We start from the raw sequence: 114114 nt of genomic DNA on the forward strand, positions 1-114114 counted from the left end.
CGCGAAGGCCGGCGGCTTCGCGTACCCCGCTTTCAACGTCTCCAGCTCCCAGACGATCAACTCGGTCCTGCAGGGCCTCACCGAAGCCGGCTCCGACGGCATCATCCAGGTCACCACCGGCGGCGCCGACTACTTCGCCGGCCACACCGTCAAGGCCCGCGCCACGGGCGCCCTCGCCTTCGCGCGCTACGCGACCGAGGTCGCGAAGAACTACCCGATCACCGTGGCGCTGCACACCGACCACTGCCCGAAGGACGCCCTCGCCGGATTCGTCGAGCCGCTGATCGCCGCTTCGGAAGAAGAGGTCAAGGCCGGTCGCAACCCGATCTTCCAGTCGCACATGTGGGACGGCTCCGCCGTGCCGCTCGCGGAGAACATCGAGATCGCCAAGGATCTCCTCCCCCGCATGAAGGCCATCAACGCCATCCTCGAGGTCGAGATCGGCGTCGTCGGCGGCGAAGAGGACGGCGTGGCACACGAGGGCTCGAACGAGGCGCTCTACACCACGTTCGCCGACGTCGACCAGGCTGTTCAGGCTCTGGGTCTCGGTGAGCAGGGCCGGTACATCGCCGCCCTCACCTTCGGCAACGTGCACGGCGTCTACAAGCCCGGTGGCGTGAAGCTGCGTCCGGAGCTCCTCGGTGAGATCCAGGAGCAGGTCGCCGCGAAGTACAATACGGGCGCGAAGCCGCTCGACCTCGTCTTCCACGGCGGATCGGGTTCGACCGACGAGGAGATCGCCCTCGCGGTCGCCAACGGCGTCATCAAGATGAACATCGACACCGACACCCAGTACGCCTACACGCGTGCGATCGCGGACTACATGTTCAAGAACTACGACGGCGTCCTCAAGGTCGACGGCGAGGTCGGGAACAAGAAGCTGTACGACCCCCGCGCGTGGGGCAAGGTCGCCGAGACGGCCATGGCCGCTCGCGTGGTCGAGTCGACCCGTCAGCTGGGCTCGCACGGCAAGTCGCAGAGCTGACGCACCGAACACCTACGACAGATGCCCCGGCCGGATGGTCGGGGCATCTGTCGTCTGCGGTGAACGCCGGGGAGCGGGCGACTAGCCGCGACGACCCCGGCGGATGCGCGTGACCCAGATCGCTACGTCGATCAGCGCGTCGATCACGAGGAGCGCTCCCAGACCTTTGACCACCCCGCGCGATCGGGATATGGCCCACACTCCCGCCCCGAGCTCGCTCAGCGTCAGCGCGAGCGCCCACACCGGGCGGCGGCGCATGCCCTCGGCGAGACGGGCGAGCGGTCGGCTGCGGCGGGTCAGCGAGACGACCTCTCCCATCCCGGCGATCGCCGTCTCTCGCAGCGCGGTCCCCCAACCCACCGGAACGAAACGTCGCCCCACAGGGGCCGCGGAGTCGTCGAAGGCGGCATCGATCAGGTCTGACGGCACGCCGAAGGCCGCGATGAAGGCCTGCTGTCGTTCTCGCTCCCCGACCACGCCTCCCAGCGACTCGGGCATCAGCGCACGGTGCGCGGCGTCGACGTCCAGCGCGACCCGCGCCGCGATCTCCGCGAGCTCGTCCCTGCTGCCGTCGCCCTCTGTGAGCAATCGGCGGTAGATCTCCGCGGTCTCGGGGACGGTGATGGCGTCGATGTCGAGCACCGCGCGGGTGTCTCGTTCCGCGTCGGTCCAGAACGGCACGGCGCCTCCCCCGGCATCGGTGGTGACGATGAACCAGCTGGCGGACTCGGCGCGGTTCAACTCGACGAGCGGCAGGTCACCGCGGGAGGTCACCCAGTACCCGGTCGGCTCCGACGCCTCCAGCTGCTGCAGGGACCAGTCGCCGGATTCGCGGTGGTCGACGGGCACCCCGAACGCCGTCGCAAGGATCCGCGCGACGGCGGGTCCTCGGTGCGAGAACGTCGACACCCGCACGGCCGGCGCTTCGAACGCCGCGGCATCGAGCAGTGCCTCCGACTCGACCTCCGCCGGCAGAGCCGCCTCGTCGGTCACCTGCACATCGTCATCCCTGTCGGCGTCTTCGTCGGACAGCGTCGCGAGATCGCCGTCCACGTCGAGCCAGAGCGTGAGGTGCTGCTCCTGGAACGCGGCCCGCAGCGCACCGGCCGTCAACGACTGCTCGACACGGTCATCCGCACTGAGGGTCAGCACACGACCATCGTCGGTCACCGGAATCGCGAGAACAGCCTCCTGCTGGTCGCCCCACTCACCGGTCGCGTCGCGCAGGCCGGCAGGGACCCTCAGCCGGGCGAGGACGCCGACCGCCGCGGCCCTCGGATCGGACCCATCACCGCGATCGACCGAAGCGTACGAGACATGGACGCCGAAACTGTTCTGAAGCACGTCTCGACAGTACCGACCCCCGCGGGCGGCTACTGACCGATGGAGCTCACGTACGCCATGAAGGCGGGGTCGCCCATCATCGGCACGGCGATGCAGATCGACGTGATGAGCAGGGTGACCGTGGCACCGACGATCGGCACCCACCAGGACAGCTTCGCGCGGCGCAGCCGCCGAATCGACAGAGCGGCCGTGACGCACCAGCCGACCACCAGGACGATCGCCGCGATGGTCCCCCAGAGACGTCCCTGTGCGAAGTTGGTGAACTCGCCGTCGATCCCGAGCATCTTCATGGTCTGGTTCATCGACGCGGGAAGGTCGAGATACGACATCGCGGTCATGACCACGTTGATGAGTCCATATGCGAGCAACGCGACGGTCACGAAACGATCCACCGGTCGGCGACGGGTGGGCTCCACCGCCGTATGTTCCTGGGTCGACTCAGGAGCCGCGACCGCAGGCTGCACCTCGCCGAGCGGCGGCAGGCCGGCGGCGAGTCGCTGCTCCTCCGGGGTTGCGAGTTCGCCGTACTGGGGCCGTGTATCGCTCATCCCGCCATGCTAATCGCCGCGCGTGTGAGCGGGCTGCCAGTCGAACGGCCCGGAAACGATGGCGGCCCCGAAGAATTGGGGACTCTCGGGGCCGCGGATGAGGAGCGCTGGGGACGCTCCGCATCCAACTGGGTCTCGGAGAGCTGGGGACAATCCGCAGACCCGTAGTGCCGTTTGCACAGACGACTACTCTTCTGATCATAGGAAAGCGTTTCGCTTAACACCAGGTCGGTTTCTTCAGATAGTGAACTCGGCACCGGGGTTCGACCCGTCCAGGGAATCGGCGCCGAGCTGCAGCGACAGTCGACGTGCGGCGCTCTGCAGTGTGGAGACCAGCGCGCGATCGACGATCGCCCGGTCGGACGGCAGCGAGATGGCGAGCGAGGCCGTGACATTCGGCGCGATGACAGGGACCGCGACGCAGGTGGCGCCGATGACATACTCCTCCTGGTCGACCGTCCAGCCCGGCGAATGCTCGAGCTGGGTCAACAGGGTCCGGCGATCCTTGATCGTGCGCGGAGTCAGCTCTTCCAGGCGATGGCGCGAGAGGTAGTCGAGTCGGTCGTCGTCGGAGAGATCCGCCAGGATCTGCTTGCCCAGCGCGGTCGCGTGCGCACTGGACTGCAGCCCGACCCAGAGCTCGACACGAGGATTGTGCGCCGCATCGACGATGTCGACCAGGTGCATCTCGCCGTCGTCGAAGCGCGAGAGATAGGCGGTCGCCCCCAGCTCGTCCGTCACATCGCGCAGCGCGGCGCGCACGCGGGCGAGGAAGACGCCGCGCGCATCGGTCTCGTGCTGAAAGGCGGGAAATCGGCTGCCCAGCACCAGTCCATCCGGCTCCGACGAGAGGTACCCCTCGTGGATCAGCGTCCGGACGAGGTTGTACGTGGTGCCGGGCGTCAGACCGGTGATGGCCGCGAGCATCTTGACGGGAAGGGGGCGTGGAGAGTTCGCGACGATGTCCACGAGGCGGAGTGCACGTTGCACGGACCCGATGAGGGTCGGCTCCGCCTCCGCGGCGCTCACCGTTACGCGCCTCCTCCGGTCGCGCGTCCCCCGAGCGCACGAACGTCACGCTGGCCTGAGGCGTCGTGACGCAGCTCCTTCGGCAGAGAGAACATCAGATCCTCCTCCGCCGTCTTGACCTCTTCGACATCACGGTACCCGGCGTCATCGAGCGCGTCGAGCACCTCGCGCACCAGGACCTCGGGCACGGATGCACCGCTGGTCACGCCGACCGTCTCGACACCGTCGAGCCATTCCTGCTGAACCTCTTCGGCGTAGTCGACGCGGTAGGCCGCCTTCGCGCCGTACTCCAGCGCGACCTCGACCAGCCGCACGCTGTTCGAGGAGTTCGACGAGCCGACGACGATCACGAGATCTGCCGCAGCGGCGACCTTCTTGATCGCGACCTGACGGTTCTGGGTCGCGTAGCAGATGTCGTCGGACGGCGGATTGTGAAGCTCGGGGAAACGGGTGCGCAGCCGGTTCACGGTCTCCATGGTCTCGTCGACCGAGAGCGTGGTCTGCGACAGCCAGACCACCTTGGACGGGTCCTTCACCTGGACGGTATCGGCCTCGTCCGGCGAGTTCACGATCGTGACGTGGTCCGGCGCCTCACCCGCCGTCCCCTCGACCTCTTCGTGGCCGTCGTGGCCGATCAGCAGGATCTCGAAGTCGTCACGGGCGAAGCGCACGGCCTCGCGGTGCACCTTGGTGACCAGCGGACAGGTCGCATCGATCGCGTGCAGACCCCGGTCGGACGCTGCGGTGACCACAGCAGGAGAGACGCCATGGGCGCTGAAGACGACGTGCGCCCCCTCCGGGACCTCGTCGACCTCCTCCACGAAGATCGCGCCCTTCGCCTCGAGCTCGGTGACGACGTGGATGTTGTGCACGATCTGCTTGCGCACGTACACCGGAGCGCCGTAACGCTCGAGAGCCTTCTCGACCGCGACCACCGCACGGTCGACGCCGGCGCAGTACCCGCGGGGCGCAGCGAGCAGCACCCGCTTCTGTCCGACGACCGGGTTATCCTGAAGCCGGCCGGACGACGCACGCACGCGTGGGATGCGCGGGGCGGGGAGATGAACGACAGTCGAGGTCACGCTTCGATTCTACCGGCGCTTCACCTGGAAAGGCCTGGGCGACCGTGTACTCGCCCGGGAGCACACACACGATGATCAGGGGCAGGAGAACAGGCAGCGCATGACAGTCTTCGAAGCCGCACCGGGTGCGGGCGAAGCTCCCCCGGCCGATGCGGTCGCTCCGCGCGATTCCACGGCGGAGGCCCCCACCTCCGTCGCCCGGCTCAACGGGACGATCCGTGACTTCATCGCACGCTGGAACACGGTCTGGGTCGAGGGCGAGATCACCTCGTGGAACGTGCGCGGCGGCAATGTCTTCGCCCGTCTGAAGGACACGCAGTCCGATGCGCAGATCTCGATCCGCGTGTGGTCGAGCGTGCGCGGACGCATCCCCTCCGACCTCGGCGTCGGCGATCACGTCGTCGCGGCGGTCAAGGCCGACTACTTCGTCAAGGCGGGAGACTTCAGCTTCACGGTGTCGGCCATGAAGCACGTCGGGTTGGGCGACCAGCTCGAGCGGCTCGAGAAACTGCGTGCCCAGCTGCGTCAGGAAGGACTGTTCGACCAGTCGCGTAAGAAGCGTCTGCCGTTCCTCCCGCACGTGATCGGACTGATCACCGGCGAGCGGTCGGATGCCGAGAAGGACGTGCACCGCAACGCGGAGCTGCGCTGGCCCCAGGTGCGGTTCCGCACCGAGTACGCGGCGGTGCAGGGCGACCGCTGCGTCCCCGACACCCTCGCCGCACTGGCCCGCCTCGATGCCGATCCCGAGGTTGATGTGATCATCATCGCCCGCGGTGGAGGAGACCCGCAGACGCTCCTCGGCTTCAGCGACGAACGCCTGGTGCGTGCGGTCGCTGCGGCGTCCACCCCGATCGTGAGCGCGATCGGGCACGAGAACGACCATCCTCTGCTCGACGACGTCGCCGACCTGCGGGCGTCCACGCCGACAGACGCGGCCAAGCGGGTCGTGCCGGACGTGGGCGAGCAGCGCGCGCTGATCGCCCAGCTGCGCTCACGGTCGACCACACGCATCACGCAGCGCCTGTCGCACGACATCGCCCAGCTGGAGCAGCTGCGCTCGCGCCCGGTGCTGCGCTCCCCGGCCCCGATCATCGACGCCAGGGCGCAGGAACTGTGGCTACTCCTCTCCCGCGGCCGCGAGACCATGACCAGGCACCTCGACTCCGCGGGCCGTCGCACCAGCGAGCTCCGTGCGTCGCTGCGCGCTCTCTCGCCCGCCGCGACGCTGGCACGCGGCTACGCGATCGCGCACCTCGACGGCGGTGTGATCCTGCGTGATGCCGCGGATGCCCCCGCCGGCAGCGCTCTGACGATCACGCTCGACAGAGGTTCCGTGGCCGCACGCTCCGAGGGCGAGATCGCCGAGGACTCCTGAGCCGGCACCGCCCCGCTGTCCTGGCGCCGTGGCTGTCAGCCGCACGCCGTAGGATGGAGGAGTGAGCGCTCTGAACGACACCCCTGTGGAGACGCTGTCGTTCGAGGCAGCCCGCGACGAGCTGGTCAAGGTCGTCGCGGAACTCGAGCAGGGGGCTCCGACCCTCGAGCAGTCCCTCGCCCTCTGGGAGCGCGGGGAGGCCCTCGCCGCCCGGTGCGAGGAGTGGCTCCTGGGCGCGAAGCGCCGCCTCGACGCCGCTCGCGCCGCCGCATCCGATGAGGACGAGTCATGAACAAGCCGGCCCCCATCGTCGCCGAGCTGGGCCGCCCGGAGACTCCGGAGGAGACCGCTGCCCGCAAGGCCGCGTCCAGCAAGGCGTATCGCTCGAGCCAGACGATGCGGAGCCTGATCGCCGCGCTCCTGGTCACCGTCGCCGTCGTCGCCGTGATCATCTTCGCCGTTCCCCGCGGTGAGCCCACCGACGCCAAGACGATCGACCTCGCGGGCATCGCCGCCGACGTCGAGTCGACCATGGGCAGTCCGGTGATCGTCCCTGAGCTCGGAGATTTCTGGCGCGTCAACGCCGCGGGGCTCACGAGCGGGGCGACCGTCGTCTGGGACGTGACCCTGGCACCGGCAGACGAGGATGAGCGCGGGTACATCCGCCTCGCTCAGGCGTTCGACGCCGACTCGAGCTGGGCTCCGCAGCGCCTGAACGGCATCGCGCCGACCGACACCGTCCGCATCGACGGCCTCGACTGGGATGTCTACCAGCCCGGCGGCGCAGGTGCCGAGCAGAACATCACCTACGCCATCGGCACGCAGGCCGGCGACGACTACCTCCTTCTCTACGGCGCGCGGTCGGCGGCATCCACCGCCGAGCTCGCCGAGTCCCTCGTTCCGCAGATCCGCGCACTCTCGGAGGCACAATGACGCACGATCTCACCCCGGCGGCCGCCTGGCGGCAGATGCAGGAAGGCAACCGTCGGTTCGTCGCCGACGAGCCTCGCCACCCGAACCAGGACGTGGCCCGCCGCAAGGACCTCGCCGCCGCGCAGAACCCGGTGGCGACGCTGTTCGGCTGCTCGGACTCCCGTCTGGCCGCCGAGATCATCTTCGACCTGGGCCTGGGCGACCTCTTCGTCGTGCGCAACGCCGGCCAGGTGATCGGCGAGTCGATCGTGGCGAGCCTGGAGTATGCCGTCGCGGTGCTCAACGTCCCTCTCATCGTCGTGCTCGCGCACGACTCCTGCGGTGCGGTGCGCGCTGCGATCGACGGCACCGCGATCGACGCGGCCCCGCTCCCCCCGCACATCTGGAAGCTCATCTCCCCGATCGTTCCCGCCGCCCGCAAGGTGCTGGTCGAGAACGGCGGAACCACCGTCGCCGAGATCGACGCCGAGCTGGTCGGCCAGGAGCACCTGCGCAACACCGTGGCCGATCTGCTCCAGTCATCCGAGCTGATCAGCAACGCCGTCGCCGAGGGCCGTCTCGGCATCGTCGGCGCCAACTACCGTCTGGCCGAGGGCACGGCCGTGCCCGTCATCACTGTGGGGATCGACCCCGAATCTCAGGAGGCATCGGAATGACCGACAGCGACTACCGCATCGAGCACGACACCATGGGTGAAGTGCGCGTGCCCGTGAACGCGCTCTACGGAGCGCAGACGCAGCGCGCCGTGGAGAACTTCCCGATCTCGGGCAAGGGGCTGGAGTCAACGCAGATCGCCGCCCTCGCCCGCATCAAGAAGGCCGCTGCGCTCGCCAACAAGGAGCTCGGCACCCTGGACGGGGCCATCGCCGATGCGATCGCTCAGGCCGCAGACCTGGTCGCCTCCGGTGCCCACGACGGCGAGTTCCCGGTCGACACGTACCAGACCGGTTCCGGCACCTCGTCGAACATGAACATGAACGAGGTGCTGGCGACGCTCGCAACCCGCATCCTCGGCGCGAACGTGCACCCCAACGACCACGTGAACGCCTCGCAGTCGTCGAACGACGTGTTCCCGACGTCTGTGCACATCGCCGTGACGCAGGCCCTCATCGACACGCTCATCCCCGCCCTCGACCACCTCGCGGTGGCACTCGAGGCGAAGGCGGAGCTATGGAAGGACGCGGTCAAGTCCGGTCGCACGCACCTGATGGACGCCACTCCGGTGACGCTCGGCCAGGAGTTCGGCGGCTACGCCCGCCAGATCCGTCTCGGCATCGAGCGCGTGCAGTCCGCTCTCCCCCGCGTCGCCGAGGTTCCGCTGGGCGGCACCGCGGTCGGCACCGGGATCAACACGCCCCTCGGCTTCCCGCAGAAGGTCATCGCGCTGCTCGCGGCCGAGACCGAGCTGCCGATCACCGAGGCCAAGGACCACTTCGAGGCGCAGGCGAACCGCGACGGTCTCGTCGAGGCATCCGGGGCCCTTCGCACGATCGCGGTGTCGCTGACCAAGATCAACAACGATCTGCGCTGGATGGGCTCCGGCCCCAACACGGGTCTGGGCGAGCTCCACATCCCCGACTTGCAGCCGGGCTCCTCGATCATGCCCGGCAAGGTCAACCCGGTCGTCCCGGAGGCCGTGCTCATGGTGTGCGCCCGGGTCATCGGCAACGACGCGACCGTGGCGTGGGCCGGAGCATCCGGCTCCTTCGAGCTGAACGTCGCGATTCCGGTGATGGGCACGGCCCTGCTGGAGTCGATCCGTCTGCTCTCGAACGCCTCGCGCGTGCTGGCCGACAAGACCATCGACGGCCTGCAGGCCAACCTCGAGCGCGCCGCCGCGTTCGCGGGGATGAGCCCCTCGATCGTGACGCCGCTGAACAAGCTCATCGGGTACGAGGCTGCCGCGAAGATCGCGAAGCACTCCGTCGCCAAGGGCATCACGGTGCGCGACGCCGTGATCGACCTCGGCTACGTCGAGCGCGGCGACCTCACGCTCGAGCAGCTCGACGAGAAGCTCGACCTGCTGTCGATGACCCACCCGGGTTGATCATCGACGCATGACACACGGCGGATGCCGCGGGGACTCGTTCCTCGCGGCATCCGCCGTTTCCGTCTGCGCCGACCGGCCTGTCTCGCGGCGAACGCAGAACAGCGGATGCCGAGTGCACGGCATCCGCTGTTCCGTTCTCCGACGTCAGCTGAGCTCTCCGCCCTCCAGCAGCTCGGTGACGAGGGCCGCGATCGCCGAGCGCTCCGAGCGCATCAGCGTCACATGTCCGAACAGGTCGTGTCCCTTGAGGGTCTCGATCACGCTCGCGATGCCGTCGTGGCGGCCGACGCGCAGGTTGTCGCGCTGGCCGACATCGTGCGTGAGGATCACCCGGGAGTTCTGCCCCATCCGGCTCAGGACCGTCAGGAGCACGTTGCGCTCCAGCGACTGCGCCTCGTCCACGATCACGAAGGCGTCGTGGAGCGAGCGTCCGCGGATGTGCGTGAGCGGGAGCACCTCCAGCAGGCCGCGCTCGATGACCTCCTCGACCACGTTGCCCGAGACCACGGAGCCCAGCGTGTCGAAGACCGCCTGCCCCCACGGCCCCATCTTCTCGCCCTGGTCACCGGGGAGATAGCCGAGCTCCTGACCGCCCACCGCGAAGAGCGGGCGGAACACGATGATCTTCTTCTGCTGCTGACGCTCCAGCACCGCCTCGAGGCCGGCGCAGAGGGCGAGCGCCGACTTGCCGGTGCCGGCGCGTCCGCCGAGGGAGACGATGCCGACCTCCTGGTCGAGCAGCAGGTCGATGGCGATCCGCTGCTCCGCGGAGCGTCCGTGCATCCCGAAGATGTCGCGGTCGCCGCGCACCAGGCGGTACTCGCCGTCGCCTGTCACTCGTCCGAGTGCCGAGCCCCGCTCCGAGTGGATGATGAGGCCGGTGTTGATCGGCAGACCACGCGCATCTTCACTGATCCCGACCTCGCTCTCGTAGAGGTCGCTGATGTCGTCTCCGGAGAGATCGAGCGTGGTGATCCCGGTCCAGCCCGAGTCCACCGCCTGCTCGGCGAGGTACTCCTCCGCGCGCAGACCGAGCGAGGCCGCCTTCACGCGCATCGGCAGGTCTTTGGAGACGATCGTGACGTCCTGTCCGTCCTGGGCGAGGTGCATCGCGACCGAGAGGATGCGGGTGTCGTTGTCGCTGAGCCGGATGCCGGCGGGGAGGACAGAGGAGTCGGTGTTGGCGAGCTCGACGCGCAGCGTGCCGCCTTCGCCGACCTCCACCGGGAAGTCCAGCCGGCCGTGCTCGATGCGCAGGTCGTCGAGGTGCCTCAGCGCCTGCCGGGCGAAGTAGCCGATCTCCGGATCGTGGCGCTTGCCCTCGAGCTCCGAGATGACGACGACCGGGAGCACGACCGAATGCTCTGCGAAGCGGAAGAACGCCTGCGGATCGCTCAACAGGACGGACGTGTCGAGCACGTACGTCCGCAGGTCCTGATCAGGCTCTGCGGAGGCTGCTCGCCTTGCCGTCGTCTTACGGGTGGACTGCTGCGCGGTGCTGGTGGACTGCTGCGCTGTACGTGAGGTCACGACCCACTCCCGACCCGGGAGAATTCCCGGCTATTCGAAACGAGTCGACCAGGGGCCACGAGTCGCTAACCTGAAGGCCGACTCGACCGGGCTCCTTGCCCGATGCCTAGAAGGTACGACCAGTCACCGACATATCAGTGCGTAGACACGCCAGCGATTCGTTACGAGCTGATGAACGTCTCGTTGCCGAAGGCCGCCAGCGCCTCGTCGAGAAGCGTGATCGTGGCCCGATCGGTGCCGGCGTGCGGTGCGACACGCACCGATGCTCCCCGCGCCGTGACCACGACCCCCGCGTTGGACAGAGCCGCCGCCAGGCGCGCCGGCTCCTGCGGAGTCAGCGTCACGATCCCCGCGCGCCGTTCGCGCTCACGCGGCGAGGCGACGGTGATCGCGTGCCGATCCGCGATCTCCAGGACCGCATCCACCTGGTCAGCGAGCCGGCTCTCGATCGCCGCGACGCCGGCGTCGCGCACGTCACGCGCCCCGATCGCGAGCCGCCCTGCCGCAAGGGTGTCGGGTCCGCTCACCGTGTAGGCGCGGGCGGATGCCGCCGGCGCCGGCAGGTCGTCGACGGCGAGGCCAGAACCCGCTGTCCCGGTGATCCCGCTCAGCACCGGTGCGATCCGCTCTCGAGCGCGCGGCGAGAACCGGGCGAACCCCGTCCCGCGCCCCGCACGCAGCCACTTGTAGCCGTGCCCGACGACCACATCGGCGACGGAGTAGTCGACATCGACCACCCCGAACGACTGCACGGCGTCGACGATGAGCAGGCGATCGGGGCCGATGAGCTCGCGCAGCGCGTCGAGGTCGGCGCGGAATCCAGTGCGGAAGTCGACGTGGCTCACAGCGAGCGCCGTGACGTCGGCGTCCAGCGCCTCCGCGACGGCATCGGCGGTCACCCGACCGTCCTCCGGCGTGATCCACCGGGGCACCAGCGCGCCATGCGACGCCGCCCCCGCCCGTTCCAGGGTCACGCTGACGCTGGGGAACTCGGCGCGCGAGGCGACCACCGCGCCCGTCATCCCGTAGAGCGCATGCGCCAGGCCCTGTGTGGACGACGGCTGCAGCGTGACATCGGCCGCATCCGCACCGAGCAGCTCGGCGACGATCTCCTGGGCCTGTCCCAGGCGCTCTCCCACCAGTGCCAGGGAGGAGGGCCTTCCGCTGCCGAGCAGATCCGCGTCCGCGAAGATCTCCTCGCGGACCGAGGTCGACAGCGGTCCGAACGCCGCCCAGTTCAGGTAGCCGGGTTCGCTGTCGAAAGTGTCGAGGTAGTCGTCGATAGCGCTCACCGCGTCATTGTGGCACGTCGCCACCGTCGGGGCGGTGACGAGTCAGCGCCCGAAGCGCCGATCGCGATCCGCATAGTCTCTGATCGCGCGCAGGAAGTCGACCTGACGCAGGTCGGGGCCGAGTGCCTCGACGAAGTAGAACTCGCTGTGGGCGCTCTGCCAGAGCAGGAAGTCGCTGAGCCGCTGCTCTCCGCTCGTGCGGATGACGAGATCGGGATCCGGCTGCCCGCCCGTGTACAGGTGCTCCCCGATCATCTCGGGCGTGAGATGCGCCGCCAGATCCTCCAGCGTGCCGCCGGACGCCTCATGCGCGACGATGATGCTGCGCACGGCGTCGACGATCTCGTTGCGCCCTCCGTATCCCACAGCCAGGTTCACGTGTAGTCCGGTGTGTCCCTTGGTGCGCTCCTCCGCGTCGGCGAGGACGCGGGCCAGTTCGGGAGGGAGGATGTCGGCGCGGCCGACGTGCTGCACGCGCCAGTTGCCCTCTCGCGAGAGCGCCTCGGCGAGCTCGGCGATGATCTCGATGAGATCAGCCAGCTCCGCGGAGTCGCGCTTGCGCAGATTGTCGCTCGAGAGCAGGTACAGCGAGACCACGCGCACGCCCAGCTCGTCGCACCATCCGAGGAACTCGTGCATCTTGGCCGCACCGGCCCGATGCCCCTCTGCCGGCGTGGTGTAGCCGAGCTGTCGAGCCCAGCGACGATTGCCGTCGATCATCATGGCGACGTGGTGCGGTACGGAGGCGGAATCCAGCTGGCGGCGCAGCCGATTGCTGTAGAGCCGATACAGCGGCCCTCGCCCCTGGCTCTCGCGTGAAATCACCTCCCTACGCTACCGTGCCGACCGCCGGGAAGCTGAGGATATGTACGGCTGCGGGCATGCGGACCCACCTAGAGTGAGGCTGTGAGCACACCCGAATCCGCCGGCGCGGACCTCCCTCAGCTGCCGCTCCTCGATGCCGCCGCCGTCGACGACGCAGCGGCGGAGATCCGTCCGACCTGGCGCGGGTGGATCCATGCCGCAACGTTCCCCGTCGCCATCGTCGCCGGCATCGTGCTGATCATCGTCGCCCAGGGCGGCGCGGCGAAATGGTCGGCCGCGGTCTTCATGGCGAGCTCGCTGCTCCTCTTCGGCAATTCCGCCCTCTACCACCGCTTCGACTGGAAGCCCCGCGTCAAGCTGATCCTGAAGCGGATCGACCACGCCAACATCTTCCTGCTGATCGCCGGGACCTACACTCCGCTCGCCACGCTGGCGCTCCCCCCGGGGAAGGGCACGCTGCTGCTGAGCCTGGTCTGGGGCGGCACCGTGATCGGCATCCTGTTCCGCGTCTTCTGGATCCACGCCCCTCGCTGGCTCTACGTCGCTCTCTACCTGCTGATGGGGTGGGCTGCGGTGATGTTCATGGCCGACCTGTTCGCGGCCAACGTCGCCATGATGATCCTCGTGATCGTCGGCGGGCTGCTCTACACCGGCGGCGCCGTCATCTACGCGCTCAAGAAGCCCAACCCGTGGCCCGGCCACTTCGGCTTCCACGAGATCTTCCACGTCTGCACGGTGCTGGCATTCCTGTGCCACTGGACCGCGTGCCTGCTCATCGCGCTGGCGCCCCTGTCCCCCTCGCTGGGCGTGCCTCTCTAGCGATCCTTCGAGGCGGGGCACCGCGTGCCGGATCGTTTCGACACGGTTCGTAACAGGATGTCATCGCAGGTCATCTCGGCCGTTAGGTTCGAGAGGCCCGCCCATCCTCGTTCCCCGGAGTCTCCCATGCGTCGCACCAGCCGCGTCATCGCCCTGTCCGCAACCACCGCCCTCGTCGCCGTCCTCGCGGCCGGCTGCTCCTCGGCGCCGTCGACGTCGGCCGACGGCGGCTCGACCGCCGCGGAGAAGAAGACGATCACGATCGGCTTCAACCCCGGCCCCTACCTCGAGATGTTCACCGAGGGCATCGAGCCGATCCTCGAAGAGGAGGGCTACGCGGTGGAGACGAAGGACTTCACCGACGGCGTCATCGTCAACGTCGCACTCAGCGATGGAGAGATCGACGCAAACATCATGCAGCACCCGGTCTACCTCGAGGCGATCAACCAGCAGGAGGGCCTCTCCAACGCGGCGCTCGTGCAGGTGCCGGGACCGCCGATGGCGCTGTTCGGCGGCAAGAAGGCCACCCTGGACGAGGTCGGCAAGGGGGCAACCGTCGCCGTGCCGAACCAGCCCGCGAACCAGTACCGTGCGCTCAAGGTGCTCGAGTCGATCGACTGGGTGACCCTGTCCGACGACATCTACCCGGCCACGACCTCGTTGGCCGATGTCGTCGAGAACCCTCACGACCTCTCCTTCGTGGAGATGGAGAACGCACAGCAGGTCCCCGCCCTGGCAGACGTCGACTACAGCGTGATCCAGGGCAACTTCGTCGTCTCCGGAGGCCTCAAGCTCACCGACGCGCTGCAGCTCGAGGATCTCACCGACGAGTTCTCCGTGGTCGTCGCCGTCGATGAGAAGAACCTCGACACCGACTGGGCGAAGGCGATCGAGGCGGCGTACGAGTCGGATGCGTTCGCCGAGTACATCGCATCGAACTCGCAGTACGAGGGCTACCACCTCCCGGCCGCTCTGGAGCGCTGATGACGGCGTCGGGTCAGGAACTCGGCGCCACGGCGTCCGCCCTGACGACCGCCGTCCGCCTGGTCGGGGTGACGCGTCGCTACGGACGCGGCGGTGAACAGCTCACCGCCCTCGACGATGTCACCGTCGAGGTTCGTCGCGGAGACATCTTCGGCGTGATCGGACACAGCGGCGCCGGCAAGAGCACCCTGGTCAGGATGGTCAACGCGCTGGAAGCGCCGACGTCCGGGATCGTCGAGGTGGATGGAGTCGATCTCGCCTCGCTGTCGACCGCCGAGCTGCGCGCGGCGCGCAAGCACACCGCCATGATCTTCCAGCAGTTCCAGCTCCTGGACACCGTGTCGGTCCTGGACAACGTCGCCCTGCCGCTGCGACTCGACGGCGTCGCACGACGCGAGGCCCGCGAGCGCGCCACAGAGGCGCTGGAGTTCGTGGGACTCGGTTCGCGACTCGGCGCCTACCCCGGCCAGCTCTCCGGCGGCCAGAAACAGCGCGTCGGAATCGCACGCGCGATCATCCGCAACCCCGCGGTGCTGCTGTGCGACGAGGCGACGAGTGCCCTGGATCCCTCGACCACCCTCCAGATCATCGACCTGCTCAGAAGGGTGAACCGGGAGTACGGAACGACGATCCTCGTGGTCACGCACGAGATGGACGTGATCAAGAACCTCTGTCACTCCGTCGCCGTGATGGAGGGCGGACGCATCGTCGAGCAGGGCACGGTGATGGACGTCTTCGTGCGCCCGCAGACCGCGATCGCGCAGGCGTTCGTCGGAACCGTCATCCCGCACGAGCTCCCGGACCGGGTGCGACGTGCCGTGGGCGGCGACCCGCTGTGGCGGCTGAGGTTCATCGACGAGGAGGTGACGAGTCCGATCGTCGGCGCTCTCATCTCCGACTTCGGCCTGCGCGTGAACATCCTGCACGCCGACATGACCGATATCCAGGACCGCACGGTCGGCCACATGGTGGTCCAGGTCGAGGGTGACGACAGCCAGCGCCAGGCCGCCTTCCGCTACTTGTCCGACAGGATCGTCAGCGTCGAGGAGGTCATCCTGTGATCGACACTCTGCTCACTCCCGAGCTCTTCTTCGAAGCGCTCGGCGAGACGCTATACATGCTGGGGATCTCGCTCTTCTTCGGGTCGATCCTCGGCATCCTCCTCGGCATCGCCGTCGTGGTGACCCGCCCCGCAGGGGTACTCCCCAACGCGGTGGTCTCCTTCGTGCTCAACGCGTTCATCAACGTCGTGCGGTCACTCCCGTTCATCATCCTGCTCGTGGCGATCCTCCCGTTCACCCGACTGGTCGTCGGAACGTCCATCGGGGTGAACGGCGCGCTGGTCCCCCTCATCCTCATGGTCGCGCCCTACATCGGGCGGCTCGTCGAGAACTCCCTGCTCGAGGTTCCCGAGGGCATCGTGGAAGCCGCGAAGTCGATGGGTGCGACACCCGTGCAGATCTTTGTGCGGTTTCTGCTCCCGGAAGCACGGGGCTCTCTCGTCCTCGCCCTCACGACGGCGACGATCGGCCTGCTCGATGCGACCGCGATGGCGGGAACGGTGGGCGCCGGCGGAATCGGAGATCTCGCGATCTCCTACGGGTATCAGCGATTCGATGGGATCACGATGCTCGTCACCGTGGTGACGCTCGTCGTGATCGTGCAGCTCATCCAGTTGTTCGGCACCCGCCTCGCCCGGAAGCTGAGACGTCGATGACGGTGCTGCGCGCGGCGGCACGGGTCGAGAACCTGCCTCCGAACTTCTTCGGTGCGCTCGACGGCGCCGTCGCTCGGGCGCGCGCGGCGGGCCTGGACGTGATCGATGTGTCCAAGGGCAACCCCGATCTGCCGACTCCGACGCACATCGTCGCGGCGATGCAGGCCGCGGTGGCTGATCCCGCCAACCACGGATACCCCGCGTACCGGGTGCGCCCCGCGCTCTCACACGCGATCGCGACGCGGTATCGGGAGGATCACGGCGTCCTGCTCGATCCGGACACGCAGATCGCCGCGTTCCACGGCTCGCATGAGGCACTGATGGCCGCGATACTCGGACTCGTCGACCCGGGGCGCACGCTCGTGGTGCCCGATCCCGGATACCCCGCCTATGCGACAGCGGCCGAGCTCGCGGGCGCCGAACTGCGCACGGTGCCGCTGGATCGAGCGCGCGGATACCAGCCGGATCTCGCCGCGCTGAGCGATCTCGACGACGCGGCGGCGATCCTGCTCAACTACCCGCACAACCCCACCGGAGCAGTCGCCACCGCATCGACGTTCGACGACGCGATCACGGAGAGCGCACGACTCGGCGCCGTCCTCATCAACGATTTCGCCTACTCGTCGCTCGGCTACGATGCACGCCCCCTCTCGGCACTGACGGTCGACACGACCAGAACGGTCGAGGTCTCCACGCTCTCCAAGACCTACAACATGGCCGGATGGCGGATCGGCTTCGCCGTCGGCGCTGCCCCTCTCATCGCAGCGATGCGGAGGTACCAGGCACACGCCTTCAGCACCATCTTCGGAGCGACGCAGGATGCCGCGGCCGCGGCTCTGGACGGGGATCAGGAGGTCGCGCACGACCTCGTGACCACGTATCTCGCCCGCCGCGACCTCGTCGTCGATGCGCTCGTCGCCCAGGGCTGGGACGTGGTCGCCCCGGCCGGAACCTTCTTCGTGTGGGTGGGGCTCGGCGGCGACGACGATGTCGCCTTCGCGGACCGCCTGCTCGCCGAGCACGGCGTCGCGGTCGCCCCTGGCAGCGGCTTCGGCGCCGGTGGCGCCGGCTTCATCCGCATCAGCCTCGTGCATCCGCAGGATCGTCTCCACGAGCTCGTCGAGCGGTTCGCCGTGGCGAAGGGGGCACGGCGATGACGCGTGCGCGTGTGCGACCGGGGCCCGCGATCGTGCACTCCGGCATCGGCGCGATCGACGAGCTGCCCGAGCTGCTGCGCCGAGACGGCGTCACCCGGGTGCTGTGGGTGCACGGCGCCCAGGCTCTTCGCGCCGCCACGCCGTTCCTTCCTGATCTCGGCACCGTCGAGATCATCGATGCCGGGTTCACGAGCGAATGCAGCCCCGCCGAGATCGCCCGCCTTCAGCACCTCGCCACGGCAAGAGGCGCTGACGCGGTGCTGGGGATCGGCGGCGGAAAGGTGCTCGACACCGCAAAGGCGGTCGGGCATCCGCTCTCCGTGCCCGTCTACCTCGTGCCGACGCTCGTCAGCACGTGCTCGGGGTGGTCGGCAGTCAGCGTGTACTACGACGAGGAACATCGTCACCTCGGCCACGAGATCTGGGACACACCGACCCGTGGACTGCTGCTGGATCCGCGGATCGTGTTCGACTCGCCCGTCGCGCTGTTCGTCTCCGGCATCGCGGACACCATCGCCAAGCACGTCGAGACCCGCGCGGCATTCGATCGATCAGATTCCGCGGACACGCTGACGGCGTTCGGCGGGCTGGCCGCTGCGCGCTGCGGAGAACTCATCTCCCGCCACGGAATCACGGCGGTCGATGACATGCGCCGAGGAGTCCGCAGCGATGCGTGGACCATGCTCGCCGAAGCGTGCGTGATCACGGCCGGCCTCGTCGGCGCGCTCGGCGCCGAAGCCGGCAGTGCCACCGCCGCACATCCGATCGGTGACGCCCTCAGTGCCTTCGCGCCGACGCGCGACCTCCTGCACGGAGTGAAGGTCGCGTACGGCATCCTCGTGCAGCTCGCCTACGAGCGCCGCTGGGAGGAGATCGACCGCATGAACGAGCTGTACGCGGCCCTGGGACTTCCCCGCTCGCTGGCGGACCTCGGGCTCTCGGTGCAGGATCCCGCGACGCTCGACACGATCGCCGAGATCGCGACAGGAGAGCACTCGAGCGCCCGCCTCCTCACTCCCCCGCCGTCCGCCGCCGATCTCATCGCCACCATGCACGCCCTCGAAGTCCGTCAGTCCCGGCTCGACAACGTCGTGCTCGCACACCATCCCCTCGCCCCCCCCGTTGAAAGGAACATCCCCATGGCCGAAGTCGAAAGCTTCACCCTCGACCACACCGCGGTCCTCGCGCCCTACATCCGCCTGATCGCGGTCGAGAAGGGGCCGCGCGGGGATGCGATCTCGAACTTCGACGTCCGTTTCGTGCAGCCGAACGAGGGCGAGATCCCGACCGCTGGTCTGCACACCATCGAGCACCTGTTGGCGAGCCTGCTGCGTGACCACCTGGACGGCGTGATCGACATCTCCCCGTTCGGCTGCCGAACAGGATTCCATCTCATCACCTGGGGGGAGCCGGCCGTCGCCGACGTCGCGCATGCCGTGCGCGAGAGCCTCGCGGCGATCGCCACCGACATCACGTGGGAGCAGGTCCCCGGCGTCGATGAGATCAGCTGCGGGAACTACCGCGACCACAGCCTGCACAGCGCACGCGAATGGTCGAAGCGGATCCTCTCCCAGGGCATCAGCCTGGACGCCTTCTCCCGCGTGGGCGTCTGACGTGTTCGAGGAGCTGCGCGGACGCGTGGTCCTGGTCACCGGCGGGGCGAGCGGCATCGGGGCCGGCATCGTCGATGCCTTCCTCGCGGCCGGGTCGACCGTCATCGGAGCGGACCTCAGCGCTGCAGAGGGAGGACTGCACGAGGGCCGGGAGCGGGAATGGACGGTGCGTCTCGACGTGTCGGACGAGAACGCCGTCGTCGCCGCACTGGATGCGATCGAGGAGCACGTGGGCCCTGTCGACGTCGTCGTGACGGCCGCGGGGACCTCGACTCTGGCCTTCGCGACGGAGACCACCGAGCAGGAGTGGGATCGCAACCTCGATGTCAACGCGAAGGGCTCGTTCCTGGTGGCCAAGCACGTGGCCACGCGCCTCGTCGCCGCCGATCGGAAGGGACGGATCATCTTCATCGCCTCACAGGCCGGTAAGAACGGCTATCGCGGGATGACCGCATACGTGGCGTCGAAGCACGCGGTGCTCGGGGTGACGAAGAGCATGGCGGTCGAGCTGGCTCCGCGCGGCATCCTCGTGAACGCGATCTGCCCGGGGATCATCGAGACGCCCATGAAGCACCGCGAGCGCATCGAAGGCGGCGCCATCCGTGGGATGTCCGCCGAGGAGGTCGCCGCAGAGGATCGTTCCCAGGTTCCGCTCGGACGGACGGGGACCCCGCAGGACGTGGCCGGAGTCGCCCTGTTCCTGGCCAGCGATCTCGCCGGCTACATGACGGGGCAGGGACTCAACGTCACCGGAGGCATGACGATGCACTGAACAGCATCGTCACGCCTGTCGCGTCACGTGCGCTCGTCGCCGTCGTCGCCCTCACGGACGATCGGAAGGTCGGCATCCGTCTCAGTGGCCTCGTCGGCGGCGCGCGCGGCCTCCTCCGCGTCGAGCTCCTCGCGCACCTCTTCGCGATAGCGCACCCTGCGGATACGGCGGTTCATGTCCCAGATCAGCAGGATGACCGCGATCACGATGAAGACGATCACCGCGAAACCGACGAACCCCGGGGTGACCGCCTCCGGTGCCACCGTCATCGTGGGCGTCGGCATCGGGGTCTCGGTCAGAGCGAGCATGTGTCGGCCTTTCGTGCGCAGGTCGCATAACCTGGAAGTACCAGCCTAACGACCGGAAGACCCCTCCCGTGACGACAGCAGCACAGCTCGACGACCGATACGGCCGCACGCGGAAGCGTCGGGGACCCTGGATCGTGGGAATCGTCATCGCCGCACTCGTGGTCGGAGCGTTCAGCTGGATGACCGTGAACCAATCGATGTCCTCCGTCGACGCCGACGATCTGGGCTTCGACCTGGTCGATGAGCATTCCGTGGACGTCCGGTTCCAGGTGACCGGAGTGCAGGGCAAGGACGTGGTGTGCATCGTCGAGGCTCTCGATGAGGAGTTCGGCGTCGTCGGCTGGAAGCTGGTCGACATCGCCGCGGGAGACAGCCATTCGACGGCCGTCTCCACCACCGTGCCGACCGTCGCCGCGGCCACCACAGGTTTGGTGAACACCTGCTGGGTCGCTTAGACTCTTCGCAGACAGACGACGCCCTGGCACCGTGCCGGGGCGTCTTGGCATATCCCCCGCAGTCCGTGGCCGGGATACCGAAAGAAGGAGCTTCGTCATGTCCACCGACGCTCAGGTTCCCTTCCTCACGCAGGAAGCGTACGACCGTCTCGTCGCCGAGCTGGAGCACCTGTCCACCTTCGGTCGCGAGGAGATCGCCAAGCGCATCGAGGCCGCCCGCGAAGAAGGCGACCTCAAGGAGAACGGCGGCTACCACGCGGCGAAGGACGAGCAGGGCAAGCAGGAGGCCCGCATCCGCACGCTCGAGGGGCTGCTCAAGACCGCGAAGGTCGGCGAGGCTCCGGCCAGCCGCGGCATCGTCGAGCCCGGCACGGTCGTCACGGCCGTCGTCGCCGGCGGCGAAGAGGTCTTCCTGCTCGGCAGCCGAGAGATCGCGGCAGGCAGCGACCTCGACGTCTACAGCGAGGCGAGCCCGCTCGGCCAGGCCATCCTCGGGCTCAAGGTCGGCGAGAAGTCGTCGTACGAGGCTCCGAACGGCCGCTCGATCGCGGTCGAGATCGTGAACGTCGAGACGTACACCGGCTGATTCCGCACGCAGACGAAGAACGCCCCTCCGGCCGTGGTCGGAGGGGCGTTCTGCGTCTCTGGGGTCGCGCGGCTCAATCCGGGACGAGGATGGGCTCGAACCCGGCGGCACGCAGCGTGTCGAGCGTGTGCTCGGAGTGCTCTGGCCCGCGCGTCTCGACGCTGAGCTCGAGGATGACGTCGCTGATCTGCAGTCCGTGACCGTGCCGCGTGTGCATCGCCTCGATCACGTTGGCGCCGGCCGCAGCGATCAGCTCGGACACCCGTGCCAGCTGTCCTGGGCGGTCGGGAAGCGGGATGCGGATCGTGAGGTAGCGACCGGAGGCGGCGAGCCCGTGCGAGACGACGCGCTGCAGCAGGAGCGGGTCGATGTTGCCGCCGGACAGCACCGCCAGGGTCTTGCCCGTCGCGGGCACCTTGCCCGCGAGGATCGCCGCGACGCCCGCCGCACCGGCGGGCTCGACGACGACCTTGGCCTGCTCGAGCAGCACCAGGATGGCGCGGGCGAGATCGTCATCCGACACGGTGACCACCTCGTCGACGAGGTCCTTGATGATGTCGAACGGGATCGCGCCGGGACGCGCGACGAGGATGCCGTCCGCGATCGTGGGACGCGTGACGATGTCGACGGGGTGCCCGGCCTGGAGGGACGGCGGCACGGCAGCGGCGTTCTCCGCCTGCACGCCGATGATGCGGACCGTGCGGCCCAGCTCGGCGGCGCGGGCCTTGACGGCGGCGGCGACCCCGGCGATGAGTCCTCCCCCGCCGATGCCGAGCACGATCGTCTCGACGTCGGGGGCGTCCTGCAGCAGTTCGAGCCCGAGCGTGCCCTGACCGATCACCACATCGCGGTGATCGAACGGCGGGATGAGCACCGCGCCGGTGCGCTCGGCGAACTCGGCGGCGAGTCGGAGCGAGGTCGCGACCGTCTCACCCTCGAGCACGACATCGGCGCCGTAACCGCGCGTGGCGAGCAGTTTGGGCACGGGAACGCCCAGCGGCATGAAGATCGTGGCCGAGATGCCCAGCTCCTGCGCCGCGAGCGCGACGCCCTGCGCGTGGTTGCCGGCGGACGCGGCCACGACACCGCGCGCGCGCTCCTCGGCGCTCAGGCGGGACAGCCGGTACGCCGCACCGCGGATCTTGAACGACCCGGTGCGCTGCAGATTCTCCATCTTCAGCACGACAGGCGCCCCGAGGATGTCGGAGAGGGCCCGCGACGGCAGCGTCGGCGTGTGCGAGATCACCTCAGCCAGACTCTGAGCTGCGTACTCGAACTCGGCCAGGCTGGGGACTTCGCTCATTGATTCCTCCGTCTCCGCTCACGCGGTACTGTGCTCCAGATCAGATCTCCGCTCGGGTCGACGCCCGTGCGCCACGACCCGGTGCTCAACGTCACCGCAGCGACGTTGACGAACGCCGCCAACGGCACGGCGAACAGCGCGCCGGGGATGCCGGCGATCATGGCGCCACCCGCGACGACGAGGACGACGGCCAGCGGATGGACCTTCACGGCGGATCCCATCAGGATCGGCTGCAGGATGTGTCCTTCGAGCTGCTGCACTGCGAGCACGACGAGGAGCATCCACAGCGCGATCCAGGGACCGTTGTAGACGAGGGCGAGGAACACCGCGAAGGCACCCGTGACGACGGCACCGACGATCGGGATGAACGAACCGAGGAACACCAGCACCGCCACGGGCAGCGCGAGCGGCACCTGCAGCAGGAACGCGCCGAGGCCGATGCCGACCGCGTCGATCGTGGCGACGAAGAGCTGCGTCCTGGCGTAGTTGACGATGGTCTTCCAGCCGTTGCGCGCGGCGCCGTCGACCGCCTGGCGTCCGTTGCGCGGGAACAGCTTGAGCGTCCAGCGCCAGATGCCCGCACCATCGGCGAGCAGGCAGATGAGGATGAACAGGGCGAGCACGGCACCGGTTGCCACGTGGCCGACCGTCGTGCCGATCGCGAGCGCACCGGACCACAGCACCTGCGCCTGCTCGTTGAGCATGTCGAGGCCCTGCTGGAGGTAGTTCGCGATCTGCGTGTCCGACAGGTTGAGCGGTCCGTCGTGGAGCCACACCTGGAACTCGTCGAACGCCGCAGCCGAGCTCTTCTGCACGTCGGGCAGCTGGACGCGCACCTGCCAGATGACGAGCCAGAGGAGTCCGCCGACGATGGCGGCTGTGCCCAGCAGCGACACCAGGATGGCCAGCCACCGCGGGAACCGGTGACGCAGCATCCAGTCGAATGCCGGCCACAGCAGAGCCGTGATGAGGATGCCCACCATGAGCGGGATCACGAGCAGCTTGAGCAGCATGACCAGCCAGATGAACACGCCGATGGCCGCGGCGATCAGCAGAAGCCGCCAGGCATAGCCCGCGGCGACCCGCAGAGTGATCGGCACCGCCTCGTCGGCTTCGGTCGTCACCGTGCGGTCTGTCGTGACCGGGCGCGGACGGAAGAGATCCCTCAGCCTGGGCCGCTGCTCGTCGCTCATCGCCCAAGTCTACGGCGATCACGGGAGCGCTCGTCGCCGCGAGTCGGATGTCGTCGGCCGGCGATACGCTGACGGCGTGACAGACACTCTCAGTCCCGCCCAGGCGCGACGGATGGCGCTGGCCGCTCAAGGCTTCACGCGCGCACGTCCGCGCTCGGTCACCGCCGCGCACATCCATCGCCTGATGGACCGCATCGGGGTGCTCCAGATCGACTCGGTGAACGTGTTCGCCCGTTCGCACTACCTCCCTCTGCTGTCGCGGCTGGGAGCCTACGATCCCGCACTCCTCGACAGGGTCTTCCTGTCGCGCACGACCCATTACGTGGAGTACCTGGCTCATGAAGCCACCTTCATCCCGATCGACGACTGGCCGCTCTGGCGGTTCCGGATGGACGACTTCCGCCGCCGGTGGTCGTCGGAGGACTCCTGGATGAGCGGCAACGCCCGCACCGTGCAGTGGGTGCAGGACGAGCTGCGCACGCGCGGACCTCTCCGCCCCGTCGACCTCCGTGCAGACGCCCCGCGCGAACGCGGCACGTGGTGGGACTGGGATGACGTCAAGCTCGCTCTGGAGCACCTCTGGCGCACCGGCGACGTGGCGATCAGCGGACGCAGGGGTTTCGAGCGCACGTACGCACTCGCCGAGCAGGTGATCCCGGAGCGCATTCTGCTGCAGGACATCCCGCGCGATGAGGCGATCCGCACGCTGATCGGTCGTGCTGCCCGCTCGTCCGGCGTGGCAACGCAGTCCGATCTCGCCGACTACTACCGGATCCGCGATCGAGCGGCGGTCACGCAGGCGATCGCGGACCTCACGGCGTCCGGAGAGCTGCTTCCCGTTCGGGTGCGGGGGTGGGACCGCGGCGGGCGCCCGCTGCCCGCCTGGCGCCACCGCGACGCCGTGCTCCCCCGCCGGGTCGACGCGGCCGCCGTGCTCACCCCCTTCGATCCGGTGGTCTGGTTCCGCGACCGCGCTCTGCGCGCCTTCGACCTCGATTACCGCATCGAGATCTACGTGCCGGCCGAGAAGCGCCGCTACGGCTACTACTCCCTCCCCGTGCTCGTGGGCGACCGGATCGTGGCCAGGGTCGACCTCAAGGCGGACCGCGCGGCGTCGACCCTTCAGGTGCAGTCGGCGTGGTGGGAGCCGCAGTCGCGGCCGGAGGATGCGGAGCGGATGGCGCAGGAGATCGCGCTCGCTGCCAGCTGGCAGGGCCTGGAACACGTGTCGGTGTCGGGCTGGGGCGACGCCGCGGACGCTGTCCACTCCGCCCTCGTCGGCGGTGCCGCGGCATCCGTGCGCCGGCACGCGCACGCCAGGGAGCAGACCGGATGACCCGGCGCGGCGTGCGGGTGCTCACCGGTCTGATCGGGCTGGTGCTGCTCATCGGGGCCGGACTGTGGATCTGGCAGGTGTCGAGTCGTCCTGCGTCGGCAGAGGACACGGCGCTCTCGTACCTGCGCGCGCTCGAGTCCGGAGATGCTGCCGCCCTCGCCGCCGTGAGTACAGCGGCGCCGGAGACCGCCCTGACAGCATTCGCCGCCGCGGACGAGCGCATCGGGGATGTGACGACGACCGCGGTGGAGCAGAGCGGTGACACCGCGACAGCGGAGGTCGCCTTCGTGCTCGCCGGCGAGAGGCACACCGCGTCGCTGCCGCTGTCGCAGGTCGAGGGCAGCTGGCGCATCGACGCCGCCGGCCTCGGATCCCTGCGCGCCGATACGACGGCGGGGTCCTTCGTCAGGATCGGCGACGCGACCTTCGCGATCGGCGAGAAGGTCGCCCTATTCCCGGCGGTCTACACGGTCACCCCGGCACCCCGCGACCTTCTCTCGGGTCAGGCGGACGTGATCGTGCTGCCCGGGGAGTCGGCGGCGGTGTCGCTCGATGCGGCTCTGCTCCCCGAGGCGACGGAGGCGGCTCAGACCGCGTTGGACGAGCACCTCGCAGAGTGCACGACCGGTGGGGCCGACGTCCCCTCCGGGTGCGGTATCCGCATCCCCTGGGGCACGGAGTTCCGCGCGGTCAGCGACATCCGCTACCGCATCGAGACCCCGCCGTCCCTCACGCTCACCCCGACGGGATTCGACGCGGAGGACGGGGTCCTGATCGCGACCGTCACCGGCACCGGGCAGGACGGCACCCCCCGCACGACGACCTACCGCACCGAGTCGTGGCTTCTGCGCGGAGATGCCTCGTTCACCGAGACGAGCGTCGTCCTCTCGCCGTGGTGACGCAGGCCGTCGTGGTCAGAACTGGACGCGCGGCGGCTCCGAGATCGCACCGCTGTCGGCGACCTCGAAGAACTCCCGCTCGGTGAAGCCGAGACCCTTGGCGAACAGGTTGTTGGGGAACACCTTGATCTTGGTGTTCAGCTCTCGCACGCCGCCGTTGTAGAAGCGACGGGCCGCCTGGATCTTGTCCTCGGTGTCGACCAGAGCCTGCTGCACCTGGAGGAAGTTCTGGCTGGCCTGCAGCTGCGGGTACGCCTCAGCGACCGCGAACAGGCTCCGCAGCGCCTGCTGCAGGTGTCCTTCGGCGATGCCGGCGGCACCCGGGCTGCCGGCATTCAGAGTCTCGGCCCGCGCTCGGGTGACGTTCTCGAACACGGCCTTCTCGTGCGACGCATATCCCTTGACCGTCTCGATGAGGTTGGGGATGAGGTCGGCTCTTCGCTTCAGCTGCACCGTGATGCCGCTCCACGCTTCGTCGACTCTGACGTTCAGCTGCACCAGCGAGTTGTACGTCGCCCACAGATAGATCCCGACCAGCAGAATCACGCCCACGACGATCAGTACTGGCACAAGCCATTCCATCAGAGGCCCACCCTTCCTCGGTTTGTCTCATCCTATCGGCGCTGTCTGCACGTGTACTGGGCGCAGTGCTCGCCGCGGCTGTGAATCCGCCTCAGGCTCCAAGCACACGTTCGAGATAGCGGTTGCCGAAGCGGCGCTCCGGATCGAGCCGGTCCCGGAGCGCGAGGAAGTCGTCGAACCGCGGGTAACGCCCTCGGAGCTGCTCGGCATCGAGCGTGTGGAGCTTGCCCCAGTGCGGGCGACCGCCGTGCGCGAGCATGATCTCCTCCACGGCTTCGAAGTACACCGTGGGGTCGGCACGCCAGTAGCGGTGCACGGCGATGTACCCCGATGCGCGGCCGTGCGCGGTCGAGAGCCACCGGTCGTCCTCGGCGGCGAACCGCACCTCGATCGGGAACTCGATCCGCCAGCCGCGCTGCGCGATCAGCGCCTGCACAGCGCGGAACGCCGACACGACGTTCTCCGCAGGCAGCGCGTACTCCATCTCCCGGAAGCGCACGGTGCGACTCTGCGTCAGCACCCGGTTCGACAGATCGGTGTACTCGCGGTTTCCCGTGAGCCTGACCGCCAGACGGCTGAACGGCGGCGTCACGGCGGGCACCACCTGTCCCGCGGCGCACACCACCCGGTACACGCCGTTGGAGAGCAACGTCTCGTCGATCCACTTTCCGACGATCGGGAGCGGCTGCCGCACCGTGGACTCCGGGAGTCGTGTCTGCCGCTTGGTGAGAGCGACGTCAGTGTGCGGGAACCAGTAGAACTCGAAGTGATCGGACGCCGCCACCCTCTCGTCGAGCGTCGCGAGCACGTCGTCCAGAGGGGCGGGCTCGTCGATCGCGTGCATGACGAACGCGGGCACGCACTGCAGCGTCACCTCCACGATGATCCCGAGCGCGCCGAGGCCGAGTGCGACAGCCGGCAGCAGCTCGCTGTTCTGCACCTCATCGATGCGCAGGAACTCGCCCGCTGCAGTGACCAGGGTGATGCCGACGACCTGAGCCGCCAGACCGCCGTAGCCGGCGCCTGTCCCGTGGGTGCCCGTGGAAATCGCGCCCGAGATCGACTGACGATCGATGTCCCCGAGGTTCTGCATCGCGAGACCGTAGGGGGCCAGCAGTCCGGGGATGCGGTGCAGCCTCGTGCCGGCGAGGAGCGTCACCCGGCCGGTGGCGGCATCTGCCGCGACCAGCCCCTGCAGGTCGTCGAGCTCGAGCAGGACCCCGGGAGCGACAGCGATCCCGGTGAAGCTGTGCCCGGCGCCGACCGCCTTGATGGCGAGTCCCTGGGATGCGGCGGCCACGACGGCGCGCTGCACCCCCTCCGGGCTTCTCGGCCGCTCAACCCGCACCGGTCGGACCGATGCCGAACGCCCCCAGTTCTGCCACGTCCCGCCGATCCTCGTCACAGGAACGCCTTTCCCTCACCGCGATACGTGGGCAGCTCATCGATGACCTCGTCGCCCGACACCAGGTGATACTGCTCGATGCGCTCGGCCGGCTCGCCGCTCTTGGAGTGCCGGAACCAGACCCGATCACCTACGCCCAGGCTGGACGCGGCCTTGCCCTGGAGCGGAGTCTGCACTTCGCCGGCCGCCTCGCGCGGCAGGGTGTGCAAGCCCTGCGGCCACGCGGGCAGAGGCTGCCGCGAGGCCACGGGAGGTCCTGAGGCGATCCATCCACCGCCGAGCACGGTCGCGATGTCGGCGGCAGGGCGTCGGACGACGTCGAACGCGAACGCCGAGGCGGGCGCCGGCTGGAACGAGCGATAGCCGTCGAACAGGTGACCGCCGAGCAGACCGCTTCCGGCGCTGGCCTCGGTCAGGGACTCGTCACTGCCGGTGAACTCGAGCGAGCCCGTGCCGCCGCCGTTGATGATCTCCAGCGCTGCGACGCCGCTCACCGCCTCGACGATGGCCGCCCGCCGCTCCCGCAGTTCCGCGCGGGACCGTGCCTGCACGAGGCGGATCAGGGGGGCATCCGGTCCGGCGTCGTCCCCCTGACCGGCGATCTGCGCGTCGTACATCTGCAGACCCACGAGACGGAAGCCCGGTCGCGCGACGACCTTGCGGGCGAAGGCGACGACCTCGCCCGCGCTGAACAGCGCGGAGCGACGCACACCGATGTGTCCGAGGACAGCCGAACGCCAGGAGGCGTCCACATCGATCGCGACCCGGATCTCCGGGCGCTCCCCCGGACCTGCCACGCTGTCGATGACGTCGAGATGCACGGGGTCGTCGATCATGAGCGTGATGCGCTGTGCGGCGTGCTCATCCGCGAAGAGCTGCGCGAGACCGGCGCGGTCGACGGTGGGATACCCCAGCATGATGTCGTCATGGTCTTCGGCGAGCCAGAGCGCTTCGGCGAGCGTGAAGGCGAGGATGCCGCGGTATCCCGGCAGTCGCAGCACCGCATCCAGCACCGCCCGCACGCGAACCGACTTGGAGGCCACACGGATGGGGAGCCCACCCGAGCGGACCAGCAGATCCATCGCGTTGTAGCGCAGCGCCTCCCGATCGATCACCGCAACCGGGGCGGGAAGATGGCCGGTCGCGGCGGAGAGTCGCGGCCAATACCGAGCGGGATCCTCCCACTCCGGGGCGACAGCGAGGGTGCCCTCGACGGGGCTCAGTTCATCGGTGAGATCGAGCACTCCCCCACCCTACGGCCTGACCGTACTCAGGATCACGTCTCACGACACCCCGTAGCAGCGACGCCTGCCCCGATAGGCTGGCGAGGACCACGCCCCCGTAGCCCAATGGCAGAGGCAGGCGACTTAAAATCGCTTCAGTGTCGGTTCGAGTCCGACCGGGGGTACTCTCAGTCTCCCGCGGCGTCGATCGCGGCGGCGTCGGCACGCGCCGCGAGCGACCTCGGCACGCGCGATTCACGGAAGCGCCGGATGACCAGCACGACGAGCGCCACGGCTATCGCCGTGTACACGACGTAGTCGAGATAGCCGAGGTAGCTCTCGAGCTTCTCGTGCTGCGTGCCGAGCGCGGCTCCGACGCCGATGAGCATCGCGTTCCAGAGGCCGCTGCCGATGACCGTGTAGACGCTGAAGCGCACCAGGCCCATGCGCGAGGCACCGGCCGGTATCGAGATCAGGCTCCGCACGCCGGGCACCATCCGTCCGGCCAGCACCGTCCACCCGCCGCTGCGCGCGAACCAGTGCGCCCCTCGGTCGAGGTCGGACCTGCTGACCAGCCGGGTGGCCGCCAGGAACCGCACGGCCCGCTCCATCCCGATGGCGCGTCCCAGCCCGTAGAGCAGCAGCGCGCCGACCCACGAGGCGAGTGTGCTCCAGAAGATGAGCCAGCCGAGGTGCAGCTCGCCGCTCTGGCTCAGGTACCCGGCGAACGGCAGGATCACCTCGCTCGGAATGGGCGGGATCAGCACCTCGATGAACACCAGCAGGCCGACGCCGATGTCTCCGAGGGCGGTGAGGACATCGGCGGCGAATCCGGTCAGTCCGGTGAAACCGTGTTCGGCGGCTGTCGCGACGGCAGCGGCGGGGCTCATGAAGGGCTCGTCTCTGTCAGGGGCTGTGCGGACATCGTAGAAGACGCGGCTGAGTCCGGCGTTCAGGCGATCATCGGCCGAACAGGTCACCGATTCCGGGAATGCCGAGGTTGCCCAGCTGCTCCCCCCAGCCGGAGGCCGTCTCGCCGAGTCCCGACACCGTCTCGCCGACGGAGCCAGCCAGGTCCTCGGCGCCGCCCGTGAGCGACTCGACATCGACCCCGCCGGCCAGTGCCTCGACGTCCAGGCCGGCAGCGAGCGATTCGAAGTCGACTCCGAAGCCCGCCGCCTGCTCCAGGAGCGGGCCGGCGACGGCGCTGAGCACGGCTCCACCGGCGACCGCACCGAGCACACCGACGGCGGCGCCTCCCGCGAGCATCGCCCCGCCGGCGCCGCCGCCGCGCACCCGCGAGAGGAGCCCACGCATGCGTCCGGGGTTCATGGCTTCCGAACGTCCGGCAGCGCGCGCCAGGTCCTCCGACGACGAGGAGTACGGACGCTCGCCCGGTGGGAGCTCCTCACGCATCCTCGCAGCCACGTGCTCCCGCTGCTGCGGAGTCAACCGCGCGAAGGCGTCGCGATGGATCCGCTCGACCTGCTCGGGGTCGGCCGTGCGCAGAAGGTAGTCGTAGCGAGCGATCGCCGCGCGATCCGCCGCAGACACCGACGCACTGGCGCTCGCCCGCTCCGCGTCCGCCATCGATCCGGCGGCAGGCGGAGGCGAGTACGGGTCTGTTGACGTCGGACGCGCCTCCTGCGGCGCCTCCGGACGGGGCGACGACGCGGACGACCCCCGCACGACATCGGCCGCGCGACGCCCGAGATCACCCCAGTCGGTCGACCGGGCTGCCCCTCCACCCTGAGCACGCGACGAACCGGTGGACTTGTCGAGGGCCTCCGTGGCCAGGCCGAGGAGACGGGAGAGCTTTCCCATGGACGATCCCTTCGTGGAGCGAAGCGGACCGGCGGGGAGCCACCACGTCAGGACGACGGCAGGGGTACCACGGCAGTCCGCCAGGCGGACGCCAAGGTCTCCTCCACCCTCGCGGGCCGGCGGGCCGGGACACGATGACATGTCCGTAGTGACGACTGCGCCGCAGACGGGAGTACTCCCCTTGCTCGGCCGAGACTATCGGGCGGAGTTATGCATCTGCTCCGAGCGCGCGGGAACGCGAAAGGCCCTCCCCGCGCGGGGAGGGCCTTCCGATGTGAGACGCTACGGATTACTTGGCGGCAGCCTTCTCGGCGACGGGCTTCTTGGCAGGAGCCTTCTTCGCAGGAGCCTTCTTGGCCGGTGCCTTCTCGGCGACCTCGGCCGTGTCGGCGGCAGCCTTGTCGGCAGCAGACGCCTTGGCTGCGGGAGTCTTCTTCGCAGCCGGAGCCTTCGCAGCGGCCGGGGCAGCGGCGGGAGCAGCGTCAGCGGCCGGACGCGGACGGGCGGCGAACTCCTCGAACACGTAGCGCGGGTTCTGCACCGTCTCGAGGTTGACGAGGTCGCGGCCGAGCCACAGGTTGTTCCACCAGCCCCAGATCACGCGGAACTTGCGCTCCCACGTGGGCATCGCGAGGCCGTGGTATCCACGGTGCGCGACCCAGGCGACGAAGCCCTTGAGCGCGATCTTCCCGGACTGGAAGACGCCGTTGTACAGGCCGAGACCGGCCACAGCGCCCAGGTTCTTGTGGAAGTACTCCTTGGGGTTCTCCCCACGGAGCACAGCGACGAGGTTCTTCGCGAGCAGCTTCGCCTGACGCACGGCGTGCTGGGCGTTCGGCACGCAGAAGCCGCCGACGCCGCCACCGGACAGGTCAGGGACGGCCGAGACGTCACCTGCGGCCCAGGCGCCCTCGACGAAGGCCTCCGGGGTTCCGACGCGCAGGTCGGCGCGAGTCTGGATGCGACCGCGCTCCTCGACCGGAAGGTCTCCGCCGCGCACGACGGTCGGGTTGGCCATGACACCGGCGGTCCAGACGATGACGTCGGTCGGGATGACCTCGCCCGTCGAGAGCTCGACGTTGCCGTCGACCGCGCTGGTGAGCTGCGTGTCGAGGTGCACGTTGGCACCGCGCTTGGCGAGGTCCTTGAGCACCCACTCGCTCGTCTGCAGCGAGACCTCGGGCATGATGCGGCCCATCGCCTCGATGAGGTGGAAGTGCGTGTCCTCGAAGCGCAGCTGCGGGTACTTGCCCACCAGCGAGGAGGCCAGCGAGCGGAGCTCGGCGAACACCTCGATGCCGGCGAAGCCACCACCGACGACGACGACCGTGAGCAGACGGTCGCGCTCCGGACCGGCGGGCAGCGATGCGGCCTTGTCGAAGTTCGACATGACGCGGTCGCGGATCGCGACGGCCTCTTCGATCGTCTTCAGACCGATGGCGTTGTCGGCGATGCCCGGGATCGGGAACGTGCGCGAGACCGCACCGGCGGTCACGACGATCTGGTCATACGCGAACTCGTAGGGGTCACCCACGGGCGGGGTGATCGTCGCCGTCTTCTCGGCGTGGTTGATGTTGGTCACCTTCGCCGTGAGCACGTTGGTGCGCTTGAGGTGACGACGGTGGGCGACCACGGAGTGGCGAGCCTCGATCGAGCCGGCGGCGACCTCGGGAAGGAAGGGCTGGTACGTCATGTACGGCAGCGGGTCCACCATGGTGACCTCGGCCTCACCCTTGCGGAGGTGCTTCTCGAGCTTCCATGCGGTGTAGAAACCGGCGTAGCCGCCACCGACAATCAGAATCTTGGGCACAGGGGGACAACTCCTTGGAGTCAGGGTTTTGGCGCACGAAGAGAGCGCGCCGATCGGATGCGCCGGGCAGCAGCGGTGACGCCAAGCGCTATCAGGATACCAGGGACTGTGAGCGCGACGAGCGGGAGGGTACCGTAGCGCAATGAATCAGCACTGGGAAGCAGCGGTGAACCGGGTTCGGTCGGCGCGTCGGCGTCCGGCAGAGGCGGGATCTCCACCGGCGTGACGGGGGCTTCGGTCTGTGGTTCGGCCTCCGCGCGACGGAAGAGCCGGACCCATTCGGCCAGGTCTCCCATCGGATTCGTCTCGACGGCGGGGAGGTTCGCATCGATCGCGGCGGCGGCATCGACCAGCCCGTAACCGTAGAGCGGATCGCTGGGCTTCTCGGCACCGTCCACCGGGATGGCCGTCTTGATGATGCGGTTGATGACGTCAATCGCCTTGATGTCGGGGTGCGCTGAGCGGATGAGTGCCGCGATGCCCGCGACGATCGGCGCCGCACCGCTGGTGCCGTTCCACCGGGCGAGCTTGCCGTCCGCCGACATCCCCAGCAGTCCCTCGCTGGGAGCGGAGATGCCGATCGTGATGCCCTGCGTCGATGCCTCGACGCTCGCGGTTCCGGTCTGGTCGACGCCGCCGACGGTGAGAACCCCGGGAATCGTCGCGGGAGCTCCGATGATGCTCGTGCCGCTCCCCCGGTTGCCGGCCGCGACGACCACCACGACGTCGTGGTCGAAGGCGTAGAGGAACGCGTCGTCCCAGCTCTCATCCCAGTCGAGCGTGTTGGTGGTGAAGGAGAGGTTGATCACGTCGGCGCCGTTGTCGACGGCCCAGCGCATGCCCTTCGCCACCTGCTCGGTGAAGGGGACGGCAGCAGCCGAACCGAAGCCGACCGAGATCGAGAGCAGGTTCGCCTCCGGTGCCACCCCGATCATGCCGGTGCCGTCGGGCGCACCGCGTCCGGCGGCGAGCGACGCCACCCAGGAGCCGTGGTTGCCGTCGATCGCTCCGAGCGGAGTACGGCCGTCCGGCGTTCCCGCGCCGGAGACGTCGGTCCCGCCGACGACCGCGTCGCCGAAGGTCGCCGGAACGATGCCGATACCCGTGTCGATCACGGCGATCGTGACACCGGCGCCGCGGGTCGTCTGCCATGCCTCACGGATGCGGGCACCGTCGAGCCAGTACTCCGAGGCGCGCACCGGGTCGCTCGGGTCGTCCGGAACCGGTCCCGGCGTCGCCGTCGCCCCGAGCAGCAGCACGGATGCCGTCACCGCCGCGATGGCGACGACGCTGCGCAGCATCCGCCGCCGGGTCATGCGTCCGGCTCGTCGCGCGTGGCGGCACCGGGGTCGTCGCAACGGCACCGTTCCGGAGACCAGGACGAGCGCGCGAGCGCCTCGTCGCCGATCGGGTTCACGCCAGGGCCCGCGGCGAGGGCGTGGCCGGCGAGTGCATGCAGGCACTTCACCCGGGTCGGCATGCCACCCGCGGAGATGCCGTCGATCTCGGGGACGTCGCCGAACTGCGCACGATCGGCGAGGTAGGCCTGGTGCGCCGCCAGATATGCCGCCGCCACCGACTCGTCATCGGCGAGCAGCGCGGCGAGCTCCGGCATGACCTGGGTGGCCTCGAGCGTCGACATCGCAGCCGTGGCCGCCGGATGGGTCAGGTAGTAGAACGTGGGGAACGGCGTACCGTCCGGCAGGCGCGGGGTCGTCGCGACCACGGTCGGGTTCCCGCACACGCACCGCGCGGCGATGCCGACGACACCACGGGCCGTGCGTCCGAGCTGAGCGGACACGACGGCGAGCTCGGCGGAGGTCGGGGCGGGGAATGGCGGCGTGGTCACCCCTCCAGCGTAGGGGAGGCTGCCGGGAGGATGCTCCGAGCGCGCGGTCAGCGCGCGACCGCGGCGGTGTCGCTGAGCCCCGCAGAGGTGAGGGTTCGCAGCAACTGCGGCATCCAGTCGGCGGGCTTCTCCTCGAGCGTGTCGCTCACCGGGTCCTGCTCCCGCGGGAGCGCCGCGGGGTCGAGATCGTTGTCGATGAGGTACACGACCTCGCCGGGCTTGACGTAGTACAGACGCTCACGCGCCTGGGTGGTGATGTACGCCGGATCCTGCCACCGCTCGCGCTCCTGCTCGAGGGCGACGATCTGATCCTCGCTCACCTGGACGGACGCTTCGAGGGCCGCGATCTTCTGACGCTGATCGATGAACGTGCCCAGCGTCGGCACGAGCACCCAGGCGCCGAGAACGACCAGCGAGAGCATGATGGCCGAGAACGCCGAGAGGCGGATGCCGGATGCCCATTCCCGCACGTCGACACGAGGGGTCTCGGCCGATGTCGTCCGCGTCCGAGGCTTCCGCACGGCTGCGGGTGCCACCGGTGACTTCGCCGGAGACGACGAAGGAGGAGCCGGTCGTCGTACCACGGCCCCTCCTTCGTTCATCCGCTGCGCTGGTGGCTTCGTTCATCCGCTGCGCTGGCGGTTACATCCCCGCTGCGCGAGCAGCTCCATCTTCTGCCGCTGCGCGGCTGCTTCCGTCTCGGCTGCGCTCAGGCCTTGGCGCGCGGGAACGCCGAACGACCGGCGAAGACCGCGGCGTCGCCGAGCTCTTCCTCGATGCGCAGGAGCTGGTTGTACTTCGCGACGCGCTCGCTGCGTGCAGGAGCACCCGCCTTGATCTGACCCGCGTTGGTGGCGACGGCCAGGTCGGCGATCGTGGTGTCTTCGGTCTCGCCGGAGCGGTGCGAGAGCATCGCCGTGTAGCCCGAACGCTGCGCCAGGCTGACCGCGTCGAACGTCTCGGTCAGGGTGCCGATCTGGTTGACCTTGACCAGCAGCGAGTTGGCCACGCCGCGCTTGATGCCGTCGGCGAGACGCTGCGGGTTGGTGACGAACAGGTCGTCGCCCACCAGCTGCACCTTGGAGCCCAGCGCGTCGGTGAGCAGCTTCCAGCTGTCCCAGTCGTCCTCGGCCAGGGCGTCCTCGATCGTGACGATCGGGAAGTCGTTGACGAGGCCGACGTAGTACTCGGTGAGCGCCGCGGCGTCCCAGTCCTTGTTGTCGAGGCGGTAGACGCCGTCCTTGAAGAACTCCGTCGCCGCGACGTCGAGGCCGAGCGCGATGTCGGTCCCCGGCGTGAAGCCGGCCTTCTCGATCGCCTTGACGAGGAAGTCGAGGCCCTCGCGGTTGCTGGGCAGATCGGGGGCGAAGCCGCCCTCGTCGCCGAGGCCGGTCGCGTATCCGGCAGCCTTGAGCTCGGCGCGCAGCACGTGGTACGTCTCGACGCCCCAGCGCAGGGCCTCGGAGTAGGTGTCCGCGCCGATCGGGGCGAGGAAGAACTCCTGCATGTCGATGCCGTTGTCGGCGTGCTCGCCGCCGTTGATGACGTTGAACAGCGGAACGGGCAGCACGTGGGCGTTCGGGCCACCGAGGTAGCGGAACAGCGGCAGGTCTGCGGAATCGGCGGCGGCCTTGGCGACGGCGAGGCTCACGCCGAGGATCGCGTTGGCGCCGACGCGCTTCTTGTTCTCGGTGCCGTCGACCTCGTTGAGGATCTCGTCGACGATGCGCTGTTCGCTCGCCTCCACGCCCTCGAGTGCCGGGCCGAGCTCGTCGATGACGGCCTCGACGGCCTTGAGCACGCCCTTTCCGCCGTAACGGCCCTTGTCGCCGTCGCGCAGCTCGTACGCCTCGAACGCGCCCGTGGACGCGCCGGACGGAACGGCCGCCCGCTGGACGATGCCATCGTCGAGGAGCACCTCCACCTCAACGGTCGGGTTACCGCGCGAGTCCAGAATCTCGCGTGCGCCTACAGCCTCGATCAGTGCCACTGATGTGCTCCTTGCTCAGGGAAAACGTTGTGTGGAGCGTCGTCGATCCGCGCCCAGTCTAGCCCGACCCTTCGACGGGCTCAGGGACCTTCCCTGGGAGACAGGGCCCCACCGCGGCGCGGGGATCGAGTAGCCGCAGCGAGACGGGATCGATGCTCAGAGGACGACGGCGAGCGCGACGCCGTCCCACCCCTTGGCACCGACGGTCTGCAGGGCGGTCGCGTCGAAGCGCGGGTCCTCCCCCAGCATCCGCAGTCCGTCCCTCGTGCCGATCACCTTCGAGTCGTCGGAGTCGTCGCGCACGATCTCGCCTTCCCTGCCGATGTTGTCGAGCACGACGACAGTGCCGGGGTGTCCGAGCTTCGCCGCCCAGTCGAGGTAGATCGTGTTGGACTCCTTGTCGGCGTCGATGAAGACCAGGTCGAATCCGCCGACCAGCGTGGGCAGCACATCGGCTGCTCGTCCGATGCGGATGTCGACGCGGTCACCGACCCCTGCCGCATCGATGCTGGCCCGGGCGACAGCGGCGTTGGCCGCCTCCGCCTCGACCGTGACAACTTTTCCCGCCGGGCCCACGGCGCGGGCGAGCCAGATCGTGGAGTAGCCGCCGAGGGTGCCGATCTCGAGCACGCGACGAGCTCCGCTGATACGGGCGAGCAGCTGCAGCAGCTTTCCCGCGACGGGAGCGACCTCGATGGCGGGCATCCCCGCCGTGCGCTGCGCTGTGAGCGCGGCCTCCAGCGCGGGATCATGGCCGATCAGGACTTCGGTGAGGTAGGCATCGGTGAGGGACCAGGCATCGGCGGTGGGTTCCATCTGCCCAGCAAACCCCGCGGCGGGAGGGGCGTCAAGGCCATCCCGCCGACGCGGTCAGGAGCGCGGCGGCGAGAGCAGGCGCCCCCGGGTGTCCGCCAGCTCGGGCTGCTGGCGGAACTGCCCGGTCAGCACCAGCACCAGCACCACGACGGCGATCACGATCCAACTGGCGACACCGAGCGGTCCGGCCAGCGCCATGTCGGGCTGCGACGCGGCGAAGACCAGAACGAGTCCGCCGGCTGCGTTCAGCGATCCATGGGCGATCACCGGGGGCCACACGGATGCGGAGCGCAGGCGCAGCCAGCCGAACAGGATGCCCCACGCCACGCAGCCGCCGATCATGAACAGCACGCCGGTGATGTCGGTGCGGCCGAAGTTGTAGCCGAGGAGGATCACGGGGCTATGCCAGAAACCCCAGATCACTCCGCTGATGAGCAGCGTCGGCCAGGTGCCAAGCGGCCGCAGCGCCGGCACCAGCCATCCGCGCCACCCCAGTTCCTCACCGAAGGCGAAGATGCTGTTGAAGAGTGCGCCGACGGGGATGATCGCGAGCTGCGCGACCACGACGACCTCGACGGGCGGCATCGGAGTCCCCTCGGGAAGCGCCGCCGCCAGCTGAGCGGACAGCCCTGCGAACGTGGGATCGAGCGTCACGAAGCCGAGTGCCGCGGCCACCAGGATGCTCGCGCCGACCAGCAGTGGTGGCACGAGCCAGGCGAGCAAGAGCATCCAGATCACGCGCTTCGCTGGCCGCAGCGGCCAGAGACCCAGGAACCGCACGCGGTCGCCCCGCGCGGGACTGCGCAGCGCGAAGGTGACGATGAGCGCGGCGACCGCCGGAGTCCACATCATGACCGGAAGCAGCACAGGTGTGAGGGGCTCGGCCAGGCCGTCTCCGAGCCAGAGCGGGAGGGCGACGAGCCAGGCCGATCCGCACGCGAGCACGACGAATGCGATCACGGCGAGCCAAGGGACGCGGCGGGCGTTGGCCTCGAGGGAATCGGTCATGGGTCAGCCTTCCTTCCGGGCCGCGGTCGCGAGGACCGCCGCCCCTGTCTCCGCGTCGTCGACCGTCACCACGAAGCGGCGTCCGTCTGTGCGCGTCACTTCGAGCCCAGGGCCTTCCCTCAGCACGACACCGCGGCGACCGTCCGTCCCGATGCGGTACCCCCAGCCGCCGAACTCGGCGAAGGGATCGATGCGGATGGCCCGGACGTTCGCGATCTCGCCCGCGGGGATCTCGATCTTCGGCCAGCCCACGGTCGAGCGGACCTGGAGCCCGGCGGCGCTCGCCCGCACCCGGAACGACAGCGAGGTCGCGACCGCGCCGACCAAGAACAGGGCGACGGCTGCGGTGATCCACCAGGCGGCGACACCCTGCGCCAGCAGCAGCACGGCCATGGCGATGCTGATGAAGACGCCGACGCCCAGGACGATCTGGCCGGAACGCGCGATCGTCACGCTCTTGATCCACACCGCGCGCTCATGATCTGCCAACGGCATGGGCGTCGCCGGAGCGTCGGACGGACCAGCGGACGGAGCGAACGGCGGCTGGAGGAACCACCCCAGGACCCCGAGTCCGAGCATGAGGGCGAAGCCGATGAAGACCCAGGGGCCGATGTCGGCGGCATCCGCGGCATCCGCGAGCCCCCGCTGCACACCGACAGAGACCAGCGCAGTGAGCGACATCAATCCGGCGGTGGCGAGGTTGGCCGCGCCGAGGAAGCGCGCTGTCGCCGACCACTGCGGGCCGTCCGGCGCCGGCTCTCCGCCACCCCTGGGCATCCGGTGTGCGAGCAGGGCGATGAAGGAGAACAGGGCGATCATGCCGCCACCGATGCCGATGAGGATGACCAGGTGGATCCAGCGGGGACCGTAGCCGTTCACGCCGTCCGTCCCCCAGTGGATGGCCGATGGATCCGGGATCTCGGGCAGCCAGGCCAGGACGACGACGGCCGACAGCGCGATCATGGCGGAAGGGATGATCACCCCCACCCACCAGAAGGCGCGACGGGCACGGCGGATGTCGGCGTTCATGCTGCTGTCTCCTTGATCAAGGCGGCGAGGGTGGTGGGAGAGAGTCCGAGTGCCGCGGCGCGCGCGACCAACGCGGAGATGTCCTGCGACAGTTCGGCGAGGGGGGCTGCGGATGCGGAGATCACTGCGCCCCGGCCACGACGCAGGTCGATCAGGCTCTCGTCGCGGAGCTGCTGGTAGGCGCGGAGCACCGTGTGCAGGTTGATCTCCAGGGCGTCGGCGAGTTCACGTGCGGACGGCAGACGATCGCCGGGCGACACGCGGCCGGCGACGATGTCGGCCCGCACGGATGCCGCGACCTGCTCGTAGAGCGGGGCCCCACTGCTCATGTCGACCTTGATCAGCATCCGTCCTCCACTAATTGGCTTAATTCTAGTGAAACTAGAACAATTGTGGCAACCCTCCACTCGACTACACCGCGACGACCTGTTGGGCCACACTGACGCCATGCGCATCACACCCCGCCGTCTCGCCGTCGGCATGAGCCTGTGGGTCCCGAACCTGTTCAGCGGCATCCGCATCCGCCGCTTCAGCGAGGACTGGACGCACGCGACAGTGGAGCTGCACGTGAACGTGTTCACCCGCAACTACGTCAAGACCGCATTCGGCGGGTCGATGTCGGCGATGACGGATCCGTACTTCTTCATGCTGGTGATGCACCAGCTCGGGCGCGACTACGTGGTGTGGGATACACGTGGAGAGATCGAGTTCCTCAAGCCGGGACGTGGGGTGCTCACGGCGGAGTTCGAGGTCTCGAAGGAGAGGGCCGAGGCGATCCGCGAACGGGCCCACGGCGGCGCCAAGGTGCTCGAGTGGTTCGAGACCGTGATCACCGACCGTGACGGCGACGTCGTCGCGAAGGTGCGGCGCGAGGTCTACATCCGCGAGAAGAAACGCGTCACTTCGTCTCGGAGCTGAGCGCCCGACTGATCACCTGCCGTTCACCGGCGCGTGCCACGATGGCGGGATGCCCCTTGCGCGACGACTGAAGACCGGCGATGCCGTGGCCATCGGTCTCGGATCGATGATCGGCGCCGGAGTCTTCTCGGTGTGGGCGCCGGCGATCGGCGTCGCGGGCAGCGGCGTGCTGATCGCCCTCGCCATCGCCGCCGTTGTCGCGTACTGCAACGCCACCGCATCGGCGCAGCTGGCGGCGGCGCATCCGGTCGCCGGCGGCACCTACGCCTATGCCAGAGCGGAGATCGGACCGTGGTGGGGGTTCATCGCGGGCTGGAGCTTCGTGGTCGGCAAGATCGCGAGCTGCGCGGCGATGGCGATGACCTTCGCCGCCTATGCCGCACCGCCCGGATGGCAGCCCGCCGTGGCAGGGCTGGCCGTTGCCGCCCTCGCCGCCGTCAACTGCTTCGGGGTGACCCGCACGGCGCTGCTCACCCGCATCCTCGTGGCGTGCTCACTGCTCGGACTCGCCGTCGTCGTCGCGTTCGGCCTCGCGGGTTCCCCCGTCACGGCACCGATCAGCCTGCAGAGCGCTTCGGCGTACGGCGTGCTTCAGGGCGCCGGGCTGCTGTTCTTCGCCTTTGCCGGATACGCCCGCATCGCCACCATGGGCGAGGAGGTGGTCGATCCGGCGCGGACCATCCCCCGGGCGATCACCCTCGCCCTCGCCGGCGCCGTGGTCGTCTACACGCTGGTCGGGATCACCGTGCTGACCGTGCTCGGCGAGAGCGCCACCACGAGCACCGCTCCACTGGCCGACGTCGTCGCGGCGGTGGGATGGGCGCCATTGGAGCCGCTCGTGCGGATCGCGGCGGCTGCCGCCTCACTCGGGGCGCTGCTCGCTCTGCTCACCGGCATCGGACGGACGACCCTCGCGATGGCACGGGAGCGCGACGTGCCGAGCTTCTTCGCGAAGGTGGACGAACGCTGGCAGGTGCCGCGTCGAGCCGAGATCGCGATCGCCCTGCTCGTGATCACCATCGTGCTGGTGGCCGATCTGCGCGGAGCGATCGGCTTCTCCTCGTTCGGCGTGCTCACGTACTACCTGATCGCGAACGCGGCGGCGTTCCGTCAGGAGGGTGCGGCCCGTCGGTACCCGCGCGCCCTGCAGGTCCTCGGCGCTCTCGGCTGCCTGCTCCTGGTGAACACGCTGCCCGTCGTCGCCTCGCTCGTGGGCACCGCGGTGATCGTGGCCGGAGTCGTGTACCGGCTGGTGCGGATGCGCGTGCAGCGCCCGCGCACCTGACCTACTCGCTCAGTCCGGCCCGGTAGCTGCGGGGCGCGAGACCCAGCACGGACTGGAAGTCGCGGGTGAGGTGCGCATGATCGGCATATCCGAGCTCGGCAGCGATCGCCGCCAGATCCGGGCGTGGATCCTCGCGCACCAGCTGCGCCGCTTCCTGGAGACGGCGGCGACGGATCATCGCGGCCGGCGAGACACCCACATAGCGATGAGCCATGCGCTGCAGCGTGCGCACCGACACCGCGAGCCGTGTCGCCGCCTCCACGGGGGTGAGTGCGGCCCCCGCTCCCCCGAGGACGTCGACGAGTGCATTCGCCTGGCGCGCGGAGTCGTCCAGAGGGCCGACGCGCTCCACGAGCCATCGCGAGAACGACTCGACGGCGCGCTCCCGATGCCCCGCCCCCGACGCCATCGCCGCCGTCACGTCGGCGTGGAGCGACGGCTCCGGCAGGGCGCGCGCGGTGTCGACCAATGCGGATGGGTCATCCACCAGGGCCGCCACCGCCGCGGGTCGCAGGAGCGCCCCCACCGCCCAGCCGCGCCCGCGCAGATCGCGATGCGACGCGCGCGTCGTCGGCCCCGACAGCGCGACTCCGTCGTGCTCGACCACCAGATTGAGCGCGGGATACCCGACGATCTCCTGACGCGAGAACCTTCCCGGCTCGATATCCCATTCCGGGATCCAGAACCACGCCACGAGATCCGCCGCAGCACCGGTCGCCGGCAGACGGTGGAACTCCGGCAGGCGCTTCGGATACAGCACGCCGCCGGATGAGTTCACCATGCGCTCAGCGTAGGGTTCCCCAGGGACATCCGCGTCCCCCTCACAGGCGGGTGAGGTCTGTCGCGGATCTTCAAGCCCGCGGCATCCTCCCGGTCCTACCGTGGGCTCATGAGCACTGAGATCCCCACCACCGGCGTCACCGGCACCCACACGACCGCGGGGCGTCCGCACAGCGCGACGTCGCTGACGCCCTTCCTCGCGATCCCCGATGCGGCGCGCGCCATCGAGTTCTATCGCGACGTGTTCGGCGCCCGCGTCGTGGATGTCACCGAGTTCGGCGGTGTCGTCGCCCATGCCGATCTCGACTTCGGCACCGGCATGCTGCAGCTCGGCGATCCGAATCCGGAGTACCACCTCGTCCCCTCCCCTGCGGGCGACGACGACTGCTATTCGATGGGACTGTACGTGCCGGACGTCGATGCAGTCGTGGAACGCGCCGTCGAGGCCGGGGCCACGGTGCGTGAGGCCCCATCGCACTTCGTGTCGGGCGACCGCTACGCGAGCATCCGCGACCCGTTCGGGGTGCGCTGGTCGATCATGACCCGAGTGGAGGACCTGTCCGACGAGGAGAGCGCGAGGCGCGTCGCGGAGTGGGCGGCAGCGTTCAGCGCGGCTCCGACGGACGCGACTCCGACGGACGCGACGAGCTGAGCGCCGTCTCCGCGGCCTGCTGCACCGCAGGAAGCAGCGCCTCGGCGGTGCGCCGGTAGCCGAGCGGACTGGGGTGGAACCGGTCCATGCTGAACATCTCCTCCGGTTCGTCGAAGAAGAGCGGGCCGACGGCGCGACGGAGGTCCACGGGCTCCGCTCCGGCACGGAGTGCCGTCTCCGTCTGCACGTCGGCGAGGCGTCGGGACAGGCTCGACGCCAGTCGCCGCAGCGGCTGGGGCACCGCCCGCAGCGCACCGAGATCCGGGCACGTGCCGACCACGACCTCCGTTCCCCGCTCCCGCAGCCGGACGACCGCCCTCTGCAGATGGCTCGCGGAGACGGCGACCGGCAGCCGATGCGTCACGTCGTTGCCGCCGACGACGATCACCGCGACGTGCACCCTCGCCTCAGCGGGAAGCGCATCGATCTGGACATCGAGGTCGGGCGACTCCGAGCCGACGACGGCGAGGGTGCGCAGCCGAACCGGCCGGTGCATCCGCCGGCCGAGTCCCTTGGCGAGGCGGCCTCCGAGCGTCTCCTTGCGCTTCGCAGCGCCGAGTCCCGCTGCCAGTGAATCGCCCAGCAGCAGCAGCTCGATCGGCTCCCCCTCGAACGAGGGGCGCCAGACCCGGTCCGCATCGAGCGAGTCCTCACCGAGCGGCTTCCCGATCCTGCGGCGTGCGATCGCCGCCTGACGCGTGAGCAGCATCCGCCCGCCGACCAGCAGCCCGGAGACGGCGACGATCACTCCCGTGACCACGAGGCGCGTTCGACCCATGCCCCGATTCGACCGCGTCCGCGTGAACGCGTCGTGAACGGCATCCTGCGCGCGACGGCGCGCGTCCGGCATCCGGCATCCGGCATCCGGCATCCGGCGCCACCTGCAGGAGGAAGCGCCGGATGCCGGAGGAAACGCCGTCAGATGATCCTGCAGACCGCACGATCTCCTGCAATCGGCACGGGGCGCGGAGCACCGTGCACCGGCACAGCGCCGGGGCGCGCCGACGACCGGGCACCGGCACCGAGCAGCGGCCAGGTCAACTCAGGGGCTTGACCTCGAGGTCGGCCGCGCCAGCGCTGACCGTCGCGAAACCGGTGTAGCCCTCGGCGGATGCCCGCTCGAGCAGCGCCTTGAGGTTCTTGGTGCGACGCTCCAGTCGCACCCGGGCACCCGTGCCGATCAGCGTGGTCTTGTGAGCCAGAAGCTCGGCGACCGGCACATCGGCATCGTGGATCAGGACGATCGCCTGCGCCTCGGCATCCGCTCCCGCGGTGACCAGGTCGACCAGACGTTCGAAGCCGAGCGAGAACCCGACGGCGGGCACCTGCTGGCCGAGGAAGCGGCCGATCATGCCGTCGTAGCGCCCGCCGCCACCGAGCGAGTAGTCGACGGAAGGGTGCGCCAGCTCGAAGATCGTGCCGGTGTAGTAGCCCATGCCGCGCACAAGGAACGGGTCGAAGACGAGCGGGATGTCGGACTGCCCGCGCCCCGCTGCGACGGCCTCGCCGATGCCGACCAGGTGCGAGACGATCTCGTCCGGCGCGTTCTCGGGCAGTGCCTTGCGGATCTGGCGCTCCCCGAACGGGTGGTACTCCATGGTCTGGGGGCGACGGAGGAAGGCCTCGAACGCGTCGACTGGCCGGAGATCCGGTTCCTGAGCCTGACGAAGGGCGCGCTCGCGCAGTTCGGCGGCCACACCGTCCGGCCCGATCTTGTCGAGCTTGTCGATCGTGATGAGCACACCCGGCCGCTCCTCGGCGGCGAAGCCGAAGCTGTCGAGCATCCAGTCCAACACACGTCGGTCGTTGATCCGCACAGTCGCACCGTCGAGCCCGAGCGCATCGACCGCGTCCAGCGAGGCGACCATGAGCTCGGCCTCGGCGCGCGAGGAGTCGTCGCCCATGATGTCGATGTCGCACTGCACGAACTGGCGGTAGCGGCCCTTCTGCGGACGCTCGGCCCGCCACACCGCTCCGATCTGGATCGAGCGGAAGACAGCGGGGAGCTGTCCGCGGTTGCTGGCGTAGAAGCGAGCCAGCGGAACCGTCAGGTCGTAGCGCAGCCCGAGGTCGGAGAGGGCAGCGGGATCGTCGGCCGCGTTGCGGATCGCCTCGGCATCGAGACCGCGGCGCAGCACGTTGTAAGCGAGCTTCTCGTTGTCTCCACCGATGCCGGCGTGCAGACGGCTGTACTCCTCGACGACCGGGGTCTCGATCTCGTCGAATCCATGGGCGAGGTAGCGCTCGCGGATGACGGAGAGCACACGCTCACGGCGGGCCTTGTCGGCGGGGAGGATGTCGCGCATGCCGCGCGGCGGGTTCACAGTAGCCACGGAACCATCTTCCCAGGTCTGCCGAGGCCGCCGTGTCGCGGCCTCAGCCGGCGGACTCCGCCGTGCGTACGTCGGCTTCGACAGTGCGCAGCCGTTCGCGCAGGGCGCGCTCGGCATCCCAGCCGTTCGTGCGGGCGCGATCGACCAGGGCGAGCAGCGCATCGCCGAGCTCGGCCTCGGTGGTGGGCCCGGCCTCCGTCGTCGACGCGGGCACGGCCACGCCCACCCCGGCGGCGCGTCCGACGAGCTTCTGCGCGAGGGCCAGCGCCGGCATCCCCCGTGGCACCCCGTCGAGGACGCTGCTCCTGGTGCGCTTCTCGGCCGCCTTCGCGGCGTTCCAGTGGACCAGCACCTCGTCCGGCGTGCGCGCCACGGCATCCGCGAAGACGTGCGGATGCCGCCGCACCATCTTCTCGGTCAGCGTGCGGGCCACGTCGTCGATGTCGAACGGATCGTCCGGGTCCTGCGCGGCGATCGCCGAGTGGAACAGCACCTGCCAGAGCAGATCGCCGAGTTCCTCCCGCAGATCGGTGCGTGTTCCGCTCTCGACAGCGTCGATCACCTCGTGGGATTCCTCGATCAGATAGGGCACGAGGTCGCGGTGGGTGATGCGCTGCGACCACACGCACCGCTCGCGCACGGCGCGCATGGTCTCGGCCGCCGCACGCAACGGGTCGTACTCATGTGCGTTCTCCGTCTTCGTCGACACGGATTCTCCTTGCTCGAGAGACGGCTCGGACGACGCGGTCATGAGGCCGCCGCCGACAGACGCCGATAGGAACGGGCCCGCAGCGACACCAGCACCGCGGAGAGGACGAGCGCCAGGAGCGAGCCGACCAGCACACCGAGGATCGCCTGGTCGCGGATCGATGTATCCGACGCGAACGCCAGGTTGGCCAGGAGCAGCGACACCGTGAAGCCGATGCCACCCAGCGCCCCCGCCGCGAGCAGGTCGCCGAACGGCAGCGCGGGGGCGGCCCCCTTCGGGCGGAGGCGCATACCCACCCAGCCGAACAACGTGATGCCGATGATCTTGCCCACCGGGAGTGCGACCACGATCGCCCAGAACGCCGGAGACAGCTCGGCCGGAGACAGCGCCGGGATCACGACGAACGCGGCCACCAGGGCGAACACCGGCAGGATCACCCCGTTCACCAGAGGCTCCAGCGCGTGCCGGGTGCGCTCCGCAGGGGCCGGAGCCATCACGAGCCCGAGCAGCACACCTGCGATGGTGGCGTGGATGCCGGATGCGGCGACGAGACCCCAGGCGACGATGCCGACGATGATCATGGCGACCACGACGATCGGACGCGCTCGCGCGCTCGCGATCCGGCTCAGCACGGCGAACGCCGCCACCGCCACCGCGGCGAGCGCCAGCAGCAGCCACTGCACGTCATGCGCGAAGAGCACGGCGATGAAGATGATGCCGATGATGTCGTCGAGGATCGCGAGCGCCAGCAGGAACACCCGGACCGAGGACGGAAGGCCTCGACCGAACATCGCCAGCACGCCGAGGGCGAAGGCGATATCGGTCGCCGTGGGGATCGGCCAGCCCTGCGCGGTCGCGTCGCCTCCGGCGATCAGCAGATAGACCACGATCGGGACCAGCACCCCGCCGCCCGCAGCGATCGCCGGCTGCAGGGCCTTGCGAGGAGAGTCGAGCTCACCGTGCGTCAGCTCGTACCGCAGCTCGATCGCCACCACGAAGAAGAACACCGCGAGCAGTCCGTCCGAGACCCAGTGCGCGATCGAGAGGTCGAGCCCCGTGCCCGGCACCGCGATGTGGAGATCGAGAACGGCGGCGACCGCATCATGCGCGGGCAGATTGGCGAGCAGGAGGCCGAGCCCCCCGGCCAGGAGCAGCAGGACGGCGGGGAACTGCTGCCCGCGGAGAGGGTTCGCTGAGATGCGCATCGCCTCCATGCTAGGTCGGCGGACGTCGGCGCACGTGGTACCGGGCCAATCGTTCACCGGGCTACCCGGGGACCGGTCGCCGCGTGTCACGTCCTGTCATGCGTGTCATCCACGCTTCCGAGCCGGGATACGCTCGAAGCGTGACCCCCGAACACACCTTCCCCGAGCCCACGAACACCGAGGCCATCCGCGTGATCGGCCGCTTCGAGGCCGGCCGCGGCATTCCCGATGCGATGCGCAACGACGTCAGGATGCTCGGCGTCCTGCTCGGACAGGTGCTGCGCGAAGCCGGCGGCGACGACCTGTTCGAAGACGTCGAGCGCCTGCGACTCGCGACGATCCAGGCGTACGACGAGGAGACGCCGGACGCCTTCGACCGTGCCGCCGCGATCGCGGAGTCGTTCACGGTCGCGCGGGCCGACGAGGTCGCCCGCGCCTTCACCTGTTACTTCCACCTGGTCAACCTCGCCGAGGAGCACCAGCGCGTGCGCGTGCTGCGCGAGCGGGCGGGCCAGCCGGGCCCTTCGGCGGGCTCAGGAACCCAGGACAGGACGGCAGACACGGTCGCCACCGCGTACGCGCGGCTCAAGAGCGAGGTCGGCGACGATGAGGCACGCCGTCGCCTGGAGGGTCTCCGCTTCCACCCGGTCTTCACCGCGCACCCGACCGAGGCACGCCGCCGCGCGGTCTCGTCGAGCATCCGCCGCCTCTCCGACCTGCTGACGCAGCACGATGCGGCGAGCGCGGGCGGCGCCGAAGCCCACCGCGCCCAGCGCCGCATGCTCGAGGAGATCGACACGCTGTGGCGCACCGCTCCGCTGCGCTCCCAGAAGCCCTCTCCGACGGACGAGGTGCGCACCGTGATGGGCGTCTTCGACGAGACGCTCTTCACCACCGTCCCCCATGTGTACCGTCGCATCGACGACGCGCTCCGCGGCGAGGACTCCGGCTCCAGCGCGCCCATCGTCCCCGCGTTCGTGAGGGTCGGCTCCTGGGTCGGCGGCGACCGCGACGGCAACCCGTTCGTCACCGCGTCGGTCACGCGTGAGGCGTCGGACATCGCGGCCGACCACGTGCTCCGCGGGCTCGAGCGCGCCCTGGAGCGTATCGGCCGCACACTGACCCTCGACGCGGAGGGCACTCCCCCCAGCGCCGAGGTGATCGCCCTGTGGGAGCGCTTCGCCGCGGCAGAGCCCGGCATCGCCGGCGAGCTCGCCACCCGCTCGCCCGACGAGCCGCACCGCCGCGTGCTCCTGGCGCTCGCCCGCCGCGTCGCCGCGACCAGGCACGGAGAGGGCGAACTGCGCTACTCGCGGCCCGAGGAACTCCTGTCCGACCTGCGCAGCGTGCAGTCGTCACTCGCGGCCAGCGGCGCGCGGCGCCATGCCTTCGGCGGCGTGCAGCACCTGATCTGGCAGGTGGAGACCTACGGCTTCCATCTGACGGAGCTCGAGGTGCGTCAGCACTCCCAGGTGCACGCCAAGGCGCTCGCCGAGCTCGAGGCCGGAGAGGCGATCAGCGCGCAGACCGAGGAGGTGCTCGAGGTCTTCCGTGTGATCGCCGACATCCAGCGCAACCGTGGTCTCCGCGCGGCAGGACGGTATGTGGTCTCGTTCACGCAGGCGGCCTCCGACCTCGCGAACGTGCACCGGCTCGCCAAGCACGCGCTCGGCGACGACGCCCCTGTGCTCGATGTCGTTCCGCTGTTCGAGACCTTCGCCGATCTGCAGGCCGCGCCCGAGATCCTCGCCGAGGCCGTGACCTTCCCCGAGTTCCGGGCGCGCATGGCCGAGACCGGTAACAAGCTGGAGGTCATGCTCGGCTACTCCGACTCCTCGAAGGACGTCGGTCCCGTCGCCGCCAACCTCGCGCTCTACGAGGCGCAGGAGAAGATCGCGCTGTGGGCGCAGGAATCCGACATCGAGCTGACCCTGTTCCACGGACGAGGTGGCGCCCTGGGCCGTGGGGGCGGACCGGCCAATTCCGCGATCCTCGCGCAGCCCCCGCACTCGGTGGACGGCCGCTTCAAGCTCACCGAGCAGGGCGAGGTCATCTTCGCGCGCTACGGCGAGCCCGCCATCGCGATGCGCCACATCGACCAGGTCGCCGCCGCCACGCTGCTGGCCTCCTCGCCGACGGTCGAGAAGCGCACCAGCGGCGCAGCGGCGCGGTACGCCGAGGTCGCGGCCACCATGGACACGGCATCGCGCGAGCGGTTCTTCTCGCTCGTGAAGGCCGAGGGCTTCGCTCCGTGGTTCGCCACCGTGACCCCGCTCGAGGAGATCGGTCTGCTGGCGCTGGGCTCCCGGCCGGCGCGACGCGGACTCTCGGTGGAATCGCTTGAGGATCTGCGAGCGATCCCGTGGGTGTTCGCGTGGACCCAGGCACGCATCAACCTCGCCGGCTGGTTCGGCCTGGGTACGGCGCTCCAGGCCGTCGGCGACGAGGAGCTGCTCGTCGAGGCCTACCGGGAGTGGCCGCTGCTGCGCACCATGATCGACAACGTGGCCATGAGCCTCGCGAAGACCGACGAGCGCATCGCCCGGCAGTACCTCGCGCTCGGTGACCGCGACGACCTCGCCGCGCTGGTGCTCGATGAGCTCGCGCTCACCAGGGAGTGGGTGATCCGCCTCACTGGTGGCGAAGGTCTGCTGGAGGGCAAGCCCGTCCTGCAGCGCGCCGTGCAGCTGCGCAGCCCCTACGTCGACGCCCTCTCGCTCCTGCAGCTGCGGGCGCTGCGAGCGTTGCGCTCGGCGGGCGACACCGAGGCGACGGGCTCCGGCGCCGATGCCGAACAGCAGCGCCTTCTGCTGCTGTCCGTGAGCGGCGTGGCGGCGGGCCTGCAGAATACCGGGTGACACTCAGCCGTCCGAGCCGACGGTTCCGGCGTGCCCGCTAGAGTGAAAACTCGCGCCCGATCCGGCGCCGCATCACGCGACACGATCGCCTGCACCACCATCCCCCATCAGAAAGCATCATCCGCGTGACCGCAACGACCCCTGCCTTCCATCCGCTCGCCCCGTCCGTGCAGACGGTGTTCGATACCGTCCTGTCGCGCAGCCCGCACGAGCCGGAGTTCCACCAGGCCGTGCATGAAGTGCTGCACTCGATCGCCCCGGTGCTCGAGCGGCGCCCGGAGTACATCGACGGCGGTATCCTCGAGCGCCTGGTCGAGCCGGAGCGCCAGATCATGTTCCGCGTGCCGTGGGTCGACGACTCCGGCCGTCTGCAGGTCAACCGGGGCTACCGCATCCAGTTCTCCTCCGTGCTCGGCCCGTACAAGGGCGGCCTGCGGTTCCACCCGTCGGTGAACCTCTCGATCATCAAGTTCCTCGGCTTCGAGCAGATCTTCAAGAACGCGCTCACGGGACAGGGCATCGGCGGCGGCAAGGGAGGGTCGGACTTCGACCCGCACGGCAAGTCCGACGCCGAGGTCATGCGCTTCTGCCAGTCGTTCATGAACGAGCTGTACCGTCACCTCGGCGAGCACACCGACGTTCCCGCGGGCGACATCGGCGTCGGCGGCCGCGAGATCGGCTACCTCTTCGGTCAGTACCGCAAGGTCACCAACCGCCACGAGTCCGGCATGTTCACCGGCAAGGGCACCGGTTGGGGTGGCGCCGAGGTGCGCACGGAGGCCACCGGCTACGGCGCCGTGTTCTTCGCGCAGGAGATGCTGGCCGTCCACGGCGACTCGCTCGACGGAAAGCGCGTCGGCATCTCGGGATCCGGCAACGTCGCGATCTACGCGATCCAGAAGGCGACCCAGCTCGGCGCGACCGCCGTCACGGCATCCGACTCCTCCGGCTACGTCGTCGACGACGCCGGCATCGACCTCGACCTGCTCCGTCAGCTCAAGGAGGTCGAGCGCGCCCGCATCGTCGAGTACGCGAACCGTCGCCCCAGCGCCCGCTTCGTCGAGGGCGGCAGCGTCTGGGAGGTGCCGGTCGACATCGCCGTGCCCTCCGCCACGCAGAACGAGGTCAGCCTCGCCGATGCCGAGGCCCTGATCGCCGGCGGCGTGCGTGCCGTGTCCGAGGGCGCCAATATGCCGTGCGTCCCCGAGGCCGTCGAGGCGTTCCAGAAGGCCGGCGTGCTGTTCGCACCGGGCAAGGCGGCCAACGCCGGCGGCGTCGCGACCTCCGCACTGGAGATGAGCCAGAACGCCTCGCGCCAGCGCTGGACCTTCGGCGACAGCGAGAACAAGCTGCGCGAGATCATGGCCGACATCCACCGCGCCGCCTTCGACGCGGCCGAGCGTCACGATGTCGCGGGCGACTACGTCGCCGGTGCCAACATCGCCGGCTTCGAGCGTGTGGCTGCCGCGATGCTCGCCCAGGGCGTCATCTGATCAGCGACCGATTCACGCGGAAGAGCCGCCTCCCTTCTCGGGAGGCGGCTCTTCTTGTTTCGGGATGTCGCGTCAGCTCTCGTCGACCGGCACCTTGACGACCTTGTTGAAACCGGTCACGGCCTGGTTCTCGTCGAAGGCGACGACCTTCTTGCGGAAGCCCTTCGTGATGATGGCGAGGTAGACCAGGCCGATCGCGGTCCAGACCAGACCGCCGCGCAGGGCATCTTCATGCAGGTTCGCCCACAGGAGTCCGGTGAGGACCATGCCGATGCCCGGCATCACGATGTAGGTGAAGATGTCGCCGGGGGTCTTGCGACGTCCCTTGCGGATCGCGAACCAGGCGATCACAGAGATGTTGACGAACGTGAAGGCGATCAGTGCGCCGAAGTTGATCCACGCGGCGATCAGCTCGAGCGTGAACGGGATCGCGAGGAGCGAGATCGCTCCGACCAGCACGATGTTGAACGTCGGCGTGTGCGTGCGCGGGTTGATGTAGCCGAACGCCTTCTGCGGCAGCACGTTGTTGCGGCCCATGACCAGCAGCATGCGCGAGACCGAGGCGTGCGACGCCAGACCCGAGGCGAGCGTCGCGCAGAAGCCCGCGGCGGTCAGCACGGCCATCAGCACCGGACCGCCGACCAGGTTGCCGATGATCGGGAGGGTGGAGTCCTCGACGAACTGCATGTCGCCGCCCGGGGCGAACTCGTTCCAATCGGGGAAGCGCAGCTGCGAGAGGTAGCCGGCGATCAGGAAGATCGCGCCGCCGAGGAGCACCGTCAGCAGGATGGCCTTCGGCATGATCTTCGGGTCCTTCGCCTCCTCCGCGTACATCGTGACCGCGTCGAAGCCGATGAACGAGAAGCACACGATGGTCGCGCCCATGAGCACCGCGCCCATGGTGGCGCCGTCGTGGAAGAACGGGGTCATCGAGGCGACGGTCGCCGCTCCCTCGCCGCGCATCAGCTGCGCGATCACCAGGACGACGAACACGATCATGACCACGATCGAGAAGACCAGCAGGATCATGTTGAGGTTCGAGGTGCCGCGCATCGTCATGTAGATGATGCTGGTCACGAGGATGCAGTAGATCACCACCCAGATCCAGCCGGGGATGTCGGGGAACAGGGCTTCGAGGTAGCTGCGGATGATGAGGCAGTTGACCATGGGAAGAAGCACGTAGTCGATCAGCGAGGTCCAGCCGACCATGAAGCCGAGGTTCGGGTGGATCGACTCGCGCACGTAGGTGTAGGCGGACCCTGCACTCGGGATGGCGCTGGAGATCTTGCCGTAGCTGATCGCCGTGAACACCATCACCACCAGGGCGACCAGGTACGCCGCGGGCACCACGTTGTCGGTGTCGCGGGCGACCATGCCGAACGTGTCGAAGACGACGGTCGGGGTCATGTACCCCAGACCGAGGCCGACGATGGCCCACAGTCCGAGATTACGCTTGAGCGTCCCGCCTCCTTGGGCGAGCGGCTTGGTCTTCGTGGCCATGTGTACTCCTCGGGGAACAGCGCATGGGTCGGACATCGGGTCGTCTGACGCTGAGCATCACTATGTACCCGGGGTATTCCTCAGCGCAATCCCCAAAACGGGTACGAAATACGCTTTTAACATTGCGAAAGGGTGCGGAATTCGAAGCTGACCCCGCTGACTACCAGCCTTCAGAGAGCACCCGGTCGAGCATCGCGACGACATGATCCGCGCTCCGCGCCGTCAGGCACAGCGGCGGCTTGATCTTCAACACGTTGGATCGCTCCGACGTCGTGAGCACGATCACGCCGAGCTCCCGCAGACGCTCGCAGATCGCCGCCGCCTCGGCCGCTGCCGGTTCCATGGACTCCCGGTCGCGCACGAGTTCGACGCCGAGATACAGACCCTCACCGTGCACGACGCCGATGAGCGGATGCCGCGTCGCCAGGTCCCGCAGCCCCGCAGCGAGTCGCGCTCCGATCTCGAGCGCGTTGCGCTGCAGATCGTCCTCGACCATCGCATCGAGCACCGCGAGTCCCACCGCGCAGCTGAGCGTGCTCCCACCGGACGAGGAGAAGAACTGGCCCTGCGTCGCGAGTGCGTCGGCGATGCGCTTCGAAGTGATGACGCCGCCGATCGGGAATCCGTTGCCCATCGGCTTCGCGATCGTCACGATGTCGGGGATCACGCCGGACTGCTCGAACCCCCAGAACGACGAGCCCATGCGCCCGAACCCGACCTGCACCTCATCGGCGATGCAGAGGCCACCTGCGGCTCTGACCTGCGCGTAGGCCCCCGCGAGATAACCCTCGGGCAACAGCACTCCCCCGGCGTTGCCGAGGATCGACTCGCACAGGAACGCGGCGACCTCGCGGTCGTCCCTCTGCAGGTCCTCGATGTCGTCCGCGAGGTCGGCGAGGTAGCGGGCGGTCGTGTCCTCGCCACGATAGGTGCCGCGGAAGCGGTTCGGCACGTCGGCGACGTGCACCCAGTCCGGACGTGTGGCCAGGGCGAACGGATTGTCGTACGCACTCGTGGTGACCGCATCGCTCGCCATGGTCCAGCCGTGGTACGCCTCCCGCAGTGCCACGACCGTGCGTCGCCCGGTGGCGGCCTGCGCCAGACGGATCGCGAGATCGACCGCCTCCGAACCGCTGTTCACCAGCAGTACGGTGTCGAGGTCGCTGCCATCCGGCATGAGCGCGAGCAGCGCCTCGCTGTACTCGGCGAGCTCGCGGAACAGGAAGCGCGAGTTCGTCGCGAGCGTGCGCAGCTGACGGTCGGCCGCTGCAGCGATCTTCGGGTGACCGTGACCAAGACCTGCGACGTTGTTCACCATGTCGATGTACGCGCGGCCCGTCGTGTCGACGAGGTGATGGCGCCACCCGCGCTGAATCTGCGGAGGACGCTCGTAGTAGCGTTCCTGGGCTGCGGCGAAGATGCGGTTGCGGCGCTCGAGCTCTTCCGGTGCGTCATCCTGCTGCGTGAACGAGGGCAGACCGAGCAGGGGGGCGGGATCGGCGGTGAAGCGGCTCCACGCCGGCACGCGGTCCGGCGTCACGAGCACGGCTCCGAACTCCGCCTGCGCAATCGACGGGGCATCGGAGCGACGAAGGCCGATCGTCAGCGTGCGGGGCTCATCAGAGGCGGGGAGGAAGCCGATCGTGTCACCCGCCCGCACGCGGGGTGCGCTGCGCCTGTTCGCCCTGACTCCGTCGAGCTCCAGCGTCCAGCCGTCCGGCAGGTGCACCTGGACCGTTCCGCCGCGCGATCGCAGCTCGCCCCCGGCCGGGGCGGTGACGCGCAGTTCCGACCCCGGGGCGACGTGGATCTCGGTATCGATCGGCCAGGTCGCCGCGGCATCGGCCGTGTCGATCCGCGTGCGCGTCAACCGGAACAGCCCGTACGGCACGACGACGGTGGCGCCGTAGTCGAGGTGTGCGGCGATCAGTGCGGCCTCGGCATCGGAAGCCAGCCATCGTCCCTCGTCGAGAGCCGCCGACTCCACGTCGAGATCCACGGCAACCACGTCGCCGTCGAGATCCGGCAGCAGCGGGGAGAGGGACACGGACTCTCCCTGCGCTCGCGGGCTGTCGACGGCGAACACGGGCGCATCGATACCGGCCCGGGCGAGCACATGCTCGGTCATCTCGGGCAGCGGCAGCAGCGTGGCCGCGTCGAAGATGGCCTGCTCCCCCGCGATCCGCTCCCTGGCGTAGTCGTTCGCCCCGTCGATCTCCAGCTGCCGCCATCCGCTGGCGATCAGCAGCGCCGCGCGCAGCACGACCAGCGGCCACACCGCGCGTGCTTCGGCATCGCTCAGGGGCGCATCCGCATGGAAGGCGGCGATCGTCTCGAGCACCCGCAGCGGTCGATCGGATTCGTGGTGCAGCATCGACGAGACGCAGACGGCGAGCTCGGCCACTCGCCACCCGAGGCCGAGATCGCCGAGATCGAGCACGGCGTGCGGATGCAGACGAGAGTCCGCGCCGCGGCGGCCCATCACGTTGTCGTCGGTGAGATCGCCGTGGATCGGCTGCACGGGAAGCTCCGCCGCCACCTCCGCGAGCGCGACTCGCGCCTCCTCCGCCGCCGCGAGCACGCGCATGCGCAACGGGTCGTCGGCGATCGCCGGGGCCAGTGCCACCGTCTGCTCGTACGCGACACGCATGTCCCACATCTGGTCGCGGTCCAGGCCGGGGTGCCTGAGCTCCGCGAGGGCGTTGACGGATGCCGCCGCGAGCGCACCGAACTCCGCCAGCACCACGGGGGCGAGGTAGCCGGCGTCCACCAGCGGCTCTCCCTCGGCGAACTCGCTGCGGCGGACCGCGAAGCCGCCCCACCGCTGGGTGAGCGCACCATCGAGCCCTGGCAGCACCGCGGGAACGGCGACGCCGGCTGCGCGATAGGCGCCGAGCGCGGCGTGCTGCGCGTCGCGGGCATCGTCGCCGAACACCGGGTTGTCGATCCGCAGCACACTGCGCGCGCCATCCGACGCCGTCAGCAGGAAGTTCCGATCCTGGTTGCTGCCGAGCTCGCTCGCCGCCACGACCAGGCCGTAGCACTCGCGCGCGATGATCTCCGCGGCGGACTCGTCCACATCAGGGCGCACCAGGCCCGCACCATCCGTCACGCGACCCTCACCGACCTTCACGGGTGTCGGGGATGAGCACGTCACCGGCGTGACGCGCCAGGGAGCTGCCGTACCGCTCCGTGAGCTGCACCATCAGATCAGGCGTGTCGCGATCCACTCCGAACACGTGGCCGGGGAAGTCGAGGTCGGGTTGCGCGGCCGCGATCTCGGCTTCGCGGTCCGGCGACAGCAGTTGCACCGGGTCTCCGACGGCGACCCACCCGATCGGCACCACCGTGCCTTCGGGCAGCACGGCGCGACGATGCACGATGGCGTTCACGCGTACCTCGCAGCGCGATCCCACCAGCGCACCGTTGAAGATGCGGGAGCCGGAGGCGAAGAACACCTCCTCGCCCACTGTTGCGCCGGCGATGCTGGTGAGGGTGCCGATCAGGGTGTGCGACCCGATGTGCACGGCGTTCGCGGCTGTTGCACGGATCAGGGCGTTCTCCATCACGATCACATGCTCGCCGAGCGTGATCGGGCCCCCCTCTGCGGTGATCACGGCGCCGTGGAGGATCTGGCAGCCTGCGCCGATCTCGACGTCGCCGGAGATCACGGCGGTGGGAGCGACGACGGCGGTGTCATGGATCCGGGGCCGAGCCCCGAGGTGCTCGTACAACATGACGCCAGGATAGTGGTGTCGTCCGGCATCAGCACCGTGGCATCACACGGCCGGCACCGAAACCCCCACTACTCGGGCTTCGCAGGCTCCGGGAAGATCGCGGTGAAGAGCTGGCCGACCCACTGCAGGAGTTCGGTGTCGGGAAGGGGATCCAGTCCCACGCCCACAGCGGCCGGGACCGTCGGCATCGGCACGACCAGAGCGTCGCCCCCGGCCACGAGCTTGGCCTTCGGGTACAGGCGCTGGAGGCGTACCTTGATCGAGTCCTCCAGATGCGCGGGGGCGATGCGCAGGTTCGATCCCATCACCACGACGTCCGTGAGGCCGATGCGCGCCGCACGACGACGCAGCCTTGCGATCGCGAGGAGTCCCTCCACCTCGGGCGGCGGGGTGCCGTAGCGGTCGGTGAGCTCCTCGATCACGAGGTCGATCGCGTCGTCCTTCGCCGTCGCGGCCGACGCCGCCGACAGCTTCTGGTACGCCTCGAGGCGCAGACGCTCGCTGTCAATGTAGTCCTCGGGGATGCGCGCGTCGAGCGGCAGCTCCAAGCGCAGCTCCTGCCCGGTCTCGACCTCCTCACCGCGGAACGTGGCGACCGCCTCGCCGATCATGCGCAGGTACAGGTCGAATCCGACACCCGCGATGTGGCCCGCCTGCTCGGCACCGAGCAGGTTTCCCGCACCACGCAGTTCGAGGTCCTTCAAGGCGACCTGCATGCCGGAGCCGAGTTCGTTGTTCACCGCGATGGTCTGCAGCCGGTCGGCCGCCGTCTCGCTGAGCGGCTTCATCTCGTCGTACAGGAAGTACGCGTATGCCCGCTCGCGCCCTCGGCCCACTCGCCCGCGCAACTGGTGCAGCTGCGACAGTCCGTAGCGATCAGCCCGGTCGATGATGATCGTGTTGGCGTTGGAGATGTCGAGACCGGTCTCGATGATCGTGGTCGACACCAGCACGTCGAACTTGCGCTCCCAGAAGTCGTCGACGACCTGCTCGAGCTGGTGCTCCCCCATCTGACCATGCGCCACCGCGATCCGCGCCTCCGGGACGAGTTCGGCGAGCTCGCTCGCGACGCGCTGGATCGACTGCACGCGGTTGTGCACGAAGAAGATCTGGCCCTCGCGGAGGATCTCACGACGGATCGCTGCGGCCATCTGCTTGTCGCTGCGCGGGCCGACGAACGACAGGATCGGATGCCGATCCTCCGGCGGCGTGGCCAGCGTCGACATCTCCCGGATGCCGGTGACCGCCATCTCCAGCGTGCGCGGGATCGGCGTGGCGCTCATGGCGAGGATGTCGACGTTGGTCTTCATCTTCTTCAGCGCGTCCTTGTGCTCGACACCGAACCGCTGCTCCTCGTCGATGATCATGAGACCGAGGTCCTTGAACATCACCTGGTCGGTGAGGATGCGGTGCGTTCCGATCACCATGTCGACCGAGCCTTCGAGCAGGCCCTGCAATGTGAGCCTGGCCTCCTTGTCGGTCTGGAACCGCGACAGCGGGCGCACCTTGACCGGGAACCCGGCGAAGCGCTCCGTGAACGTCTCGAGATGCTGCTTGACCAGCAGTGTGGTCGGCACGAGCATGGCGACCTGCTTGCCGTCCTGGATGGCCTTGAACGCGGCGCGCACCGCGACCTCGGTCTTGCCGAAACCCACGTCACCGCTCAGCAGTCGGTCCATCGGGATCGGCCGCTCCATGTCGGCCTTGATCTCGTCGATCGTCTGCAGCTGGTCGGGGGTCTCGGCGAACGGGAACGCCTCCTCCAGCTCGCGCTGCCAGGGGGTGTCTGGCCCGAAGGCGTGGCCCTTCGCGCTCATCCGCGCGGAGTACAGCTTCACCAGCTCGACCGCGATGTCGCGGACGGCCTTGCGCGCCTTGCCCTTCGCCTGTGACCAGTCGCTCCCTCCCATCTTCGACAGGGTCGGAGCCTCACCGCCGACGTACTTCGAGAGCAGGTCGAGCTGATCCGTCGGAACATAGAGCTTGTCGCCCGGATAGCCGCGCTTGGATGGTGCGTACTCCAGCACCAGGTAGTCGCGCACGGACTTGGTGGCGTTGCGGCCGCCCGTCGACACCTCGCGCTGCGTCATCTCGACGAAGCGTCCGATGCCGTGGGTCGAGTGCACCACGAAGTCGCCGTTCTTGAGCTGCAGCGGGTCGACGACGTTCTTGCGCCGGGACGCCAGCTTCTTGACGACGCGCTGATCGCCGCCGATCGTGCGGCCGTAGAACTCGTTGTCGGTGAGGACGGCGAGCTTGGCCTCGGCGAGCTGGAAGCCCGCCTCGACCCCACCGGCGATCAGCGTCGCGACGCCGCCTTCCGGCGCCTCGAGGAGAGATTCGACGATCCGGGCGGCGATACCGCGGTCGGCGAGCACATCACGCGCGCGGTCGACGAGACCGTTGCCCGTGGCGATCACGACGACCCGCCAGCCGTCTGCGACCTTGGCCTCCACGAACGAGATCGCGCCGTCGACGTTGCCGTGGAACGAGGGGATCACCGCGGCGTCGAGGTTCGTGGCCTCGACATCGCCCTCGCCCAGACCCGCGCCGAACGGGCTGAGCCGCCACCACACGCCGCCACGGTCGCGCACGGCTTCGCGCAGCTCGGCGATCGTGAGGAAGTCGCCGGCGCCGAGGTCGATCGGAGCCGAGGCGCCCGAGGTGGCCGCGCTCCACGCCGCGTCGAGGAACTCGCGGTTCGTCTCGCCGAGCGTGATGGCACGGGCCGTCGAGCGCTCGGGGTCGACCACTGCGGTGGCGCTGCCGGCCGGCATGTAATCGGCGAGTGACTTGAGGGGTCCTGACACCGCAGGCAGGAGCGACTCCATGCCCTCGACAGGGATTCCCTCGGCCATCTTCTCGAGCATGCCCGAGATGGCCGGGAAGCCGCCGATCAGCGCACGCGCCCGGTCGCGGACGTCGGCGGTGAGCAGGAGCTCGCGGCTCGGGGGCAGATCGACTCCCGCGACATCGCCGGGGAGCGAGCGCTGATCGGCGACCGAGAAGGCGCGGATCTGATCGATCTCGTCGCCGAAGAACTCCACGCGGTACGGGTGCTCGGAGGTGGGAGGGAACACGTCGAGGATGCCGCCGCGCACAGCGAATTCCCCGCGGCGCGACACCATGTCGACCCGGGAGTAGGCGCGCTCCACGAGCTGCTCGACGACCTCGTCGAGATCGTTGCCGCGGCTTCCGATGCCCAGCTCGAGAGGGGCGATCTCGCCGAGGTTCCCGGCGATCGGCTGCAGCGCCGCTCGTACCGAGGCGACGACGACCAGCGGATGGTCGCCGGACCAGTCCGCGATGCGGCGCAGCGTCTGCAGGCGCTGTCCCACCGTGTCGGGGCTCGGGCTGAGGCGCTCGTGTGGAAGCGTCTCCCACGCGGGGAAGGTGTGCACGTCGGCGCTCGGCAGGTACGAGCCGATCGCCTGGGCGACGCTCTCGGCCCGGCGCCCCGTTGGCACGACGATGAGCAGCGACGCCGGATGTCCCGATGTCGCGCGCTTCTCGAGCAGGCCGGCGAGCACGGGCGCGTCGAGGCCGTCGACGAGGCCGAGGTCCGCATCGGTCTGCGCCCAGCTGAGGGCATCGCGGTACAGAGTCGCCTCGTCCAAGGCGCGCAGAATCCCCGGAACAGTCACCGGACAAGCCTAGTCGCGGCATCCGACATCCCGGCGCGCGGGACGTCGCCCGATGCCATCCGTCTCAGGGTCAGGTGAGTGAAGCGATCGCCTGGGCGACCTCCGCCTTGCGATAGCTCGCGCCGGGGTTCGTCGCGATGTGGGTGTGACGCACGACTCCCTGACGGTCGAGGAGAACGCTGCCCGACTGCTGGATGGCGCCGAACACCTTGCGCAACAGACCGGCCTCGGCGTGAGCCGTGCCGTCGCGCCCGACTACGACGGTGAACGGCACCTTGTGCTTGTCGCGCCATACGCGGGCTTCGGCCGCATCGGTGGGGACGACGATCACGACCTCGACGTCATCCGCCGCGAAGGACGCGCGGTCGGCAGTCATGCTCCGCACGGCGGCATTGCATTGCGCGCACGACGGCGCCCGCAGGAAGTACAGGAGCACGCGAGAGCCGCGGTGATCCTGAATGGCGAACGCGCCGCCGTCGATGTCCTGCAGCGCGAGTGCGGGGACGGATCCGATTTCGATCATGTGACACTCCTTCGGTCGATGAGAATTTATTCAGGTTACCTGTCATACAGGCAACCTGTCTATATCTCGTCGGCTAACCTGAGGGCATGACGGACAGGGAGCAGGCGATTCCGATCGGGATGCTGGCGACGCGCCTGCACCGTGCGACCGAAGCGGACCTCTTCCGCCGCCTGGCCGACGCCGGATACACCGACCTCCGCATGCGCCACTCCATGTTGTTCGAGGCGCTCCCCGCCGAGGGCGCCCGCGTCACGACGCTGGCCGCCCAGCTCGGCATGACCCCGCAGGCGATGGGTGAGCTGGTGGATGAGTTGGAATCGAGCGGCTACGTCCAGCGCAGCGGCGATCCGAAAGACCGCCGGGCACGGCTCGTCATGTTCACTACCAAGGGCCGCACCGCGTTCGACCAGGCCTTCGTCATCCTCTCCGACATGGAATCCGCCTACGCCGCGAAGGTCGGCGCCGCCGCCTACGCAACCGCGAGAAGCGTGCTCGCCGCGCTCGCCCAGGCGCTCGAGGACGACGCACGCTGACCTGATCGAAAGGGTCTCACGATGGAGAAGGTGACGCTCGAAACCGACCGCCTGACGCTCTCGGCGCCCACAGCGGATGACGTCGACGCGATCACCACGGCGTGCCAGGATCCCGAGATCGCGAAGTGGACGACGGTTCCCAGCCCCTACAGCCGGGCAGACGGCGAGGACTTCGTGAGGCGCGTCGACCAGTGGTGGGCCGATCGAGCCGAGACCGTCTGGGCGATGCGAGTCGGTGATGACCTGGTCGGGATGATCGGCCTGCACGACATCACCAGCCACCACAGCGGAGACCATGCGGAGATCGGGTTCTGGGTGACCGCGGAGGGGCGAGGCCACGGTTACGTCGTCGAGGCCGCGAAGGCCGTGATCGACTGGGGTTTCCGCCAGCTCAGCCTTGTCCGCATCAGCTGGCGGGCAGTCGCCGGCAACGTGCCGTCCGCCCGCACCGCGCGAGCACTCGGCTTCCGGTACGAGGGGTTTCAGCGGCGAGCGCTGACCAGCCCGCGCGGTCGAGATGACGGATGGTTCGGCGGGCTGCTGCGCGACGATGATCGGACGCCCGTGGAGTGGCCGGTGCTCTGACCCCCCGGTCGGAGGGTGACGATGTCCCCTGCCGGTGGCAGGATGACGTCATGCCGGAGATGCCAGAGGTCCAGGGACTCGCAGTGTTCCTCGGCGAGCGCGCCGTCGGCCGCACGATCACGCGTACCAGCGTGGCCGCGATCGCCGCACTGAAGACGTACGACCCGCAGATCACCGCGCTGCATGGCGCCGAGATCACAGCCGTGGCGCGACTCGGCAAGTTCATCGTGATCTCGTGCGGGCACGACCTGCACCTCGTGTTCCATCTCGCGAAGGCGGGCTGGCTGCGCTGGTACGAGGCGCTGCCCGCCACGCTCATCAAGCCGGGCAAGACGCCGATCGCCCTGCGGGTGGCGCTCGACGACGGCAGCGGTTTCGATCTGACCGAGGCCGGCACCAAGAAGTCGCTCGCGGTGTACGTCGTGCGCGACCCGCAGGACGTGCCCGGCATCGCCCGTCTCGGCCCGGATCCGCTCGCCGAGGGGTTCGACCGCGACGCCTTCGCCGCTTTGCTCGAGGGGCGGCGCACGCAGATCAAGGGCCTGCTGCGCGACCAGTCCGTCATCGCCGGCATCGGCAATGCGTACTCCGACGAGATCCTGCATGCCGCGCGCATGTCCCCCTACGCGATCGCCGCGACGTTCTCCCCCGACGACGTCGATCGCCTCTTCACGGCGATGCAGCAGACGCTGACGGAAGCCGTCGCCGACGCGTCAGGCAAGCCCCCCGCCGATCTGAAGGATGCCAAGCGCCGCGGCATGCAGGTGCACGCCCGGCGCGGCGAGGCCTGTCCGGTCTGCGGCGACACGGTGCGCAGCGTGTTCTTCGCCGACCGGTCGCTCGAGTACTGCCCCACGTGCCAGACCGGCGGCAAGCCGCTCGCCGACCGCCGTCTCTCCCGCCTGCTGAAGTGAGCATCCGCGCACGCGCACGGGTGCGGAGGTGACAGCTATATGACGCGGAATGAATCCCCCACCGATGTGTTGAGTACACTCAGAGCATCAACGTGCTCCGGGGTCGGTGAGAATCCGAACCGGCGGTGACAGTCCGCGAGCGCCGAGGGAGACCTCGGTGCCGATCCGGTGGAATTCCGGGACCGACGGTGGTGCGAGGGAGACCTCGCTAGTCCGGAAGGGAGGCAGCACGAAGCGCCGCCGTGCGCGCGTTCTGCATCCCCCGGAGCCTCACAGGAGGACGACGGATGGCAGTGAACGAGACCGAGCGCCGGGCCATGACTCGCGCCCTGGAGCTCGCCGCTCGAGGGCCCCGCGGAGTGAACCCGCAGGTGGGAGCCGTCATCCTCTCGCCGACCGGCGACGTGCTCGCCGAAGGCTGGCACCGCGGCGCCGGCACTGCGCACGCGGAGGTCGACGCGCTGTCGAAGCTCGCGCCCGGCGCAGCGCGCGGCGCGACCGCCGTCGTGACCCTGGAGCCCTGCAACCACACCGGCCGCACCGGCCCGTGCGCTGTCGCGTTGCAGGAGGCCGGTATCGCCCGAGTGGTCTACGCGCTCGACGACCCCGGGGTCGCCTCGGGCGGAGGAGCTGAGCGCCTGCGTGGCGCAGGGGTCAGCGTCGAGGCGGGCGAGCAGGCCGATGCCGCGCATCTCCTGATCGACGGCTGGCTCACCGCACAGCGCCTGGGACGACCGCACGTGACCGTGAAATGGGCACAGAGCCTCGATGGCCGCGCCGCGGCTGATGACGGCACGAGTCAGTGGATCACAGGCGCTGAGGCGAGGGCGGACGTGCATCGCCGACGCTCCGCATCCGACGCCATCGTGGTCGGCACGGGCACGGTGCTCGCCGATGATCCCGCGCTGACCGCGCGCGACGGCGACACGCTGCTGCCGCACCAGCCCGTGCCCGTCGTGATCGGCACGCGCCGGACACCCGAGCATGCCGCGCTGCGCCGCCACCCCCACGAGCCGCTCTTCTACGAGACGGCCGATCTGCACGCGGTGCTGGCTGATCTGCACGCCCGCGGCTTCCAGAGCGTCTTCGTCGAGGGCGGGCCGACGCTGGCCAGCGCCTTCATCGCGGCCGGGCTGTTCGACCGCGTGCTCGCGTACGTCGCCCCGGTGCTGCTGGGCGGAGGCCGGGTCGCGCTGACCGACGTCGGAGTCTCGTCGATCGGAGAAGCGCACCGCCTCACCGTCGATGAATGGGTGCCGCTGGGCGCCGATCTGCTGGCGATCGCCCACCCGGCGGTCGAGAACGAAGGAGCCGTCTGATGTTCACGGGAATCATCGAGGAGATCGGCGAGATCACCGCCATCGTGCCCGCCGGCGACGGCTGGCGCCTCACCGTGCGCGCACCCCGCGCCGCCGCGGATGCCGTGCACGGCGAATCCATCGCGGTGTCGGGCGTCTGCCTGACCGTGGTGGGCTCCACACCCGACACCTTCGACGCCGATGTGATGAAGCAGACGCTCGACGTGGCAGCCCTCGGCGGCGCCACGGTCGGCACGCGCGTGAACATCGAGAAGGCCATGCCGGTCGGCGCCCGCCTCGGCGGACACATCGTGCAGGGCCATGTCGACGGGACCGGCGAGGTGCTCGAGGTGCGCCCAGGAGCGCAGTGGAGCGTGCTGCGGATCAGCCTCCCCACCGACCTCGCCCCCCTCGTCGTCGACAAGGGATCGATCTCGGTCGACGGCACCTCGCTCACCGTCAGCGCGGTCAGCCCTTCGACAGGCTCAGGGACCCAGAACGACGGATCAGGGACCCAGAACGACGGATCAGGGACCCAGAACGACGGTTCAGGGACCCAGAACGAAGGCTCAGGGAGCCAGAACGAGCACTGGTTCGAGGTGTCGCTGATCCCGGAGACGCTCGCCGCCACCACACTCGGATCGCGCGCCGTCGGCGACCGCGTCAACCTCGAGACCGACATCCTCGCCCGGCACGTCGAGCGCCTGCTCGCGTTCCGCGCCGCACCGGAAGGAGGCTCGCGATGAGCCTTTCCACCATCCCCGAGGCGCTGGACGCGCTGCGCGCCGGCCGCCCCGTGCTGGTCGCCGACGACGAGAACCGCGAGAACGAGGGCGACGTCATCCTGTCGGCCGAGCTCGCGACACCCGAGTGGGTCGCGTGGACCGTGCGCTGGTCTTCCGGGTTCATCTGCGCCCCGATGCCGACCGACCTCGCCGACAACCTGAACCTGCCGCCCATGGTCGCCGCCAGCGAGGATGCCCGCTCCACCGCCTACACCGTGAGCGTCGACGCCGCCGAGGGCGTCACGACCGGCATCAGCGCCCACGACCGCGCACACACGCTCAACGTGCTGGCGAATCCGCAGTCCACGGCAGCCAGCATCATCCGCCCGGGCCATGTGCTGCCGCTGCGCGCCGTCGACGGCGGCGTGCGCGAGCGCAGCGGTCACACCGAGGCCGCCGTCGATCTGATGCGTCTCGCCGGTCTTCAGCCGGTCGGTGCGATCGCCGAGGTCGTCGCCGAAGACGGCAGCATGATGCGCCTGCCGGGACTGATCGAGCTCGGCGCGCGCGACGGGGTTCCGGTCATCACGATCGAGCAGCTCATCGCGCACCTCAACGAGATCGATCCCCAGGACGCATCCGGCCCGCGGGTGAACCGCCGGGTCAGCCTGCGCGCCGATGCGACGGTGCCGACGACGCACGGGACCTTCCGCTTCCTCGCCTACAAGGACCGGGTGACCGGCACCGACCACATCGCTGTCGTCTCGGGCGAGCTCAGCGAGACGGCACTCGTGCGCGTGCACTCCGAATGCCTGACCGGTGAGGCGTTCGGATCTCTCAAATGCGAGTGCGGACCTCAGCTCGACGCCGCGCTGGACGCGATCGAGAAGGACGGCGGTGTCGTCATCTACATGCGCGGCCACGAGGGACGCGGCATCGGCCTGATCAACAAGCTGCGCGCCTACAGCCTGCAGGAGGAGGGGCTCGACACGGTCGACGCCAACCTCGCGCTCGGGCTCCCCGCCGACGCGCGCGAGTACGCGGCGGCGGCCGGGATCCTCACCGACCTCGGCGTCTCGAAGGTCCGGCTGCTCACGAACAACACCGACAAGGTGAAGCAGCTGCGCGAACTCGGACTCGACGTCGTCGAGCAGGTCCCGCTGATCGTCGGCGTCGGCCCCAACAACCACCAGTACCTCGAGACCAAGCGTGACCGCATGGGTCACATCATCGGCGCGGAGGAGCTCGCAGAGGCTCTCGCAGAAGGAAAGGACCACGCATGAGCGGCGCAGGAGCACCGGCCACCGGCAACATCGACGGACGGGGTCTGCACGTCGTCATCGTCGCCGGCACCTGGCACGACGTCATCACCGACGGACTCATCGCGGGCGCCGAGCGCGTGCTGACCGAAGCGCAGGCCACGCACCGACTGGTGCGGGTACCCGGCTCGTTCGAGCTCGCCCTCGCCGCACAGGCGGCTTTCGCCGGAGGAGCGGACGCGGTCGTCGCGCTGGGCGTGATCATCCGCGGCGGGACTCCGCACTTCGAGTACGTGTCGGCCGCCACCACCGACGGCCTCACCCGGGTCGCCCTGGATGCCGGAAAGCCCGTCGGCTTCGGCGTGCTCACCCTCGACGATGAGCAGCAGGGTCTCGACCGTGCCGGACTCGAAGGGTCCAAGGAGGACAAGGGCGCGGAGGCAGCGGACGCGGCCCTCCGCACTGCGCTGGTCGTGCGGGAGCTGCGCAGCTGAGGTCACGCTGAACGGCTGAGGTCAGCCTGTCCTTGGTGGCGGAATATCGGCGGGAATCGTAGCGTGAGGGCATGGAGACCCTGCGCCACATCGTGCTGTTCGTCCACCTGATCGGCTTCGCCGTGCTCTTCGGCGCCTGGGCCGTGCAGGCCTTCGGCGGCAAGCGGGAGTTCACCCGCCTGATGAGCGTCGGCATGGCCATCGCGGCGGTCGCCGGCCTCGCTCTCGCAGCCCCCTGGGGCCTCTCCTACGAGCTCAACTACGTCAAGATCGGCGTCAAGCTCGTGCTGCTGCTGGTCATCGGCGCGCTGCTCGGCATCGGCACGGCGCGGCAGAAGCGCGGAGCAGCCGTCCCGCCCGTCATGTTCTGGCTCGTCGGCATCCTGACAGCGGCCAACGCCGCGATCGCCGCGATCTGGCGCTGAGCCCGCTCACTCCTTCTCGCTGAACAGCCGACGGATGCGCGGGATCACCGTCGCGTACGTCTTCGCCACCTCCTGGTAGGCGTGCGCCGCCTCCGGTTCCACCTCGATGCGGTCGCCGATGTGCACCATCGCGTCGACCGCACCATCCCAGGTCGGGTGCATCCCGACGCCCACCGCGGCACAGATCGCCGCCCCTATGCCTGCGGCATCGCGCACCAGCGGTGTGCGCACCGGCACGCGGTACACGGCCGCGAGGATCCGCAGCATCAGCGATGAGCTGCTTCCTCCGCCGGTGACCACGAGTTCACGACGGCCTCTCCCGACAACCTCGCGTGCACGGTCATCGCTGCCTGCGGTCTCGATCGCGAGTGCCTCCAGGATCGCCCGATAGATGTGGAAGCGCCCCTGCGTGCCGTCGAAGCCCACCAGCGCGCCCCGACGCCACGGCTCATCAGGTGGCGCGAGCCAGTCCAGTGCCGCGACGATCCCGCCTGCACCGATCGGCACCTCCGCGGCGCCGAGATTCAACTCTTCCTCGGTCGCTCCGTGCCCGGCCGACGAGATCAGGTCACGGAACCAGCTGACCGTCCACATCCCCCGACGCACCCCGTTGCTCTCGTAGAGGTACGCGCCCGGCTCCGCCCCGAAGTTGGTCCAGACGTCCGTGTTCGCCGCCAGCGGCCGGTCCCCCACCGTCATCGTGGCCACGTAGGTGCCCAACGACAGCAGTGCGTCGCCCTCATCCCGGAGCCCGGCGCCGAGCGCCTCCACGGCCTTGTCGTTCGAGGTGGCGATCACGGGGACACCCGCGGGGAGCCCGGTCAGCCGCGCCGCCTCCGCGGTCACCTCGCCGAGCGGCTCCCCCGGTGCGACGAGCTCGAACAGCATCCGCGGATCCATGCCGGTGCGAGCGTACTCGGCGGCATCCGCGCTCCACGCCCACCGTTCGGTGTCGATGGGCCACATGCCCTGGTAGTTCCCCACCGCATCACGGCATTCTCCGGTGAGCCGATGCCCGATGTACCCGGAGGATGTCGTGACGTACACCGCGTCGTCGACTTCTCGCTCGTACGCGCGCGGCAGCCTCTCGTCCATCCAGCTCATCACCGGCTGCGCGAGGGAGCCGTCCGCGCGCAGCACCGCCCGGCAGAAGCGGATCGTGCACAGCCCGACCCCGCGGATCTCCGACCGATCGCCGCCGAAGCGGCCGAGCGCCTCACCGACCGCGGCGACGACCGAGTCCCACAGGTCGTCATCCGGGTGCTCCCAGCGGCCGGGCGCTGGAGTCGCATACGGTCGGAGCGCGACGCGCGCGCCGGCGTGCACGACCCCCTCGCCGTCGACGATGAGTACCTTCGTGCTCTGGGAGCCGTTGTCGATGGCGACGACGTAGCCGCCCGCCGTCGCGGTCACGCGGGTGACGCCGTCTCCGCCGCATCCAGCGGATAGATCGTGCCGCGGTTCATGATGCCGTGGGGGTCGATGCCGTCCTTCAGCACCCGCAACAGCTCGAAGGCGCTGCCGTGCTCCTCGAGCGTCCAGGGCGTGCGGTACTTCCCGATGCCGTGGTGGTGCACCATCGACCCGCCGAGCCGCAGCGCCTCCTCGACCACGATCGCGTTGAGCGGCTCGTGATACTCGGTGATCTCCTGCCGCGGTTCGCACGAGATGTCGTAGTCGTACACGAAGTACAGGTTGGTCCCCGTCTGGTAGCTGTGTGAGGAGTGCGCTCCGAGCATCGTGAGGTCGGCCGCGTGCGGGAACTCGGTCCGCGCCCTGTGCATCACGGACTCGAACAGCTCGGCGACACCGGACCAGTCGATCGAGACCTCGGTGGTGTACCCCAGGTGCGACTTCTCGAGCATCTCGCGCTTCTCGGCGTCGATCTTCTCCTGACCCCAGTTGAGGTTGTCGAACCAGTGCTCGATCAGCGCGGGGTCGACCTTCTCGTGCGGGATCCCGGCGAAGATCGCCTCCACGCCGTCGGCGGTCGCGTCGGCGATCCCCTGCGGTCCCTCCGCCACGACCACGACGACGGCCTTGCCATCGGCGAAGTGCGCGAAGTGCTGCGCGGCATCCTCCTCGGAGTAGGCCCTGGCGACCGAGGGGCGATACCCGGCGACGATGATCTCGCGCAGTCCCGCGACGCCCGCGGGCAGCGAGTCCACGAGATACCCGAGGAAGCGGTTGTGCTCCGGCTGGTACCGGAACACCTTGACGGTCACCTCGGTGATCACGCAGAGAGCGCCCTCGTTGCCGATCACGATGTGCCGGATGTCGGGGCCGGCGGCACGACGGGGCACGTTCTTGATGCGCGTGACCGCTCCACCGGGGAGCACCGCCTCGAGACCGACGACCATGTCCTCGATGCCGCCGTAGAGCGTGGAGAACTGGCCGATGGAGCGGGTCGCGACGAGTCCGCCCATCTGCGCCAGCGGCTTGGACTGCGGGGAATGGCCGGTCGTCAGCCCCTGCGCCCGCAGCGTGTCCTCGAGCACCTGGAGCGGGACCCCGCACTGCGCGGTCACCATCATGTCGACCGGGTCGATCTCGAGAATCGCGTCCATGCGCGAGCCGTCGAGCACGATCGTGTCGTCGACGATCGTCTCCAGTCCTCCCTCGGTCGCCGTCCTCCCCGTGCGGGGCACGACGTTGATCAGGTTCTCCTCGGCGAAGGAGAGGATCGCCGAGACGTCGTCCGTGGAGCGGGCGTAGGCGATCGCGGCGGGGATCGGTCCGTCGAAGATCCCGTGCACCGACGTGTACTTCTTGAAGCGGTCGACGCTCGCCTCGCGCAGTTCGCGGGCGTCGGTCTCGACCTGATCGTCGCCGATCAGATCACGGAGTCGGTCGACGATCTCCGCGCGGGTGAGGGCGGATCGTGAAGCAACCATGGGAGAGATGTCCTGTTCGTTCGTGGATGGGGAGCGCTGCGGGTCAGCGCACGAGATAGCCGCCGTCGACGGTCAGCACGTGACCGTTGACGAAGTCGGATGCGGGGCTGGCGAGGAACACGGTGGCGCCCATGAGGTCGGCGACGTCGCCCCACCTCCCCGCGGGGGTGTGATCGATGATGCGGCCGTTGACCGCCGGGTCGGAGCGGGATCCTTCGGTGATGCGGGTCTTGAAGTAGCCCGGCGCGATCGCGTTGACCTGGATGCCGGTGCCCCCGAGCTCGTCGGCGTAGGCGCGGGTCAGTCCGACGATGCCGTGCTTGGTCGCTGCATAGGCGGGTGAGCCGAGGCCGCCGAGGAAGGAGAACAGCGAGGCGATGTTGATGATCTTGCCCGCGCCCTGCGGGATCATCCGCTTCGCCACTTCATGGGCCATATCGAACGCCGCGGTGAGGTTGACGGCGACCATGGGGTCCCACTCCTCCCGGCCGAACTCCGTGACGTCCGCGACGCGGCTGATGCCTGCGGAGTTGACGAGGATGTCCACTCCGCCCAGGGCCGTCACGCACGCGTCGACGGCCAGAGCAGGAGCTCCCGGTGCGGTGATGTCGATCGTCTGCTCCTGGTAGCGCGCGTCTTCCGCGCGCACCAGGTCGGCGGTCTCGCCGCCGTCGTCGAAGAGCGTCGGCACGAAGACATCCGCTCCTGCCTTGGCCAGGGCGAGCGTGAAGGCCTGCCCCAGTCCGGTGTTCCCACCCGTGACGATCGCTCTCCTCCCGCGGAGGGAGAAGTGGTCGAGGGAGAAATCAGTGATGTGCAATGCAGGCTCCTTCAGAACGTGCGGAGTGATCAGGCGAGCGGGTCGGAGATGCCGATGTAGGTCGTCTCGAGGTATTCGTCGATCCCCTCGAAACCGCCCTCCCGGCCGATCCCGGACTGCTTCACGCCGCCGAACGGTGCGGCCGGGTTGGACACGAGTCCGGTGTTCAGCCCGAGCATCCCCGTCTCCAGGCGTTCCGCGAGACGCAGCGCGCGGTTGAGATCACGGGTGTAGGCGAGGCAGACGAGGCCGTACTCGCTGGCGTTCGCCAGCCGCACCGCCTCGTCCTCATCGCGGAACGTCGTGATGGGGGCGACCGGGCCGAAGATCTCCTCGCGGAGGATGCGCGCGTCCTGCGGCACGTCCACCAGCACCGTGGCCGGATAGAAGTAGCCACGGCCCGACGGCACGACGCCTCCGAGGGCGACGCGCGCTCCGTCTTCGACGGCCCCGGCCACGAGCTCGGCGACCTTGTCGCGCGTGGACTCGTCGACGAGCGGTCCCAGAGTGGTGGCGGGCTCGGTTCCGCGGTCGGTGACGTAGCCCGCCATGCGCTCGATCAGACGTGCGGCGAACTCCTCGGCGACGCTCTCGTGCACGTGGAAGCGGTTCGCCGCGACACAGGCCTCTCCGCCGTTGCGGAGCTTGGCGAGCAGCGCGCCCTCGACAGCCGCATCGAGATCGGCGTCGTCGAAGACCAGGAACGGCGCATTCCCGCCGAGCTCCATGGACACGCGGAGCACCTGGTGCGCGGCGTCGGCGATGAGGCGTCGCCCCACCTCGGTGGATCCGGTGAAGGACAGCTTGCGCAGCCGCGGGTCGGTGATGAGTGGTCCGGTCACGGCCCCGGCGCGGGTGGTGGGGATGACGTTGACGACCCCGTCCGGGACCCCGGCCTCGCGCAGCACCTCCGCGAACAGGAGCGCGGTGAGCGGGGTGAGGGCTGCGGGCTTCAGCACCGAGGTGCAGCCCGCGGCCAGAGCGGGCGCGATCTTGCGCGTCGCCATCGCCAGCGGGAAGTTCCACGGCGTGATGAGCAGGCTCGGACCGACCGGGCGCTTGGCGACGAGCAGACGGTTGCGGCCGTCCGGCGCGGTGGCGTAGCGCCCCGAGATGCGCGGCGCCTCCTCGGAGAACCAGCGGAGGAACTCGGCGCCGTACGCCACCTCTGCGCGGGACTCGGCCAGCGGCTTGCCCATCTCCAGCGTCATCACGAGCGCGAAGTCCTCGGCGCGCGCCGTCACCAGCTCGAACGCCCGGCGCAGGATCTCGCCGCGCTCACGCGGAGCGGTCGCCGCCCATGCCGACTGCGCGGCCGCGGCGGCGTCGAGGGCGGCGGCACCGTCCTCCGGCGATGCGTCGGCGACGTGCGTCAGCACCTCGCCCGTGGCGGGGTCCAGCACCGGGAACGTGGCCCCGGAGTGCGCGTCGCGCCACTGCCCCGCGATGAACAGGCCGGTGGGGAGGGAGGCGAGCAGTTCGGCCTCACGGGCGGCGCTCATGCGGCCACCTCCCGACGAAGGTCGCGTCCGAGGAGCTCTTCGTACAGCCGCACCGGAGTCATCTCCCCCGCACGATCGCCGTACTGCGCCCGTGCTCGACGGAAGATCTGCTCGACGAGCGAGGAGAGCTCGACCGGCATCCCGACCGAGCGCGCCAGGTCGACGGAGAGGCCCAGATCCTTGCAGGCCAGCGCGATCGCGAACCCCTCGTCGTAGTCCCCGTGGTCGAGGATCGAGAGCACGTCGCGCGAGACGAACGTGCTGTTGGCCGGGCTGGCGATGAGCGCGTCGCGCAGCACCCCCAGGTCCACCCCGGCGGCGACGCCGACCGACAGCACCTCGGCGGTGGCCACCAGGTGCGAGAACCAGAGCTGGTTGATCATGAGCTTCACGGCATAGCCCGCGCCGTGTCCCCCGACGTGGAGGATGCGCTCCGGGTCGCCCATCGCCTCGAAGACCGGGCGCAGGCGGGCCACATCGGCGGCGTCTCCCCCGATGAAGATCTGCAGCATGCCGGCGGCTGCGCCGACCGACATCCCGCTCACGGGAGCGTCGAGCAGGTGCAGTCCGCGCCCCGCCTGCTCGATGCGCACGGCATCGAGCACGTCGGGAACCGATGTCGACATGTCGACCCAGGTGCCGCCGTCCGGTAGCCCGGCGACGAGGCCGTCTGCCCCTGCCGCGACAGCGGCGACGTGCTTCGGCGTCGGCAGCATGGTGATGACCAGGTCGCTCGTGCCGGCCACCTCGCGCGGCGTCTCGGCCCACCGGGCGCCGCCGGCGATGAGCTCTGCTGCCGACTCGCGGCGGAGATCGGTGACGACGAGGGGGAAGCCTGCGGCCTGCAGGTTCCTCGTCATGCCGGATCCCATGTTGCCGAGTCCGATGAACCCGACGGTGGGCAGTGCCTCGGCGAGCGGAGGCGTGGGGGAACTCATGGGTCTTACGTGTCCTTCGTGGTGGGGAGAGGGTTGCTGGAGAGAGGGCTTCTGGAGAGAGGGGTGAAGAAGGGATTGGTGGGGCGTTCGCGGGCAGCGAGCACCTCGTCGATGGCGGGCAACGATGCTGCCCCGTTCGCGAGCGCCGTGCGCGTCGCCTCACGGTTGTTGCGGTAGACCGTCTCCGCGTCGTCGGCTGCCGGATTGACCCACACCGCGGCGATCACCGCGTGGGTGTCTGCGGCCTCGCGCGGGATGACGCCGTCGGCGACGGCATCCGCGACGCCGGCGGCGACCCCGGCCTGCGCGGGTCCCCAGATGAGGAGCCCGTGCTCGTCACCGGCGGGCGCGGCCTTGGTGACGAACAGCGTCATCGGCTTGACCGGCAGCGAGGGGCGCAGCACGGCGACGAACGGCACGTGGCCCTGGCTGGGGGTGGCGAGGGCGGTGGCCCACGCCGTCCCCGCCGGCCCGTCGCGGTGTCCGAGGACGGTGTTGATGTGCGCGGCGTTGACGCCGTCGCCGACGAAGCTCTCGCCGAGCTGCACCGCGGCGGTCATCAGATGAGCCCCTGGTCCTCGAGCCACTCGATCGCGACGTCTTCGGGGTCTTCACCGTCGACGTCGACCTTCGCGTTGAGGGTCTGCATGACCTCGGTCGTGAGCAGCGGGCTGAGCTCGGCCAGCACATCGGCGATCGCGGGGTTCTCGTCGAGCGTGCTCTGCTTGAGCGTGAAGCCGCCCTGGTAGCTCGGGAAGAACTCCTTGTCGTCCTCCATCACGACCAGGTCGAGCGCGGGGATGCGGCCGTCGGTCTGGAACACCTCGCCGAAGTTGCAGTCGTCGCCCTTCTGGGTCGCGGTGTAGATCACCCCCGTGTCGAGCATCGTGACGTTGGCCGCGGGCGCGTCGAACCCGTAGGCCGCGGACAGTCCCGGCCATCCGTCGTCACGCGTCGAGAACTCGCTCTCGATGCAGAACGTCTGGTCGGCGCTGGGGAGCTTCGCGACATCGCTGAGCGTCTTCACACCGAGTTCCTCGGCTTCGCTCCGGCGGATGGCGAACGCGTAGGTGTTGTTGAACGGCGCGGGATCGAGCCAGGCGATGCCGTTCTCGGCGTCGGCCTCCTTCACCGCCTGGAACTGCGCCTCGGCCCCCTGCACCGGCGTGGTGTTGCCGTTGTAGGTGATCCAGGACGTGCCGGTGTACTCCCAGTAGCCCAGGAACTGGTCGTTCTCGAGCGCCTGACGCACGTTCGCCGAGCCGACCAGCTTGGTGTTCGCCTCGACGTCGGCGCCGTGGGCGTTGAGCAGCTCGGCGGTCATGTAGGCGAGGATGTACTGCTCGGAGAAGTCCTTGGAGCCGATCTCGCCGGTGAGACCTTCGAGCTCGTCGCCCTTCGCCCCGGAGCCGCCGGCACCGCCGGAGGTGCAGCCGGTGAGGAGGAGTGCTCCGGCGGCGAGTGCCGCGAGTGTTGCTGTTGCGATGGTGCGCGATGTCATTGCAGGTTCCTTTCGGGAGGGAGTGCGAGGGTCGATGATTCAGAGGCCTTTGGGGCGGACGATGTCTTCCACGACGCTGGCCGCCCAGTCGATGAGCACCGCGATCGCGGCGACGAGGACCGCTCCGACGATGAGGACCGGGTAGCGCTGCAGCTTCAGACCGTTGATGATCATGTCGCCGAGGCCGCCGGCGTTGATGAAGGTCGCCACGGTCGCCACGCCGACGGCGAAGACGAGTGCGGTGCGGAGTCCGGCGAGGATCACGGGCGAGGCGAGCGGCAGCTCGACCCGGCGCAGCACCTGGCCGGACGTCATCCCCATGCCCCGCGCGGATTCCCGGATGTTCGGGTCGACCTGGGCGAGGCCCGCGATCGTGTTCTGGAGCACCGGGAGGAAGGAGTAGATGACGAGCGCGACGAGCGCCGTCGTGAAGCCGGTCTGCCAGAGGATCGCGAGGAGGATCACGACGCCGATGGCCGGCGTCGCCTGCCCGATGTTCGCGATGCCGATCACGATTCCGCGGAAGACGCGTGACGAGGAGCGGCTGACCGCGATGCCGGCCGGGATCGCCAGCACGGCCACCAGGATCGATGCCGTGATCGACAGGATCAGATGCTCGCCGATGCGTGCCGTGATGTAGTCGGCGTTGAGCGTTCGCTGCTCGATCGAGTCGAGCTCGAGTGTCGAGATCCAGAGGAAGGTGATCAGCAGCACCACCGCCACGACGATCAGCGGCATCATGCGCCGCAGCAGCACGGGCATGCCGCGTCGCTCCGCCGGCTGCGTCTGCAGGACCGTCGTCGCGGAGGGCACGAGGTCGGGCGATTGCATGGTCACTCGCTCTCCGTGCGGCGCGCGGGTGCGCCTGCTCCGAGTGCGGCGGAGATCGCCGCCTGATCGATCGAACCGACCACGACTCCCCCGCGCGTCACGTTGATGCGCGGGGCCCCGGTGAGGACCAGGAGGTCGAGCGCTTCGCGCAGCGAGGTCTCCTCGTCGATCGTGGCCGCAGGAGCGCTGGAGTCGGGCGAGCCCACCGTCGCCCCGCTGACGGGGATGAGGGCGAGCCGCTTCAGCGCCGCGCCCTCGCCGATGAACGATCGCACGTACTCGTTGGCCGGGTTCGCGAGGATGCGCGCCGGGGTGTCGAACTGCTCGATCCGGCTGCGCTCGCTCAGCACCGCGATGCGATCGCCCATCCGGATGGCCTCTTCGAAGTCGTGCGTGACGAAGATGATCGTCTTGCCGATGTCGGCCTGCAGCCGGAGGAACTCCGCCTGCAGCTTCTCGCGCGTGATCGGGTCGGTCGCGCCGAACGGCTCGTCCATGAGCATCACGGGCGGGTCGGCCGCGAGTGCTCTGGCGACGCCGACCCGCTGCTGCTGTCCGCCGGAGAGCTGGCGCGGGTAGCGGTCGGCGAAGACACCGGGATCGAGCTGCACGGTGTTCAGCAGTTCCTCGACACGGGCCGCGGTGCGCGCCTTCGACCAGCCGAGCAGCTTGGGGACGACGGCGATGTTCTCGGCGATCGTGAAGTGCGGGAACAGCCCGATCTGCTGGATCACGTAGCCGATGTGGCGGCGCAGCTCGTTGCCGTCGAGTGACAGGACGTCATCGCCGTTGATGCGGATGGATCCGGACGACGGCTCGATGATGCGGTTGATCATCTTCATCGTGGTGGTCTTGCCGCAGCCGCTGGGGCCGACGAACATGACCAGCTCGCCCGGCTCGATGCGCATCGAGAAGTCCTCGACGGCGGGGGTCGACTGCCCCGGGTACTGCTTGGTGATGCGATCGAGGACGATGTCGACGCCGCCCTGCTGCGAGGCGAGAGAGGTGAGAACGCCGGTGTTCGTGGTGATGTCAGGCACGGAGACCCCTTGAGGTGGTGAGGCGGGCGATGAGCACGAGGATGCCGTCGAGGACGAGCGCGAGGATGATCACGGCGACGGTGCCGGTGAGCGCGTAGTTGAGGGCGTTCTTCGACCCCAGGGAGGACAGGCCCTTGAAGATGTACTCGCCGAGACCGGGGCCCGCGACGTAGGCCGCGATGGCCGCGATGCCGACCGTGAGCTGCGCGGCCACGCGGATACCGGTCATGATCACGGGCCAGGCGATCGGCAGCTGCACGGTGAACAGCACCCGCGCGGGGCTGAGTCCCATCCCCCGTGCGGATTCCAGCACCGAGACCGGTACTTCGCGGAGCCCGACGACCGTGTTGCGAACGACAGGGAGCAGGGAATAGAACACGAGCGCGACCACGGTCGGCAGCCATCCGAGGCCGAGGACCGGGCTGAGCAGGGCGAGGAGCGCGAGGGACGGGATCGTGATCGCGACGGCGGCGGCGGTCAGCACCGTCGTCCGGGCGATGCGTCGGTTTCGGACGAGGATGCCCAGTCCGATCCCGATGGCGGCGGCCAGCGCGACGGAGATGAGCACGACGACGAGGTGATCACGGGTCAGTTCGAGGATGTCGTCTGCGCGACGTGTGAGGAAGACCATGAGGTCTTCCCAGTTGAATCCGGTCAAGAGGGCTCCTGTCTCGTCGTTGAGGCCGGTACCGGGATGTCATTTACCGTAGCCGGTGTATCCATTTCGTCAAAGGGTGTTGTGACTATGGCAACGATCCGAGATAGACTCGTCCCGTGAACACCACGACGACACCCTCGGCTCCGCGCCGGAACTCCTCCGGTCTGGGGCGCGACATCGAGATCCTCGAGCTGCTCGGCACCGACGAGGCGCTCCGATCGGGAGGGCTCGGCGTCTCCCAGGTCGCGCAGTCGACCGGGCGCGACAAGGCGGTGGTGTCACGCACGTTGGCGACGCTCGCCGAGAGCGGCCTTGTCGAACGCGACGAGGACACCCTGCGCTATCTGCTGGGACCGCGGCTGTACGCGCTCGCCGCCCACACCGCCAGCACCACGCTGGTGCACGCCTCGCGCAGCATCCTGCGCCGGTTGGTGCAGTCGACGAGGGAGACCAGCCACCTCTGCGTGCTGCGCGGCGGCAACGTGCTCACGTTGCTGAGCGAGCTCAGCCCCCACGATGTGCGGACCACCGGATGGGCCGGCACCACCACCGCCGCGTGGCGCACCCCCTCCGGCCGCGCCCTGCTGAGCGATTGGGATGAGGAGTCCCTCGCCCGGTGGTACGAGGACCACGGACAGGACCAGCCGCTGGTCGGCCGGTTCGACCAGGCCGATCCCTCAGTGTTCCCGGTGCTCGACGCCCCGCCCCCCGGCAACGCCCCCGTCACCGATCTCGACAGCCTCCTCACCGAGCTCGCCCGCATCCGCGAACAGGGCTATGCGCTCTCCGACGAGGAGCTGGAGTTCGGCGTCGTCGCCGCGTCGGCGCCGATCACGGACTTCACGGGGCGCATCGTCGCGGCCGTGAACGTCAGCGCGCCCAAGGCGCGCATCGGGCACCGCCTCGATGCCCTCGGCGTGTTCGTGTCACGCGCCGCGCGCGAGCTCTCGTCACGACTCGGCGCCACCGGCGCCTAGTGCGGGAGGAGTTCACCGTCTCGGGAGGAGGAATCGCGCCTGGTTCTCCTCCCCACGGGGAGTTCTCCTCCGGAACGAGCGCGCCGGCTCAGCGCTGTCGCGGCGGCGCCGTGCTCGCGCGCACGATGAGCTCGGTGCCCACCAGCGGCGTCTGCAAGCGCTCCCCCTGGTCCAGTTCGGCGACCAGGGCATCCACCGCGAACGCGCCGACCCGCTCGGGGTGCTGCTGCACGGTGGTCAGCGGCGGCCAGAGCTGCGCCGCATCGGGCAGACCGTCGAAGCCGACGATGCTCACGTCATCCGGCACCGCGCGTCCGACCTCGCGGAAGGCCCGCAGCACGCCGATCGCCATCTGGTCGTTGGCGACGAAGACCGCGGTCACCCCGTCGATCTCGCGGAGAGCAACGCCGGCCTCGTATCCGGAGGAGGCGCTCCAGTCGCCGGGAAGAGGCTCGGGGACGCGTCGCCCTGCAGCCTCGAGCGTCGACTGCCACGCCTCGCGGCGGCGCTCAGCCGAGTACGACTGGGCGGGTCCCGTCACGTGCCACACGGTCTCATGCCCGAGGTCGAGCAGGTGCTCGGTCGCCAGACGAGCACCCTGCGCCTGATCCGTGTCGACGAAGGGATGCTCGGCCGTCCGGTTCGAGTCGACGAACACGACCGGGAGACCGCTGGGGATCTCGATGTCGGCCTCGTCGAGCTGATGCGCCTCGATCACGATGATGATGCCGTCGACCGCGTGCTCTTCGAGCCGGCGGAACGCCCCCACCACGGTGTCCTTGGCGCTGGACTCCACCGGGATGAGGGTGAGGGCGTAGCCGAGCTGCGCCGCGCGCACGGCGATCGCGTCGAGCGTGCGCTGGTTGCCGTACGAGCTGAACGAGAACATCACGACGCCGAAGGTGCGGAATCGGCCGGAGCGCAGCGCCCTGGCCGCGCTGTTGGGGCGGTAGCCGAGGCGGTGCATGGCCTCTTCGACGCGTTCCCTGGTGGCGGCGCCGACGTAGCCGCGGGCGTTCACGACGCGCGACACGGTCTGGCCGGATACCCCGGCCTCGCGGGCGACATCCTCCATCGAGGGCTCTCTGCGGCGCTGCGACTGCTCTGTCGAAGGTTCCAAGGTCACGGGTCATCATCCATTCATGTGTTGACGTTGACACACTAGCAGCGGATCGAATATGTTGACGTAGACACACGGCGCAGTGAGCGCCTGGACTTGGAGAAGGTCTCGTCGATGACGACTGAAATCATTGCGGCCCCCGGCGCTGCCGGCATCCGCCGCCGCGAGAAGCGCGACTGGAGAGGATGGGCCTTCGTCGGCCCGTTCATGATCGTGTTCGCGCTGGTGTTCCTGACGCCGCTCGCCTACGCGCTGTACCTGAGCTTCTTCCAGGAGAAGCTCATCGGCGGCACCTCGTTCGTCGGCTTCGACAACTACGTCCGCGCGCTCGGCGACTCGCAGTTCTGGGAGGCGTTCGGCCGCGTGATCCTGTTCCTGGTCGTCCAGGTCCCGATCATGCTCGCTCTCGCCCTGGGGGCCGCGCTCGCCCTCGACAGCGCTCGCCTGCGGGGAGCCTCGTTCTTCCGCATCCTGATCTTCCTGCCCTACGCCGTGCCGGCCGTCGTGGCCGTGCTGATGTGGGGCTACATCTACGGCGACCAGTTCGGGCTCACCTCGAACATCAACGACTTCCTCGGCAGCGACTTCTTCACCCCGTTCGCCAAGGAGTGGATCCTGGTCTCGATCGGAAACATCGTGACGTGGCAGTTCGTCGGCTACAACATGCTGATCTTCTACTCCTCGCTCAAGACGATCCCCACCGACATGTACGAGGCCGCCTCGCTCGACGGTGCCGGCGCGTGGCGCACGATCTTCTCGATCAAGATCCCCTCGGTGCGCGGCGCCCTCGTCATCGCGACGATCTTCTCGATCATCGGCAGCTTCCAGCTCTTCAACGAGCCCAACATCCTGCGTCCGCTGGCCCCCAACGTGATCACCACGTACTTCACGCCCAACATGTACGCCTACAACCTCTCGTTCGCGGGACAACAGTTCAACTACGCCGCGACGATCGCCATCATCATGGGCATCATCACGGCCGTGATCGCCTACGTCGTGCAACTGCGCGGCTCGAAGTCGGAGGTGCGCTGAGATGGCACTCCCCCTTGCCCGCACCTCGCACCGCCGCAACGACCCGATGAACCCGCGGTCGTCCAAGACGCTGCTGATCGTCATGGTCGTCTACGCCCTGTACACGCTCGTGCCGCTGGTCTGGCTGCTGTTCAGCTCGACCAAGACGCAGTCAGGACTGTTCAGCTCATTCGGCCTGTGGTTCGCCGACGACTTCGCGTTCTTCGACAACCTCGCGGCGACCTTCGCCTACCGCGACGGCATCTTCCTGCGCTGGCTGGGCAACACCCTGCTCTACGTGGTGGTCGGCGCCGGCGGCGCGACGCTGCTGGCGACCATGGCCGGGTACGGCCTGGCGAAGTACCGCTTCCCCGGTCGCCCCGCGGTGTTCGCGATCGTGCTCGGCGCGGTCGCCGTGCCCGGAACGGCCCTCGCGGTCCCCACGTTCCTGCTGTTCAGTGAGCTCGGACTCACGAACACTCCGTGGGCGGTCATCATCCCGTCGCTGATCAGCCCGTTCGGCCTCTACCTGATCTGGGTGTTCGCCACCGAGTCCGTGCCCACCGAGCTGCTGGAGGCCGCGCGCATCGACGGCGCCGGAGAGTTCCGCACGTTCTTCACGATCTCGATGCGCCTGCTCGCACCCGGCATCGTGACGGTCGCGCTGTTCACCGTGGTCGCGACCTGGAACAACTACTTCCTGCCGCTGATCATGCTCTCCGACCCGGCGTGGTATCCGCTGACGGTCGGCCTGAACCAGTGGAGCTCGCAGGCCATCGGCGCAGGCTCCCAGCCGATCTACAACCTCGTGATCATGGGCTCGCTGCTCACGATCATCCCGATCGTCATCGCCTTCCTGCTGCTCCAGCGGTTCTGGCAGTCAGGTCTCACAGCGGGAAGCGTCAAGCAGTAGTCGCCCCCGTTCCACCCCCGTCGGTCCGATGCTGGACCGCACCCCGAAAGGACACAGCAATGAAGCACATCCCTCACCCCGCTGCGCGCCGCACCCTGACGGTGCTCGCAGCCGGAACCGTCGCCGCGCTCGCGCTGGCCGGCTGCAGCACCGGAACCACCGACGGCGGCGGCAGCGCCGGAGCCGGCGACGGGTCGTTCGACTCGGTCCAGGCCGCGCTCGAGAAGGGCGGCGAGATCACGTACTGGTCGTGGACCCCCTCCGCCGAGGCCCAGGCCGAGGCGTTCATGAAGGAATACTCGAACGTCAAGGTCAACGTCGTCAACGCGGGAACCAACAACGACGAGTACACCAAGCTGCAGAACGCGATCAAGGCGGGCTCGGGCGCTCCCGACGTCGTGCAGATCGAGTACTACGCCTTCCCGCAGTTCTCCCTGACTGACGCGTTCGTCGACCTGTCGCAGTACGGCTTCGCAGACTTCGAAGACGACTACACCGCCTCGACCTGGAACTCCGTCACCGACGGCGACGCCATCTACGGCCTCCCCCAGGATTCGGGCCCCATGGCGCTGTTCTACAACAAGGCCGTCTTCGACGCCGCGGGCCTCGACGTGCCGACCACGTGGGACGAGTACTACGAGGCTGCCAAGGCCATCCACGCCGCGAACCCCTCCGCCTACATCACCAACGACACCGGTGACGCCGGATTCGCCACGTCGATGATCTGGCAGGCCGGCGGAAAGCCGTTCAGCACCTCGGGCACCGATGTCACCATCGACCTGCAGGACGAGGGCTCGAAGAAGTGGACCGAGAACTGGAACCGCCTCGTCGAGGAGGACCTGGTCGCACCGGTCAGCAGCTGGAGCGACGAGTGGTTCCGCGCCCTCGGCGACGGCAGCATCGCGACCCTCGTGATCGGCGCCTGGATGCCCGGCAACCTGATCTCCGGCGCCCCCGACGGAGCCGGCGACTGGCGCGTCGCGCCGATGCCGACCTACGACGGCTCCCCCGCCAGCGCCGAGAACGGCGGCGGCGGCCAGGCCGTGACCACGCAGAGCAAGAACCCGGAGCTGTCGGCCGGGTTCCTGTGGTGGCTGAATAACTCCGAGGACAGCATCTCGCTGTTCCTGGAGAGCGGCGGATTCCCGTCGACCACCGCTGAGCTCGCGAGCGACGACTTCCTCGCCGACGCGCCCGAGTACTTCGGCGGACAGAAGATCAACGAGGTCCTCGCGGCCGCTGCCGGCGACGTCGTCGAAGGCTGGAGCTACCTGCCCTACCAGGTCTACGGCAACAGCATCTTCGGAGACACCGTGGGCCAGGCCTACCAGAACGGCACCGACCTGAACGACGGCCTCACCGCCTGGCAGGACGCGCTGGTCGAGTACGGCAACGCCCAGGGCTTCGCCGTCAACAAGTAACACCGATGGCCGGGTCGGGCCCTTCGACAAGCTCAGGGACCCACTTCCAGAGCTCAGGACCCGACTCGGCCACTCCCTATCGAAAGCACCCCACAGACGTGACCTCGTTCTCCATCGGCGACACCGACTTCCTCCGCGACGGACAGCCGCACCAGGTGATCTCCGGCGCCCTCCACTACTTCCGCGTGCACCCGGACCAGTGGCAGGACCGCATCCGCAAGGCGCGCCTGATGGGGCTCAACACGATCGAGACCTACGTCGCCTGGAACGCGCACGAGCCGCGCCGCGGCGAGTGGGACGCGACCGGATGGAACGACCTGGGACGCTTCCTCGACCTGGTGCACGCCGAGGGCCTCGACGCGATCGTGCGCCCGGGCCCCTACATCTGCGCCGAATGGCACAACGGCGGGCTGCCGAACTGGCTCACCGCCGGCGAGCGCTCGCTGCGTTCCTCCGACCCGGAGTTCCTGGTCGATATCAGCGCCTACCTGCGTCGCGTGTACGAGATCGTCGCGCCGCGGCAGGTCGACCGCGGCGGGCCCGTGGTGCTCGTGCAGATCGAGAACGAGTACGGCGCCTACGGCTCCGACAAGGCGTACCTCGAGGCGCTGGTGGCGCTCACCAGGGACGCCGGGATCACGGTACCGCTCACCACTGTCGACCAGCCCGTCGACCAGATGCTCGCCGACGGCAGCCTCCCGGAGCTCCACAAGACCGGCTCCTTCGGCTCCCGCACTGCGGAACGGCTGGCGACGCTGCGCGCCCACCAGCCCACCGGCCCGCTCATGTGCTCGGAGTTCTGGGACGGCTGGTTCGACTGGTGGGGCGGCGTGCACCACACCACAGAGGTCGATGCCGCTGCCGCCGACCTCGACGCGCTGCTGTCGGCGGGCGCATCGGTGAACATCTACATGTTCCACGGCGGTACGAACTTCGGGCTCACGAACGGCGCGAACCACAAGGGCCGCTACCTCCCGATCGTCACGTCCTACGACTACGACGCCCCGCTGGACGAGGCAGGGAACCCCACCGCGAAGTTCTTCGCCTTCCGCGACGTGATCGCCAAGTACGCGCCGGTTCCCGAGGAGCTGCCGACCGCGGCCAGCCCGTCGCCGACCCTGACCGTGCCGCTGGCCCCGGTGGGCGCGTGGACGGATGCCCCCGCCGCGGATGCGGCGGCCGACACCCCGGCGACCTTCGACGCGCTGGGCCACCTCAGCGCGCTCGTGCGCTACGACGTCGAGCTGCCGCCGACCGACAGCCCCGGTCTGCTGTCGCTCGAGGAGGCGCGCGACCTCGCCTGGGTGCAGGTCGACGGCCAGCCGATCGGCACGCTCTCGCGCACACGCCACGACCGCACGCTGCGCATCCCGGCCGGCCGCACCCTCAGCATCCTGGTCGAGGACCAGGGCCGCGTGAACTACGACCACCGCCTGGGCGAGGAGAAGGGCCTGATCGGCACCCCCACGCTCGACGGCGCTCCCCTCCTGGGCTGGCGCTCGACTCCGCTGGACGTCGCCGAGATCGCGGCGGCTGTCGCGGCGCGCACGGACGCCGTGGAGGCAGGACCGGGACCGAGCGCCTGGACCGCAGACATCCCGCTCGCCGCCCCGAGCGACCTGTTCCTCGACACCGCGGCCTGGAGCAAGGGCTATGCGTTCATGAACGGCTTCTTCCTGGGGCGGTACTGGCGCAACGGCCCTCAGCGCACGCTCTTCGTGCCGTCTCCGGCGACGCGAGCGGGCGACAACCGCCTCGTGGTGCTGGAGCTCGAGAATCTGCTCGCGGCACACGCGGAGCTCGTTCCCGGGCTGCTGCTCGGCGACACCGAGGAGTAGCCCCGCTTCCTCCGGGCCTCCGGTCGCCAACCGCCACCCAGGCAATACTCAGGAAGGCGTAAACTCGCCCGAGTGCCCGGCGCCAGGGCACTGAACGGAGACGCATCTTGAGTACGACCACTGCGCCGGCGAATCCTCGCTCGCGCGTCATCACCGCCAGCCTCGTCGGCACGACGATCGAGTTCTACGACTTCTACGCCTATGCCACGGCCGCGGTCCTCGTGTTCCCCGTGCTGTTCTTCCCCACCGGCAACGACACCACCTCGCTGCTCGCCTCGTTCGGCGTCTTCGGTGCGGCGATGGTAGCCCGCCCGATCGGCGCCGTCGTCTTCGGACACTTCGGCGACAAGTACGGGCGCAAGGCGACGCTCGTCGCCTCACTACTGACCATGGGCATCGCGACCTTCCTGATCGGCATCCTGCCCACGTATCAGCAGATCAACTGGTGGGCCGCTCTCCTGCTGCTGATCCTGCGCCTGGCCCAGGGCTTCGCGCTCGGCGGCGAGTGGTCGGGCGCGGCGCTGGTCGCCACCGAGAACGCCCCGAAGGGCAAGCGCGCCTGGTACGGCACCTTCCCGCAGCTGGGCGCTCCGCTCGGCTTCATCATCGCGAACTTCCTGTTCCTCGGCATCAACTGGCTGCTGCCGCACTCCGACGACCCCGCCCTCAAGTCCGAGGCGTTCCTGTCGTGGGGCTGGCGCATCCCGTTCCTGTTCTCCGCCGTGATGGTCATCATCGGCCTGTGGGTACGACTCAAGCTGGTCGAGTCCGACACGTTCAAGAAGGCCGAGAAGAAGGGCACGATCCGCAAACTGCCGATCGCGACGGTCTTCCGCCACCACTGGAAGCAGCTCATCCTCGGCACGTTCATCATGCTCGCCACCTACGTGCTGTTCTACCTGATGACGAACTTCACGCTCGCCTACGGCACCAAGGCGGCATCGCTCGAGACCGCCTCGGCCGCCGCACAAGCCGCAGCGGAGGCGGCAGGCAAGGACTTCGACCCCGCCGCCTTCGCCGCACAGTTCTACCCCGGTCTCGGCTTCGGCTACACGGACTTCGTGCTCATGCAGATCATCGGCGTGGTGTTCTTCGGCATCTTCACGCTGCTCTCCGGCCCGATCGCCGACAAGGTCGGACGCCGAAAGCTGCTGCTGTGGGTCACCGGGCTCATCATCGTGTTCGGCCTGACGTTCAACGCGTTCCTGCTCCCCACGGTCGACCCGAAGTTCAGCGGAGCGCTCGTGCAGGCCTTCCTGGTGTTCGGCTTCATGCTCATGGGAGCGACGTTCGGCCCCATGGGCGCGCTGCTTCCCGAGCTGTTCCCGACCAACGTGCGCTACTCGGGCTCGGCGATCTCGTACAACGTGTCGTCGATCCTCGGCGCGGCCGTCGCGCCCCTGATCGCCGTGCAGCTGTGGCAGTGGGGCGGCGGGGCACCGTGGCTCGTCGGCCTGTACCTCTCGGGGATGGGTGTGCTCACGTTCGTAGCTCTCCTGCTCTCGCCGGAGACGAAGGACAGCGACTACGAGGAGGATCTCGGCGTCGCCGCGCCCGCACAGCCGTAGTTCCCGGCCGCGCCGGTCGCAGAGAGGCACCCCCGTCTTCGGATGAGGGTGCCTTCTCGCGACCGGAGCCGCGAGAGCGGATGCCGGAGCGTCAATCCGTGTTGACGACAAGCGACCGTCAATGTATGTTGACGGGTGGAGGTCATCATGAACGTGCGCACCGCATCCGCCGTCGATCCGGAAGGCGAGCCGATCGCTGAGCTGTCGAGACTCGCCGGCCTACGAGTCGACATCGCCCGCGCCGAGGAGGTGCAGGTGCGACGAGCTCGCACCGCCGGATACTCGTGGCAGACGATCGCCAGCGCCCTCGGCGTGTCGAAGCAGGCCGCGCACCGCAGATTCGGCCGCCACTGATCCCGGCTTCCCCCAGCACTCCGTGCGTCTCGACAGCCCTGATGGGAACCGGGACCCGCGGCAGGAAGTACGGTCGTAGTACGCCCTTTTCCAGAACGAGGTCTTCCATGTCCCGCACGGCGACTCCCCGCCGACGCGGACGCGGCGCGCAGCACGACGGTCCGCGCGCCACGTTCCGCCAGCTCCTCCCGTTCCTCTTCGAGCACAAGCGCACGCTGGTGGTCGTTGCCGTGCTCAGCGTCATCGGAGCGGCGACCTCTCTCGTGCAGCCGCTGCTGGTCGGGCAGGTCATCGAGGCCGTGCAATCGGAGAAGACCATCGGGATCCTGGTCTGGCTCCTGGTCGCTTTCGTGATCGCGTCGTCGATCATCTCCGGTTTCCAGCACTACCTGCTGCAGCGCACCGGCACCGCCGTGGTGTACTCCAGCCGCCGCAAGCTCATCGCCCGCATCCTGCACCTGCCCACCTCGGAGTTCGATGCCCGCCGCACCGGCGACCTCGTCTCGCGCGTCGGCACCGACACGACACTCCTCTACGCCGTGCTCACACAGGGGCTCGCGGATGCCGTGGGCAACGTCGTGCTCTTCCTCGGCGCGCTCATCGCCATGCTGGTGATCGACCCGGTTCTGCTGCTGCTGATCGTGCTCGTGATCGGCGTCTCGGTCGTCGTGGTCGTGGCGTTGAGCGGGCGCATCCGCACGGCATCGACGGAGCAGCAGGAGAAGGTCGGCCAACTGGCCTCCGGCGTCGAGCGCGCCGTCGGCTCGATCCGCACGATACGCGCCTCCGGTGCCACCGAGCGCGAGACCGTCGCCGTCTCGCAGCTCGCGTCCGACGCCTACGGCATCGGGGTGCGCATCGCGAAGATCTCGTCTCTCGTCGTGCCGATCGCCGGCATCGCCCTGCAGCTCTCGCTGCTGGTGGTGCTGGGCGTCGGCGGCTTCCGCGTCGCGGCCGGCACGATCACGATCGCATCGCTGATCGCGTTCATCATGTTCCTGTTCCTGCTCGTGATGCCCCTCGCCTCCACGTTCGGAGCCATCACCTCAGTGAACCAGGCGCTCGGCGCGCTGGGCCGCATCCAGGAAGTGCTGGACCTGCCGACCGAGACGCAGGACGACGAGAAGATCGCCGCCGCCGTGACCCGCGACGAGCCGGACCCGCAGTCTCCCGCACTCGAGTTCCGCGACGTGCACTTCCGGTACCCGGAGAACGTCGTGGTCGCTCGGCGCGCGGCCGCGAAGGAGGCGCAGGAGGTCCTCGCCGACGCCCACCTGGATCGCGCGGAGACCGACGTCGCCGCTCCTGTCACCTCGCACGAGGTGCTGCGCGGAGTGTCGTTCGCCGTGCCGCGCGGTGCCCGCGTGGCTCTGGTCGGGCCGAGCGGCGCAGGCAAGAGCACGATCCTCTCGCTCGTGGAACGCTTCTACGACCCCACCGGCGGCTCGATCCGCCTGTACGGCCACGACTCCCGCACCTACACGCGCCAGGAGCTGCGGGCCCAGTTCGGCTACGTCGAGCAGGATGCGCCGACCCTCGCCGGCACGCTGGCCGACAATCTGCGCCTCGCCGCCCCCGACGCCTCCGACGCCGAGTGCGAGCAGGTGCTGCGGGCGGTGAACCTCGGTGACGTGCTCGAGCGCAGTCCGCTCGGGCTCGGCGCCCCGGTCGGCGAGGACGGCGTGATGCTCTCCGGTGGCGAGCGCCAGCGCCTGGCGATCGCCCGTGCGCTGCTCACGGACGCTCCGATCCTGCTGTTGGACGAGTCGACCTCGTCGCTCGACGGCGTGAACGAGCAGCGCATGCGCGAGGCGATCGACGCGGTCTCCACCGATCGCACGCTCGTGGTGATCGCGCACCGGCTCTCGACCGTCGTCGACAGCGACCTGATCGTCGTGCTGCAGGACGGCGCAGTGGTCGGGCAGGGAACCCACTCCGAGCTCGTCGAGTCGACACCGCTGTACCGCGACCTCGCCCGCCATCAGCTCCTGGCATGAGGCTCACCCTGAGCCGTCAGCCGGCGCCATCAGCCTGAGTAGTCATCCTGCGGGAGGCACCGCCGGCTGCCACGCCGTCACGTGCACGGTCGCACCGGGGATGAGGTCCAGCGGCATCTCCCAGGAGAGGCGCTCCTCCCCAGGTGCCACGGCGACCCAGATGCTGCGCGCGGCGAGCTGTCCCTGCACCGAGTTCGCATCCCAGCCGATCACGGCGGTGGCCGAATCCCCCGGCTGCAGTGTGATCGACGAGGGTCCGGGGTCCTCCGCCATGAACGAGCGACCGTGCTCGACGCTCACATCGAGCAGATGCCCGTTCTGGTCTCCGTAGGCGACATCCGGGTACCCGTCCAGAATGCACGGCTCCTCGGCCAGGTTCACGAGCTGCAGCAGCTGACCCCGGTGTCCGGTCGCGCCGTCCGGCGGCGGGGTCATGATCGTCGTGCTGTCAGCCGTACACGCTCCGTCGTCCGTCGCGCCGTCTGACGGACCCGCGGTCGGTACCGGCTCGCCCTCCGCGGACGGATCAGGGGCGGCTGCGCCGCTCGGATCGGCCTCCGCCTCAGCCGTCGCCTGCTCCTGGCGCAGCTGGGCCTGTGTCGCATCGTCGCCGGCCTGCGCCGCCACCGGAATGAGGATCAGGGCGATCGCCGCGATCAGCCCCACGATGAGGTCCGGGGCTTTCGCACCGGGCCCGTGCGTCGGCGCCGCATCCGTCTCGGGCGCACGTCCTGAACGCGCGCTCACGAGTGCCGGGATCCATCCCACCACCACCGCCCACCACGTCGTCTCGGAGGCGGCTCCGATCGTGCCGATGACCCCGCCGATCCCGAAGTCGCCGATACCGGTGACGACGTTGCCGAGATCCAGAGCGGCACCGATCGCGAAGGCGACCAGGATCGCCGCGAGCCAGCCGGCCGCGAATCCGGCCCTACCCCGGGAGAGGCGAACGATCAGAACTGCGAAACCGGTCACGAGCACGACCGCCATCAGCAGCTGCACGAGGACCGCCCACAGGAGGGGGTTTCCGAACACGCCACGGGTCATGGGCGATGGCACGAGTCGAGCCAGCGTCGCCAGGCTCCCGCCGGCATGGGTGAGGAAGTACGGCACCCAGCCGCACAGGAACCACAGCACGGCGAGCACCGCACCGCCGATCAGACCTTGCCTCATCGCACCGTGACGCATCGCGTTCCCCCCGGACAGCACCGCAGACGCGCGGATCATCCGACCCTATCGGTGCGATTCCGGTCTGCGGATCAGGGGAACGCGAAGGCGGGATGCCGGAGACCACTCAGCCATGGGTTCGTCTCTGACATCCCACCTTCGCGGGTGTGAAGGCACCGGCTCCCCCGAGCCGGTGCCAGTCTGGGGAGCTACGCCTTGTCGAGGCGGTAGCGCAGCGACGCGAGCTCGGCGCGCAGAGCGGCCGGCACCTTGTCGCCGAAGGTGTCGTAGAACTCCTCGGTCAGATCGGCCTCGGTCTTCCACGCCTCTGCGTCGACGGAGAAGAGCTCCTCGAGGTCGGCGGCGGGGATGTCGAGTCCCTCGAGGTTGAGGTCCTCCGGGCGAGGCAGGCGACCGATCGGGCTGTCGACCGCGGGCACGTCGCCGGCGATGCGGCGGATGATCCAGTCGACGACGCGCGAGTTGTCGCCGAATCCGGGCCACAGGAACCGGCCGTCGGCACCACGGCGGAACCAGTTCACCTGGAAGATGCGCGGCGCGCGGTCGAAGCGCAGCCCCCGGCCGACCTTCAGCCAGTGACCGAAGTAGTCCGCCATGTTGTAGCCGCAGAACGGAAGCATGGCGAAGGGATCGCGGCGCAGCTCGCCGAGCGTTCCCTCAGCCGCCGCCGTGCGCTCGGACGAGATGTTCGAGCCCAGGAAGACGCCGTGGGTCCAGTCGGTCGCCTCGACCACGAGCGGCACGTTGCTGGCACGGCGTCCGCCGAAGAGGATGACGTCGAGCGGAACCGCCTGCTCCCAGTCCTCGGAGATCTGCGGGCACTGTGCCGCCGCCACGGTGAAACGCGAGTTCGGGTGCGCGGCCGGGCGTCCGGAGTCGGGCGTCCAGTCGTTGCCCTCCCAGTCGATCAGGTGCGCGGGCGCCTGCTCGGTGAGGCCCTCCCACCACACGTCGCCGTCGGGGCGGAGCGCGACGTTGGTGAAGATCGTGTTACCCCAGAGCGTCTCGACCGCGGTGACGTTGGTGGACTCCCCCGTGCCGGGGGCGACACCGAAGAAGCCGGCCTCGGGGTTGATCGCCCACATGCGACCGTCCTCACCCGGACGGATCCAGGCGATGTCGTCTCCGAGGGTCTCGACCCTCCAACCGGGGATCGTCGGGCGCAGCATCGCGAGGTTGGTCTTGCCGCAGGCCGAAGGGAACGCGGCGGCCACGTGGTAGGCCTTGCCCTGCGGGTCGATCACCCGGATGAGCAGCATGTGCTCGGCGAGCCATCCCTCGTCGCGGGCGATCACCGAGGCGATGCGCAGCGCGAAGCACTTCTTCGCGAGGATCGCGTTGCCGCCGTAGCCGGAGCCGAAGGAGTAGACCTCGAGCGTCTCGGGGAAGTGCACGATGTACTTCTCGTCGTTGCACGGCCACTCGACGTCCTGCTCGCCCTCCGCGAGCGGAGCACCGACGCTGTGGACCGTCTTCACCCACGGAGCGCCCTCTGCGATGCGGCGCGTGACGGCATCGCCCACACGGGTCATGATGCCGATCGAAGCGACGGCGTAGGCGCTGTCGGTGACCTGCACGCCGATGTGCGAGAGCGGACCGCCGACCGGGCCCATCGAGAACGGCACGACGTACATCGTGCGTCCTTGCATCGAGCCCTCGAAGATCTCGGTCATCGTGGCGCGCATCTCGGCCGGGGCCGCCCAGTTGTTGGTGGGGCCGGCGTCCTCTTCGCGCTCGGAGGCGATGTAGGTGCGGCCCTCGGTGCGGGCGACGTCGCTGGGGTGCGAACGGGCGAGGTAGGAGCCGGGGCGCCACTCGGGGTTGAGCTTGATGAGCTTTCCCTCATCGACCAGACCGCGCAGCAGCCAATCGTTCTCGGCGCGCGAGCCGTCGACCCAGTGCACGGAGTCCGGCTGGGTGAGCGCACGGATCTCCTCGACCCAGGCGGCCAGCTCGGCCATCGCGGGGGTGTCGTAGCTCGGCGCAGCACCGAACGTACGCGCGGCGGCGACGGGGGATGTGCGAGGGGCGAAGACTTCAGCGATGGCCATGACAGCTCCTTTGATGAGTGGGGCGTTGCATCCATCTTCTTCCGCCTTACGCGGGTCTTTCGGACAATATGGGCGATAAGAAACGCGATTCTTTCGCTATGATCAAGGAATGGCGACCTCCGGCATTCACCTCACGACCCTCGGCCATCGCATCCGGCACCATCGACTCGCGAACGGCTACACGCTCGACGAACTCGGAGCCCTGGTGGGTGTCGCCGGGTCGCAGCTGAGCCTGATCGAGAACGGCAAGCGCGAGCCGAAGCTCTCGCTGCTGCAGGCGATCGCGCAGGCCACGAGCACCGAGGTCACCGATCTGATCTCGGGCGAACCGCCGAACCGCCGCGCCGCGCTCGAGATCGAGCTGGAACGCGCGCAGGAGAGTCCGGTGTTCCGCCAGCTCGGCGTCGCCCCCGTGCGCGTCACGAAGAGCATGAGCGACGAGACCATCGAGTCGCTGCTGGGCCTCCACCACGAACTGCAGCGGCGCGAGCGTGAGGCCATCGCCACGCCGGAGGAGGCTCGACGCGCCAACACCGAGCTGCGCCTGCGCATGCGCGAGCAACACAACTACCTCGGCGACATCGAGAAGCTGGCGGAGAAGCACCTGCGCGCCGCCGGCCACGTGCAGGGAGCCCTCACGCACCGCACCGTCAGCATCATGGCCGAGAAGATCGGCTTCGAGCTCATCTACGTCAATGACCTCCCCCACTCGACGCGGTCGGTCACCGACCTCGAGAACGGACGCATCTACCTGCCTCCCGCTTCCATCCCCGGCGGGCACGGCCTGCGCTCGATGGCGCTGCAGGCGATGGCGCACCGTCTGCTCGGGCATACGCCGCCGACCGACTACGCGGACTTCCTGCAGCAGCGCCTGGAGATCAACTACTTCGCCGCCTCGTGCCTGATGCCGGAGGCGGCATCGGTCGCGTTCCTGCAGCAGGCCAAGAAGGACCGCAACCTCGCGGTCGAGGACTTCCGCGACGCGTTCGGCGTGACGCACGAGGCAGCGGGCATGCGCATGACCAACCTGCTCACCGAGCACCTGGGCATGTCGCTGCACTTCCTGCGCGTGGATGCCACCGGTGCGATCACGCGGGTCTACGAGAACGACGACCTGCCGCTGCCGATGGACGTCACCGGCGCGGTGGAGGGGCAGCGTGTGTGCCGCAAGTTCCAGGCGCGCGGCGCCTTCACGCAGCAGAACCGCACGACCGAGCATCACCAGTACACCGACACCCCTTCCGGTACGTTCTGGTGCTCGACGCAGACCGGATCCTCCAGCGACGGCGAGTTCTCGGTCACGGTCGGCGTCCCCTTCGACGACGCCCGCTGGTGGCGCGGCCGCGAGACCGGCGACCGCGCCGTGTCGACCTGCCCAGACGAGTCGTGCTGCCGTCGTCCCTCGACCGAGCTCGCAGACCGCTGGAGCGGCAAGGCGTGGCCGAGCGCCCGCGTGCACACGCACATGTTCTCGCCGCTCCCCCGCGGCGCCTTCCCCGGAGTCGACGACAACGAGGTCTACAACTTCCTCGGACGGCACGCCAGCGAGTAGCGGGAGGTTCAGGTCTCGAGGAAGCTCCTGAAACGACCCAGCGCAACGGAGACGGCCTCCGCGTCGGCCCCGTGATCGAACAGCTCCGGCGGAGCGCCGAGCGAGGCGCTGGCGTGGGTCCAGATACCGATGACCGTGCCGTCCGCGATCAGGATCGGACGCACCATGCCGTTCTTGCCGGGGCCGATCGCGGCGAGATGCTCCGGCGCGGACACCGCCGTGCGGTCGGCATAGGAGATGTAGTACTCGTCGAACGCACCGAGGGCGAGGACCGCCGACGCATCCGCGGATCGGCGGATCGGCGCGGGCGCGTCGGGGCCACGAACACCCCGCTCTCGATCTCGACCACGCGCGCGGCCGCCCGCTCGGCCGCCTCGCGCGAGACGCCGAGGGTGAGCCCCGACCACCAGGCGAAGTCGGCGACCCCGGCGGGGCCGTGGCCGGCGATGTAGCGCACGAAGAGCTCGGCGAGCGGATCGTCGGGGTGCGCGTGCTCGCGGATGTGCTCGTCGACCAGCACGAAGCGCTGCTCGCGGGCCACGCCGTCCCTGGCGACCACCGGCCCTTGACAGATGAGCCCGTCGATCGTGAGCGTGAACAGCAGATGGATGCCGCGCTGCCCGGCGGGATCGATGCCGATGCCCTCCATCAGCGCGAACACCTCTGATCGGGTGAGACCGCCGCCGCGGAGCGCCGGGGTCACCGTGCGCACGGTTGCCGCCACCATCTCGTCGTCGATCCCGAGGTCGCGGTGGCGCGACGCCGCCTGTTGCCGCTGCCGACCGGCCGTGACGTCGAGGATCCAGCCCAGGTCGCGGGTCGGGACCGTGTGCAGCGTGCCGCGCATGGCCCACCCCCGCACCAGCTCGCCGCGGTCGAAGGCGCGGTCGACGGCGCTCAGCCCCGGCTCCCCGCGCGTGCGCACGGCCAGAGCCCACCGGCCGGCCGTGAAGTCCTGACTCTGCACCGCGAGCATGTGCCCGGCCGCGTCGGTCACGGTGCGCGCCGGCGCCGTGAGACGGTGCGACCGGAGCCGCTCGGACAGCAGAGTCGTGCTCTTCATGCCCCCATCATGCCGGGGACCACTCCCCTTTCCGAGAGCTTCTCAGCTGTGCAGCGTGACCTCGCGACGTGCGGGGAGCACGACAGGGTGGGATCCCGCCATGACCTCGAGCACGCGGATCACCTGGCAGGAGTAGCCGTACTCGTTGTCGTACCAGACGTAGAGCACGACGTCGCGATCGTTCGCGATGGTCGCGAGACCGTCGACGATGCCGGCCCGGTGCGAGCCGACGAAGTCGGTGGAGACGACCTCGGGGCTCTCGACGTAGTCGATCTGCTGACGCAGCTTCGAGTGCAACGACACCCGGCGCAGGTAGTCGTTGAGCTGATCCCTCTCGGCCGGCCGTTCCAGGCTCAGGTGCAGCACGGCGAGCGAGACGTCGGGCGTGGGTACGCGGATCGCGGAGCCGGTGAGCTTGCCGGCGAGCTCGGGGAGCGCCCTGGCCACGGCCTTCGCTGCTCCGGTCTCGGAGATGACCATGTTCAGCACGGCTGAGCGCCCGCGGCGGTCTCCGCTGTGGAAGTTGTCGATCAGGTTCTGGTCGTTCGTGAACGAGTGCACGGTCTCGACGTGGCCGCGCACGATGCCGTAGGCCTCGTCGATCGCCTTGAGCACCGGGGTGATCGCGTTCGTGGTGCACGACGCCGCCGTGATGATGCGGTCGCCCGGCTCGATCGTGTCGTCGTTGATGCCGTGCACGATGTTCTTGAGCGCACCCTTGCCCGGGGCGGTGAGCAGCACGCGGGCGACGCCCTTCGCCTCGAGGTGGCGGCTGAGACCCTCCTCATCGCGCCAGCGCCCGGTGTTGTCGACGACGATCGCGTCGTGGATGCCGTAGGCGGTGTAGTCGACGGATGCCGGATCCCCCGAGTAGATCACCTGGATGCGGGTGCCGTTGGCGATGATCTGCTCGGCGTCCTCATCGACAGTCACGGAGCCGGCGAAGCGGCCGTGCACCGAGTCGCGCAGCAGGAGGGATGCGCGCTTGACGAGGTCGTTCTCTGAACCTCGGCGCACGACGATCGCGCGCAGCCGCAGACCGCTGCCGCCGCCCGTGTGAGCGATCAGGATGCGGGCGAGCAGGCGGCCGATGCGCCCGAAGCCGTAGAGCACGACATCGGTGGGCGCGGCCACCACGGCGCCGATCGCGGGGGCCAGCGCCTCGGCCAGGTAGGCGTCGAGCGGGAGGTCGCTCGCCGCGTGCCCCTCGACCAGACGGGCGACGTCGAGCGACGACGCCCCCGGTGCGAGCGCGTGGATCGCTTCGAGCACGGCGAGCGTGTCGTCGAGCGGGAGCGTCTCGTGCCCGAGCTGGGCGACCCGCTCGTGCACCTCGACCAGGCCGGTGGCCGACAGTCCCAGCAGCCGATGCCCGTGCAGCGACGTGACCACGTCGTGCTCGCGCTTGAGTGAGCCGATGAGCGGGATCATCCGCTCCGCCAGTTCTTCTCGCGTCGTCCAGTCGTCGCCGTGTGCGGCGGAATCGTTCATCTGCGTCCTTGCATGTGTGAGCGCGCACCGAGATCGCCGGCGCGCAGGTTGCCGGGTGAGCTTCGGGGGATGTCTCCCAGCGTACGCGGGCAGGCCCCGGTGATCCGAATCGTCGACATTCGCCGACCCACGCCCGGTCGATGCCCACCCGGACGTTCAGCCGGCGAAGCCGCACGCCGCGCAGGCAGCGATATCGATCCGCACGCTCTCGTCATCTCCGGCGACAACCCACACATCGCACACCCGCCATCGCGTTCCACCAACGCCAACCGTTACGCTCGGGTGAACAGGCACTTCTCCCCGCCCCCAGTCCAGGATCTCGCTGTCCGCACCCATCACCCAGGAGATCACCCCACCCCCGGCGGCCATCCGCCTCGCCGCCCCGACACTGACCGGGGTCTCGATCCCATCGATCTTCGCCACCCCGGTGCCGGATTCCAGGTCGGCGAGGCTCATCCGCACGATCACCGTCGCCCCCGCCACCGGCATCCGGGTGTCGCAGCCGACTACGTGCGCGCAGAACGCGACCAGCGCGTCGGCCTGGATCATCGGCACCGTGCGCCGATCCGCATCAACCGCATCCGAATCCGGGGCGTCCTTCCGCGCCGCGAACGCCGCCGACACGAATCCCCGCACCGCCGTGACCACCGGCGCCGCACTCTCCGCATCCAACACCGCATTCAGATGCACCATCCCGTCACGCTCGAACATCGTCACCGACCGCCGCGCCCGCCGCTCCTCGTCCCGCGGCGGCGCCCCGTCCGGATCCAACCACGCCTCCGCCCGCACGACCAGCGTGCGCACCGCATCCACCACCAGCCCGGCCGCCGCATCCACCAGCACCCGCCCCCCCCTCAGCGATCCGCACCGGCCCCGCGGCCACCCGGCACCGCTCCAACACCCCGACAGCCACCGCGGACTGTTCACCCGCCGGACACGGAATCCTGCGAGCATCCGACACGTTCTCTTCACGGACGCATCCCGAAAGGCCCCCGATGACAGATCACCCCCGCCGCTCGGCGTGGCCGCCACTCCTGGTCGCGATCGCACTGGAGGTCATGGCGACCCTCTCGCTGCGCGCGGCCGAGGGACTCACGCATCCGCTGTGGCTGATCCTCGTGGCGATCGGCTACAGCGGCTCGCTGTGGTTGCTGTCGATCGTCCTCGACCGCGGCATGCCGGTCGGCGTGGCGTACGGCATCTGGTCGGCGATCGGCGTCGTGGCGACGGCGGTGCTCGGCACCGTGCTCTTCGGCGAGCTGCTGGGACCGGTGCAGATCATCGGCGTCGGCGTGATCGTGATCGGGGTGCTGCTGGTCGAGCTGGGCTCGCACACGCGGGAGACCGCGCAGCCGGCCACCCCGGAGGTCGCCTCATGACCTGGCTGCTGCTCGCCCTCGCGATCGCGAGCGAGGTCACCGCGACCCTGAGCCTGCGCGCGTCCGAGGGGTTCCGCCGCAAGCGCTGGATCCCGGTGATCGTCGTCGGCTACCTCGCCGCGTTCACCCTGCTGGGCACGATCCTGGCGATGGGGATGCCCGTGGGCGTCGCCTACGGCATCTGGGCGGCCGCGGGCGTCGCGGTGACGGCGGTGCTGGGCCGCGTGATCTTCAAGGACCACTTCTCGGCACTGATGGCCGTCGGCGTCGCCCTCATCGCGGTCGGCGTCGCGATGATCGAGTTCGGCGGGATGCACTGAGAACGGCGCTCCCTACCCGCCAGAAGCCAGCTGAACCTGCACCACTCCGACGACGATGACCGCGATCCCGCCGATCGCCAGCAGCACGCCGAGCAGCCCGATCCACGCCGGGCGCTGCTGTCGTGCGAACTCGTTCACCTCCGAGAGGTGTCGCACTGCCCTGATCCTGCGATCCAGAAAGTCATAGATCCTCGCGCGGAATCGGACGAGACAGCATCCGAGAACAAGGGCGAGTGAGCCTCCGACCACAAACGGCACCAGAGTGGCGAAGTCGGGATTGCTCGCCGCAGGCGCGTTCGAACCGACACCTGCAGGCACCAGAGGATCCCCCTCCGCTTGGATGATCGCGACGATCGCGCTCGTGACCGCGGCGACGCCCATGCCGCAAGCAAATGCACCGACGATACCCAATACCCACGGCTTCTGGCGCCCGGCAGACAGCTGCGCCACCCGCTCCCCGAGCAGCGTCTTCTGGCTCTGGAACACGAAGGTGTTCAACGGCTTGCGGAACCAGATGAGGAGGATGCCGAAGACGAAGACGAAGGCCCCGACGATGAGGTTCGCAATGATGCTGCTGACGGGCACCGGTCGATCGTAGCGCCGACTCAGCGAGCCGAACGCAGTTCCAGCGCCTCGCCGCGCGCCGCGATGCTCTTCACGCCAACCCGTCGCCGACGAGAACGACGATCACCGCGGCTCCGTGAGTGAGTGCGTACTCGACAACCACACGCCGACGTCCGCGGGGCAGCTTTCGCGGGCGCATTTCAGAGGCGAGGCGTTCCTCAGCCGAGCATCACTCTCGCCGATTCTGATCAGTACTGCGCCGAGAACGCGCCGTCGCTCTTGAGCAGCTGACCCGAGATCCACCGGCCCTCTTCGGACACCAGGAACTCCACGACCGCGGCCACGTCGGCGGGGCGGCCGAGTCGCCCGAGCGGGGTCATGTCGCCGAGGCCCGTGCGTGTCTCGTCGTCCATCCAGCCGGTGTCGATCGGACCGGGGTTGAGCACATTCGCCGAGATCCCCCGCGGGCCGAGCTCCCGCGCCGCCGAGATCACGAGCCGGTCGAGAGCACCCTTGGAGGCACCGTACGGGAGGTTGCCCGTGACGTGGTCGCTGGTGAGCGCCAGGATCACGCCGCCGTCGTCGCCCGCCTGCCGCGCGAAGGCTGCGATCAGCAGCAGGCTCGCGCGGGCGTTCACCGCGACGTGCAGGTCGAAGCTCTCGGCCGTGGTGTCGAGAATGCCGGACTCCACGTCGTGCGCGTGACTCAGGATCAGCGCCGAGATGGTCCCGTGCTCCCGGTTCACCGCGGCGATCAGCTCTTCCGGGCCGTCGGGAGTGGAGAGGTCGGCCGGGTGGTCGGCGTCGCGCAGGTCGCTGGTGACGACGGTCCAGCCGGCCGCCCGCAGACGAGGAACGATGCCGGCGGCGATGCTGTCGGCGCGCGCGGCGCCGGTGATCAGAGCGAGGGGCATGCGGCCACCGTACCGGAGACCGCGATCCCCGGTCGGGGCAGGGATCAGTGTGCCGCCCACATCACGACTACGCCCGCGGTCATCGCCCACGACTCGACGGCGAGCAGGCGCGCGCCGGTACCCTGCGGATGCGGGCGGAACCGGTCGGCGACGGTCCAGGCCAGCAGCAGCACCACCCCGACAGTCGCGGCGACGGCCACGGCGTCGACCCCGAGATGCGCGCCGTGCCCTGACATCGCGACCGCGCTAGAGACCGCGCCATGCGCCACCCCCGCCAACGCGCACACCGCCATCACGAGCGACCCCAGCGCACGGTGGCAGCACGCGCGCACAGCAGTCGCACCACGCAGTCCGGCCGTGCCGAGCATCGCCGAGACGAGCAGCGCGGCTCCTGCCAGCAGTGAGATGCGCGGATCGCCGTCCGCGACGACCATGCCGATCATCGCGAGCGCCATGACGATCACCGACTGACGCCCCTGCCACGGCACCGAGCGTCCGGCCGCGAGGCAGCATGCGACCGTGATGATCGCGCTCGCGACCATCAGCGTCATCGCTGCGGGCTCACCCATGGATCGGATTATATTGATCAATCGCTCAAAATAGCCAGACATCAATCGAAAGCACCGACCACGACGAGCGGATGCGACAAGATGGCTAGATGCCCCGCATCGTCGACCATGATGAGCGGCGCCGGCAGATCGCCGAGGCGCTGCTGGCCGTCGCCGCCCGCGACGGGCACGAGAGCGTGTCTTCGCGTGCGGTCGCGAAGGAGCTCGGCGTCGCCACCGGTTCACTGTGGCACTACTTCGACGGATTCGACGACGTGGTGCGCGCCGCCGCCGCCGAGGTCACCCGACGCACCGACGCGCGTATCGCCGAGGCCACCACCGGACTGCGCGGCCTCCCCCGCCTGCACGCACTCATGCGCGAAGTCCTGCCCGTCGATGAGCGCACCCGCTCCGAAGCCCGTGTCGTGGTCGGATTCTGGGGCCGCGTCGCCACCCTCGCCGCCGCGCCGGATGCCGGCCTACCGACTGTCGCCACCTGGCAGGACAGCATCCGCGAGGCGCTCGATGAGGCCGCGGCCGATGGCGAGCTCCGCTCCGATACCCCACAGGATGCCGTGATGGCGCTGCTGCGCTCGATCACGTACGGGCAGCAGGTCATCGAGGTCACCGAACCGCAGCCCGAGGCCGCGCACCTCGCCGTGCTCGACGGCATCCTCGCCCCCTGGCGCGCCTGACTCCCCTGCGCGCGATCCGACTCTTGTGACGCCGGTCGTTCCGTCGTACCATCGTGCCAACCAATTTTATTGAGCAGTCGCTCGAAAACAGTGAGGTCGACGATGTCCCACCACTCCCCGCAGCCGGTCTCGATCGAGAAGATCGCCGTCCCGCATCCGCTCGACCCGCTCACCGGCGCCGAGATCGCCGCGGCCCGTGCCGTACTCGATGCCGCCGGCCTGCTCACCGAGACGGTGCGCATGCCGATGCTGCTCCCCGATGAGCCGACCAAAGACGAGCTCGCCGCGTGGCAGCCGGGCTCCCCGATCGACCGGCGTATCGACGCGACCCTGCTCGACACCGCCACCGGTGTCGCGACCGAGGTCATCGTCTCGATCACGCGCGGTCAGGTCGTCCGCACCGAGCGCGTGCCCAACGACGCCCCTCCGTACGGGCAGCCGCAGTACCTGTTCGAGGAGTACGAGCGCGCCGAGACCATCGCGAAGGCCTCCCCCGAGTGGCAGGCCGCGATGCGGCGACGCGGACTCGAGGAGCACATGGCGCTCGCATTCTGCGGCCCCCTCGCCCCCGGCTACACGGGTCGCGCCGATGAGGTGGGGCGCCGCGTCATCCGCTCGCTCACCTTCCTGAAGTACGACGAAGCCGACTCGCCCTGGGCGCACCCGGTCGAGGGTCTGATCGTGCACATCGACCTCACCGCGAACGCGGTCATCCGCGTCGAGGATCACGGCGACGTGCCGGTTCCCGCCGGACACGGCAACTACTACCCCGAGACCCAGGGCGCGGCCCGCACGACTCTGAAGCCCATCGAGATCACTCAGCCCGAGGGTCCGAGCTTCGCCGTCACCGGGTCGCTGGTGGAGTGGGAGGGCTGGTCGATGCGCGTCGACTTCAACGCCCGCGAAGGCCTGGTGCTGCATGACGTCTCGTTCGGCGGACGCTCGGTGCTGAGCCGTGCGAGCGTGCCCGAGATGGTGGTGCCCTACGGCGACACCGCCCCCGGCCGCTTCTGGATCAGCTACTTCGACGCCGGCGAATACCTGCTGGGCAAGAACGCCAACCACCTGGAGCTCGGCTGCGACTGCCTGGGCGTCATCCGCTACCTCGACGGCTACGTCGCCGACGACCACGGGCACCCGGTGCGCATCCCCAACGTGATCTGCATGCACGAGGAGGACTACGGCATCCTCTGGAAGCACACCGATCTGGCCGGACGCGCCGATGTGCGCCGCTCGCGCCGCTTCGTGGTGTCGTACTTCTCCACGATCGGCAACTACGACTACGGCTTCTACTGGCACTTCTACCTCGACGGATCGATCGAGGTCGTCGCGAAGGCCACCGGCATCGTGTTCGCCGCCGCCGGAGAACCGGGCGTCCGCCAGAAGCACGCGACCGAGCTCGCCCCCGGCGTCTTCGCCCCCGTGCACCAGCACCTCTTCTGCGCACGCCTCGACGTCGCGATCGACGGCGAGGACAACCGCCTGGTCGAGGTCGACGCCCAGCGGGTGCCGATGGGACCGGACAACCCCTTCGGCAACGCCTTCAGCTGGTCAGAGACGACCCTCGCCACCGAGTCGGAAGCGCAGCGCGTAGCCGACAGCGCGGTAGCGCGCGTGTGGGAGGTGCAGAGCGCCTCACGCACGAACCGCGTCGGACGCCCCACCGCGTACCACCTGGTGCCGGAGCCGACCGCGCTGCTCATGGCCGACCCCGCCTCCTCGGTCGCCGCGCGTGCCGCGTTCGCGACCAAGCACCTCTGGGCGACGAAGCACGAACAGGGCCAGATCTGGCCGGCCGGCCGCTACCCCAACGCCCACCAGGGCGGCGCAGGTCTGCCGGAGTACACGGCGGGCGACCGGTCGATCGACGGCGAGGACATCGTGCTGTGGCATACGTTCGGCCTGACGCACTTCCCGCGCCCGGAGGACTGGCCCATCATGCCCGTCGACTACGCCGGCTTCTGGTTCAAGCCCTACGGCTTCCTCGACCAGAACCCCGCGATGGACGTGCCGGAGTCGTCACAGGCGCACGCCTCGGCGACGCCGGGCGGATGCTGCGGCGGCGGAAGCGCCTGCGCCTGCGGCCACTGACCGCGGACACCGCCGCTCAGGACAGCGCGGTGATCGCGTCGCGCAGGATGCCGTCGGCGTCGGCGAGCGCCGATGCCGAGGCGTCCGCCGATGCACCGGTCGCGAGCATCAGCACGGCGAGCTTGACCGACCCCTGAGCGGATACCAGTGCGGCCGAGGCCTCATCGACCCCGACGCCCGCGAGCTGCGTGACCGTGCGGATCGAGCGCGCATGCAGCTTCTCGTTCGTGGCCTGCAGGTCGACCATCACCCCGCGGTAGGTCTTGCCGAGCTTGATCATCGAGAGGGTGGTCAGCATGTTGACCACGAGCTTCTGCGCGGTGCCGGACTTCAGACGGGTCGACCCGGAGATGAACTCGGGGCCGGTGACGACCTCGATCGCGATCTCGGCCGCCGCGCCGATCGCGGAGGCGGCGTTCGAGGCGATCGCGACCGTCAACGCGCCGACGCCGCGGGCGTAGTCGAGTCCGCCGACCACGTAGGGCGTGCGGCCGGATGCCGAGATCCCCACGACCGTGTCGTGCTCGGTGAGCGCGAGTTCGCGCAGCGAGGCCTCGGCCGCGTCCGCATCGTCCTCGGCGTTCTCGACAGCAGAGCGGATGGCGGTCTCGCCGCCCGCGATCAGCCCGATCACCATCGAGGGGTCGGTGCCGAAGGTCGGCGGACACTCGCTTGCATCGAGCACGCCGATGCGCCCCGCGGTTCCGGCGCCGATGTAGATCAGGCGCCCACCCCGACGGAAGCGCTCGGTGATGCCGTCGACCGCGGCAGCGATCTCGGCCGTGCGCTCGGCGACGGCCGTCGGGACTCGCTCGTCCTCCGCGTTCATCCGCCGCACCAGCTCGACGGTGTCGAGCAGATCGAGGTCGCCGCGCTCGGTGGTCGACGCCTCGGTGCCGAGCCCTTCCAGCACGGAGAGGAGGGCGGTCAAGCGGGTGTCTTCATTCAGCACATCATCATTCAGCACGGTGCACGTACCTTTCGTGGGGGAGGTCGGTGCGGCGCGCGAGGAGCGATGCGCCGTCCAGCGCGTCACCGGCGGCGGGCACGTGGCGGCGCGGCGCCGAATCGGACGACGCCGCCTGCAGTGCGGCGACGAGGGCGGAGCGGAACCAGTCGTGGTCGGTGAGTCCGCCGTGCAGGGCGACGTCGAGGGTGCGAGACGAAGCGGCGGAGGCGGCGGCGGCAAGCAGACGCACGGCGTGGGCCGCGATCTCGCCGGCGACCGGGTCGCCGTCTGCGGCGGCATCCAGCACGAGCGGCGCGAGGGTCGCGAGGCGGCGGGCGAGGGGTTCAGGCCGCGCGAGCCACGTCGGGATCTCGGATGCGGTGCCGACGCGGTCCGTGATCGCCGCGGTGAGCACGGTGCCGGAAGACAGACCGACGGAGTGGCGGAGCACGGCGCGCAGCGCTTCCCGCCCGAGCCATGAGCCGCTGCCGAAGTCACCGAGCTCCGGACCCCACCCGTCGACCAGTCGCACACCCTCGGCGTCGACGCCGAGAGCGGCCGCGCCGGTGCCGGCGATGAGCAGCACCCCGTCACCGCCGCCGAGCGCACCGGCGTGCGCCGTGACGACATCGGAGGCGACCGCGACCCTGGCGCCGGTCGATGCGGCGAGCGCTGCGGCGAGTTCCTGCGCCGCGGACGGCGCTGCCCAGGCACCTGCGGCGCCGATGCCGAGGAGCGGGATGTCACCGTCGATGCGGTCGAGGAGTGGTCGGATCGCGGCGAGCGCCGCGGCGACTCCCCCGGTCGCAGCCAGGCCGGGCGCGCCGACGCCGTCGAGCCGCGCACCGTCGACGGCGACGCGGCAGCGGGACTTGCCGAGGTCGATCGCGACGACACGGTGCGGAGAACTCATGAAAATAGTCTACGCATGACTCAGCATCCATGAAACAATTGTTCATGCATGCCGCGGGGTCACCCGCATGGCGAGCACCCCGGCTACCGCCACGGCGACCCAGAGGAGAGGCATGAGCGTCCAGACGACCATCGCGACCGCCGCCGAGACCCTTCCCCCCTCACTCGCCCGCATCGCGCGGGTGATCCGCGACAACCCCACGACCGCGGTCGAGAGCACGATCTCGGAGCTGGCGGTGCTCTGCGACACCTCCGTCGCCTCGGTCGTGCGGTTCTGCCGGGCGATCGGACTGCGCGGCTATGCGGCACTGCGCATGGCCCTCGCCACCGAGCTCGGACGGGAGTCCGTGCAGTTCAGCGCTCCCGCCGGCTTCGGCTCGGAGATCGCGGTGGGCGACTCGCTGCGCGAGGCCGTCGGCAAGGTCGCGGCGCTGGAGCTGCTCGCGATCGAGGAGACGGTCGGCAATCTCGACTACGACGTGCTCGCCGCCGCGGTCGAGGCGATCGACCACGCGAACCGCATCCTGCTGTTCGGCGTCGGCGCGAGCAGACTCGTCGCCGACGACCTCGGCCACAAGCTGCTGCGGATCGGGCGCACCGCGATCGTGCTGTCCGACGCGCACGAGGCCAGTGCAGCCGCCGCGCTCGGCGCCAAGAAGACGGTCGCGATCGGCTTCTCCAACTCGGGGACGACCACCGAGACCCTCCAGTTCCTGCAGACCGCTCGCACCGCGGGTACGACGACGATCGGCGTCACGAGCGCAGCCGACTCCCCCCTTGCCACGTCCGCCGACCACGCGCTGTTCACGCACGCGCGGGAATCGCGCTTCCGCGCGGGCGCCATGGTCAGCCGCATCGCGCAACTCGCTCTCGTCGACTGCCTGTTCGTCGGGGTCGCGCAGCGGCGTCATGCGCACACCGTGCATGCCCTGCAGCGCACCGCTGACGCCGCGCAGGCACTCCGACGCGACTGACGCGCCGGGCGCCCGAGCTCGTCGCTCAGGCGGTCGCCGTCTCCTCGCGCTCCGCCGGAGGGCGCCCGGTGACCGAGCCTGCGGTGCGCAGGAACACGATGATCCAGCTGAAGATCAGCACCGCGGCGATCAACTCCACCGCGGTGAGGTTGTAGTAGCCGACCGCGAAGAAGGCGGCGAGCAGGATGATGACCAGCACGTACGCCCAGCCGAACACCACGAACACCCGAGGGATCGTGCGCACGAACCACGGCAGTCCGATCACGACGACGGCGAACACCACCGTCATCCCGGTGGCGACCGTGTTGTGCACCAGGAAGAACTCGTCCACGGGGAAGATCCCGACGCAGGCCAGGAAGATCCCCATCAGGATCAGGCCACCGCGCACGACGAAGCGTCCTCGGCGGTCGTCCGGGTCTGTCGCGGGAAGCCCCGCCGTGGCGTAGCGCGCGATCGTCGTCACCATCACCCCGGCGATGACGAGCGTCGCGTTGAAGGCGAGCGAGGCGCTGTTCGAGCTCATGCCGAGCGCCGACAGGTTGTCTCGCCACCAGTGCGGGTCGTTCGAGGCGAGCATGCTGGCGAAGGCGCCGACCACGAGGAACACCGCGAGCACCAGCGAGAGCACCATCGGGGTGAGCGCGACGCTGCTGAGGAATGAGACGTACGCCGTGAGCGCGAACGCGACGCCGACCAGCAGCGCCCCGGGGAAGGGGAACACCGGGGCATCCGTGAAGCTGCTCTCGAGGAGCTTGGCGATGCCGAGCCATCCGAGGTAGGCGATCGCGGCGTGGGCGAAGGCGATCGCCGCGAGGTCGTACCAGCGCAGGCGGTCGCCCGGCACGCTGAACCCGTCACGGATCGCGTCGGGACTCCGCTCCTCCGGTCGTACGGCCAGCCGTCCGAGGACGAAGGCGATGACCGCGGTGGCCGCTCCCCCGTAAGCGGCGAACGCCCCGATCGAGCCGGTACCGCTGATCGCCAGCTCGCGGCCCCAGAACACCGGCCACCCGATCGCGAAGCCGAGGACGAGGAAGGCGGCGCCCACGATCAGCGCGGTCGCCTCGAACACGGCATCCGCTGTCTCCGGCCCCCGCAACTGCCGCAGCACCTGCCTGGCCCACTCACCGAAAGCTCTCATGGCACACCCTTCCGATCCACATCCTAGAAGTCGCCCCGCTCGGACGTCCCCGGTGGTACCATCGCGGAACGGATCGTATACAACGTCGTCGTTCCACCATCCCGAGGTGATCAGTCATGAACGGTGCACCCGCTGCCCCCGCCGAATCGGTATCCACTCTTGTCGCGCGCAACATCAGTGAGTTCCGCGCCGCCGTCTCCGAGTCCTTCGTGCCGCTGCAGGTGTCCAGCGGCGGGCCCGATCACTTCCGCGGAGTGATCCGCGGCGCATCGGTCGACGAGGTGCACGTGACGGAGGTACGGGCGACCTCGCACGTCGTCGAGCGCACCCCCGAGCTCATCGCCCGCGGCGACCGCTCGTACTTCAAGGTGAGCCTGATGCTCGCCGGCACCGGGATGCTGATCCAGGACGACCGCGAGGCCGTGCTGCAGGCCGGCGATCTCGCCGTCTACGACACCGACCGCCCGTACTCCCTCGTGTTCGACGAGGATTTCCGCACCATGGTCGTGATGTTCCCGAAGCACCTGATCAGCCTGCCCTCCGACATGATCGGCCAGCTCACCGCCGTGCGCATCTCGGGCCACGAGGGCCTCGGCGGCATGGTCGTGCCGTACCTGACGCAGCTGGCCGGCAACCTGGACCAGCTCGCCGGCACCACCGGCGCACGCCTCGCCCACAGCGCGCTCGACCTGGTGACGACCGTGTTCACCCGTGAGCTCGGGCTCGACGAGGTCTCGGCCGATCCGCATCGCGCGCTCGTGCAGCGCATCCGCTCGTACATCGACCGCAATCTCGGGTCGACCGACCTCGGCCCCGCATCGATCGCCTCGGCGCACTTCATCTCGACCAGGCACCTGCACGGGCTCTTCCAGGAGCAGGGTGTGACGGTGTCGACCTGGATCCGCACGCGGCGACTGGCGCAGTGCCGCCGCGATCTGCTCGACCCCATGCTCGCCGATCGGCCGGTCGCGGCGATCGCCGCGCGCTGGGGCTTCGTCGACGCCGCGCACTTCAGCCGCGCCTTCAAGTCCGCGTTCGGGGTCTCCCCCAGCGAGTACCGCGCGGCCCGCTGACCTCTGCGCGGCGGGGAGCCGCCGGTCGTCGTGCCACGGCTCGCCCCGCACGCCAGATGCAGGAGAACGTGCGGCCTGCAGGACGAATCGCCCGCAGATGCTCCTGCAGGCCGCGACTTCTCCTGCATGTCGCGCGACGCGACGCCGCAGCTGCCTCGGGTTAGCCTGAAGGGGTGACCCAGACCATCAACGCCCGCGCCGTCCTGCTCGACATGGACGGCACCCTCGTCGACTCGACCGCCGTCGTCGAGCGGCTCTGGCTGGCCTGGGCGGAGCCGCACGGCATCGACCCGGCGACCGTCCTCAGCGTGGTCCACGGGCGCCAGGGGCACCAGAGCATGGCGATCATGCTCCCGGAGCGCGATCATGCCATCAACCTGCGCGAGAACGACGTCATGCTCGCCACCGAGGCGGGCGACGTGGACGGCGTCGTGACGATTCCCGGTGCCGCCGCGGTGCTCGACGCGCTGCGCCCGCACCCCCACGCGATCGTCACCTCGGCGAACGTGGCGTTGATGACCGCACGGATGCAGGCAGCCGGCCTCACGGTCCCCGCCATCACCGTCACCGCCGAGAGCGTGTCGGCGTCGAAGCCCGACCCGGAGGGGTTCCTGCTCGGCGCGCAGCTGCTCGGCGTCGATCCTGCCGACTGCATCGTGTTCGAGGACTCCGGCGCCGGCATCCAGGCGGGCCTCGCCGCAGGCATGCGCGTGATCGGCGTCGGCCCGCACGCCGGCGCGCACGAACCCACCTACCTGGTCGACGACCTCACCCAGGTCGCCGTGACTCCCACGGCAGACGGCTTCGCGCTGACCGTGCGCTGAGCCACGCCGCTACATCCCGGCGTGGTCGAAGGCGATGGTCGGCACGTCCACCACGTGCGATCCGCCGTCCGCCACGATCACCGAGCCGGTGATGTACGATGACTCGCCCGATCCCAGGAAGCGCACCACGGAGGCGATCTCGGCCGGACGGGCAGGGCGCCGCAGCGGCACATCGGCGGTGACCGTCGCGTATGCCTCTTCCCGTGAGTCGAGCCCGGCGTGCGAGGCGAACTCGTCCATCTCCTCATCGGCCATCGGCGTCTGCACCCACCCGGGGCACACCGCGTTCACGCGAACCCCGTGGCGGCCGTAGTCGCGGGCGAGCGTGCGGGTGAGTCCGATCAGGGCGTGCTTGCCGACCGTGTAGCCCGCGACCGACGGGCCGGCGAACAGCCCGGCGAGCGACGACACGATCACGATCTGTCCCTTGGACTCGAGCAGCGCGGGCAGCGACTCCCTGGCCATCACGAAGGCCGTGGTGAGGTTGGCGCGGATCGCCGCGTCCCATCCCGCATCGTCGGTGTCGGCGACCGGCGAGAAACCGTGGCCTCCGGCGTTGGCGACGAGCACGTCGATGCGCCCGAACGTCGCCAGCACCTTGGCGACGGCGGCCTTCGCGGATGCTGTGTCGGCCGCATCGGCCACGATGGGGTGCGCGCCCACGGCGCGCTCCACGGCCTGCAACGGCTCCGGTCGACGACCGACGACCACGACGTGCGCGCCCTCTGCCGCGTAGCGCTCCGCGATGGCGGCGCCGATGCCCGTGCCGCCTCCCGTGATGACGACGACGCGTCCGGAGACCGTCGAACCGACCGCAAGTCCCATGTCTGCTCCTTGTTCTGTTCTGTTCTGGCGCGTGTGCGCGGGGTGTTGAGGGGGTCGTCGTCGCGCTAGGCCGGGAATCCGGAGCGCGCGCTGAATCCGAAGTCGCTGAGGAGCGTGGTGCCCGAGACCGCCCGGCTGCGTGGAGAGACCAGGTAGGCCACGTGGGCGGCGACCTCGGCCGCCGACTGCACGGGGAACTCCGGAGCGTCGAACGCAGCGGCTCCCAGGTCTCCGCGGCTCATCGGGGTATCGACGATCGATGGAGCCACGGTGTTCACCCGGATGCCGGTACCCGCGAGGTCGACCGACAGTGCACGAGCGAACTGCACCAGCGCGGCCTTCGACGCGGCATAAGGTGCCATGCCCGGTGACGCGACGAACGCGGAGTCGCTGGAGAGCAGCACGACGGATGCGGCAGCTGCCGCACGCAGGGCCGGAAGCGCCTGCCGGAGCACGAGGAACGCGGCGGTGACGTTCACCGCGAACACGGCGTTCCACTCGGCGAGCGCGGTCTGTTCGATCCCCCGGCCGACCGGCCCGGAGATCCCCGCACAGCACACCACGGCGTCCAGGTGACCGAGTTCGGCGATCGCGGCGTCGACGGTGCGCTGCACATCCTCTTCGTCGGTGAGGTCGACGACGAACGGCAGCACGTCGGCGCTGCCCTGTGCGCGCACGGCCGCGGCCGTCTGCTCCAGCGCCGGCGCATCCCGATCCAGCAGTGCGACGCGCACCCCCTCCGCGGCGAGCGCGAGTGCGGTCGCCCGGCCGATGCCGCTGGCGGCGCCCGTGACGAGGACAGTCGTGCCGGTGAGGTGGAGGTCCATCGTGTCCTTCGACCGCCGCGCCAGCGCCGGGGTGACGCGTGAGGAGGACGGCGGTGTCTTCTTCGTCATCCTGCCCCTCGGTCCGACCGCGCCGGACCGGTGTGTGCGGGCTGTGCACGCTGACACCATCGTCTTTCGCTCAGGGTCAAGCGCGGGCGCCGTCGCGCGAGCAGACTCGCTCTATCGACGATCCCCCTCGTCGTCGATGCCGTGCACGCACGGCCGTCACCGAGCAAAGGAGCCGACGTGGCAGACCCGACATCTGCGTCCACGACGCAGACCCACACATCCCTCCGACCGGGCGCCCTCGGCGTCGCCGGCATCGTCTTCCTCGTGCTGGCGGCGGTCGCACCGTTGACGGGCATCGTCGTCGTCGCCTCGCTGGCGATCGCGCTCGGCAACGGCGGCGGCACTCCGATGTCGTTCTTCCTGGTCGCGGCGATCCTGCTGCTGTTCGCGGTCGGCTACGCGCAGATGTCGAAGCAGCTGGTGAATGCCGGAGGGTTCTACGCCTTCGTCGTGGAGGGCCTCGGCCGTACCGGCGGACTGATCGCCGGGCTCATCGCCACGCTCGGCTACAACTTCTTCGTGGTCGGCACGATCGGCACCAGCGGCTTCTTCATGCAGACGATCATCCGCGACCTCACCGGGCTCGACGTGCACTGGCTCGTCTGGGGTCTGCTCTCGATCGTCGTGTGCTTCGTGCTGGCCCGCGTCGGCGTCGACTTCAGCTCGAAGGTGCTGGGCGTGTGCCTCGTGCTCGAGGTGCTCATGCTGGTGGTGTTCGACGTCTCGGTGTTGGTGCAGACGGGCTACGACCTGGGGGCGTTCAGTCCCGAGGCCGTGTTCTCTGGCTCTCTCCCCATCGGGCTGCTGCTCGCGGCGACCGGTTTCCTGGGCTTCGAGGCGACCGCGCTGTTCAGCGAGGAGGCCAAGCAGCCGCTGCGCACGATCCCACGGGCGACGTACACCTCGATCATCGCTATCGGCATCATCCTCGGTGTCACGACCTGGGCTGTGGTGAGCGCGACCGGCGTCGCGCAGGCGCAGGCGACCGCGCTCGAGCATCTGCCGACGGGCGACTTGATCTTCACGCTCTCGCAGCAGTACCTGGGCGGACCGCTCACGACGGTGATGATGGTGCTGCTCCTGGTGAGCCTGTTCGCCGCGATGCTGGCGTTCCACAACTCGGCCACCCGCTACCTCTACTCGCTCGGACGCGCGCGGATCCTGCCGCAGGCCCTCGCCCGCACCCGATCGAACGGCGCCCCGCAGCTCGCGGGCATCGTGCAGGCGTCCTTCGCCGGCGTCGTCGCGATCATCTTCGCGATCGCCGGGGCCGACCCGATCGTGACCCTCGTACCCGCCATGCTCGGCTTCGGCACCCTGAGTGTGCTGATCCTGCAGGGACTGGCGGCCATCTCGATCGTGGTCTACTTCCGCCGTGCCCGTGACCCACGCTGGTGGAGCACGTTCATCGCTCCGGGCATCGGCTTCCTCGGCATCGCCGCGATCTCGGTGCTCGCGATCGTGAACTTCAACATCGTCGCCGGCTCGGAGGAGCTCGCGATCCGCCTGATGCCGCTGTTGCTCGTGCTCGCCGTCATCGGCGGCATCGTCTACGGCGTCTACCTGAAGCGCGCGAAGCCTGCCGTGTACGAAGGCCTCTCCTCCGACCTGGAGCAGTTCAGCAACCGCTGACGCTCCCCCGCATCCGCCCCTCCGAGAGAAGGAACACGCATGACCACGCTGAACCCCGCCGACACGTCCACCTGGCTCCCGCTCGAGGGTCTCGCCCCCGGCTTCGACGCGAACAAGGCACCGCACAGCACCGCGCTCAGCGGGCGCGAGATCGCGGTCATCGATGCCAGAGGCACTCGGATCGTGCACCGCTTCTCCGACACCACGGTCGCGTGGGAGTACCAGCCCGGTGCCGAGGACCCGACGGCGGCCGCCGCCGACACCGACGACTACGAGGCCTTCGAGGTCGACGACGAGCTGTACTTCGTGCAGTTCCACCACCGCTACCTGCCGAACGAGGCCGTCTCGCTCGTGGTCGATCTGCGTCAGGGTCGGGCACTGGCGATCATCTCGATCATCCTGCCCAGCCCCGAGAAGGGCCGCACTCGTGTGCAGCACGTCTTCGCGCCGAGCGTGATCGAGGGTGCCGAGGTGTCCGGTGCGGAAGCGGCGCCCACCACGACGCTCATCGGCCGACGCGTCGAGTGGGTCTACAGCACCGAACACGCCTACGAGCACGTGTACCTGTCTCCGCGCTGGTACTCCTGGCAGTGCCTTGCCGGGCCGGAGCGCGGCCTGGCCGACACCGATGAGAACAGCGTGTGGGAGGTGCGCCCCGGCATCTACATCTTCGCGTGGCGCGAGAAGGTCATCCCGTGCGCTTCGGTGACGATCGCCGACCACCGCGACGTCAATGCGATCCGCTCGCACGGCGTGCTGTTCGGGCTCGACGAGACCGGTGAGGTGCCCACGCACTTCACGTTCGGCGCGCACGGGCGACTGCTCTCGACGACCCTGCACACCCCGGAGCTCGAACCGGCCGCGTTCGGAGACGCCTGAGATGACGGAGGCCGCCGACCTCATCGTGACCGGTGCCGTGGTCCGCACCGCGGATCGCGCGAACCCGGTCGTCGAGGCATTTGCGGTGCGCGACGGGAGGATCCTCGCCCTCGGCAGCCACGCCGACATCGAGCGCTTCCGCGGACGACGCACCAGGATGCTCGAGGTCGGCGGCGCCGCCGTCTATCCCGGCTTCGTCGACGTGCACAACCACCACGCGCTCGCCGGTCGCACCGATCTGTTCGAGCTCTCGCTGCCGCAATCGCTCCCGATCGACGAGATCCTCGACCGCGTGCGCGAGAAGGCAGCCGAGCTGCCGGAGGACGCCTGGATCGTCGGCGGCGCCGTGCCGACCACCCTGCTGCCGGCTCTCGCGAACACGGCCTCCCGACTGCGGTTGGATGAGGCCGCAGGAGGGCGCCCCGTCGTGCTGGTCGAGGACTCGCGCCACAACCGCTGGGCGAACACCCGGGCCCTGCAGCTGGCGGGCATCACCGCCGACAGCATCCCCGCTTCCGGCGTGACGATGATCGACCCCGACGACGGCACCCCGACCGGCGTGCTGCTCGAAGCGGCCGGCATCCCGGTGCAGGAGGCCTACGACCGCAGCGGCGGACTCACCTCTGCACAGCATGCCGCCGCCTCCCGCCGGGGCGTCGAGCTACTGAACTCCTTCGGCATCACCACGTTCCAGGACGCCGGGGTCTCGATCGAGATCCTGCAGGCGCTGGCCGACCTCGACCGCGCCGACGAGCTCCACGCGTGGGTCGTCTCCTCGCTGCTGATCAACGACGAGATCTTCGGGTTCGACCCGATCGGCGAGCCGCTGATCGCGCGCGGCGAGGAGTTCCGCACCACGCACCACCGCCCGGACTTCGTGAAGATCTTCCTCGACGGGGTGCCGCCGGCGCGGACCGCGTCGTTCCTGGAGCCGTATCCGGCGGATGCCGCGCACGGCGCCCACTTCCACGGCGAGACGACCATGACCTTCGACGAGCTCGCCGGTTGGCTGCGCGCGGTCGCCGCTCGCGGTCTGGGCGCCAAGGTGCACTGCACCGGAGACGGGTCCGCCCGGCTCGTGCTCGACGTCGCCGAGGCACTGCGCGCGGAGGGCATCGCCACGCCGATCCAGATCGCGCACGGACAGTTCCTCGCCGATTCCGACATCCCCCGCCTGCACGCGCTCGACGTCTCCGCCGACATCTCGCCCTTCATCTGGTACCCCG

Annotated in this window: 108 protein-coding genes and 1 tRNA gene (2 of these 109 only partly in view); 50 read left to right on the forward strand and 59 right to left on the reverse strand. The window is 69.3% G+C overall.

What is annotated here, in order from left to right; all coding sequences use genetic code 11:
• A protein-coding gene (fbaA, locus tag ACIOVG_RS01595) for a class II fructose-bisphosphate aldolase (protein ID WP_400868390.1) crosses the window boundary here: on the forward strand, window positions 1–985 show its 3' portion. 44 nt of this gene lie to the left of the window's left edge; the window shows 985 of its 1029 coding nt (coding positions 45–1029); its start codon lies beyond the left edge, outside the window; its stop codon occupies window positions 983–985.
• Window positions 986–1066: 81 nt separating this feature from the next.
• On the opposite strand, the gene ACIOVG_RS01600 is transcribed toward fbaA, so the two are convergent.
• The 4 genes from ACIOVG_RS01600 to ACIOVG_RS01615 all read right to left on the reverse strand — a co-directional run bounded on the left by ACIOVG_RS01600 (window position 1067) and on the right by ACIOVG_RS01615 (window position 4988).
• A complete protein-coding gene (locus tag ACIOVG_RS01600; RefSeq protein WP_400868392.1) occupies window positions 1067–2329 on the reverse strand; it encodes a hypothetical protein in 1263 nt (420 codons plus the stop codon).
• 29 nt (window positions 2330–2358) lie between these two features.
• The gene (locus ACIOVG_RS01605) at window positions 2359–2877 is read right to left on the reverse strand and encodes a DUF6264 family protein (RefSeq protein WP_400868394.1); all 519 of its coding nucleotides are present in this window, start codon (window positions 2875–2877) and stop codon (window positions 2359–2361) included.
• A gap of 237 nt (window positions 2878–3114) precedes the next feature.
• The gene (locus ACIOVG_RS01610; protein ID WP_400868396.1) at window positions 3115–3906 is read right to left on the reverse strand and encodes an IclR family transcriptional regulator; all 792 of its coding nucleotides are present in this window, start codon (window positions 3904–3906) and stop codon (window positions 3115–3117) included.
• Window positions 3907–3908: 2 nt separating this feature from the next.
• The gene (locus tag ACIOVG_RS01615) at window positions 3909–4988 is read right to left on the reverse strand and encodes a 4-hydroxy-3-methylbut-2-enyl diphosphate reductase (protein ID WP_400868398.1); all 1080 of its coding nucleotides are present in this window, start codon (window positions 4986–4988) and stop codon (window positions 3909–3911) included.
• A 100-nt stretch (window positions 4989–5088) separates the two neighbouring features.
• On the opposite strand from ACIOVG_RS01615, the gene xseA reads away from it, so the two are divergent.
• From xseA to ACIOVG_RS01640, 5 genes are all read left to right on the forward strand, one after another.
• Window positions 5089–6366, forward strand: a complete 1278-nt coding sequence (gene xseA, locus ACIOVG_RS01620) for an exodeoxyribonuclease VII large subunit (RefSeq protein ID WP_400868400.1) — start codon at window positions 5089–5091, stop codon at window positions 6364–6366.
• Window positions 6367–6427: 61 nt separating this feature from the next.
• Complete coding sequence (locus ACIOVG_RS01625) at window positions 6428–6658, forward strand: exodeoxyribonuclease VII small subunit (protein ID WP_141872605.1); 231 nt, start codon at window positions 6428–6430, stop codon at window positions 6656–6658.
• Window positions 6655–7299, forward strand: a complete 645-nt coding sequence (locus tag ACIOVG_RS01630) for a DUF4245 family protein (protein ID WP_400868402.1) — start codon at window positions 6655–6657, stop codon at window positions 7297–7299. Before ACIOVG_RS01625 ends, ACIOVG_RS01630 begins: the two co-directional genes overlap by 4 nt.
• On the forward strand, window positions 7296–7955 hold the full coding sequence (locus tag ACIOVG_RS01635; protein WP_400868404.1) for a carbonic anhydrase: 660 nt from the start codon (window positions 7296–7298) through the stop codon (window positions 7953–7955). Before ACIOVG_RS01630 ends, ACIOVG_RS01635 begins: the two co-directional genes overlap by 4 nt.
• Window positions 7952–9346 (forward strand): class II fumarate hydratase, encoded by a 1395-nt coding sequence (locus tag ACIOVG_RS01640; protein ID WP_400868406.1) that lies wholly within the window; start codon window positions 7952–7954, stop codon window positions 9344–9346. The genes ACIOVG_RS01635 and ACIOVG_RS01640 overlap by 4 nt, the downstream gene beginning before the upstream one ends.
• Window positions 9347–9493: 147 nt before the next feature.
• Here ACIOVG_RS01640 and ACIOVG_RS01645 read toward each other — a convergent pair whose 3' ends face one another.
• The 3 genes from ACIOVG_RS01645 to ACIOVG_RS01655 form a co-directional block, all read right to left on the reverse strand.
• Complete coding sequence (locus tag ACIOVG_RS01645; RefSeq protein ID WP_372491764.1) at window positions 9494–10879, reverse strand: PhoH family protein; 1386 nt, start codon at window positions 10877–10879, stop codon at window positions 9494–9496.
• Window positions 10880–11040: 161 nt separating this feature from the next.
• Entirely contained in the window at window positions 11041–12171 is a 1131-nt protein-coding gene (locus ACIOVG_RS01650) for an aminotransferase class V-fold PLP-dependent enzyme (RefSeq protein WP_400868408.1), read from the reverse strand.
• A 42-nt stretch (window positions 12172–12213) separates the two neighbouring features.
• Window positions 12214–12993, reverse strand: coding sequence for an isoprenyl transferase (locus tag ACIOVG_RS01655; RefSeq protein WP_400872647.1), 780 nt, complete (start codon window positions 12991–12993; stop codon window positions 12214–12216).
• 84 nt (window positions 12994–13077) lie between these two features.
• On the opposite strand from ACIOVG_RS01655, the gene ACIOVG_RS01660 reads away from it, so the two are divergent.
• The 7 genes from ACIOVG_RS01660 (at window position 13078) to ACIOVG_RS01690 (ending at window position 20058) form a co-directional block, all read left to right on the forward strand.
• Window positions 13078–13815, forward strand: a complete 738-nt coding sequence (locus ACIOVG_RS01660) for a hemolysin III family protein (RefSeq protein ID WP_400868410.1) — start codon at window positions 13078–13080, stop codon at window positions 13813–13815.
• A 126-nt stretch (window positions 13816–13941) separates the two neighbouring features.
• Window positions 13942–14799, forward strand: coding sequence for a MetQ/NlpA family ABC transporter substrate-binding protein (locus ACIOVG_RS01665; protein WP_400868412.1), 858 nt, complete (start codon window positions 13942–13944; stop codon window positions 14797–14799).
• Complete coding sequence (locus tag ACIOVG_RS01670) at window positions 14799–15860, forward strand: methionine ABC transporter ATP-binding protein (protein ID WP_400868414.1); 1062 nt, start codon at window positions 14799–14801, stop codon at window positions 15858–15860. Before ACIOVG_RS01665 ends, ACIOVG_RS01670 begins: the two co-directional genes overlap by 1 nt.
• Window positions 15857–16516 carry a methionine ABC transporter permease gene (locus ACIOVG_RS01675; RefSeq protein WP_400868416.1) on the forward strand — a complete coding sequence of 220 codons (660 nt, stop codon included), beginning with the start codon at window positions 15857–15859 and terminating at the stop codon, window positions 16514–16516. Before ACIOVG_RS01670 ends, ACIOVG_RS01675 begins: the two co-directional genes overlap by 4 nt.
• Complete coding sequence (locus ACIOVG_RS01680) at window positions 16513–17673, forward strand: aminotransferase class I/II-fold pyridoxal phosphate-dependent enzyme (protein ID WP_400868418.1); 1161 nt, start codon at window positions 16513–16515, stop codon at window positions 17671–17673. Before ACIOVG_RS01675 ends, ACIOVG_RS01680 begins: the two co-directional genes overlap by 4 nt.
• Window positions 17670–19286, forward strand: coding sequence for an S-ribosylhomocysteine lyase (locus tag ACIOVG_RS01685; protein WP_400868420.1), 1617 nt, complete (start codon window positions 17670–17672; stop codon window positions 19284–19286). Before ACIOVG_RS01680 ends, ACIOVG_RS01685 begins: the two co-directional genes overlap by 4 nt.
• 1 nt (window position 19287) lies before the next feature.
• A complete protein-coding gene (locus tag ACIOVG_RS01690) occupies window positions 19288–20058 on the forward strand; it encodes an SDR family oxidoreductase (protein WP_400868422.1) in 771 nt (256 codons plus the stop codon).
• Window positions 20059–20081: 23 nt separating this feature from the next.
• Here the strand turns inward: ACIOVG_RS01690 and ACIOVG_RS01695 are convergent, their stop codons facing one another.
• On the reverse strand, window positions 20082–20366 hold the full coding sequence (locus tag ACIOVG_RS01695) for a hypothetical protein (protein WP_400868424.1): 285 nt from the start codon (window positions 20364–20366) through the stop codon (window positions 20082–20084).
• Between the two features lie 68 nt (window positions 20367–20434).
• On the opposite strand from ACIOVG_RS01695, the gene ACIOVG_RS01700 reads away from it, so the two are divergent.
• Both ACIOVG_RS01700 and greA read left to right on the forward strand, forming a co-directional pair.
• On the forward strand, window positions 20435–20821 hold the full coding sequence (locus ACIOVG_RS01700; protein ID WP_400868426.1) for a DUF4307 domain-containing protein: 387 nt from the start codon (window positions 20435–20437) through the stop codon (window positions 20819–20821).
• A gap of 97 nt (window positions 20822–20918) precedes the next feature.
• On the forward strand, window positions 20919–21407 hold the full coding sequence (greA, locus tag ACIOVG_RS01705) for a transcription elongation factor GreA (RefSeq protein WP_247629568.1): 489 nt from the start codon (window positions 20919–20921) through the stop codon (window positions 21405–21407).
• 73 nt (window positions 21408–21480) lie between these two features.
• On the opposite strand, the gene ilvA is transcribed toward greA, so the two are convergent.
• Window positions 21481–22710, reverse strand: a complete 1230-nt coding sequence (gene ilvA / locus ACIOVG_RS01710) for a threonine ammonia-lyase (protein ID WP_400868429.1) — start codon at window positions 22708–22710, stop codon at window positions 21481–21483.
• Window positions 22707–23903 carry an AI-2E family transporter gene (locus tag ACIOVG_RS01715; protein WP_400868431.1) on the reverse strand — a complete coding sequence of 399 codons (1197 nt, stop codon included), beginning with the start codon at window positions 23901–23903 and terminating at the stop codon, window positions 22707–22709. Before ACIOVG_RS01715 ends, ilvA begins: the two co-directional genes overlap by 4 nt.
• Before the next feature lie 76 nt (window positions 23904–23979).
• On the opposite strand from ACIOVG_RS01715, the gene ACIOVG_RS01720 reads away from it, so the two are divergent.
• Entirely contained in the window at window positions 23980–25239 is a 1260-nt protein-coding gene (locus ACIOVG_RS01720) for a winged helix-turn-helix domain-containing protein (RefSeq protein WP_400868433.1), read from the forward strand.
• Entirely contained in the window at window positions 25236–26138 is a 903-nt protein-coding gene (locus tag ACIOVG_RS01725; RefSeq protein WP_400868435.1) for a hypothetical protein, read from the forward strand. The genes ACIOVG_RS01720 and ACIOVG_RS01725 overlap by 4 nt, the downstream gene beginning before the upstream one ends.
• 15 nt (window positions 26139–26153) lie before the next feature.
• Here ACIOVG_RS01725 and ACIOVG_RS01730 read toward each other — a convergent pair whose 3' ends face one another.
• From ACIOVG_RS01730 to ACIOVG_RS01740, 3 genes are all read right to left on the reverse strand, one after another.
• Complete coding sequence (locus tag ACIOVG_RS01730; protein ID WP_141872626.1) at window positions 26154–26720, reverse strand: LemA family protein; 567 nt, start codon at window positions 26718–26720, stop codon at window positions 26154–26156.
• A gap of 91 nt (window positions 26721–26811) precedes the next feature.
• Window positions 26812–28125 carry a D-arabinono-1,4-lactone oxidase gene (locus tag ACIOVG_RS01735; protein ID WP_400868437.1) on the reverse strand — a complete coding sequence of 438 codons (1314 nt, stop codon included), beginning with the start codon at window positions 28123–28125 and terminating at the stop codon, window positions 26812–26814.
• Window positions 28122–29369 (reverse strand): amino acid deaminase/aldolase, encoded by a 1248-nt coding sequence (locus ACIOVG_RS01740; RefSeq protein WP_400868439.1) that lies wholly within the window; start codon window positions 29367–29369, stop codon window positions 28122–28124. The genes ACIOVG_RS01735 and ACIOVG_RS01740 overlap by 4 nt, the downstream gene beginning before the upstream one ends.
• Window positions 29370–29460: 91 nt before the next feature.
• On the opposite strand from ACIOVG_RS01740, the gene ACIOVG_RS01745 reads away from it, so the two are divergent.
• Window positions 29461–29533 (forward strand) — tRNA-Leu (locus ACIOVG_RS01745).
• A 3-nt stretch (window positions 29534–29536) separates the two neighbouring features.
• Here ACIOVG_RS01745 and ACIOVG_RS01750 read toward each other — a convergent pair.
• From ACIOVG_RS01750 to ACIOVG_RS01800, 11 genes are all read right to left on the reverse strand, one after another.
• Window positions 29537–30238, reverse strand: a complete 702-nt coding sequence (locus tag ACIOVG_RS01750; RefSeq protein WP_400868441.1) for a DedA family protein — start codon at window positions 30236–30238, stop codon at window positions 29537–29539.
• A gap of 70 nt (window positions 30239–30308) precedes the next feature.
• Entirely contained in the window at window positions 30309–31172 is an 864-nt protein-coding gene (locus tag ACIOVG_RS01755) for a cation-transporting ATPase (protein ID WP_400868443.1), read from the reverse strand.
• Between the two features lie 289 nt (window positions 31173–31461).
• Window positions 31462–32982 carry an NAD(P)/FAD-dependent oxidoreductase gene (locus tag ACIOVG_RS01760; RefSeq protein ID WP_400868445.1) on the reverse strand — a complete coding sequence of 507 codons (1521 nt, stop codon included), beginning with the start codon at window positions 32980–32982 and terminating at the stop codon, window positions 31462–31464.
• Between the two features lie 20 nt (window positions 32983–33002).
• Window positions 33003–34298: a S8 family peptidase gene (locus ACIOVG_RS01765; protein WP_400868447.1), complete on the reverse strand. Its 1296-nt coding sequence runs from the start codon at window positions 34296–34298 to the stop codon at window positions 33003–33005.
• Entirely contained in the window at window positions 34295–34831 is a 537-nt protein-coding gene (locus ACIOVG_RS01770; protein WP_400868449.1) for a DUF501 domain-containing protein, read from the reverse strand. Before ACIOVG_RS01770 ends, ACIOVG_RS01765 begins: the two co-directional genes overlap by 4 nt.
• 47 nt (window positions 34832–34878) lie before the next feature.
• Complete coding sequence (locus ACIOVG_RS01775; protein ID WP_400868451.1) at window positions 34879–35367, reverse strand: septum formation initiator family protein; 489 nt, start codon at window positions 35365–35367, stop codon at window positions 34879–34881.
• A 173-nt stretch (window positions 35368–35540) separates the two neighbouring features.
• Complete coding sequence (gene eno, locus ACIOVG_RS01780) at window positions 35541–36821, reverse strand: phosphopyruvate hydratase (RefSeq protein ID WP_400868453.1); 1281 nt, start codon at window positions 36819–36821, stop codon at window positions 35541–35543.
• A 156-nt stretch (window positions 36822–36977) separates the two neighbouring features.
• Window positions 36978–37637: an O-methyltransferase gene (locus tag ACIOVG_RS01785; protein ID WP_400868455.1), complete on the reverse strand. Its 660-nt coding sequence runs from the start codon at window positions 37635–37637 to the stop codon at window positions 36978–36980.
• A gap of 54 nt (window positions 37638–37691) precedes the next feature.
• Window positions 37692–38645: a lysostaphin resistance A-like protein gene (locus ACIOVG_RS01790; protein ID WP_400868457.1), complete on the reverse strand. Its 954-nt coding sequence runs from the start codon at window positions 38643–38645 to the stop codon at window positions 37692–37694.
• 3 nt (window positions 38646–38648) lie between these two features.
• The gene (locus ACIOVG_RS01795) at window positions 38649–39674 is read right to left on the reverse strand and encodes a DUF1648 domain-containing protein (RefSeq protein ID WP_400868459.1); all 1026 of its coding nucleotides are present in this window, start codon (window positions 39672–39674) and stop codon (window positions 38649–38651) included.
• Window positions 39671–40021 carry a GntR family transcriptional regulator gene (locus ACIOVG_RS01800; RefSeq protein WP_400868461.1) on the reverse strand — a complete coding sequence of 117 codons (351 nt, stop codon included), beginning with the start codon at window positions 40019–40021 and terminating at the stop codon, window positions 39671–39673. The genes ACIOVG_RS01795 and ACIOVG_RS01800 overlap by 4 nt, the downstream gene beginning before the upstream one ends.
• Window positions 40022–40121: 100 nt before the next feature.
• Between ACIOVG_RS01800 and ACIOVG_RS01805 the strand changes: the two genes are divergently transcribed.
• Together ACIOVG_RS01805 and ACIOVG_RS01810 are read left to right on the forward strand one after the other, a co-directional pair.
• Entirely contained in the window at window positions 40122–40592 is a 471-nt protein-coding gene (locus ACIOVG_RS01805) for a PaaI family thioesterase (RefSeq protein ID WP_400868463.1), read from the forward strand.
• Between the two features lie 49 nt (window positions 40593–40641).
• Complete coding sequence (locus ACIOVG_RS01810) at window positions 40642–41877, forward strand: APC family permease (RefSeq protein WP_400868465.1); 1236 nt, start codon at window positions 40642–40644, stop codon at window positions 41875–41877.
• Between the two features lies 1 nt (window position 41878).
• Here the strand turns inward: ACIOVG_RS01810 and ACIOVG_RS01815 are convergent, their stop codons facing one another.
• On the reverse strand, window positions 41879–42658 hold the full coding sequence (locus tag ACIOVG_RS01815; RefSeq protein ID WP_400868466.1) for a helix-turn-helix domain-containing protein: 780 nt from the start codon (window positions 42656–42658) through the stop codon (window positions 41879–41881).
• A gap of 108 nt (window positions 42659–42766) precedes the next feature.
• Here ACIOVG_RS01815 and ACIOVG_RS01820 point away from each other — a divergent pair, with 108 nt between their 5' ends.
• Window positions 42767–43309 carry a VOC family protein gene (locus ACIOVG_RS01820; protein ID WP_400868468.1) on the forward strand — a complete coding sequence of 181 codons (543 nt, stop codon included), beginning with the start codon at window positions 42767–42769 and terminating at the stop codon, window positions 43307–43309.
• Here ACIOVG_RS01820 and ACIOVG_RS01825 read toward each other — a convergent pair.
• The 4 genes from ACIOVG_RS01825 to ACIOVG_RS01840 form a co-directional block, all read right to left on the reverse strand.
• On the reverse strand, window positions 43263–44087 hold the full coding sequence (locus ACIOVG_RS01825; RefSeq protein ID WP_400868470.1) for an SGNH/GDSL hydrolase family protein: 825 nt from the start codon (window positions 44085–44087) through the stop codon (window positions 43263–43265). The genes ACIOVG_RS01820 and ACIOVG_RS01825 overlap by 47 nt on opposite strands.
• 259 nt (window positions 44088–44346) lie before the next feature.
• Window positions 44347–45615: a histidine--tRNA ligase gene (locus tag ACIOVG_RS01830; protein ID WP_400872650.1), complete on the reverse strand. Its 1269-nt coding sequence runs from the start codon at window positions 45613–45615 to the stop codon at window positions 44347–44349.
• Window positions 45616–45685: 70 nt separating this feature from the next.
• Entirely contained in the window at window positions 45686–46291 is a 606-nt protein-coding gene (locus ACIOVG_RS01835) for a MazG family protein (protein WP_400872653.1), read from the reverse strand.
• 98 nt (window positions 46292–46389) lie between these two features.
• Window positions 46390–47556 carry a Na+/H+ antiporter NhaA gene (locus tag ACIOVG_RS01840; RefSeq protein ID WP_400868472.1) on the reverse strand — a complete coding sequence of 389 codons (1167 nt, stop codon included), beginning with the start codon at window positions 47554–47556 and terminating at the stop codon, window positions 46390–46392.
• 140 nt (window positions 47557–47696) lie between these two features.
• Here ACIOVG_RS01840 and ACIOVG_RS01845 point away from each other — a divergent pair, with 140 nt between their 5' ends.
• Window positions 47697–50414, forward strand: a complete 2718-nt coding sequence (locus ACIOVG_RS01845; protein ID WP_400868474.1) for a phosphoenolpyruvate carboxylase — start codon at window positions 47697–47699, stop codon at window positions 50412–50414.
• 125 nt (window positions 50415–50539) lie between these two features.
• The gene (gene gdhA, locus ACIOVG_RS01850; protein WP_400868476.1) at window positions 50540–51907 is read left to right on the forward strand and encodes an NADP-specific glutamate dehydrogenase; all 1368 of its coding nucleotides are present in this window, start codon (window positions 50540–50542) and stop codon (window positions 51905–51907) included.
• Between the two features lie 72 nt (window positions 51908–51979).
• On the opposite strand, the gene ACIOVG_RS01855 is transcribed toward gdhA, so the two are convergent.
• From ACIOVG_RS01855 to ACIOVG_RS01875, 5 genes are all read right to left on the reverse strand, one after another.
• On the reverse strand, window positions 51980–53407 hold the full coding sequence (locus ACIOVG_RS01855) for an APC family permease (protein WP_400868478.1): 1428 nt from the start codon (window positions 53405–53407) through the stop codon (window positions 51980–51982).
• Window positions 53408–53567: 160 nt separating this feature from the next.
• Window positions 53568–56519: an aminotransferase gene (locus ACIOVG_RS01860; protein WP_400868480.1), complete on the reverse strand. Its 2952-nt coding sequence runs from the start codon at window positions 56517–56519 to the stop codon at window positions 53568–53570.
• A 7-nt stretch (window positions 56520–56526) separates the two neighbouring features.
• A complete protein-coding gene (locus ACIOVG_RS01865) occupies window positions 56527–57144 on the reverse strand; it encodes a gamma carbonic anhydrase family protein (protein ID WP_400868482.1) in 618 nt (205 codons plus the stop codon).
• A gap of 68 nt (window positions 57145–57212) precedes the next feature.
• Window positions 57213–60788: a transcription-repair coupling factor gene (mfd, locus tag ACIOVG_RS01870; RefSeq protein WP_400868484.1), complete on the reverse strand. Its 3576-nt coding sequence runs from the start codon at window positions 60786–60788 to the stop codon at window positions 57213–57215.
• 70 nt (window positions 60789–60858) lie between these two features.
• Window positions 60859–61311 carry a peroxiredoxin family protein gene (locus ACIOVG_RS01875; RefSeq protein WP_400868486.1) on the reverse strand — a complete coding sequence of 151 codons (453 nt, stop codon included), beginning with the start codon at window positions 61309–61311 and terminating at the stop codon, window positions 60859–60861.
• An 86-nt stretch (window positions 61312–61397) separates the two neighbouring features.
• On the opposite strand from ACIOVG_RS01875, the gene ACIOVG_RS01880 reads away from it, so the two are divergent.
• From ACIOVG_RS01880 to ACIOVG_RS01915, 8 genes are all read left to right on the forward strand, one after another.
• Complete coding sequence (locus tag ACIOVG_RS01880) at window positions 61398–61844, forward strand: MarR family winged helix-turn-helix transcriptional regulator (protein WP_400868488.1); 447 nt, start codon at window positions 61398–61400, stop codon at window positions 61842–61844.
• A 21-nt stretch (window positions 61845–61865) separates the two neighbouring features.
• Window positions 61866–62429: a GNAT family N-acetyltransferase gene (locus ACIOVG_RS01885; protein WP_400868490.1), complete on the forward strand. Its 564-nt coding sequence runs from the start codon at window positions 61866–61868 to the stop codon at window positions 62427–62429.
• 50 nt (window positions 62430–62479) lie between these two features.
• Window positions 62480–63343 (forward strand): Fpg/Nei family DNA glycosylase, encoded by an 864-nt coding sequence (locus ACIOVG_RS01890; protein WP_400868492.1) that lies wholly within the window; start codon window positions 62480–62482, stop codon window positions 63341–63343.
• 287 nt (window positions 63344–63630) lie between these two features.
• Window positions 63631–64662, forward strand: coding sequence for a bifunctional diaminohydroxyphosphoribosylaminopyrimidine deaminase/5-amino-6-(5-phosphoribosylamino)uracil reductase RibD (gene ribD, locus ACIOVG_RS01895; protein ID WP_400868494.1), 1032 nt, complete (start codon window positions 63631–63633; stop codon window positions 64660–64662).
• Window positions 64662–65387, forward strand: coding sequence for a riboflavin synthase (locus ACIOVG_RS01900; protein ID WP_400868496.1), 726 nt, complete (start codon window positions 64662–64664; stop codon window positions 65385–65387). The genes ribD and ACIOVG_RS01900 overlap by 1 nt, the downstream gene beginning before the upstream one ends.
• Window positions 65384–66649 (forward strand): GTP cyclohydrolase II, encoded by a 1266-nt coding sequence (gene ribA / locus ACIOVG_RS01905; protein WP_400868498.1) that lies wholly within the window; start codon window positions 65384–65386, stop codon window positions 66647–66649. The genes ACIOVG_RS01900 and ribA overlap by 4 nt, the downstream gene beginning before the upstream one ends.
• Window positions 66646–67119 carry a 6,7-dimethyl-8-ribityllumazine synthase gene (gene ribH, locus ACIOVG_RS01910; protein WP_400868500.1) on the forward strand — a complete coding sequence of 158 codons (474 nt, stop codon included), beginning with the start codon at window positions 66646–66648 and terminating at the stop codon, window positions 67117–67119. Before ribA ends, ribH begins: the two co-directional genes overlap by 4 nt.
• A gap of 71 nt (window positions 67120–67190) precedes the next feature.
• On the forward strand, window positions 67191–67544 hold the full coding sequence (locus ACIOVG_RS01915; RefSeq protein WP_400868502.1) for a Fe-S protein: 354 nt from the start codon (window positions 67191–67193) through the stop codon (window positions 67542–67544).
• A 6-nt stretch (window positions 67545–67550) separates the two neighbouring features.
• Here ACIOVG_RS01915 and ACIOVG_RS01920 read toward each other — a convergent pair whose 3' ends face one another.
• From ACIOVG_RS01920 to ACIOVG_RS01965, 10 genes are read right to left on the reverse strand one after another with little or no spacing between them, the layout of a single operon-like run.
• Complete coding sequence (locus tag ACIOVG_RS01920) at window positions 67551–68957, reverse strand: FGGY family carbohydrate kinase (RefSeq protein ID WP_400868504.1); 1407 nt, start codon at window positions 68955–68957, stop codon at window positions 67551–67553.
• Window positions 68954–70438, reverse strand: coding sequence for an FAD-binding oxidoreductase (locus tag ACIOVG_RS01925; protein ID WP_400868506.1), 1485 nt, complete (start codon window positions 70436–70438; stop codon window positions 68954–68956). Before ACIOVG_RS01925 ends, ACIOVG_RS01920 begins: the two co-directional genes overlap by 4 nt.
• A gap of 43 nt (window positions 70439–70481) precedes the next feature.
• The gene (locus ACIOVG_RS01930) at window positions 70482–71258 is read right to left on the reverse strand and encodes an SDR family oxidoreductase (RefSeq protein WP_400868508.1); all 777 of its coding nucleotides are present in this window, start codon (window positions 71256–71258) and stop codon (window positions 70482–70484) included.
• Between the two features lie 29 nt (window positions 71259–71287).
• The gene (locus tag ACIOVG_RS01935) at window positions 71288–72760 is read right to left on the reverse strand and encodes an NAD-dependent succinate-semialdehyde dehydrogenase (protein ID WP_400868510.1); all 1473 of its coding nucleotides are present in this window, start codon (window positions 72758–72760) and stop codon (window positions 71288–71290) included.
• Window positions 72757–73698, reverse strand: a complete 942-nt coding sequence (locus tag ACIOVG_RS01940) for an NAD(P)-dependent oxidoreductase (RefSeq protein WP_400868512.1) — start codon at window positions 73696–73698, stop codon at window positions 72757–72759. The genes ACIOVG_RS01935 and ACIOVG_RS01940 overlap by 4 nt, the downstream gene beginning before the upstream one ends.
• Window positions 73699–73703: 5 nt before the next feature.
• Window positions 73704–74258 (reverse strand): formaldehyde-activating enzyme, encoded by a 555-nt coding sequence (gene fae, locus ACIOVG_RS01945; RefSeq protein WP_400868514.1) that lies wholly within the window; start codon window positions 74256–74258, stop codon window positions 73704–73706.
• Entirely contained in the window at window positions 74258–75199 is a 942-nt protein-coding gene (locus ACIOVG_RS01950) for a glycine betaine ABC transporter substrate-binding protein (RefSeq protein ID WP_400868516.1), read from the reverse strand. The genes fae and ACIOVG_RS01950 overlap by 1 nt, the downstream gene beginning before the upstream one ends.
• Before the next feature lie 39 nt (window positions 75200–75238).
• Window positions 75239–76030, reverse strand: coding sequence for an ABC transporter permease (locus ACIOVG_RS01955; protein ID WP_400868518.1), 792 nt, complete (start codon window positions 76028–76030; stop codon window positions 75239–75241).
• Window positions 76031–76032: 2 nt separating this feature from the next.
• Window positions 76033–77070 carry an ABC transporter ATP-binding protein gene (locus tag ACIOVG_RS01960; protein WP_400868521.1) on the reverse strand — a complete coding sequence of 346 codons (1038 nt, stop codon included), beginning with the start codon at window positions 77068–77070 and terminating at the stop codon, window positions 76033–76035.
• Window positions 77063–77728, reverse strand: coding sequence for an ABC transporter permease (locus ACIOVG_RS01965; protein ID WP_363552374.1), 666 nt, complete (start codon window positions 77726–77728; stop codon window positions 77063–77065). The genes ACIOVG_RS01960 and ACIOVG_RS01965 overlap by 8 nt, the downstream gene beginning before the upstream one ends.
• Window positions 77729–77844: 116 nt before the next feature.
• On the opposite strand from ACIOVG_RS01965, the gene ACIOVG_RS01970 reads away from it, so the two are divergent.
• Window positions 77845–78705 (forward strand): IclR family transcriptional regulator, encoded by an 861-nt coding sequence (locus tag ACIOVG_RS01970; RefSeq protein WP_400868523.1) that lies wholly within the window; start codon window positions 77845–77847, stop codon window positions 78703–78705.
• 88 nt (window positions 78706–78793) lie between these two features.
• Here ACIOVG_RS01970 and ACIOVG_RS01975 read toward each other — a convergent pair whose 3' ends face one another.
• Window positions 78794–79780 carry a LacI family DNA-binding transcriptional regulator gene (locus tag ACIOVG_RS01975; protein ID WP_400872656.1) on the reverse strand — a complete coding sequence of 329 codons (987 nt, stop codon included), beginning with the start codon at window positions 79778–79780 and terminating at the stop codon, window positions 78794–78796.
• A gap of 159 nt (window positions 79781–79939) precedes the next feature.
• On the opposite strand from ACIOVG_RS01975, the gene ACIOVG_RS01980 reads away from it, so the two are divergent.
• From ACIOVG_RS01980 to ACIOVG_RS02010, 7 genes are all read left to right on the forward strand, one after another.
• Window positions 79940–80857: a carbohydrate ABC transporter permease gene (locus ACIOVG_RS01980; RefSeq protein ID WP_400868525.1), complete on the forward strand. Its 918-nt coding sequence runs from the start codon at window positions 79940–79942 to the stop codon at window positions 80855–80857.
• Between the two features lie 46 nt (window positions 80858–80903).
• Window positions 80904–81749 (forward strand): carbohydrate ABC transporter permease, encoded by an 846-nt coding sequence (locus ACIOVG_RS01985; protein WP_141873240.1) that lies wholly within the window; start codon window positions 80904–80906, stop codon window positions 81747–81749.
• A gap of 59 nt (window positions 81750–81808) precedes the next feature.
• Window positions 81809–83170, forward strand: coding sequence for an ABC transporter substrate-binding protein (locus ACIOVG_RS01990; protein ID WP_400868527.1), 1362 nt, complete (start codon window positions 81809–81811; stop codon window positions 83168–83170).
• A 98-nt stretch (window positions 83171–83268) separates the two neighbouring features.
• Window positions 83269–85008 carry a beta-galactosidase family protein gene (locus tag ACIOVG_RS01995; protein WP_400868529.1) on the forward strand — a complete coding sequence of 580 codons (1740 nt, stop codon included), beginning with the start codon at window positions 83269–83271 and terminating at the stop codon, window positions 85006–85008.
• Between the two features lie 107 nt (window positions 85009–85115).
• A complete protein-coding gene (locus ACIOVG_RS02000) occupies window positions 85116–86576 on the forward strand; it encodes an MFS transporter (RefSeq protein ID WP_400868531.1) in 1461 nt (486 codons plus the stop codon).
• Between the two features lie 147 nt (window positions 86577–86723).
• A complete protein-coding gene (locus ACIOVG_RS02005; RefSeq protein ID WP_400868533.1) occupies window positions 86724–86930 on the forward strand; it encodes an AsnC family protein in 207 nt (68 codons plus the stop codon).
• Window positions 86931–87037: 107 nt separating this feature from the next.
• A complete protein-coding gene (locus ACIOVG_RS02010; RefSeq protein WP_400868535.1) occupies window positions 87038–88927 on the forward strand; it encodes an ABC transporter ATP-binding protein in 1890 nt (629 codons plus the stop codon).
• Between the two features lie 42 nt (window positions 88928–88969).
• Here ACIOVG_RS02010 and ACIOVG_RS02015 read toward each other — a convergent pair whose 3' ends face one another.
• Both ACIOVG_RS02015 and ACIOVG_RS02020 read right to left on the reverse strand, forming a co-directional pair.
• Window positions 88970–90154 (reverse strand): DUF4232 domain-containing protein, encoded by a 1185-nt coding sequence (locus tag ACIOVG_RS02015; RefSeq protein ID WP_400868537.1) that lies wholly within the window; start codon window positions 90152–90154, stop codon window positions 88970–88972.
• Between the two features lie 149 nt (window positions 90155–90303).
• Complete coding sequence (locus ACIOVG_RS02020; protein WP_400868539.1) at window positions 90304–92166, reverse strand: phosphoenolpyruvate carboxykinase (GTP); 1863 nt, start codon at window positions 92164–92166, stop codon at window positions 90304–90306.
• Window positions 92167–92275: 109 nt separating this feature from the next.
• On the opposite strand from ACIOVG_RS02020, the gene ACIOVG_RS02025 reads away from it, so the two are divergent.
• Window positions 92276–93718 carry a helix-turn-helix domain-containing protein gene (locus ACIOVG_RS02025; RefSeq protein ID WP_400868541.1) on the forward strand — a complete coding sequence of 481 codons (1443 nt, stop codon included), beginning with the start codon at window positions 92276–92278 and terminating at the stop codon, window positions 93716–93718.
• An 8-nt stretch (window positions 93719–93726) separates the two neighbouring features.
• Here ACIOVG_RS02025 and ACIOVG_RS02030 read toward each other — a convergent pair whose 3' ends face one another.
• From ACIOVG_RS02030 to ACIOVG_RS02045, 4 genes are all read right to left on the reverse strand, one after another.
• Window positions 93727–93885 carry a hypothetical protein gene (locus ACIOVG_RS02030; RefSeq protein ID WP_400868543.1) on the reverse strand — a complete coding sequence of 53 codons (159 nt, stop codon included), beginning with the start codon at window positions 93883–93885 and terminating at the stop codon, window positions 93727–93729.
• Window positions 93867–94781 carry a DNA glycosylase AlkZ-like family protein gene (locus ACIOVG_RS02035; RefSeq protein ID WP_400868545.1) on the reverse strand — a complete coding sequence of 305 codons (915 nt, stop codon included), beginning with the start codon at window positions 94779–94781 and terminating at the stop codon, window positions 93867–93869. The genes ACIOVG_RS02030 and ACIOVG_RS02035 overlap by 19 nt, the downstream gene beginning before the upstream one ends.
• Before the next feature lie 42 nt (window positions 94782–94823).
• Window positions 94824–96272 carry a glyceraldehyde-3-phosphate dehydrogenase gene (locus tag ACIOVG_RS02040; RefSeq protein ID WP_400868547.1) on the reverse strand — a complete coding sequence of 483 codons (1449 nt, stop codon included), beginning with the start codon at window positions 96270–96272 and terminating at the stop codon, window positions 94824–94826.
• 156 nt (window positions 96273–96428) lie between these two features.
• On the reverse strand, window positions 96429–97115 hold the full coding sequence (locus ACIOVG_RS02045) for a DUF222 domain-containing protein (protein WP_400868549.1): 687 nt from the start codon (window positions 97113–97115) through the stop codon (window positions 96429–96431).
• Between the two features lie 152 nt (window positions 97116–97267).
• Here ACIOVG_RS02045 and ACIOVG_RS02050 point away from each other — a divergent pair, with 152 nt between their 5' ends.
• Together ACIOVG_RS02050 and ACIOVG_RS02055 are read left to right on the forward strand one after the other, a co-directional pair.
• A complete protein-coding gene (locus ACIOVG_RS02050) occupies window positions 97268–97651 on the forward strand; it encodes a DMT family transporter (protein ID WP_400868551.1) in 384 nt (127 codons plus the stop codon).
• Complete coding sequence (locus ACIOVG_RS02055; protein WP_400868553.1) at window positions 97648–97971, forward strand: DMT family transporter; 324 nt, start codon at window positions 97648–97650, stop codon at window positions 97969–97971. Before ACIOVG_RS02050 ends, ACIOVG_RS02055 begins: the two co-directional genes overlap by 4 nt.
• A gap of 12 nt (window positions 97972–97983) precedes the next feature.
• Here ACIOVG_RS02055 and ACIOVG_RS02060 read toward each other — a convergent pair whose 3' ends face one another.
• The 3 genes from ACIOVG_RS02060 to ACIOVG_RS02070 all read right to left on the reverse strand — a co-directional run bounded on the left by ACIOVG_RS02060 (window position 97984) and on the right by ACIOVG_RS02070 (window position 100018).
• The gene (locus ACIOVG_RS02060) at window positions 97984–98556 is read right to left on the reverse strand and encodes a hypothetical protein (protein ID WP_400868555.1); all 573 of its coding nucleotides are present in this window, start codon (window positions 98554–98556) and stop codon (window positions 97984–97986) included.
• Between the two features lie 227 nt (window positions 98557–98783).
• Entirely contained in the window at window positions 98784–99449 is a 666-nt protein-coding gene (locus ACIOVG_RS02065) for an SDR family oxidoreductase (protein WP_400868557.1), read from the reverse strand.
• A 44-nt stretch (window positions 99450–99493) separates the two neighbouring features.
• A complete protein-coding gene (locus ACIOVG_RS02070; RefSeq protein ID WP_400868559.1) occupies window positions 99494–100018 on the reverse strand; it encodes a hypothetical protein in 525 nt (174 codons plus the stop codon).
• An 89-nt stretch (window positions 100019–100107) separates the two neighbouring features.
• On the opposite strand from ACIOVG_RS02070, the gene ACIOVG_RS02075 reads away from it, so the two are divergent.
• Window positions 100108–100692, forward strand: coding sequence for a TetR/AcrR family transcriptional regulator (locus tag ACIOVG_RS02075; RefSeq protein ID WP_400868561.1), 585 nt, complete (start codon window positions 100108–100110; stop codon window positions 100690–100692).
• Window positions 100693–100794: 102 nt separating this feature from the next.
• Window positions 100795–102783 carry a primary-amine oxidase gene (locus ACIOVG_RS02080; protein WP_400868563.1) on the forward strand — a complete coding sequence of 663 codons (1989 nt, stop codon included), beginning with the start codon at window positions 100795–100797 and terminating at the stop codon, window positions 102781–102783.
• Between the two features lie 16 nt (window positions 102784–102799).
• Here the strand turns inward: ACIOVG_RS02080 and murQ are convergent, their stop codons facing one another.
• Window positions 102800–103735: an N-acetylmuramic acid 6-phosphate etherase gene (gene murQ, locus ACIOVG_RS02085; protein ID WP_400872660.1), complete on the reverse strand. Its 936-nt coding sequence runs from the start codon at window positions 103733–103735 to the stop codon at window positions 102800–102802.
• A gap of 4 nt (window positions 103736–103739) precedes the next feature.
• Window positions 103740–104645, reverse strand: coding sequence for an N-acetylglucosamine kinase (locus tag ACIOVG_RS02090; protein WP_400868565.1), 906 nt, complete (start codon window positions 104643–104645; stop codon window positions 103740–103742).
• 112 nt (window positions 104646–104757) lie between these two features.
• Between ACIOVG_RS02090 and ACIOVG_RS02095 the strand changes: the two genes are divergently transcribed.
• The gene (locus ACIOVG_RS02095) at window positions 104758–105618 is read left to right on the forward strand and encodes a MurR/RpiR family transcriptional regulator (RefSeq protein ID WP_400868567.1); all 861 of its coding nucleotides are present in this window, start codon (window positions 104758–104760) and stop codon (window positions 105616–105618) included.
• 25 nt (window positions 105619–105643) lie between these two features.
• Here the strand turns inward: ACIOVG_RS02095 and ACIOVG_RS02100 are convergent, their stop codons facing one another.
• A complete protein-coding gene (locus ACIOVG_RS02100; protein ID WP_400868569.1) occupies window positions 105644–106759 on the reverse strand; it encodes a DUF998 domain-containing protein in 1116 nt (371 codons plus the stop codon).
• Window positions 106760–106875: 116 nt separating this feature from the next.
• Here ACIOVG_RS02100 and ACIOVG_RS02105 point away from each other — a divergent pair, with 116 nt between their 5' ends.
• Both ACIOVG_RS02105 and ACIOVG_RS02110 read left to right on the forward strand, forming a co-directional pair.
• Window positions 106876–107832: a helix-turn-helix domain-containing protein gene (locus tag ACIOVG_RS02105; RefSeq protein WP_400868571.1), complete on the forward strand. Its 957-nt coding sequence runs from the start codon at window positions 106876–106878 to the stop codon at window positions 107830–107832.
• A gap of 173 nt (window positions 107833–108005) precedes the next feature.
• Window positions 108006–108656 carry an HAD-IA family hydrolase gene (locus tag ACIOVG_RS02110; protein ID WP_400868573.1) on the forward strand — a complete coding sequence of 217 codons (651 nt, stop codon included), beginning with the start codon at window positions 108006–108008 and terminating at the stop codon, window positions 108654–108656.
• A 9-nt stretch (window positions 108657–108665) separates the two neighbouring features.
• Here ACIOVG_RS02110 and ACIOVG_RS02115 read toward each other — a convergent pair whose 3' ends face one another.
• Window positions 108666–109481 carry an SDR family NAD(P)-dependent oxidoreductase gene (locus tag ACIOVG_RS02115; protein WP_400868575.1) on the reverse strand — a complete coding sequence of 272 codons (816 nt, stop codon included), beginning with the start codon at window positions 109479–109481 and terminating at the stop codon, window positions 108666–108668.
• Window positions 109482–109546: 65 nt separating this feature from the next.
• On the reverse strand, window positions 109547–110377 hold the full coding sequence (locus ACIOVG_RS02120; RefSeq protein WP_400868577.1) for an SDR family NAD(P)-dependent oxidoreductase: 831 nt from the start codon (window positions 110375–110377) through the stop codon (window positions 109547–109549).
• 177 nt (window positions 110378–110554) lie between these two features.
• On the opposite strand from ACIOVG_RS02120, the gene ACIOVG_RS02125 reads away from it, so the two are divergent.
• The 3 genes in view from ACIOVG_RS02125 to ACIOVG_RS02135 are tightly spaced (at most 39 nt apart) and all read left to right on the forward strand, a layout consistent with a single transcriptional unit that may run on beyond the window.
• Window positions 110555–112009 (forward strand): APC family permease, encoded by a 1455-nt coding sequence (locus ACIOVG_RS02125; RefSeq protein ID WP_400868579.1) that lies wholly within the window; start codon window positions 110555–110557, stop codon window positions 112007–112009.
• Between the two features lie 39 nt (window positions 112010–112048).
• Entirely contained in the window at window positions 112049–112888 is an 840-nt protein-coding gene (locus ACIOVG_RS02130; protein WP_400868581.1) for a molybdenum cofactor biosynthesis F family protein, read from the forward strand.
• Between the two features lies 1 nt (window position 112889).
• Window positions 112890–114114: the 5' portion of an amidohydrolase gene (locus tag ACIOVG_RS02135; RefSeq protein ID WP_400868583.1), read on the forward strand. It continues 419 nt past the right edge of the window; the window shows 1225 of its 1644 coding nt (coding positions 1–1225); it begins with the start codon at window positions 112890–112892; its stop codon lies beyond the right edge, outside the window.

It is taken from the genome of Microbacterium sp. NPDC087591, from assembly GCF_044743625.1.
Lineage (GTDB): Bacteria > Actinomycetota > Actinomycetes > Actinomycetales > Microbacteriaceae > Microbacterium.

Bases quoted from the DNA above. Each gene is read 5' to 3' on its own strand.
- ACIOVG_RS01810 (WP_400868465.1), top strand. From the start codon at position 40,642: ATGCCCCTTGCGCGACGACTGAAGACCGGCGATGCCGTGGCCATCGGT.
- xseA (WP_400868400.1), top strand. From the start codon at position 5,089: ATGACAGTCTTCGAAGCCGCACCGGGTGCGGGCGAAGCTCCCCCGGCC.
- ACIOVG_RS02105 (WP_400868571.1), top strand. From the start codon at position 106,876: ATGAACGGTGCACCCGCTGCCCCCGCCGAATCGGTATCCACTCTTGTC.
- ACIOVG_RS02015 (WP_400868537.1), bottom strand. From the start codon at position 90,154: ATGATCCGCGCGTCTGCGGTGCTGTCCGGGGGGAACGCGATGCGTCAC.
- ACIOVG_RS01885 (WP_400868490.1), top strand. From the start codon at position 61,866: ATGGAGAAGGTGACGCTCGAAACCGACCGCCTGACGCTCTCGGCGCCC.
- ACIOVG_RS02080 (WP_400868563.1), top strand. From the start codon at position 100,795: ATGTCCCACCACTCCCCGCAGCCGGTCTCGATCGAGAAGATCGCCGTC.
- ACIOVG_RS01840 (WP_400868472.1), bottom strand. From the start codon at position 47,556: ATGCGCATCTCAGCGAACCCTCTCCGCGGGCAGCAGTTCCCCGCCGTC.
- ACIOVG_RS01975 (WP_400872656.1), bottom strand. From the start codon at position 79,780: ATGGAGGATGTCGCCCGCGAGGCCGGGGTATCCGGCCAGACCGTGTCG.
- ACIOVG_RS02005 (WP_400868533.1), top strand. From the start codon at position 86,724: ATGAACGTGCGCACCGCATCCGCCGTCGATCCGGAAGGCGAGCCGATC.
- ACIOVG_RS01665 (WP_400868412.1), top strand. From the start codon at position 13,942: ATGCGTCGCACCAGCCGCGTCATCGCCCTGTCCGCAACCACCGCCCTC.
- ACIOVG_RS01935 (WP_400868510.1), bottom strand. From the start codon at position 72,760: ATGAGCGCCGCCCGTGAGGCCGAACTGCTCGCCTCCCTCCCCACCGGC.
- ribD (WP_400868494.1), top strand. From the start codon at position 63,631: ATGGCAGTGAACGAGACCGAGCGCCGGGCCATGACTCGCGCCCTGGAG.
- ACIOVG_RS01635 (WP_400868404.1), top strand. From the start codon at position 7,296: ATGACGCACGATCTCACCCCGGCGGCCGCCTGGCGGCAGATGCAGGAA.
- ACIOVG_RS01865 (WP_400868482.1), bottom strand. From the start codon at position 57,144: ATGTTGTACGAGCACCTCGGGGCTCGGCCCCGGATCCATGACACCGCC.
- ACIOVG_RS01830 (WP_400872650.1), bottom strand. From the start codon at position 45,615: ATGCGCGACATCCTCCCCGCCGACAAGGCCCGCCGTGAGCGTGTGCTC.
- ACIOVG_RS01765 (WP_400868447.1), bottom strand. From the start codon at position 34,298: ATGACCCGGCGGCGGATGCTGCGCAGCGTCGTCGCCATCGCGGCGGTG.
- ACIOVG_RS01800 (WP_400868461.1), bottom strand. From the start codon at position 40,021: ATGCTGATCAAGGTCGACATGAGCAGTGGGGCCCCGCTCTACGAGCAG.
- ACIOVG_RS01980 (WP_400868525.1), top strand. From the start codon at position 79,940: ATGACGACTGAAATCATTGCGGCCCCCGGCGCTGCCGGCATCCGCCGC.
- ACIOVG_RS01640 (WP_400868406.1), top strand. From the start codon at position 7,952: ATGACCGACAGCGACTACCGCATCGAGCACGACACCATGGGTGAAGTG.
- ACIOVG_RS01985 (WP_141873240.1), top strand. From the start codon at position 80,904: ATGAACCCGCGGTCGTCCAAGACGCTGCTGATCGTCATGGTCGTCTAC.
- ACIOVG_RS01605 (WP_400868394.1), bottom strand. From the start codon at position 2,877: ATGAGCGATACACGGCCCCAGTACGGCGAACTCGCAACCCCGGAGGAG.
- ACIOVG_RS02030 (WP_400868543.1), bottom strand. From the start codon at position 93,885: ATGGTGCGTCCGATCCTGATCGCGGACGGCACGGTCATCGGTATCTGG.
- ribH (WP_400868500.1), top strand. From the start codon at position 66,646: ATGAGCGGCGCAGGAGCACCGGCCACCGGCAACATCGACGGACGGGGT.
- ACIOVG_RS01755 (WP_400868443.1), bottom strand. From the start codon at position 31,172: ATGGGAAAGCTCTCCCGTCTCCTCGGCCTGGCCACGGAGGCCCTCGAC.
- ACIOVG_RS02055 (WP_400868553.1), top strand. From the start codon at position 97,648: ATGACCTGGCTGCTGCTCGCCCTCGCGATCGCGAGCGAGGTCACCGCG.
- ACIOVG_RS01825 (WP_400868470.1), bottom strand. From the start codon at position 44,087: ATGGGTCGAACGCGCCTCGTGGTCACGGGAGTGATCGTCGCCGTCTCC.
- ACIOVG_RS01890 (WP_400868492.1), top strand. From the start codon at position 62,480: ATGCCGGAGATGCCAGAGGTCCAGGGACTCGCAGTGTTCCTCGGCGAG.
- ACIOVG_RS02040 (WP_400868547.1), bottom strand. From the start codon at position 96,272: ATGAACGATTCCGCCGCACACGGCGACGACTGGACGACGCGAGAAGAA.
- ACIOVG_RS01950 (WP_400868516.1), bottom strand. From the start codon at position 75,199: ATGACATCGCGCACCATCGCAACAGCAACACTCGCGGCACTCGCCGCC.
- ACIOVG_RS01795 (WP_400868459.1), bottom strand. From the start codon at position 39,674: ATGAACGCCGACATCCGCCGTGCCCGTCGCGCCTTCTGGTGGGTGGGG.
- ACIOVG_RS01940 (WP_400868512.1), bottom strand. From the start codon at position 73,698: ATGAGTTCCCCCACGCCTCCGCTCGCCGAGGCACTGCCCACCGTCGGG.
- ACIOVG_RS01880 (WP_400868488.1), top strand. From the start codon at position 61,398: ATGACGGACAGGGAGCAGGCGATTCCGATCGGGATGCTGGCGACGCGC.
- ACIOVG_RS01725 (WP_400868435.1), top strand. From the start codon at position 25,236: ATGACCCGGCGCGGCGTGCGGGTGCTCACCGGTCTGATCGGGCTGGTG.
- ACIOVG_RS02075 (WP_400868561.1), top strand. From the start codon at position 100,108: ATGCCCCGCATCGTCGACCATGATGAGCGGCGCCGGCAGATCGCCGAG.
- ACIOVG_RS02115 (WP_400868575.1), bottom strand. From the start codon at position 109,481: ATGGGACTTGCGGTCGGTTCGACGGTCTCCGGACGCGTCGTCGTCATC.
- ACIOVG_RS02050 (WP_400868551.1), top strand. From the start codon at position 97,268: ATGACAGATCACCCCCGCCGCTCGGCGTGGCCGCCACTCCTGGTCGCG.
- ACIOVG_RS01715 (WP_400868431.1), bottom strand. From the start codon at position 23,903: ATGAGCGACGAGCAGCGGCCCAGGCTGAGGGATCTCTTCCGTCCGCGC.
- greA (WP_247629568.1), top strand. From the start codon at position 20,919: ATGTCCACCGACGCTCAGGTTCCCTTCCTCACGCAGGAAGCGTACGAC.
- ACIOVG_RS02120 (WP_400868577.1), bottom strand. From the start codon at position 110,377: ATGACGAAGAAGACACCGCCGTCCTCCTCACGCGTCACCCCGGCGCTG.
- ACIOVG_RS01785 (WP_400868455.1), bottom strand. From the start codon at position 37,637: ATGGAACCCACCGCCGATGCCTGGTCCCTCACCGATGCCTACCTCACC.
- ACIOVG_RS01730 (WP_141872626.1), bottom strand. From the start codon at position 26,720: ATGGAATGGCTTGTGCCAGTACTGATCGTCGTGGGCGTGATTCTGCTG.
- ACIOVG_RS02130 (WP_400868581.1), top strand. From the start codon at position 112,049: ATGACCACGCTGAACCCCGCCGACACGTCCACCTGGCTCCCGCTCGAG.
- ribA (WP_400868498.1), top strand. From the start codon at position 65,384: ATGAGCCTTTCCACCATCCCCGAGGCGCTGGACGCGCTGCGCGCCGGC.
- ACIOVG_RS01990 (WP_400868527.1), top strand. From the start codon at position 81,809: ATGAAGCACATCCCTCACCCCGCTGCGCGCCGCACCCTGACGGTGCTC.
- ACIOVG_RS02035 (WP_400868545.1), bottom strand. From the start codon at position 94,781: ATGAAGAGCACGACTCTGCTGTCCGAGCGGCTCCGGTCGCACCGTCTC.
- ACIOVG_RS01790 (WP_400868457.1), bottom strand. From the start codon at position 38,645: ATGACCGATTCCCTCGAGGCCAACGCCCGCCGCGTCCCTTGGCTCGCC.
- ACIOVG_RS01630 (WP_400868402.1), top strand. From the start codon at position 6,655: ATGAACAAGCCGGCCCCCATCGTCGCCGAGCTGGGCCGCCCGGAGACT.
- ACIOVG_RS01805 (WP_400868463.1), top strand. From the start codon at position 40,122: ATGCGCATCACACCCCGCCGTCTCGCCGTCGGCATGAGCCTGTGGGTC.
- ACIOVG_RS01695 (WP_400868424.1), bottom strand. From the start codon at position 20,366: ATGCTCGCTCTGACCGAGACCCCGATGCCGACGCCCACGATGACGGTG.
- ACIOVG_RS01820 (WP_400868468.1), top strand. From the start codon at position 42,767: ATGAGCACTGAGATCCCCACCACCGGCGTCACCGGCACCCACACGACC.
- ACIOVG_RS01670 (WP_400868414.1), top strand. From the start codon at position 14,799: ATGACGGCGTCGGGTCAGGAACTCGGCGCCACGGCGTCCGCCCTGACG.
- ACIOVG_RS02070 (WP_400868559.1), bottom strand. From the start codon at position 100,018: ATGGGTGAGCCCGCAGCGATGACGCTGATGGTCGCGAGCGCGATCATC.
- ACIOVG_RS01875 (WP_400868486.1), bottom strand. From the start codon at position 61,311: ATGATCGAAATCGGATCCGTCCCCGCACTCGCGCTGCAGGACATCGAC.
- ilvA (WP_400868429.1), bottom strand. From the start codon at position 22,710: ATGAGCGAAGTCCCCAGCCTGGCCGAGTTCGAGTACGCAGCTCAGAGT.
- fae (WP_400868514.1), bottom strand. From the start codon at position 74,258: ATGACCGCCGCGGTGCAGCTCGGCGAGAGCTTCGTCGGCGACGGCGTC.
- ACIOVG_RS01815 (WP_400868466.1), bottom strand. From the start codon at position 42,658: ATGGTGAACTCATCCGGCGGCGTGCTGTATCCGAAGCGCCTGCCGGAG.
- ACIOVG_RS01855 (WP_400868478.1), bottom strand. From the start codon at position 53,407: ATGGCCACGAAGACCAAGCCGCTCGCCCAAGGAGGCGGGACGCTCAAG.
- ACIOVG_RS01680 (WP_400868418.1), top strand. From the start codon at position 16,513: ATGACGGTGCTGCGCGCGGCGGCACGGGTCGAGAACCTGCCTCCGAAC.
- ACIOVG_RS02065 (WP_400868557.1), bottom strand. From the start codon at position 99,449: ATGCCCCTCGCTCTGATCACCGGCGCCGCGCGCGCCGACAGCATCGCC.
- ACIOVG_RS01955 (WP_400868518.1), bottom strand. From the start codon at position 76,030: ATGCAATCGCCCGACCTCGTGCCCTCCGCGACGACGGTCCTGCAGACG.
- ACIOVG_RS02025 (WP_400868541.1), top strand. From the start codon at position 92,276: ATGGCGACCTCCGGCATTCACCTCACGACCCTCGGCCATCGCATCCGG.
- ACIOVG_RS01900 (WP_400868496.1), top strand. From the start codon at position 64,662: ATGTTCACGGGAATCATCGAGGAGATCGGCGAGATCACCGCCATCGTG.
- ACIOVG_RS01685 (WP_400868420.1), top strand. From the start codon at position 17,670: ATGACGCGTGCGCGTGTGCGACCGGGGCCCGCGATCGTGCACTCCGGC.
- ACIOVG_RS02010 (WP_400868535.1), top strand. From the start codon at position 87,038: ATGTCCCGCACGGCGACTCCCCGCCGACGCGGACGCGGCGCGCAGCAC.
- ACIOVG_RS01835 (WP_400872653.1), bottom strand. From the start codon at position 46,291: ATGCGCGCCGTGCGCGAGCGGTGCGTGTGGTCGCAGCGCATCACCCAC.
- ACIOVG_RS02095 (WP_400868567.1), top strand. From the start codon at position 104,758: ATGAGCGTCCAGACGACCATCGCGACCGCCGCCGAGACCCTTCCCCCC.
- ACIOVG_RS02020 (WP_400868539.1), bottom strand. From the start codon at position 92,166: ATGGCCATCGCTGAAGTCTTCGCCCCTCGCACATCCCCCGTCGCCGCC.
- ACIOVG_RS01915 (WP_400868502.1), top strand. From the start codon at position 67,191: ATGGAGACCCTGCGCCACATCGTGCTGTTCGTCCACCTGATCGGCTTC.
- ACIOVG_RS02100 (WP_400868569.1), bottom strand. From the start codon at position 106,759: ATGAGAGCTTTCGGTGAGTGGGCCAGGCAGGTGCTGCGGCAGTTGCGG.
- ACIOVG_RS01925 (WP_400868506.1), bottom strand. From the start codon at position 70,438: ATGGTTGCTTCACGATCCGCCCTCACCCGCGCGGAGATCGTCGACCGA.
- ACIOVG_RS02090 (WP_400868565.1), bottom strand. From the start codon at position 104,645: ATGAGTTCTCCGCACCGTGTCGTCGCGATCGACCTCGGCAAGTCCCGC.
- ACIOVG_RS01750 (WP_400868441.1), bottom strand. From the start codon at position 30,238: ATGAGCCCCGCCGCTGCCGTCGCGACAGCCGCCGAACACGGTTTCACC.